We start from the raw sequence: 84,524 nt of genomic DNA on the forward strand, positions 1-84,524 counted from the left end.
GCGACACGCGCACTTCGATTTTTGACGCGGACGCCAGCATTGCGCTGGACGGCACCTTCATCAAGATCGTCGCCTGGTACGACAACGAATGGGGTTACTCGAACAAGTGCCTGGAAATGGCGCGGGTCGTGGCCGGCGCGCAGGTGAGGCCGGCATGAACGTCCTGCGATTTGCCGATGTGGTGCAGAGCGGTTTTGCTGCCGGCAAGCGGGTTTTTATCCGCGCCGACCTGAACGTGCCGCTGGACGCAGCGGGCCAGATCACCGAAGACACCCGCATCCGCGCCAGCCTGCCGTGCATCCGCATGGCGCTGGAGGCGGGCGCGGCGGTGATGGTCACCAGCCACCTGGGTCGCCCGACGGAAGGCGTTTTCAGGCCGCAAGATTCGCTGGCGCCCGTGGCCCGACGCCTGGGCGAGCTGCTGGGGCGCGACGTGCCGCTGGTGTCCGATTGGGTGGATGGCGTGCAGGTTGAACCCGGCCAGCTCGTGCTGCTGGAAAACTGCCGCATGAATGTCGGCGAGAAAGTCAACGACGAGGCGCTGGCCCGAAAGCTGGCGTCGCTGTGCGACGTGTTTGTCCATGACGCCTTCGGCACCGCCCACCGCGCCGAAGCCACCACCCACGGCATCGCCCGCTATGCGCCGATAGCCTGCGCCGGGCCGCTGCTGGCGGCTGAAATCGACGCTATCGGCCACGCGCTGGCCAGCCCGAAGCGCCCGCTGGCCGCCATCGTCGGCGGCTCCAAGGTCAGCTCCAAGCTAACCATTCTGCAAAGCCTGTCTAAAAACGTCGATCAGCTCATCGTCGGCGGCGGCATTGCCAACACCTTCATGCTGGCTGCCGGCCTGAACATCGGCAAAAGCCTGGCCGAACCTAGCCTGGTGGACGAGGCGCGGGCCGTCATGGCGGCCCTGAAAGCGCGCGGTGCCGAGGTGCCGATTCCGACTGACGTGGTTTGCGCCAAGACCTTTGCCTTTGATGCGACCGCCACCGTCAAGCAGGCAAGCGAAGTCGAGGACGACGATCTGATTCTGGACATCGGCCCGGACACCGCCGCCCGGCTGGCCGCGCAGCTCAAGGCGGCGGGCAGCATCGTCTGGAACGGCCCGGTCGGCGTGTTCGAGTTTGCCGCGTTTGAAAACGGCACCCGCAGCATCGCGCGCGCCATCGCCGCATCGGGCGCTTTCAGCATCGCGGGCGGCGGCGACACGCTGGCAGCGATTGCCCAGTACGGCATCGCGCACGACGTGGGCTACATCTCGACCGGCGGCGGCGCCTTTCTGGAAATGCTGGAGGGCAGGGCGCTGCCCGCGCTCGAGGTCTTGCAGCAACGCGCCGAAGTCGGCGGCTTGTGATTTGCTATTGAAAGCATAGCTGCTTGCGCAGATGCAGTCTGCGCAAGCAGCACTTTTTGTTCATAAACCCTGAAACTGGAGATTTCCATGGCTTTTGTTTCCCTTCGCCAGATGCTCGACCATGCCGCCGAGTTCGGCTACGGCATTCCTGCCTTCAACGTCAACAACCTGGAGCAGATCCAGGCCATCATGGAAGCCGCGCAAGCTACCAACAGCCCGGTCATCCTGCAAGCCTCGGCCGGGGCGCGCAAGTATGCGGGCGAAGCTTATTTGCGCCACATGATGCTGGCGGCGGTCGAGTCGCACCCGGACATTCCGGTGGTGCTGCACCAGGACCACGGAACCTCGCCAGCCGTGTGCATCCAGTCGATGTGCTCGGGTTTCACCAGCGTGATGATGGACGGCTCGCTGCTGGCCGACGGCAAAACGCCGTCGAGCTACGACTACAACGTTGAGGTGACGCGCCGCGTCAGCGACATGGCGCATGCCGTGGGCGTGTCGGTCGAGGGTGAACTCGGCTGCCTCGGCAGCCTGGAAACCGGCGAGGCGGGCGAGGAAGACGGCGTGGGCGCGGTCGGCAAGCTGACGCATGAGATGATGCTGACCGACCCGGTGCAGGCCAAAGATTTTGTCGCGCGGACCGGCGTCGATGCGCTGGCGATTGCGATCGGCACCAGCCACGGGGCTTATAAGTTCAGCCGCAAGCCCACTGGCGACATCCTCGCGATTGACCGCATCGCCGCCATCCATGCGCAGATTCCCAACACGCATCTGGTAATGCACGGCTCGTCCAGCGTGCCGCAGGAGTGGCTGGAGATCATTCGCCAGTTCGGTGGCGACATCAAGGAAACCTATGGCGTGCCGGTCGAGGAAATCCAGCGCGGCATTCAAAGCGGCGTGCGCAAGATCAACATCGACACCGACATCCGCCTGGCCATGACCGGCGCGATGCGCCAGGCCTTTGCCGCGCAACCCGGCGAGTTCGATCCGCGCAAGGCGCTGCTGACGGCCAAAAAATCCGCGTCAGGCATTTGCCAGGCGCGCTTCGAAGCCTTCGGCTGCGCCGGTCAGGCGTCGCGCATCCGACCGGTGACGCTGGAGACGATGGCGGCCCGTTACCGCTAGTGTTGCGTCATGAAGAAGTTGTCGGATAAAGGCGTTTTAGCTTGACGCGGGCATCCTTGGTCGTAAATTGCCAGTTGACCTTGGCTTGAAGGTTGTCGCGGCGCGACTGCCAGGCAGCGACCTCGCTTCGCACGGTCTCAATGCTGTCGATGCGCCGATCCAGACACTGACTTACCATGACATTGATCTCAATTTCTGCCATGTTCAGCCAGCTGCCGTGCTTCGGGGTGTAGACGAACTCGAACCGATCCCACAGCGCCTTTGCCTTCTCCCCCGGGTGTCAGAATTGTTGTCGCATCCAATTCTTTGATGGCTAACTGCCCGGCAGCGACATTTCATGACCAGAACACCGCATTCACATCACTCTCCCGAATTCAAAGAGCAGGCACTGCTCAAAGCCAGGCATCGAGGCACGCGTTCCGTTATCAGCGTTGCCGGCGAGCTCAACATGTCCGCCGGCACGCTCAGGAAGTGGCTGCAAAGCGCAAGCAAGAAAACTGGCACGACAGCCCACCCGGTGCCCGCTGCAACTGCTGCGCTGGACGGCCCAGCGTCTGCCTGGTCGCCCGCACAGCGTTTGATGGCGTTGCAGCAGAGCTACGCACTGGACGACATGGCCCGGGCCGGCTGGTGCCGCGAGCATGGCGTGTTCGAGCATCAGTTGGTGCAGTGGCACCAGGAGTTTTGCACGCCTGCCGTGCCCGCTTCACGCGAGGCGAGCGGCGCCTTTCGCGAGTTGCAGCGCCAGCACGATCAGTTGCAGCGAGAGCTGCGGCGCAAGGAAAAAGCACTGGCCGAGGTGGCTGCCTTGCTGGTGTTGCAAAAAAACTTCCAGGCGCTGCTGGAGGGCGCGGACACATGAGGTCCGTCCAGCAGCGCCAAACCTTGCTTGGTCTCATTGATCAGGCCTGCGCCGATGGCGCCCGCCGGGACGTGGCCTGTAGCCAAGTGGGCCTGTCATGCCGCAGCGTGCAGCGCTGGCAACGCACGGATGCTGCTGCGGGTGACCAGCGGCCATCGGGCAAGCGACGCTATGTGTGCCCGCCCAACAAGCTGCGCGAAGAAGAGCGCCAGGCCGTGATGGCCACGCTCAACAGCGAACCGTTCAAGGACCTGCCGCCCAGCCAGATCGTGCCTCGCTTGGCCGACACAGGCGTGTATGTGGCGTCCGAGTCCACGATGTACCGACTGCTGCGCCAGGAGGGCCAGCTGGCCCACCGGCGATCAGAGCGTGCAGCGCATAAGCGCAGCCGCCCGCGCGCCTTGGCCGCGACCGGGCCCGATCAGGTGTTCTGCTGGGATACTCAATCAACGCGGTGATGGAGCGTTTCTTCCTGTATTGAAAATGGAACGCGTTTGGTAGAAAGAATATGCCAATCACGCAGAAGCCATCACGGACATTGCAGACTACATCGTCAACTTCTACAACGCTGTACGTCTGCATTCAACACTGGGCAACTTGTCACCCATTGCTTTCGAGCATCAATCGGCAACTATCAAACCTAGCGAGCTGTCCGAAATAACTTGACCACCACAGGATGTCCCTCGACCGTGTAGCCTGCCACCAGTGCCGCGTCCAGGACGCTCGGGTCGGCGGCAACACTTCGGGATCATTGACGCGTTGTCACTCGGCCAAAGTTCGACTCTGCCAACGCAGCGGTTGGCGTCCATTGACCGCTCAGGAGTTCGCATTGCCGCGAGCGGACGTCGAGCTACGTCCGCTGCACTACCGCAATCAGTCCTTGAGCCGTTACAGCGATGGTCGCAGTCACCTGCCTTCAGCGATGGCTGACCAACGGAGGCTCTCAAAGTCAGCGAACTGCATCTCCCGACCCGAATCGATAGTAGCGGACTGTGAAAAGCAGTTGTTTAACAATCTAATTCAGCCGCCGCCAGAGGCGGTCGGCTGGAATGCCGGGTCAGGCGTCGCCGTCCCAAAACGCTTGCAAGTCGTCTTCCGTACCATTGAAAAAGTCACGGTCACAGCGACCAATGCCAGGAACTTCGTGTGGCCCCTCGCCTGCTGCGCCATCCGTGTACTGCCACATCGTGAAATGACTCCAGACTCTCGGGATTAGAGGTGTGGCGCCATAGCGTGCGAACCAGAGCCAAGACTTCGACAGCTCAGTTTGCTCGGAAGAAGCAATGCCCGCTGCTGCAAGGGCCTCTTTTACTGTGTGCCCAGAATACAAACCAGGATATCGGCCGGTCTGAGCAAAGACATGGTGGACAAATTGCTCAGCCTCAAGAAGTGACATGTCATGGCCTTGTGGATTGGGCTCGAAGTCGAGCACAAGTAGCGGCGTGTCACCAACGGAAGCAAGAAAGAAGTCGGCCTGTGCCGTGGGATCTCCTGCTGTCCCAAAGTGATAGGCACCGAAACGCATTCCGGCATCCGACACTCGCTTTCTGTTGCTTGCAAAAGTCGGATCCTTGAACGAAAAACCTTGTGTTGCTTTCTGGATAACGCCGCGAATCCCAGCCTGCGCGACCTTTGAAAAGCTGCTTATCCTGTTGTGGTGCGAGATATCGATAACAGCGTTGATCATGGAAACCTCCTATTGCCAGGTTGGTAAGTTCAATTATTTGCTGACGAAATTGCTCCGGATAAGGCGGCTTGGAGATATGCGGTTCGCACATTTCGAATTCCTTCTTGATGAACAATAAGGTGTTCGCGAAATGAGGTCAACTTCAGTTGGTATCGGCCGCTTTATTAATGCTAATCAATTTTGATTGCGTCCACCACCACACAGCCTTGCCGATCCGGCCAGGAGGAGACGTTCGCGACCTTTTGTAGGCGGTGTGCTTGTCTACTGCGTATGGCAGTTACGATACCGAGACGGAAGCGATTTATTACAAATCCGACAGACAAGTACAGCTTGCGTCGCATGCTGCACGCCACTGTCCTTCAATTCATCCCGAGGATGCAGAGGGTGCTGCAGGTCTTTGTTGATCGCGTCGAGCCGCAGGCGCAAAATGCGGTTCCATGCGTCTGTTTCGAGTGTCAGTCTGCTCCTGCCTGCTGGCAGCGTGCACGACATTGCCCCCCTACGCGGTGCCCGCGCCCGAGTATCCCCGACAGGGGTTGGTGGCCGTCGACATCGACGGCACGCTGACGCCACGCGACAGTGCCTTCCTCGAAGCACGCGAGGGCGCCGCGCAAGCGCTGGCAACCTACGTACGCAAGGGCTACACAATCGTGTACCTGAGCGCGCGGATTCCGCTGCTGCAGCAAGGCTTGCCCGACTGGTTGCGACGCCACGAATTCCCCAACGGGCCGTTGCATGTGGCGCAGTCCGCCGGCGACCGTACCCAGGTTGATCGGTTCAAGGCAGACGTGTTGCGCGTCTATGTGCGGCGTGGGTGGCGACTGGCCTTCGCCTATGGCGACTCCAGCACCGACTTCCAGGCCTATGCCGAAGCCGGGTTTCGCCCCGAACAGGTCTATGCGATCCGGCGCCGGAGTGATCCGAACTGCCAGCCAGGCGCCTACATCCTATGTCTTGGCGGGTGGACCGAGCATCTCCCTGAGATCGAACGTATGTTGGCGCCCGCTTGCCGAGCCGAAGGGATGGGGCTAGGATCGATGGACGGGTAACCCAGACCACGGGGAGAGCGGCATGAGGGACATCAGAAACATCGGTCGTGCGGGTCTAGCATTCTCGGCGATGGTCCTGCTGGCGGGATGCAGCGGCTTTGCGCCGTACCGCTTGAACCTTGAGGCGGAGTGCATCGTGTCCGCTGCGGCGCCGTCCCAAACCTCTGAGGCGTGCCGCAATGCCCAGCTCGAGAAGGTGCCGGCCGCCGGTGACGCCCCAGGATTCGAGGTGGCCTATGTCGAGTTCACCGATCAGGGATGGCTGCAGTCACGGGAGCAGATGAGCCGGGCGATTGCGCAGGCGCTGCCTCGGGCCGGCGACCCGCGGCCGGTGCAACTGGTGGTGTTCGTGCACGGCTGGAAGCACAACGCCGGTTTCGACGACGATAACGTGCGCAACTTCCGCATCGCCATCCTCCCGCCTTTCGCAAAGCGCGCGGGGCCTGACGTGCGCACCTTGGGCCTCTATGTGGGTTGGCGCGGAAACTCGATTGACGTGGCCGGCCTCGACAACATCACCTTCTACGACCGCAAGGCTACTGCCGAGCACGTGGCACGCGGATCGATCCGCGAGCTCTTCTCGCGGATTCGGGTCCTCAGCGTGGACAAAAGCGTGAGCGTGGTACTGATAGGCCACAGCTTCGGTGGGCTGATCGTGTTCAACGCGATCGCAGAATCGCTACTGGACGAATTGGTGCGCGCCCAGGACGGGGCGGTGCCTCGTCGACTGGTGGACTTGGCGCTGGTGATCAATCCGGCGTTCGAGGCATCCCGCTTCGAGCCCCTGTTCCAGGTCGCGATGCACGCACCGCGCGTCGGCGCTGACCGGCCTTTGTTCGTCTCCATCACCGCCACCAACGACAGCGCGACTGGCACGGCCTTCCCCGTCGGTCGCGCGGTCAACTCGCTGTTCGACCACGAAGGCTGGACCGACGAGGACCAATGCCCGGGCGGCTTCACCGTGACCGGCGAGTGCCCGGCCTTCGAACGCTCGCTGCGGCTGGAGAAACGCGCAAACACGCACACGATGGGACACATGGCGCGGTACGTCACCCATGACCTGTCACGGCCGGGCGATGGGTTCGTGGAGTGCCACATGGCACTCGATCCACCCGTGGTCGCTGGCGCGGCGCCCGCACTCTCGCCGCAGGCACCAGAGCCGCGCAACCAATTCCCGCTGTGGACCATGCGCGCTTCGCCGCAGGTCGTCGATAACCACAGCGGCATTTATGACCCAGCACTCTGGGACTTCGTCACAAAGTTGGTGGGTGACCAGGTGAATGTGAACGCGCTGTGCACCGCGCCACCGGCCCGGTGATGCCCGCCCGCGCGCGGCGGGTACGCTGACAGCTTGATGTCCGAAGTCATGCGTTGACCTACTTTTCAACCGTTGGTAACGGCGATCTTTATCGAGAGCACATTTTCCTTGATGACGCCCGCAGGCCGTGTCAACGGATTGATCTTTCGAGGCTTTCAATCAACATACGCCAGTCGGCGGTAGGTTCCGTTTCAATTCACGCAAGCGTGGCGCATCACCTGCAACCTTCTCGAAAACCGTTCTCACATCGGTTTGGCGATTCAGGCTATTTGAAAAGTCCTTGATTGGTTGCAAAGCTGACCGCCTGCGCACGGTTGCGCACATTGAGCTTGCGGTAAATGTTCTTGATGTGGGTATTCACCGTCTGCCCGCTGATGAACGGTTTTGTCGCGTTGACGGTCAAGCAGCTTACTCGACTATGCTGAGAACTTTGACTGAAATGGTTTGAACGCGATGCTGGCGACCAATGGAATGCGATTTCCAATTGACGTGATTCTGGTGTGTATCCGTTGGTACGCGGCCTATCCGTTGAGCTATCGTCATCTCGAGGAGATGATGCAGGAACGCGGCGTGTTAGTAGACCACTCTTCAATCAATCGCTGGGCAATCCGGTTTCTGCCTTTGCTTTAGAAAGTGTTCCGCAAGCAAAAGCGCGCGGTGGGTGGGAGTTGGCGCATGGATGAAACGTACATCAAAGTCAAAGGCGCCTGGAAATATCTCTACCGCGCAGTGGACAAGGAAGGCAAGACGGTCGACTTCCTGCTGACCGCCAGGCGCGACAAGTCTGCAGCCCTGCGGTTCTTTGAAAAAGCCATGAAGGCCAGCGGTGTTCGCGAGAAGGTCACGATAGACAAGAGCGGCGCCAACAAGGCGGCGATTGATGGCATCAAGGCCGGCCGGGAAACCTCGATCGTGGTTCGGCAAGTGAAGTACCCCAACAACATCGTGGAACAAGACCATCGGGCCATCAAACGCGTCACCAGGCCGATGCTCAACTTCAAGTCATTTCGATCGGCCAAAAGTGTACTGGCTGGCATTGAGTTGATGCACATGATTCGCAAAGGTCAGCTCATGATGGAGGGCTGCAACGCGAGGTCTTTTGCCGACCAGTTTTATGCATTGGCAGGGAAAATCCGTCCCGTCTGAGGAACTGGCATTCGTTCCAGCCCGAAAAACGTTCATCAGCCGGCAACGCGACAGAACCGATGAACAGGGCGCTGACGGGATTTTAAGCATGGCGCCTGCCTGCAGACATGCTGGTTAGGCTTTCGTTCAAATATTCGATTTTCAGGGGCCCCCTCATGCCGCACGAATCCAGACTGACCCTTGCGCTGCGCGCACTTTTGCATGCCAGGCGTGTCGCTGCCCTGGGGACCCTCGGCGATGACGGCAACCCGTTTGTTTCCATGGTGCCTTATGCGATGGAGCCGTCGCTCGGGTGCCTGGTCATCCATGTGAGTGGCCTGGCGGCCCACACGGGCAACCTGCAAGCCCGGCCGAATGTGTCCGTGCTCGTGATGCAGGCGGAGGTGCAGGGTGAGCCGGTGCATGCCTTGCCTCGCGTCACGCTGGACGGCCTGGCACGAACGCTGGAAGCCGGGACCCCGGAATGGGAGGTTTGTCGGGCTGCCTACGTGGAAAGCTTCCCGGAAGCTGAATTCATGACCCAGCTGGGCGACTTCAGGTTTGTCGCCATTGCGCTCAACGGTGCCCGCCAGGTCGCTGGCTTTGGCGCGGCGCGCTCAATCGACGAGGAAGAAGTCAGGCGGGCTTTGGGGCCGGCAGGGCCGTGACCAAGGTATCCGTCATGGTTGGGCAGGTGACGCGTCCGCTGAGTTCAGACACTGGGTGTTCGCTTCGACATACCGCCAGTGCCTACCCTTGGCCGATAGCACCAATTCGCTCTGCCTTGCTTGACCCGTGTACTTCACCATTGCCACATGTCCAAGACCATATTTTTTCAAATTATTGGTTGACCTCACAGGTCTTTACCGGCACCGCCGCTCTGGTGTAGCGGCCATGTTCACTTTCTGGTCTTCAAACCGATGCATCAGTGCGTCGCCTGTTCAGGCAATAAATTTTTAATGGACAGACCTTTCTCTTGGTTGTAAGGGGGGTGAAGGTATCCTCGGAGATCCGGGCAAGTTCGGTATCTTCCGGTCTGCTCGGTTTCAAAAGAAATAAATGTCAAAACACTCCGGTTCGCTCAAAGCGGTCTTCTATGCATTGGGCGCCAACGGCGGCATCGCGCTGGCCAAGGCGGTTGCGGCATTCTTCACCGGCAGTGGCGCCATGCTCGCCGAGGCGCTGCACAGCTTTGCCGACTGCGGCAACCAGGTCCTGCTGCTCGTGGGCATGCAGCAAGCGAAAAAAGCACCGACGCCGGACCACCCCATGGGCTACGGACGCGTCGTCTATTTCTGGTCGATGATGGTCGGCGTGCTCCTCTTCAGCATCGGCGGACTGTTTTCGGTCTGGCACGGGGTCCAGTCGCTGCAGCATCCCGAGCCCGTGAAGTATTTGCTGCCGTCCTTGGGGGTACTGCTCGTTGCGGTGGTGTTGGAATCCATCAGCCTGCGCGGCGCACTGAAGGCGCTGGCGGCCGAGCGCGGCGACAAAAGCCTGTGGCGCTGGTTCCGTGAAACGCGGCAATCCGAGCTCCTGGTCATCACCGGCGAGGACATCGCAGCGCTTGCCGGCCTGGCCCTGGCCTTTGTGGCGCTGGCCCTCACCGGCATCACGGGAAACACGGTGTTCGATGCCATGGGTTCGGTAGCCGTTGGATTGCTGCTGATCGGCGTTTCAGTGGCCGTCACCATCGAGGTCAAAAGCCTGATTACCGGCGAGTCCGCTTCCCCCGAAATGCGCACGGCCATCACCGAGTTTGTTGCCAGTCAGCCCGAGGTCGAGCGCATCGTGAACCTCATCACGTTCCAGTTGGGCGACAAGATTGCCGTGGCGGTGAAAGCCAAGATGGTTCCGATGCCCAGCGCTGATGCGCTGGTGGCCGCCATCGATGAGGTAGAGGAGCGCCTGCAGGCGCACTTTCCCAGTCTGCACTGGTCATTTTTCGAGCCCGATGCAGGCAACCCCCGGCCTGAACCGGCCGCGCTGTAGTTCAGGCATTCAACGAAAGCGCCGGCGATCTAAAAGCCTCAGCCCTCGACTGATTGGCGTAATCCGAGTGCTGACACTTACCTCAAGTCCAGTTACTGGCGTCATCGGGCCCGATATCGAGAAACTCGCTAAAACCAGCGGTGCTGTCCGGGACGCTGCTGCTGCCCGTCGGCGCATCAAGGAAGTTGTTGGCAGGCGCCTCCTTGCCTGCCGTCGGTGAGCTCAAGGGATTGGCTCCCGCAAGCGGGGAATCGGGTGACCGCCCACCCGACTGTTGATTCCCTGGAACAGGAAGGCGCCCGCGGCCACGCTCGCTACTCTGGTGGCCATGTTGGACAGAAAACCAGACGCCTGAACCCCGCCCAGAGCAGCAGCAACGCAATGACCAGGGTTGGAAGCACGAAAATCGCGATGAGCTTGACGAGGTGCCCAGCCACTGTTCTTATGACCGGCGGCTGTCGCGGCAATCTATAGGTTGCCTGGTGACAAAATGACGCCACCTTGGTAAACTTGCCGTTTTAAAGTTGAATAAGGAGGCGCAGCATGCTGGCCCAATCCCGACGGCTCACCACACGCATCACCGAGCACGTGCAAGATACCTTGCAGGCGGCAGCTGACTTGGTGGGCGCCACGCTTAACCAGTTCGTGGTGCAAGCAGCTTTGGAAAAAGCCGAGCGTGTGATTGAGAGCGAAACCACGCTGCTGCTTACACGCAGAGAAGCGCTTCGTGTGTTCGAGCTGACCCAGGCGCCTGCTGTTCGCAACGAGCAATTTTTGCGAGCCCAGGCCCGCCACCGAACCGTCGTAGAGAATGCTGTTTCTTCCGCTCAGTGACCACCATGACCGCAAAAGCTTTCAATGCGAAGAGCCCGCGCTCAGCGATTGGTTGAAAAAGACAGCCAGGCAGCATCAGGAAAAACGGATTTCTTCGCCAATGGTGGCCGTCGTTGACGAGACCAGTCCCATCATCCTCGGCTACTACGCATACAGCGTAGCCGAACTGCTGACAGCCGAACTGCCCGAAGCCCGTCAAAAGAAGCTGCCACGCGTCATCCCAATTTTCCGGCTGGGCCGGCTCGCACGAGACTTGAGTCAGAAGGGGACCGGCCTGGGCGAGCTTTTGCTTTTCGACGCCATCGACCGGACTTCAAAAGCAGCTCAAGTGGTCAGTGGAGTGGGCCTGGTGGTAGACGCCAAGCCAGCGGCAGTTCAGTTTTACCTGCAGTACGGCTTTGAGCAGATGCTGGACCATCCGTTGAAGCTGTTCTTGCCTTACTGAGCAAGGGAAAGTTCTCCCCATTTTGAAAGACGACCCCGTCGAGCGAGGCAACCGTCTAGCGGTGTCGTTTTCCGGGAAGGCGGACCAGCAGCTTGGCCGCTCGAGATGAATGCCCGCTCTTTTAAAGATGCTCATAGCCTTCGCTTGACCTGACCCCGTTTCCTGAAAAATCTCCGCATGGCCAACACCTACCTCACCGTCCCCTTCAAGGACAAAGACGCCGCCAAGGGCCTGGGCGCCCGGTGGGATGCCGCCCAGCGCCAATGGTTTGTGCCCGAGGGCCGCGAGTTGGTGCCTTTTGCCGTGTGGCTGTTGGCTGGCTCAAGCTTGGCATCGAACTCTGAAGACGCTCTTTCGATGCTGGATGAGCCTGCAACGCTTGCGATGCCAGGCAAAAAGGGCGTTCCCCTGTCCAGCCTCCTGGGTGATGTGTCCCGGGCGGTGGCGCAGGCTGTAGGCGCCAGTGCTGATTTGACCAGTGGCGCCAATTTTGATTGACCAGGAATCATCGAGCCGCAACCCACGTCAAACCTTGTTTGTTGCTGTTTCTGGGGTGATTACTTTTTATCGGCGCGCTTAGTCAAATTGGCATCGGCAACAACAATGCGGTGAACCACTCAATGAACTTGCCTCGCGACAGAGCTCTGTACGTCACAGCCGTGCCGACTGTCGTAACCATTGCCATCGGTTACGTTCGTCGGAATCAGCGGTCACGTTGACGGAATCCTCCCTGTCACGTTCACCGGAACGTCGGTCGCGGTCCCGGAATCAACGGTCACGTTGGTCCGGAATACTCAGGATACGGAATCCAGGGGCAAGGTCAGTATTTTGGTGGGCCTCGGTACTGACAGGCAGGAGTGACATTCAAGAAGTTGATTACCGTTTTTTTAAATGTGACGTCGTCTCCAAGGCACTGGTCGTAGTGGACACGCTGTGCGAAGACTTCGGGCTGGAATGCAATGCAGCCGGTGTGCGCATTGATACCTGTGGGATCAACAGGGCTGGTCAGTCAAAGTCCAACTTGGCACGAACCGCAAAAGAATTGGACGGTCCAATTGGATCATCCGATCAGCGTAAGCCTGCATTCGTTGTGCAACGCAATGTATGTCGCCAACTCTGTCAAATCAATAATTTGTGGTGAGAAATAGATTTCTTACCACAAATTTCTTCGCGAAGTGGCTCAAATCCGGACCCAGGTGCCAAACGAAACAGCGATTTCAACGAAATTCAAAGAATTTCGACAAATCGATTTTCTAGAGTGCTCTGCGAGAGCAATCTTTGGACCTTTATTCCCGTGTAAGGAATAAAGTGTTTGTAGTGAGTCGAAAACGTGCAGTGCCAAAAAATTACAGCTTGCTGGCACTGCACGCAGTCGAAACATCGTGCTTTCATGGAAATGAAAACCACTGGCCCTTGGCTGCGAATTGCTATGGATTGCCCGGAACTAAGGCTCTGGATACCCCTGCGCTCGCCACCTCGGATTCCCCATCAATGACTTGGAAGTAAATGATGAGTTTCTTGACGATACCTGATTTGGCCAGCGGCTGCAACGCTTGCATACCTATCAATACCTTTGACCACGACTGCGGCACTGTGTCCGCCCATTGGCATTTCTGCCGATGCGCCCGAGGTACGGCGCAGCCGACATCGGGCTCCAGCATGGCCCGCCTTCGCCCTAAGCCGCTGCGCCTTAGCGCGCAGCGCTAAACCCACTTCCCATGCAGCCCGGGAGTTAGCACTCCCACCGCAGTTGAGGCACCTGATACGTCAGGTGCAGCACTGCTGCGCCCGAAAGGCGCAGATAAAACTTTATTTTACGTTCCCCAATCAAGGAAATCGCATGCATACCGAACCGACAAGCGCCTCTGCGCCAGAGGTCAAAACCAATCGCGACATTGGCAAGGCGGCCAATAAGACCAGGCCGCCGATGACTGCAACCCGCAACAGCCTGCCCAAGCCAGCGAAGACTGCACCCCCAAAAACAATGTGCGAAGAGCCCTTGTCCGTCCTTCCAACGGCTTATCAAGGCAAGTTGTTGAAGCTGGACTCGGCGGCTATCCAGGTGTCCCGGTGGTCTAACCGGTTGCCAAATTTCGTGGACACGTCAGATTTCAAGGAACTTGTAGACTTGATAACAAAAACGGGTGGAAACACGGTACCCGTGCTCGTACGTATGTTGCCCGACAACAGCTACGAGTTGGTTTACGGGCATCGACGTGTTATGGCCTGCCAGCATGCAGGTTTGAAAGTCAACGCCCTGGTAGCCAAGGGCTTGACAGACGAGCAGTGCATTCGGCACATGGCGCAAGAAAACATCGGTCGAGATGGTCTGTCGCTCTTGGAGCAGGGGCAATGGTATGCCCGGTTGCGGGCAGAGCAGGTTTATAAAACAGACGGTGCGTTGTCGCATGCGCTGGGCGTCGACAAGGGCGACTTGAGCAAGGCTTTGTCAATTGCTCGACTGCATCCTGTGATCATCAATGCATTTAGCAGCCCGCGTGATCTTCAGTACCGGTTTGCCAACGCGCTTACCAGAGCCTCCGCGCTAAAGCCAGATCAGGCTGATATTCAATCCACCGAGATCTACCTGCGTGCCCTTGCGATTGCTGCTTTGCGCAGCTCAGCAGACTCCAAGCTGAACGGACGAGAAGTTTACGACATGCTGCTGGGGGCCAAGCCCGTGCAGCCAGCCGCCGCGCATGGCCATGTCACCTGCCCCGAAGCAAGCGCATGTGCATTACAAGAAGTGCTGAAAATTGCACCCTTGAAAGCAGCTGGCGATGCTGATGAACACGTGCTGGAAGTAATGCTTGAAGTCACTGTGGCTGCTTGTGAAACCAACTCGCAAAAGCAGTCAAAGGAGGAGCCACAGGAGAAGCTACAAGAGGAGCCATGTGTTGGACCGTCCAACACGGAGCTTCCAACATTCAGAAAGCAAAATAAAGAAGCGGTCTCTTTGGGTGCTATCGATGAGGAGCGTGCGGAGTGCCAGTCTGTGGTCGCACAAGATATCTGCATGGCCGCCTGTCAAAGCAGTTCCGGAAAAACGGCAGGTGTTGGACGGTCCAACATCTGGTGCCCAATAATGACCGATGACACCAATGTAATTGGCGCTGTAACGGCTGCCGAAAACGGGACGGCATTGGTTGAACTGAGCCTGGCCTTAAGTGAGCAGCAGTGCGATCTGCTTGCATTAGCCGTTGGGAAACTGCTCAGTGATGCGCAGTACGCGGGAACAACCCCGAGCGTTTCTTCTTTGAATGATCAGGAAGCATCATGAGTCGCGCGCCTGCTTTAATCTCTTCTCTGCTTGAACCTGGCGCTTTGTCGCATGAACACGCATCACGCCAAGGTAGCGCGCCTGGCGTCCAGCAAGGCGATGGCCAACTGCTGCCGGGCTGTTATATAACGCCGCGGGAACTCGCACAAATTTCATCAAAATTTCCATCACACAGATACCCACCTGCGCTGACGGTCAAAAAGCGGGCTCGCTGGCCGCTTCTCCTTGGAAAACAAGACAAAAAAGTGCGGCTTTGCCGTGTATTTACGGTGTATTACACCAGTATGGAGCGTTGCTCATGAGCGGGCCGTTCAGGCCAGCCGCGGCGGCTGGCAAGGCGCAAAGCGAAGCCCTTAACTTCCGTCTGACGCTGGAACTGATGCAGGCTCTCAAAACAGCTGCGCGCAAGGACGGGGTGCGGGTCTCTGACATCGTTCGGCAGTCACTGGAGCGCGACATGACCCTGCGCGCAGGCCACCAGCCCGAGTGCCTCCTCAGCCTTGCCGAGTTGGATCAGCGCTTGCAACTGCTGCTGGACCAGCAGGCAAGCATCCTCGTTCACCAGAACAGCAGCGCTGATGCCGCGCACACCAGCGCCCTACAGAGCATCACAATAATGACTGCACTGTTCCATATCATGCAGGCCTTAGGACTGGATGCTTTGAAGGGACGGGCTGCTGCATGACGGTCAGCTACAAAAAATCTGGACCGGGCGGAGGTGGCTACTACACCAGTGCCATGACGGCCGATGGCAAGGCGGTCGACGACTATTACAGTGCCTCGGGCGGCAAGGAGCCGCCGGGCGTGTGGTACGCCGGAGCGCGGCCCGGAGGAGGGCGCGGCAATGGCCTGAGCATTGTGGACGGCCAGGCGTTCGGCGCCGCGCCGGGCGCGCGGGATGCGCGGCGCTTTGGCCGCTTCATCCAAGGCTTTCATCCCGAGACCGGCAAGCCACTGGTGCAAAACGCCGGCCAGCGCCACCGCATCGCGCTGCACGACTTCACGCTGGGCGCGCCCAAGTCAGTCTCGGTGGTCTGGGCGATGAGCGGCAGTGAACTCAAAGCGGGCATCGAAGCTGCGCAGCAGCGGGCCTCTGGCGAGATGATGGACATGCTGAGCGAGCACGCCTATTCGCGCCAAGGCAAGGGCGGGGTGCAGCAGACGCCGGCCCCCCTGGTCGGCGCGCTGTTCGGCCACGGCAGCAGCCGGGAAAATGATCCGCACCTGCACACCCACTGCGTCGCTTTCAATATCTGCGAGCGCCCGGACGGCACAACTGGTGCGCTGCAAACGCTCGAGCTCATGCGCTGGCAGGGCGCAGCAGCCAGCCTGGCTCACGCGCGCTTAGCGTGGGAGCTCAGGCTGCTGGGCCTGTCGGTCGAGAAAAAAGGCAAGGTCTTCGAGATCGCCAACGTGCCAGAAAAGATGTTGAGGCAGTTCTCCAAACGCCGCCGCCAGATCGAGGTGGCTGTCCAGAAAAAGCTGCACGCAGCAGGTATTGATTCAGTTGGCTTTGGGCAGCATGGCCGCCTGCACGACCTGGCAACGCTAGCCACGCGCCAGGAAAAATCCGACCTGAACCGCGAAGCGCTGCAGCAGCGCTGGCTGGCCGAGGGCGCCGAGTTAGGGTTCACTCCAGCCGAGGCCCAGGCGCTGGTCACGGGCACGCCAGTGGCTGAGCTCACACGCATGGAACTGCTTCAAGAAGCGCGGCTGGCCGTTGGCGAGCTCACTGAGACAAAAGCAGTGTTTCGCGCGCCCGAGCTGCTCACGCAGGTAGCGGTCCACCTGTTGGGCCGGGCCTCGCCCGCGCAGATCCGTCAGGCAGTGGAAGATGTCAAGGCGCAGGACCTGTTGTCCACCCCAACAGTCAACAAGTCTGGCGCCGAGGAGCAACTGTTTACAACGCGTGAGATGCTGCTGCTTGAGCGTCGGCTGCTGCGCCTGGCCAGGCGCCCGGACAGCCAGCACGTGCTGGGCTCGCCTGATGCCCTCGGACTTCCAGCTCAACTTACCCCGAATCAGCACGATGTGGCTGTCAAGGCGGTGAATGATGTCAATGCCGTTACGGTGATCGAGCATGAGAACAAACCGCTCGTCAGCCCAAAACTTCCCCCAAACTTGCAGCCCGAGCAGCGCCAAGCCGCCTTGAACGCCTTACAGGACGGTCATGCGGTGTCAGTGATCGAGGGCACGGCCGGCGCCGGCAAGACGTTCACCGTTGCTGCGATCGCGCGCGAGTTCGAACGCTGCGGATACGCCGTGACCGGCCTGGCCACCGGCTGGACAGCCGCAATAAATCTACAGAAATCGGCCGGTTTGCAGACTGGACGGGCGATCACGGGCTGGCTACAGGCAGTGCGCAATAAACAATTGACGCTCAATGCTAAGAGCCTCATCGTCGTGGATGAGGCCGGCATGGTGGGTGTGAAGGACATGGTCGCGGTACTTGACATTGCCAGGCAAGCGGGCGCCAAGGTGATCCTGATCGGAGACACGTTGCAGCAAAAGTCCATTGCCGCGGGCGACGCGCTGCGCGTGATTGCCAAATCGATCGGCAGCACCCGTCTCAATGCAATCTTTCGGCAAAAGGACCCCACCGAGCGCCAGGCGGTGTACGACTTTTTTGCCGGGCGTGCCAAGGAAGGCTTGGCGACGTACGCGGCGCGGGGCCAGGTGCATTTCGCGCCCAGCGCCGAGGTGGCCGAGCAGCAGCTGATCGACGCCTGGCTGCTCAGCCAACAAGCGCATCCTGGCCAGGAGCACCTGATCATGGCGTCCGACAATGCCTCAGTGCGCCAGCTCAACCGCTTGGCTCATGCGGCGCGCCAGGCGGCCGGGGACATTGGCCCGGGCTTGCTGCTCGCAACGATGGACTGCCTGGAGCCGCAGGATCGCGTCGAATTCTCTGTGAAGGACGAGGTCGTGTTTCGCGTCAATGCCAAAGAGGGCCACGTGTTCAACCGCAGCCGGGGCGTGGTCGAGCGGATTGAGGAGGGCGTTCTCTGGGTCCGGCTGCAGGGAAGTAGCGCTGTGGTCCGGGTCGACCCGCAGGATGATAAGTGGCAGCACGCCGAAGGCGGCTTGGCGCTGCAGCTGGGGTACTGCATCAGCACCTACAGCGCGCAGGGCTTGACGGCCGATTTCACTATCCTCAAAGACTCCACCTTGCTTGACCGCGCTTCGGCCGGCGTGGGCATGTCGCGCCACCGCGAGGGCTGCCAGGTGTTTGTCGACAAGGCGCTGCGCCACGCGGCGAAGATGCGCCATGCGCTGGCTGACGAATGGCAGCCGCTCTCGGCATTTACTGACGAGGAGTGCCTGGCCCGGCTGGCCGCTGGCTGGTCGGCGCAAAAGGAAAAGACCTCGACGCTGGACTACGCGCGCTGGAAGCAGCGCGGCGCCCGGGTCGATGTGGAAGTCGAGGAGAAAATGCAGCGCCAGCGCGAGGACCGCCTGGCCGCAGGCCGCGCGCTGATGCGACTTCACAGCAAAGCTGCCTCCGGCTTGTCACCCGCACCGCGCCACAAAGCCTTTCCGTTTCAGGAAGCGAGCAGCTATGTGCTGCCTGTGCCCCGGCCGCCGGACCCGGTCATGCAGGAGGGCAGCGACTGGCTCACCGAGCGCGAGCACGTGCACCCGGATGTCGCGTGGGAGGCGGTGCAGACAGGCTTCCTGTCGTTCCAGGACCCGCAGACGCCAGTTTTTATTGGGTACCACCCGGGCAGCATCGATGCACCAGGAGGTGCACTTGCGCAGCCAGTGTGCCGACTCGGCGGCGATGCGCCGCGCACTGAGGCGCTACGCCACCAATTCCCTCCTGTGCTACAGGGCAATGATGAATCGAAGTCGGTCGATGTTGTCTTCAGCGGCCTGGAGGCGCTGCAGCTGCAAACGCTGCAGGTGCTGCGCGGCGAGCCACGCAGCACCGTGATCGTCAGCAGCCACGGGAAGGGCGCGTTGCTGCTGCCGCATATCTGCGCGCTTCTTGGGCAGGCTGCTGAGGTCCGGTGGCATGACAAAACGCCCGCAGCCAGGGTTGACGAGGCAGCAATGATGGCTGCGGCAGACCAAGCGATCAAAGAGGGCGGGGATGCGATTCCTCTTAGCACATGGATAAGGGAAGAGGGGCGAGAAAACATCGCAGAGCAGGCTCGCCAGGCCATGATGGTGTTCGTCACAGAGCAGCAGGCGAAGACGACAGCGCGCCAGCGCCTTAGCAGGCCGCTGAAATACCTGAAATCGAAGCCGCCGGTTTTTAGCCTCACCCGATAATCTGAGGCTGCCCTTTTCCCAACCCGATACAAACCCAGCCGAACCGTGCGCGGAGCCGACACCTTCACCGAAATTCCCTTCACGCTGCACCGCCTGGAGGACTTTGTGCCGCCCGACCATCCGCTGCGCCCGATACGCCAGATGGTCAACGAGGCGCTGGCAAAAATGGACGCGCTGTTTGCCGGGATGTACGAGGCCGACAGCAAAGGCGGGCGGCCCAGCATCGCGCCCGAGAAGCTGCTGCGCGCCATGCTGCTCCAGGTGTTCTACAGCGTGCGCTCGGAACGCCAGCTTATGGAGCAGGTGCAGTACAACCTGCTGTACCGCTGGTTCATCGGCCTGGCCATGGAGGATGTGGTGTGGGTGCCCACGGTGTTCACGAAAAACCGCGAGCGCTTGCTGGCACATGACGCAGTGATTGAGCTGTTCAACCTGGTGGTGCAAAGCGCCGAGGAGCATGGCTGGCTCTCGGGGGAGCACTTCAGCGTGGATGGCGCGTTGATTCAGGCCTGGGCGAGCCACAAGAGCTTTGTGCGCAAGGACGGCAGCGATGAGCCAGGCAGCGGCGGCAGTTTCAAGGGTCAGAGCCGCTCGAACGAGACGCACGAGTCAAACACCCTCCCGTGTCAGACTAGATGCTCCCCCGTGATTGCGGATGATCCGCATTGGAGCGCTATTCATGACAACAAATCGACATTCAACTGAATTCCAAGAACAAGCCCTGAGCAAAGCCAGGCAACGAGGCACACGCAGCGTCCAGGACGTAGCCGATGATTTGAATATGTCTGTGGGCACCTTGAGAAAATGGATCAGCAAGTCCAACCGAAAGCATGAAGTCGGTGGCCCCGCAGCGCAACTGCCTGACGACTTACCAGCCCAATCGTGGAGCCCTGCCCAGCGCTTGCTTGCGCTGAACCAGACGCATGCCATGACGCCCGCACAGCTACATGCCTGGTGCCGGGAGAAGGGTTTGTTTGAACACCAGCTCAAGGCCTGGGGTGAAGCTTTTTGCAGCGCCACAGCGCCTGAATCGCGCCAAGCCAAGACAGCGTTGCGTGAGCTGCAGGTCAAACACGAGGGGCTGCAGCGTGAACTGCGTCGAAAAGAGAAGGCGCTGGCCGAAGCCGCAGCCTTGCTGGTGCTACAAAAAAAGTTCCAGGCCCTGTGGGAGGACGAGGAGAAATGACCAGTTGCCAACAGCGCCAGACCCTGCTGGCGCTGATAGGACAGTCCTGCAACAGCGGCGCACGTCTGCAAAAGGCCTGCGCCCTGATTGGGTTGGATGCGCGTACTGTTCAGCGCTGGAGACGCCCGGAGAACCAGCAGGGAGACCTCCGGGTCGGCGACAAACGCCGCATCACCGTGCCGCCCAACAAGTTCAGTGAGGCGGAGCGACAAGCTGCGCTGGAGGTGGTCAACAGCGATGAGTTCAAGGATCTGCCACCCGGCCAGATCGTGCCGCGCCTGGCTGACCAGGGCCTGTATGTGGCCAGCGAGTCGACCCTGTACCGACTGCTGCGTGAAGCCGGCCAGTTGACGCACCGCCGCCTGGAGCGGGTGGCGCAAAAACGCAGCAAGCCACGCGCGCTGGTGGCCACTGGGCCCGATCAGATTTACTGCTGGGACATCAGCTACTTGCCCACCGAGGTCCGCGGCATCTACTTCTACCTTTACCTGTTTGTGGACCTGTTCAGCCGCCGGATCGTTGGCTGGCAGGTGTACGACTGCGAGAGTGCCGAGTTGGCCAGCGGGCTGCTCCAGGCCATCTGCGAGCGTCAGGGCATCACGCCCAATCAGCTCACGGTTCACTCGGACAACGGCTCCCCGATGAAGGGGGAAACAATGCTCGCCACCATGCAGCGCCTGGGCGTGGCTGCGTCTCGCAGCCGACCGGCGGTCAGTAACGACAATCCTTACTCGGAGGCTTTGTTCCGGACACTGAAGTACCGACCGCAACTTCCCGTCAGACCGTTCAATGGCTTGCTACAGGCGCGACGCTGGGTGACAGAGTTGGTGCATTGGTACAACCACGAGCATCGGCATAGCGCGATTGGCTTTGTGACGCCCGCTCAACGTCACATGCAAATCGATCAAGCCCTTCTGGATGACCGCGCCAAAGTCTATGCCGCAGCGCGCGATGCCAACCCAAACCGCTGGTCCGGTCCGACCCGCAATTGGGACCGAATCGCAGAAGTCCACCTCAATCCGGAAACACAACACAACCAGAACAAACTCACCCAACAAATCGCCTGAGCATCAAACTTTTTGCGACAACTGTCTTGACATCCACCTAACACTGACGCTGACGCGCGGCTGTACCGCAAGGGGAAAACGGCCAGCGAGTTGCGCTTCATGGGCCACACGCTGAGCGACAACCGCCACGGCCTGATTTCCAGCGCCATGGTGACGCGGGCTGACGGCCACGCCGAGCGCGAAGCGGCCAAAGTCATGATTGACGATGCCCGGCAAGCCCTGCCGGACGTGAAAACCGCCATCACGCTGGGCGCGGACAAGGGCTATGACGCGCACGAGTTCATCGAGGCATGCCTGGTGATGGGCGTTGTGCCGCATGTGGCGCAAAACACCGCCGGCAGGCGCTCGGCCGTGCCAGATGCTATTGCCCAAAGTGAGGGCTACGCCGTCTCGCAGCAAAAGAGAAAGCTCATCGAGCAGGGCTTTGGCTGGGGCAAAACGGTGGGTGGGATTCGCCAGGTGATGGTGCGCGGGCTTGAGCGCGTGGACCAGATGTTTGTGCTGACGATGGCCGCGTACAACTTGACGCGCATGCGCACTTTGGGACAAATGCCTCTGCTGGGGCAATAAGTGAATAAAAAAGGCGACCAGAGTGATTAAGGTCAGCAGCGGCAACGCGAAAATGCACTGTGATATTCAAAATATGAAAAATAATCGCAAAAACAAACCATTTCAAGCCAGTCGCTGCGCCTGCGCAGTCAGTATTTCAGCAACCACTTCAAGCCCGTCGCTGCGCCGGCGCAGTCAGTATTTCAGCAAATACGAAGGGACTGCCCACTTCCTGGTAACGGCATCAAGTGCCAAGATTGGTTTGTGGAAGTCAATCTACAACCTTTGAAAGGGGAAGTCCCATGAGCGAGATTACACGAGTCGGAGTGGATTTAGCAAAATCCGTGATCCAGGTCAACGCCGTTGATGCGGGTGGCAAACTCGTCACCAACCGGCAGCTCAGCCGAGACAAGTTTCTGGCGTGGTGCGCGCAGCTACCGGCAGGCTGCCTGGTGGCGATGGAAGCCTGTGGGGGCTCCCACCATTGGGCCCGCAAACTCATGGCTTTGGGGTTGAACGTAAAAATCATCGCACCCCACTTGGTGGTGCCCTATCGTCTGCAAGGCAAAGGTGGCAAGAATGACGCCAATGATGCCGCAGCCATTTGCGAAGCGGCGTCCAGGCCAACCATGCGCTTTGTCCCACTCAAAACCACGGTTCAGCAAGGCATATTGTGCGTTCACAGACTGCGCGAGGGGTTGAAAGAAGAACGCACAGCGAGCATCAATCGCATCCGGGGCATGTTGGCTGAGTTCAGTTTGGTGGCGTCCAAGAGCCCGGAGAAATTGCGCGAGAAGTTGACCGACATGCTGGAGGATGCTGGCAATGATCTTTGCGGGTTGGCGCGACTGGTCGTCCAAGAGGCTTATGTCCACTGGAAAGACATTGAAGAGCGCATCAAATGGTGCGACGAACGCATCACTGCGCATGTCAAGGATGACGCGCAAGCCAAGGCTGCCAAAGAACTCATGGGCGTTGGCCCGGTCACTGCCTCGGCTGTGGTGGCAACAGTGGGCGACTTTAATCAGTTCAAGAATGGTGCGCAGTTTGGAGCCTGGTTGGGATTGACGCCAAGACAAAACTCCAGCGGAGGCAAGAACAATCTGGGCGGCATCACCAAGCGCGGCGACATGTATCTGCGCATGTTGCTGATACAGGGTGCAAAGTCAGTGGTGATGACAGCACAAAAGCGCGATGACCCTATCTCAAAGTGGCTGTATCAGTTGCGAGAGAAGTCGGGCTGGCAAAAAGCGGCCGTGGCAATGGCAAACAAAAATGCACGCATCTTGTGGGCCATGATGACCAAAGGGTGTCGCTTTGATCCGAGGCATATGAGTGTCAACCCAGCTGGTGCGGCAACAGCAACGACGTAGTTGAGTCGATAGGTATATTTCTGCAAGACGTGAAATTGAAGATCAGCAGACAGGTCAGACCGGTGGTGGGAAAACTCGATAACAGGCAAGTGAATGCTTCGGCATCGTCCCGTTCAGCAAATGGAGTCCCGCCAAGCGGTTCGTATCTGGGGTCGCACCATCCGTGCATTAAGCCCGTCTGTAAGTGTGCAGTCTGTTCCTTGTTTCCTGGACGCTTCACCTCACGCCAACGCTTAATACCGTAATCAAGGCAAAGCAATTCAATCAGTAATACTTGACTGTGTGGGCAGTCCCTGTAAGCCTGTTAGGGCTTTGCCCAATGCACTCCCAAGGTAAAAACCACGAACATAACGTTCTCTCGACTTGTTGTCTGATGTGCGTCAATTAAAACGCTCATTTCAATTTCATTAATATATAAATCTAAACACGCTGATTACGTGCCAATTTGGGGATATGGAAAAAAACTTTACGACATAATTGCAAAGTACTTCAGTAAAGCCTCTGTGCAGAAATTCCGAAACCATCAACTTCATTTTAAGAAAGTTTTGCATGCATTTTCAAGGAAATAGTTATTATCACCATCTTTACCGATTGGCGCTTGTCCAAAAGAGACGTGCAGGGACGTCACGAGCTTGAACTCCCCTGCGATAAATAAAAAAAAATTTTATAGTTGTCATTCAGGCAAAACCGAAACTCCGTGCGCCTAACCTTTATTTTACAAAAAAAAGTACAAGCTGTTATTGTCATCAAGATCACGTACACAGGCGCTATGGTGAACTAAGAAACCACGGAAAAAGCAATATATACTATTTTGACATTGAGAAAAAGCGTGGCGCCAAGCAACAAATTCAAACATTAATAAAAGACATTTTATTTGCAATCACAAGGTTTAAATCACCGGCTTTAGCCGGTCAGCTTTAGCTGTGAGAATTTGCTGTATGAAGTGCAGGTGCGGAATGGACTACAGATAAGGAAATCATGTGGTATTTTAAATTGTGTATTACTTTGTTTGGGTGACGAAGTACCGCTACAAGGTGTTGACGGGTGAGACAGCCGAGCGCTTCAGAGAAGCTGATGCGCGAAATGTGCCAAGCGTTTGAAACCAGGATTTTCAAGGCTCTGGAGCACAATGATCATCTGCATATTTTGGTGAGCTACCCGCTTTTGTATCACGGTAGGGCAGATGACGCAGGAAATGATCAAGCAGTATTTGAAATATCACTTTAAGCCCAACCAGAACGATGAATTCCAGACAGCACCATCACAAGATGCGTCGTTCAAGCGACGTGTATCCGGACTTTCAATCCGCAATACAAACCTACCAGCTTTAGCTGGTGGGTGTTTAGTTGAAATATTTTAAAAGGGATAAATCATGACAGACGAAAAATTTTTACGTCAGGAACTCGAACAAGAAGCTTGTGATGCATTTGATAGAAGCCAGTCGACTATCGAGATGAACAAAGAAATTCATTTCTCTATTGAAAAATGCTTGGAGAGAATTACAATTTTCGACGAATTTGCGCGTGTATTTGAATTTGGCGAAGAGACAGAATTTGGAATTTCGAACGAAGTCGTGTTGTACACCCTGAAAGCAACTTTAGCATTTGGGGATGAGGGAATGGAAATATTGCTTGATCATGCAAGCAGGTGGCGAAGTTTTCCAACCGAATTTGCAAAGCGACTGACAGGAATTGTTGAATCTCTGCATGCTGCTTATGAAGTGGAAAAAATGATGAATGAACTTCCGACCAAGTCGAAAATTTGTGTTTGAAGCCGGTTCAATCTCTACCTTTCGCACTGTCATGAAGGGGTGCCTGGCAAGCATGGGGTGTTCATGTGCGTTGTCCTTGACGACCCCTGGTCGGGCAGCGGGAAGCCACAGGTTACACCAGGCCACACCAGGCCAGCCAAGGCTAGAACGACCTGTATGGCCTTGGCAAATGTCCCGCAGGCTGCGGCTTATCCGTCCGCACCTCCCACCCGAATCACCTCGCACAGGCCATTTTTAATGCCGCAATAGTCCACGGCATGCGCATCGAACCCCCGTTGCTGCCGGCTCGGCAGATACTGCACGGACCGGTCGTCGTGATGATGGCCATGAAACGAGCGCACCACGCGCAGGGACCTGGCCAGCGCATCAAGGGCGGCAAAGCCGTGCGGATGACACGAGGGCGCTTCATGCGTCACCAAGATGTCTGCTCTTAACTTTGACAGCGCCGCCACGTCGTCCGGGTAGATCGCGGCGTGCAGCTAAGGGTTGGGCTTTTGGCCGCCCCGCCACTGGTAGGCGCCCCGGTGCATGGCTTGGTGCTTGTTTTGAAACGCTGCCGGGGCAGGCGGGCGCCAGATCCGGCCCATGAAATGGCCGCCCAGGCCGGCCACACGCACGCCGTCCAGCGCCGTGACTTGGGCATGCAAGGCCACGGCATCGCCGCAGTCGTGCAGCATCTCCCAATGCGCGTAACTGTCCGCGTCATGGTTGCCATGAATGAACGCCACCTTTGTTGCGGGAAAGTCGTGGCGCAAGGGCGCCAGCACCTCGCGAAACGCGAGGTGGTCGATGTCGATGTCGCCCAGGAACACGAGCCAGCGCGGCTTGTCGTTGGCCGCCAGCAAGGCCTGGGCAATGTGCCCGAACGCGCCATGGACGTCCCCCAGGTGCGTATTCCACGCGATGGCGGACACGATTCCATGCTGATGGCGGACAGTGGTCCACCGTCATCGCGGACACCGTTCCACGGTGAAGGCGGACAGCGTTCCATTTTGAAGGCGGACACCCCAGCAGTGCCCTGAGTGACCCAAACGAGGCGTAGGCTGTCCGGTTTTTTTGACCGGAAACCAGCTATGCCCACACCAAGGGTCACCATGAGCAAGATTCGACACACATTGCAGTTGCTGCACAGCGGCAACCTCAGCACGCGCCAAATCGGCGCAGCACTGGGCATCTCCAAATCCACCGTCAGTGACATCGCCAGCTACACCCGCGCCGCCGGGCTCGACTGGAGTGAAGCCCAGCATTTAAGCGACGAAGAACTCCAGGCCCGGTTGTATCGGCCGCCGGTGGCACGCCAGTCCCGCCAGTTCGAGCCCGATTACGCCGAACTGCACAGCGAACTCAAGCGCGCCGGCGTTACCCTGCAGTTGCTCTGGGAGGAGTACCAGCGCCAGCACCAGGGCGCAGCCTACAAGTACAGCGCCTTTTGCGAGAAGTACCAGCAGTGGGCCAAGCGCCTGAAGCGCTCCATGCGCCAGACCCACGAGGCCGGCGACAAGCTGTTCGTGGACTACGCCGGGCAGACGGTCCCGGTAGTAGACGCCAGCACGGGCGAGATAACGCAGGCGCAGGTGTTCGTGGCCGTGCTGGGCGCGTCGAACTTCACCTACGCCTGCGCCACCCCTGGCCAGAAGGCCGCTGACTGGGTGGCCAGCATCATTGCCGCCCTGGAGTTCATCGGCGGCGTGCCGCGCCTGCTGGTGCCTGACCAGCCACGTGCGCTCATGACCCGGCCGGACCGCTACGAGCCCACCAGCCACCGCTTGTTGGAGGAACTCTCGCAGCACTATAGCCTGGCCGTGCTGCCGGCACGCCCGGCCAAGCCGCGTGACAAGCCCAAGGTGGAAGTGGCCGTGCAGGTGGTCGAGCGCTGGATTCTGGCGCGCCTGCGTCACCAGCGCTTCTTCAGCCTGGGCGCGCTCAACAAGGCAATCGCAGCCCTGTTGCAGGACCTCAACGAGCGCCCGTTCAAGAAGCTGCCAGGCTGCCGCTGCAGTGCGTTCGCCAGTCTGGACCAGCCCGCCCTCAAAGCCTTGCCGGCCACGCGCATGGCCATTGCCCGTTTCAAGCCTGCGCGGGTCAATATCGACTACCACGTCGAACTCGATGGCCACTACTATTCGGCGCCGCACCGCCTGGTGGGCCAGATGGTGGAGTTGCGCATCACGGCCAGCACGGTGGAGGTGCTGCACGGCCAGACCCGCGTGGCCGCCCACACCTTGAACCCACGCCGGGGTGCGCACACCACCACGCCCGAGCACATGCCCGCCTCGCACCGGGCGCACCTGCAGTGGACACCGGCCAAGCTCATCGCCTGGGCCGAGCGCGTTGGCGCTGCCACGGCTGCCGTGGTGCGCTGGCAGATGGAGCACCGCGCCCACCCCGAGCAGGGTTACCGCTCCTGCCTGGGACTCATGCGCCTGGGCCGTGAGTACGGTCCCGACCGACTGGAAGCCGCTTGCGCCCGTGCCCAATCGATTCGCGCCCCGCACTACAAAAGCATCGCCTCCATCCTGAGCTTCGGGCTGGACCAGCGCGCGCTCGATGCGCCCATTGCCACCCAGGCGAGCCTGCCGCTGCACGAGAACGTGCGTGGGCCGGACTACTACCACTGAGCCGGCCCGACAACATCAGGAACCAAATATGCTCCACGAACAGACCCTGCAACAACTGCGCACCCTGCGCCTGGACGGCATGGCCGCCGCCTTGGCCGACCCGGCCAGTCAAATCGGTGCTGCCGAACTGCCCTTTGAACAACGCCTGGCCCTGCTGGTGCAGCGTGAGGTGGATTGGCGCGACACCAAACGCCTGGAGCGCCTGCTCAAAACCGCCCGGCTGAAGGTTTCCTCGGCCTGCCTGGAGGATATTGACTGGAGAAGCAGCCGCGGACTCAGGCGCGAAATCATTGGCGAGCTGGCCGGCGGCGATTGGCTGCGCCATGGTCATAACGTGCTACTCACCGGCGCCACCGGTTGCGGCAAAACCTGGCTGGCGTGCGCGCTGGGCCAGCAAGCAGCCCGCCTGGGATTCTCCGTGCTCTACGTTCGCGCTCCTCGATTGCTCGAGGAGTTGCATGTGGCCCATGGCGATGGCAGCTTTGCACGCCGGCTCGCTCAGCTGGCCAGGCTGGACCTGCTGATACTCGACGACTTTGCCATCGCCCCAATAGACGCGCACGAGCGCAATGATTTGCTGGAGTTGCTCGATGACCGGGTGGGCAGCCGTTCCACGCTCGTCACCAGCCAGCTGCCTGTTGCCTCCTGGCATGCCTGGCTGGACGAGCCCACCCTGGCCGATGCCATCCTGGACCGCATCGTGCACGGCTCGCACAAGATGGCCCTCAAGGGCGAGTCCCTGAGAAAACGCGCCAGCGCCGCGTGAGCCAGCCCGCCGTCGCTTCAGTCCACGGCCATCGCGGACAGTTGCGATACGATTGACACCGTCACTCAGGACACCTGCGCTCGGTGTCCGCCATCGCATGGAATGCTGTCCGCGATGAATCTGGAATCACTGTCCGCCATCAATGGAATGCGCACCCAGGAACCAGATGCCTCGCAAGGCGTCAGCGTGCTCCTGGTCGAACTGGTCGAACTGGTCAAGCTGGTTGATAGGGTTCATATACGGTCTGTAGGCCTTTTTCAACGGCTAAAAATCTCCCTGGGGTTCTTGGGCGACTATGTCGCATGGTCTGATGGCAAGGCAGTGTCGCTGGCGACCTCGATCACCAGCGCGGGATCGAAAAATGGGTTCTCGAACGATGAGTCCCGACGCCGGTACCCCCGGGGGTTGCTGACGACCCTGCACTGGCCTCTACGGTAATCGAACCTGCTGTGCGTGTGGCCATGCACCCAAAGGCTGGGCACGGCAAAAAACTCGTCCGGCAGGTGGCTCACGAAGGCCGGCGTCAACCAGTCGGCACCGTAGCGCTCAGCAACCGAGCCGATTGAAGGCGCGTGGTGCGTGACCACCACCGTCAACCCTTCGAAAGGCTGGGCCAGCTGGCGGCGCAGCCAGTCGCGGTCTATCCAGTGCATCGCCAGCGCGTCGGCTGCTTGCAGCTGCCGGGTCTGTTCGTGGAACCGCAGACGGTTCATGCTGGGCGACAAGACCTCGATGAGTCTGAAGTCGTTCATGCAGCGGTTGGCTTCAAGCAAGGCGCGGCCAACGTCGACTTCCGACTGGCCCGAAGGCTGGCGAACCGGCAGCTGGAAATCGGTCCACAAGGTGCAGCCCAGAAAGCGTACGCCGTCGATGACGACGCCGTCGCGGTCCAGCAGGTGGACGTTGCTCCCTGCGGCTGCCTGCTTCATCTGGGCGAGCTCGGTGGGAATCAGGCGCCCGTAGAACTCGTGGTTGCCGGGCACTAGAACCACAGGCTTGCCGCCGAAGGTGCTGCCGCGTTGCGCCCAGTGCACCGCCTTGTGGCCGGGGGAATGGATGTCGCCGGCCAGGATGACGACGTCATAGGCATCAAGCGTGAGACGGGGCGGCAAGGTCAGCGATATGCCGAGCTCGAGGTGGAGGTCGCTGAGCACCAGGATTTTCACGGCAGGATCCTCCTTGAATCGGGCCTGCATGGCCAAGTAAATGTCATGCCGCGTTCCCGGACATCGTCACCGGGGAAACGCTGGACAGTCATTCATCGCGTCAGGAGCCATTGAAGGCCACAAACGCGTGACAGCGTATGGACGCTTTGCCGTCGAGCCCGCGAACCAGCTCGAACGTCTTCGCCGAAAACACCATCAGGGTGACGTTGTTCTCGATCAAACCCTCCGCTATATCCAACCCCCTGGCGTAATACTCACCGAACACTTCGCTTGCGTTCGTGCGCAACTCGTCCGCGCTTTGCGCATGCCCGATGTAAGCCATCAGACTGCGCCCCTCGCCGGTGGCAAAGTAGTCCATCCATCCTGTCCAGATTGTGTACATTTCAATCTCCTGTGCTATCGATCAATGTTGTGCAACTTATTCCCGGAGCCACCCGGCGTCACTCTGCGCGAGCCTTCATGACGCGCCGCGCCCGTACTCCCAGTCTTCTGGCTCTTCCGGTAAAAGCCAGCTTCGCAGTCCCTCCCTGGGAGCGCTACCCAGCAGTTGCGAGAGCCAGGGCTCAGGGAAGTGGCGCTGCACGAACCTGAGCGTGTGCCTTGTCTCCTGGGTGCCCTGGTGCGAAAACTGAAGGCGCGTCCACAGCGCGCTCGCACCCACCAGGGCCTCGCTCGCCGCCTGCGGGAGCCCAGGCGCGTCGGCCTCGATCCATTCGAGGATTTGGTCTGGTCGCGGGTAGGTCAACAGCAGGCGCTGCGCTGCGGCGCGAAGGGAGTCCTCAATCGTCTCGTCCGAGAGCATCTCGCCGAGGAACTCGAACCCCCAGCGCAACGAGCGCGTGCGTTCATCGGGCATGGTCATGATCGTGCTCCAAGTTCCAAGTGGTGGTGGCAAGCGGTAAATGGCAACTGGCAACGATTCAGCGGCGCGCATGTTCATCGCAGGCCACGTGACGCCATCCCTCGGTGTTGCGCTTTCGTCCCGGTGAGCCGCACTGCTGGCACAGCGTCAAGCAACGGGCGGCAGCCGCGTCGATGATCTCGCTCGCGCGCGCCCTGACGGTGTCGGGAATCGCGGACGAACGCAGGGACACGTATTGCGGCGTGTCCGCGACAACTTCGAGCGATCCAATGGACGGCTCGTCCAGGCGCACGTAAATCCGGAAATCACCGAACTTTTCCTTGAACTGCATGATCGAGATCGGCACACCAGTCTTGTCGGACAGCAAGGCAAGGGCCTCCAGGGCCTGCGCCGCCACAGCGTCCCAGCCGTCGGGGACAAAACTTTCAATCTGCGGGCGCAGGTGCGGCAGGCGGGCGATGACGGCGTTGGTCAAAGGGGTGCCAGGATCTTCATTGTGTTGGCTCATAAGAGGTGGCCCTGAGGGCGTCCTTTGGTGAATCGGGACCGGTGAAGGTTGGGCGACGTCGACGGCGACGGTGTCATGGCGTGGTGTGTCATGATGATCAGTGCTTGATCCTCTGACCCGGTGCGTCAAGCCACCTAGCAATCGCCGACTGCATCGCCCGGCGCAGTTGGCGCAGCGAGGTCATCCGCGGCGGCAGCAGTCGTTCGAACGGCACGCCTTGCAGCGCGCCCGATGCCAGGCCCCATTCCGCCTCGATGTCGCGCGCCACGAAAGGCGCGACGCTTCGAAGCTCGGGCACCGTCGGCGCGCGCACGTCGACCATCCGGAACCGGCTTTTGAGGGCGCCGGGCATCCACGTCGTCTGGTTGCACGTGGCGATGTAGAGCATGCCGCTCAGGTCGCACTCGGTTTGAAGGTAACCGTCTGGCCAGTGGCGCGCGTCCTCGGGCTCCAGCAGGCTCAGCAGGGCGCTTTCGACGGGCGGGCTGTTCTTCGTGCCGTTGGCCGGCTTGTCCAGCTCGTCCAGGATGATCAGGGCCGACGCCGTGCCCTTGAGCAGCGGGCGCAGCAGCGGCGAAGGCTGGCCCGTGCTCCAGCCTCGACTGGTGCCCAGGATCGACATCGCGTCGGTGGCGCCCCCAAGTTTCAAGACCATGGTTTGCAGCTCGAACACTTCGCCCAGGCGCCTGGCCAGCCGGGTCTTGCCGGTGCCCGGCGGGCCGCACAGCAGCAGCGGCGTGAACGCCAGCCGCACGGAGCCGAACTGCTTGCGCGCGCGCAGCTGCCCGAACACGGCTTCCAGGGCGTTGGCGGCCCACGGGAATTCCTGCCGCAGCTGAAAGTGCATGCTTGACAGCGTCTCGAGCGGGGGTAGGGCGGCCAGCGGCAGCGGCCTTTGCAGGATCGCGTATGGCTTGAGGAAGTCCCGATCGGCGCTGTCGGTGGGCTGGACGATGGTGCCCTTGATGACGACATGCATCAGGGACGATTCCGAAGTCGGTGGCGCCGCAGCATCGCGCCCAGCCGGAAGGTCGGATTTCGAACGGACCACCCGCTCGGCTTCGCCTGCCAACGCGTGGTCAATCCTGTTCATGGCCGCTTCGCCATACAGCGCAGGCTCATGCAAGTGAACAAGCGCAACCTTCGTCAATGCCTTCCAAAGGCTCTTTCCGGTGGAGCGAAACACCCGCAGCCTGGCCGCTGGCAGCTCTGCCGGGTTCACGTTGTGCCTGCCGAGCACGCTGTAGAGCCTGAGCAGGCGGATGCCGGCCAGGCGCTCTGGCTCGGGCAGGCTGGTCAGTTCACCTCGCGACCTGGCGCTCATGTGCGCCACGGCTTCGCTCAGCACAATCATTGCGGTGGACAGCGCCTGACCTTCCTGCGGCTGCCCGGCCTTGCTGCCCCGGATCGTCGGGATGCCGACCACCATGCCTGCGATTTTTTCTTCCTCTACGTGGGCGTTGACCGTGTCAAGCCTGGCCAGGAACAAGATCTCGGCCACCCGCAGGCAGCGGTCCAGCGCCCAGTTGTGCTGGGCGATCTCCTCGATGAGCTGCCAGCGCCGGGGCAGCTCGATGAAGCCGTGGTCGTACAGTACGCACATCGACGCCAGCGCGTCGGCGCGCTGCCCGGCCGTGCGGCGCTTGTCCACGGCCCAGCAAGCCAGGGCCTGCAAGTCCTCGAACTCGCTGGGCGCGAGTGCCCCGTAGGGCATGAGGCGCAGCATCGGGTGACGAAAGCGGGTCGGAACGGCCGCCAGGATCTGGCGGCGGCTCGGACGGCGGGCTTCGGGCGGGATCAACACAATGGTCTCTCACTCGTTCTTTTACTCATCGGCACAGCTGTGGGCGCCGTTGCGCACGGCTGCCGCCTGGGCCTGCACGCGTTCAACGCAATTCCTTGCCAGACGTAGGTGGGGTGTCCTTGGGCAGCATCAAACGTTGCCCGCGTTGTCCGGAGCAGGCGCACCGCGGTAGTGCCCTTCACCAGACCAGTGAACGACCGAAGGGCACAAACTGAACATTCCGTCATCGTCCACCCCCAGCAAATGACCGCCTTGCCCGCGCAAGACAATCAAGGGGCGGCCGCCGGGCGTTTGCGCTGTCCAGCTTGCCACCTCAGCGATGCGGTCCATGTAGCACATGCTTGGACCCGCCGAGTCTGCCGCCAGTACCCAAAGCTGCGAGATGCAGGGACTGTGCTTGGACAGTTCGTCGAACGCTTCAGCCGTGGGCGAAATGATGAGATAACGCCCATGCGGCGGCGCGGAGCCCTCCGGCATTGCATTTTGGAGACAAGCGATCACCACCGCTTCCGATTCCCAATAACGCAGGGGTACGCCATCGTCAGGAGCAATGCTTGTCTCGGTTTCGACAACTTTCGGCTTTTTGGAAGCGGACTGTGCCACAGCAGTGGCGGAGGGATGACGAGTCTTCATTGATCTTTCCTCACGCAATATGGACGCGTATTTGGCTATTCAGGTTAGACAGGAAAATGTGGCGTATAAACCGTGGCGTATAAACCGTGGCGTATAAGCCGTGGCGTATAAGCCGTGGACTATATTCCCTCTGTATTCGATAGTCAAGTGATGACACGTGCACAACAAAATGACGCCTTAGCTAAGGTATTTGCGGCTTTGCTGCGCGAGTCTCGACTAGAAGTCGGCTTAAGCCAGGAGCAGTTGGCACTACGTGCTGTCGTTGACCGCACCTTCGTCAGCAAAATTGAATTGGCAAAGACGCAGCTGTCACTTTCTGTTTTCTTTTCGCTCGCTTATGCAGTAGGCAAGAAACCAGAAGACTTGATAGCGGAAGTGCAACGAAGGTTGGCAAGCACAAGTGAATTTGTTGAGCGGACAGGAGCGGTCTAATGTGTTGCTGATTTAGCAGCACCTAAGAAACTTTTCTTAGCTGCTTTCAACTCCTGGCCTACGGCTGATTTGAAGAAACCCATGATCCACTTGCGGTTGGCAAGCCTGGCCTAGTGTCGAAGACCTCAGTGGGGAACGCGGCCTGCTGGCGTTGCCCATGGCAGGGCACGGGAACATTACCCGGGAGGTGGTCACTGTGGAAGTTGAGGGATGAAGTTCCATCCAGCCCGTTGCAACTCAAACTAACAGGGCAGCTACAGGAATGTCAGTCGGCCAAGTGCACACCTGGCAGAAACTCGATGCCGGTGCGCCTGACCAGCTCACCATAACTGATGGCGCCGAAGCCCGGGTGGCGTTGTCGTTGAGGTGCCAGTGCGCCCAGGCCTTGTGCTTGTTCTCGTCGTACACGAGCTTGAACAGGTAGGTGGGCACGCGCACCTGGCCCGGGCCGATGCCTTTACTTTGGGCGATGCTCGGGGCATAGACCGGGCCAGTGATCACGTACACGTCACCCGTCGCCCTGGCCGCGTATTTTTTGGTGGCATCTTCGACCGACACACGCCAGGCGCCCTGGTTGTGCTGGGGCGCCTGGGGGACCATGTTGGCCAGCGAAAAGCTCTGGGCCATGGCCTGCGCCGTGGGTGTCTGGACTGCTGGGGCAAGGTGGCCCCTGTCGTATCCACTGCCTCGATAGTCCTCGAGTGTGGCCCGTTCGGCCGCGCGCAGGCGCGCATCGGCAAAGAACTTGTTGGTGCGCTTCTCATCGGCGTCCGCGACCAGCGCGCGGTTGAGCTTTTGCGCCACGTACACCGCCGTCTTGCTCTCGCCCGAATGCAGGATGGCAAAGGCGTCGTAGCACAGCGCGCGCTACATCGGCCGAGGGGCGACCACGGGCGGCGTGCCGCCAGCGAAAAACTGCGAACAAGCCGAAAAGTCCCCGCTGGCGTTCCCCATGCGGGCTGCGGAGGGCGCAGACGGCCTGGAGGCGCTGCCAGGCGCACTGGTGGATTGGCCCGCGGCCTTCTCCAAATCCCTTGCCAGTTTTTCAAGAGCATTGCCTGCAGCCTCAATGGGCTTGGCTGGGATGTCGGCACAGGAATGCAGCGACAGGCCCAGGGCCAGGATCAGGCCAACCGGGATCAGGCGCAGCTTGCTGCGGGAACGCGCCGCTGGTTTTCGTTTTTTCATCAAGGGGAGGGCGAAAGCGAGGAAGGGAGGAAGGAAGGAAGGAAGAAACAAAGAAAGAAGATGAAGGCCAGCCAGCAGCCGCGGCCTGCGCAAAGAAGGTGAACTGGAGGGAGAGCGCTGGCAGGACCGGGATTGTGCCGGACAAAGGGGAGCGAAAAAGCCTCAAGGGCACGTTTGTGTAGCAAGCAAGGTCTGTGGCGTCACTGGCCTGTAATGCCCTTCAGGCCAGCGCCGTCGGAATGTCGGCCCAGCGGGCCATGTAGTCGGGCGTTCGCCTCTCCTGGCGCATCGACCAGGCGCGGTCAATGCCCTGCGGGCCGCTGCTGGCGAGCGCCACCGTGCCCCGGCCATACCGCGCATTGAGCCGGTCCATCGTCCCCATCAGCGCGCTGCGCTGGTTGCCTTCTCCATCACTATCACTATCGCCATCGCCGCCGAGCGCCAGCTCGTGCTGCTCCACGCTGCCGTCCTGCAAGTCGAGCAGCATCACGCCAGCCTTGGCGTAGCAGTACCCGGCCCGAAAGATCAGCTGCAAGCCATGCACGGCCGCCTGCACGATCGCGCGGCTGTCCGACGAGGGCCGGCGCAGCGGCACCGTGATCGAGCGCGAGTACTGCGGGTGCTGGCGCCGAAATGGGCTGGTGTGGATGAACACCAGCACCTGTCCGGCGTGGCTTTGCTGGGTGCGCAGCTTGTGCGCCGCGCGGCTGGCAAAGCAGCTCACCGCCTCGATGAGGTCGGCCCGCTCGGTGACCGGGTGGCCAAAGCTGCGCGTGCAGGCAATTTCTTGTTTGGGCAGCGCCTGGCTTTCGAGCTGCAGGCAGCTTTGCCCCTGCAGCTCGCGCACCGTGCGCTCGAGCACCACCGACCAGCGCCGGCGCACCATGGCCGGGTCCAGCCGGGCCACGTCCAGTGCGCTGCCTAAACCTGCTTCGCGCAGCTGCGCGCCGATGCGCCTGCCAATCCCCCAGACCTCGCCCAGGTCGGTGGCGGCCAGCACGGCGTCCAGGTCGGACGCCGGCAGCGCGGCCAGGTTGCACACCTGGGCAAACTCACTCGGGTAGCTGCCCGGCTTGCGCTCGGCCGTCTTGGCCACATGGTTGGCCAGCTTGGCCAGGGTCTTGGTAGTCCCCACCCCGATGCCGCAGGGAATACCGATTCACTGCAAGAGGCGCGCGCGCACCCGCTGGCAGCGGCCGGTCAGGCCACCCGCCCTGCCCGACATGCCCGACATGCCCACCATGGCCGTCATGCCCGCCAGGTCGATGAAGGACTCGTCGATGCTGTAGATTTCTTGCGCCGGTCCCAGCCCGGCGGCAATGGCCATCATGCGGCCCGAGAGCTCGCCGTAGAGTGCGAAGTTGGCACTCAGCGCAATGACGCCGGCGCCTTCAAGCCGTTGCCGGACCTCGAACCAGGGTTCGCCCATCTTGATGCCCAGCGTGCGGGCTTCGTTGGAGCGGGCAATGGCACAGCCGTCGTTGTTGCTCAGCACGATCACCGGGCGTCCGAGCAAACGGGGCGCGAAGACGCGCTCGCAGGAGACATAAAAGTTGTTGCCATCGACCAGCGCAAACAGGGGGGCGGGCTGGCGGTTCATCGGCCGAAGGGACCGGCGGCGCGCGGACCAGCGTCTTCTTGCCCGGTGTCTTCTTGCCCAGCGTCACGCGCGCCATGGCATTCGGCCAGGCTGCGCGGCGCCAGACGACGCCGGATCGAGGCGGTGACCACGCCGATGATCACCAGCTCCTGGCCGTCCTGAAAGACCATCTCGCCAAACTCGGGGTTGGCCGGCATCAGCTTGATGCAGCCGCCCTGGCGGTGCAGGATCTTGATGGTGAACTGGTTGTCCACCAGCGCCACCACCACGTGGCCATGCCGGGGCGTCAAGGCGCGGTTGACCACCACGATGTCCTGGTCGCAAATGTGCTCCAGGACCAGCGACCAGCCGCTGACCTGCATGAAGAACGTCGCCAGCGGGTGCGTGATCAAGAGGTCATTGAGGTCCAGGCCCTTGAGGGCGAAATCGTCCGCCGGCGAGGGAAAGCCGGCTGGAATGCGGCCCTCGACCATTGCCAGCGTCAAGCGCGGCGGATGGCAGGCGGCCGGTATGGCCTCAGGCGCTGGACCGTGCATGGCGGCGAAGGTTCCCGCCCAAGCGAATGCCGCCCCCTTCACCTTTCGGCCCGGGCCGCGCGCAGCGCCATGCGGTCGAGCTCGGCGCAGATGTCGGCGATCTTGCCGGACATGACCATGCGCCCGGCGCAGTCGGCCTGGAGCGCGGAATCTGACTCGCGAACGACGCGCAGGGCGCTGCCGTGTCCTGCCTGGGGGAGGGGGGCGCCTTGCCGCCCACCGGCTGATGGCCCCATGGCAAAGGTCGCCTCATTGCTGGCCAGCGTAGCGGGCGTGAAGGCCCGCGCCACGCCGGCCGCACGCGGAGCCGGGTTGGTTCCTGCTTGCACCTGCTGGCGTACTTCGCGTGGTGCGGGCGCCCGGTCCGGCAGATCTGTCAAGTTGACCAGGTGGCCAAGCGAATCCCCCAGTGAGTCCCGCACCCGCCCGAGCCACGGCGCCAGGGCCTGCACCGGCCTGAGCCAGGAGGGCTGGGCGGAGGCGGGCACTGCATTGGAAAAACCGATGATTCTCATACTGAACTCCTTTTGGGTAAGGGCGGGCAAGGGCTGACACAGGCACGCGCAGGTCCGCCTAAAGGGGCAGGCCCATTCGTTTGAACAAGGTGCTGGCTTTTCGGAAACCTACCGGCCCGCCAGCACGAGGGCAGGAAACAGGGGGCGGCCGGGCGGCTACATCGCCATGCGCGTGCGGATCAGGCCGACGGCCAGGCCTTCGAGCGCAAACGGCTCGCCGGGGCGCACCACGATGGGCTCGAAGTCGGGGTTTTCCGGCAGCAGCTCGATGCCGCGGCGGGTGCGGTGAAAGCGCTTGACGGTGACCTCCTCGCCCAGGCGGGCGACGACGATCTGGCCGTTCACCGCTTCACTGGCCTGCTTGACGCCCAGCAGGTCGCCGTCCAGGATGCCGGCGCCCTGCATGCTCATGCCGCGCACCGTGAGCAGGTAGTCGGGGGTTTGCGAAAACAAGCTGGGCTCGACCTGGTAGGTTCGCTCGATATGTTCTTGCGCCAGGATCGGGCTGCCGGCGGCCACGCGCCCGACCAGCGGCAGGGCCAGCCGGCCCAGGCCCTGCAGGGGAGAAAACAGCGGGTGCATGCGCGACACGTCCCGCGATGCATGGATGGCCTGCAGGGCAGGCGTGCGCAGCCGGATACCGCGCGAGGTGCCGCTGACCAGCTCGATGACGCCCTTTTTGGCCAGGGCCCTGAGGTGCTCTTCGGCAGCGTTGGGCGAGCGAAAGCCCAGCTCGGTGGCGATTTCCGCCCGGGTGGGCGGCGCGCCTGTGCGGGCGATGGCGTTGCGGATTAGCTCCAGGATCTGGGCCTGCCGGGCGGTCAACCGGGGTCCTTCAGGGGACAGACCGGAAAAATCAGTGAATGGACTCATTGCGTTTGACTCCTTGGGGCCAGGGCCAACTGGCCATGTGCACGGTGCGCCAGTTGAAGAAAAGCTGTGTATAAATGTACAGTAACTGTAGTTTTATACAGCTTTCGGTAAAAAGCAAGGATGCACGAAGAAAACTTTTGCAGCCGGTCGTCCCTGGGCAACGGTGGACCGGTGGCAGGCCTGGTCATGAAACCGGCAGGCCGGCGTCATCAATGCGGTCTTAGGCAGGCGAATGACAGCAAATTTGGAACGGGTCACTGACCCGTTCACGCGCTGCGAATGATCAATTCCGGGCGCTGCGAAAGGGGAGGGTGATCCCCTCACGGTAAATGCCCAGCAGGCTGGTGGCCGTGAAGCCGAGCTGCTGCACCAGAAGTCCGTTGCGCCCAATGCCCAGGGCAAATCCGACCATGGCAATATTGGCCACGAGAAACGCCACCCAGCCGTACCGGGAAAGGAGGGTATGCGTGGCCAGCAACAACGCACCCATCAAGCCGCACAATGAGCCAGACCATTCGAGGATCGCCACCCAGTCCACCCAGTCCACCCAGTCCGCCATGTCAGCCTTGCCTTGCGTTCTTTTTTTGTTTTGAAAAGCGATTGCCCCTGATCAGGTCCGTTGCTTGGGGACACGGATTTTTCGAAACTTCCATTTGACATAAGGCCAGTCGGGGCGGGTAAGGCTGGATGGCTAGGTTGCGACCCCAAGTGGGCCTTCGTAGAATTTCTAGAAAGCGGCTATCGGCACCATATGCAAGTCCAATGGACTGGATCTACGAATAACCAAAGCTGCAAGCGATTTACAGAATTTTTGTGTGTCCAGTATGTGCAGCAGTGACCAGCGCACATAGAGCCGGTTTTGTTCTGAACTTTGTTCTGAACATTCGTTAGCCTTAAAGATTGCGCTTCCTTGTTCATGTACTGCTAAGAGTAGCAAAGGAGTCCCATGCCTCGCGCGATCGTATTCACGGCCAAGGCAGCCAAGCCACCTGCCGCTTACAGCCAGGCGGTCAAGGCCGCAGGACTGGTGTTCGTTTCCGGCACGGCCCCGATTGACCCATCGACCGGGAGCATCAAGGGCGCGACAGTGCAGGAACAAACTGGGCAGTGCTTGAGAAACATTGCAGCAATCCTTGATGAGGCCGGGAGCTCGATGGACAAGTTTGTCAGTGTGACCATCGTGCTCGCCGACGAGGATGACTTTGCAGGAATGAACGAGGAATACATCAAGTGGTTTCCCTCCAATCCACCCGCTCGCCAAGGCGCAAAGCTCCCCGTGCGCATCCCAGGACTCAAGGTCTCAATTGCGGCAATCGCTGAGGCCTGACCCATCTTCGTTGCAGCTGACAGAGCGGCGCACCGCTTCGCGCCGGCGGCTCGGTTCCAGCCCCTCACCGCTCAGCAACTGAACTCTGGCGTTTAAGCGTAAGTGCAAGCCGATTTGAAGATGGCTTTTCGAGCTGCTCAACTTCCGCTTTGGGGCCTCAAGCGCTCTCCCATGTTGACCATCAAACGGTAGCAAGAGTGAAAACACTCCGCAAAGCCACGCCAGCCCTCAAAACCGTATTCCTTAATGTACGATTTTTTCCGTTTCCTGAAGTGACCCCTTGCTCAGAAGATCGTAGACAGGCTCTAAATGCTCATACACCCGTTCCGCCTGTTTCGTGGTCAAGCCGGCCATCTGCAGCGCATGCCGCATTGACCATTTAAAGATTATGTACGGTAACGCACATATTTTTTCCACCTAGCGTGTTAGCTTGTCCGTTAAGCTTTCAAGCGACTGGCGTGGCGGCATTTGTTTTGACCGGTCAAGTTTTTTTTGGCATCAAATAGGAATTTTGAGCGCACTCCCAAAGTGAAAGAAGCTTTATATTCAGCAGCAAAATATTTGGCGCTTTGCGCGCACTAAGGGAAGTTCAAGGTGATATCGCGCTAGCTATCACGAGTTTAACGTAGCATGTGTGCCGGGGCATCACATAATAGCTACAGATATTATTTGATGAACAGCGCCATTTTTGAAGTCGACTTGATCAGAAGCATTTTGTTTATCTTGAAATTTTTTTGAGTTTTTACAAGTCGTCAGTTTTACTCATTCAACATACGTTTTTCAGTGCCCATGCATTGAATGTTTTCAAGGGTTGACGACAAAAATCAACTCTCAATATGGCTAAAGATCAAGCAGGAAGAAAAGATGGCAAATCTACCCGAAGGAAAAATCGCATTCAGCCTCGATGTACTTAAGTATGTAAACACCAAGCGAGAGACAGTGGCTATTGGTAATACCAATTTCACGGATATTTCTGCTGTAGTTCTATCAGAAAAAGACATCGATGCTGGCCTGCTGGATCACATCTGTGCGCTGGGCTTCGGCATTCCGATATTTGCTGTGTCGGATGAGGACCCCAACACCACATCTAAGATTAAAGGGCTGAGCGGCGTCATAGCCCGGGAGGAGGCCAATTCAGAATACTTTGGGCGCATGGTCGAAGTGGCTGCAAAAAGGTTTGATCACGACGTCCTGCCTCCCTTTTTTCGCGAACTGGCTCAGTATGAGCGTCAGGGTTACGCGCAGTTCGACTGCCCAGGTCACCAAGGCGGACAATTCTTTCAGCGCCATCCCGCAGGCCGCCGCTTTTATGACTTTTACGGCGAGAATATTTTTCGTACCGACCTTTGCAATGCCGACGTGAAATTGGGTGATCTTCTGATTCATGATGGACCTGCTAGACAGGCTGAGTTGCATGCTGCTAAGGTTTTTAACGCAGACTACACTTATCTGGTGTTAAACGGCACCTCCACATCGAACAAGATTTGTCTGAACGCGATCCTCACCCCAGGTGACTTTGTCCTATTTGACCGTAATAATCATAAATCAGTTCATCACGGTGCTCTGTTCCTTTCACAGGCTACGCCAATCTATCTGGAGACTGCGCGCAATGCCTATGGGCTCATTGGGGGAATAGATCAGCATTGTTTTGAGGAAGACTATATCCGTGAGCGAGTTGCACGGGTTGACCCAGTCAGGGCGCGTGCCGAACACCCCATCAGGATGGCCGTCATTCAGTTGGGCACTTACGATGGAACTATTTACAACGCCCGGAAAGTCTTAGACCGAATCGGAAAGCTGTGTGACTATATTATGTTTGACAGTGCTTGGGTCGGTTATGAGCAGTTTATCCCGATAATGTCGGATTGCTCTCCATTACTTCTTAGTCTCACTCCGGAGGATCCTGGAATTATCGTCACGCAAAGCGTACACAAACAACAGGCAGGTTTCTCGCAAGCGTCGCAAATCCATAAAAAAGATGCTCATTTGCAAGGTCAGGAACGATACGTCAACGATGACCGATTTAATAATGCATACATGATGCATTACTCTACAAGCCCGTTCTACCCATTATTTGCATCCTTGGACGTGAACGCCAAGATGCATGCTAACGGCAGCGGTGAAAAGCTGTGGGCTCATGCAATGCGAGTGGGTATCGAAGCACGGAAAATGATTCTTGAGCAGTGCTCGATGATTAAACCGTTCGTACCCAAGAATGTTCACAATCGCCCTTGGAAAGATGCACCAACCGACGAGATCATGCACGATCGCGCTTATTTTGCATTTGACCCGGAAGATGACTGGCACGGTTTCGAGGGCTATCAGAAAGGCCAGTATTTCGTTGATCCGAACAAGTTGCTTCTGACCACCCCTGGCCTAAAGCCTGAGTCTTTCGAATATGAAGATTTTGGTATCCCAGCCAATATATTGGCAAACTATTTGCGAGATAACAATATTATTAATGAAAAGGCAGATCTAAACTCGATCCTTTTTTTGATAACTCCTGCGGAATTGATCACCAAGATGCAGAATCTGGTGGCTACGCTGATCCGCTTTGAGGAGGCTATCGAGTCGAACTTACCGATGGCGCAAGTCCTGCCTGGCATATATGAGCAACATGCAGACCGATACCAAGGCTACACAATCCGCCAGCTCTGTCAGGAAATGCATGACTTTTATAAAGAAAAGAATATCAAGCAAATGCAAAAAGATTTGTTTCGAGAGCGAAATTTCCCGCCTGTGAAAATTCCAGCCCACGAGGCGAACTGGGAGTTTCAGCGTGGCAAGGTTGATCTTATACCGTTGTCCGATATTTCGGGGCGTATATGCGCTGAAGGCGCACTGCCCTATCCTCCCGGCATCATCTGCGTAGTACCAGGAGAACAGTGGACCGACCTTGCTCGTGATTATTTCCTCACCCTTGAAGAGGGAATCAACACCTTGCCTGGCTTCGCTCCTGAACTGCAAGGCGTGCATTTGAAAGCCCAGCCGAACGGGCAAATCCGTGCATACGGTTATGTGCTGAAGAACCAAGTTAACGAGTAATTCATGACGCAAAAGACCGAAAAGCGGATGGGCTTGGTTTCCCTTACCGTAATCACCATTATTAACATGATGGGCTCAGGCATTATTCTGCTACCAGCTAATTTAGCTAAGGTCGGGAATATTTCGATATTATCGTGGGCTGTGACCGCGATTGGTGCGATTCTGCTTGCCTATGCCTTCGCACGGGCCGGCACCTATTCGAATCACCAGGGCGGCATGGGGGGCTACGCAGAGTATGCCCACGGCCGCTCCGGTAATTTCATGACCAATTACACATATTTTGTGTCACTGGCCATAGCGAACATTGCCATAGCCGTGACCACCGTGGGCTACGGCGCTTCTTTTATGGGAATGAAGTTGTCGCCAATCAAAACCGCAGCGCTAACCATTGCCTGTTTGTGGCTGGCTTCGGCGCTCAATTTTGGCGGCCCAAAGATCACCGGCAAGATTGGAAACTTTACTATATGGGGCGTAATTATCCCGGTCGTGGGGATTTCAGTGATCGGCTGGTTCTGGTTTGATCCCCAACTCTATCTATCCGCATGGAACCCTAAAAACATGCCACTATTTCAGGCGTTGAGCGCCTCGATATCCATCACTCTCTGGGCTTTTTTGGGCTTGGAATCGGCCAGTGCCAATAGCGATGTGGTGGACAACCCAAAGCGAAATGTGCCATTGGCTGTTTTAATAGCGACAGGGTTCACAGCAATTCTTTATATTGCTTCTACGAGTGTCATCGCCGGCATCGTGCCAATTAACCAACTGGCTCAATCCAATGCGCCCTTCGGACTCGTTTTCGCACAAATCCTGGATCCGACGGTGGGCAAGGTCGTCATTGGCCTGATGGTGCTCTCATGCTTCGGCTCTTTGCTTGGCTGGCAGTTCACAATTGCCGAGGTTGCACGTTCCTCTGCGGTAACGGGCTATTTTTTCCAGTTTTTCGCTAAAGTTAACGCTTCGGGTGCACCCATCATCGGCATGTGCGTGATCACTGCAGCACAGACCCTGCTTTCGTTGCTGACCATCAGTCCCACTCTCAACGGACAGTTCACCGTCTTGGTGAATTTAGCTGTGATGACCAATCTGATTCCGTATATTTTGTCAATGTCAGCTCTCAGTTCCCTGCAGACGGCAGAGAATATCAAACCTGCTTCTGCACGAACCGCCAATATCGTTGCTTTCATTGCAGGTCTCTACAGCTTGTATGCGCTCTATACAACTGGTACCGAATCAATGATGTACGGTGGTTTGGTCACTTTTGCGGGCTGGATGCTGTACAGCCTAGTTGCGGCGAGACTTGATCACCGTCCGGTACGCCAGCCAGGTGCGGGAGAAACACCGATACTCTCGAATTCGGGAGGGCAATTGACCGCCGTGGGTGCCGCACAGCAGTCTGCGTCTGATAAACCACCGCGGGCCTGATCGAATTACCCACAGATCCACCAGGACGATTGTGCGCAATTGTGTTCAGCACCGCGGAAAATCTGAACACACAGCAATGTGTGAAGACTGCTTAAAGCTGACAAAAAAAGGATTTATCAGGATAAGTTATAGGTTAACCTGAGTTCCGGATAAGGCGCCCGGCTGATGGTTGTTTATAAACTACTTATTGACCAATGCTTGTCGCACAAATCCGAGGAACGCGACGAACTCCCCCCGTTGTCTCCAGTGTTATTTTTTCGCGTTTTTATGTCACATTGAGGGGCCATCTGTGGCAGCGTGGATAGGTCCTCAAGCCAAATTCACCTTCTCTTTTCCATTGACACGTACGAGGTCTTTTAAATTTACCAATAGCGACAGGACGGGCGAGGAAAAGGTGAATGGCATACGGTCTGTAGCCAACGAAAAAACCATTACTTAACGCAATCCTGGCGCCATGAATTCACCGTACTTCCTGCTGACAGCTATGCTGTGCCTGGTGACCTGCGCTCCGGTGAGGGCCCAGGTACAAGCCATGACTTTTGAAACCGCCTGGGAGCGTGTCAAGAGCGGCTCCGACCAGCTGGCGGCCGCACAGGCGGTGGTTGACAGCAAGATCTTGCAGGAGCGCGGCCTCAAAGGTCTGGGCGGGCCTGTCGTGAGCCTGTCAGCGGCAGCCTATGCCTACAACGCCAATCTGGATGTCAACCTCGATCCCGTCAACCAGCGGCTGACGCAAATCAGCCAGCAGTTGCCGATTCCCCTGCAAAACCTGCCCATTCCACTGCCCGTGCCGCAGTTCCCTGCCAGCTATACCTTCAACCGGCATGACACCGGCACCACCCAATCCATCTCGGCCGTGTGGCCGATTTACGCAGGCGGTGCCAGCGACGCGGTGCGGGGCTTTGTCGCCGCCCAGGGCAGCGAAGCGCGCGCCGACGCCGACAAGACAGGCCATGAACTGGCCACCCTTTTGGTCCAGCGCTATTTCGGCGCGCAGCTCGCTGGCAAGGCGGCGGCGCTGCGCAAAGCGGCGCTGGACGACATCCGCCAGCATGACGCCGCCACCGCCAAAATGCTGTCGGCTGGTGTTATCTCCCGGGTCGAGCGACTGCAGACGCAGCAGGCCTACGAAGAAGCCCGGCGCAATGCCCTCAAGGCGCAGGACGACGCGGAACTGGCCGCGATTGCGCTGGCCCGCACCGTCAAGTCGGAAAGCATCGTCAAGCCCGCAACGCCGCTTTTTGTCATCACGCAGCCGATCGAGCCGCTGCCCCATTTTCTGGATCAGGCCCTGCTGCTGCACCCGGGCCTGGCCAAGGTCAATGCGAAAAGATCCCAGGCCGAGCAACTGCACCAAGGCCAGGAAGCGCTTCGAAAACCACAGGTTTTTGCTTTTGGCCAGCGCGAGCTGAAAACCGGCAGTGCCAACTGGATAGGCGGCCTGGGCGTGCGCTGGACACTGTTTGATGCGGTGGACCGCAACGCGCTGGCCGCCGCATCAAACAAGCAGATCGAGCAGGCTGAACGCAGCGAAGCGCAGGCACGCAGCGACATTGGCCTGCTGGTCGAAAAAAACTGGCGCAGCGTGGAACAGACGCGCCAGCAGTTCTTGGCCACCGCCGCCGGCGTGGCGCTTTCGCGTGAGGTGTTGCGGCTGCGCACGGCGGCACTGCGTGAAGGCACCGGAACAGCACTGGAACTGATCGACGCCGAGGTCAACCAGGCCAAGGTGGAGACGGAACGCGCGCAGGTCGCTTATGACTACGTGCTGGCGCTGGCCCGCCTGCTCGAGAGCTGCGGGCTATCGGAAGAGTTCAGCCGCTACATCCAGCGCGCTGACGTGAAAATGAATTGACCATGAACAAGAAAAATATCGGCATGGCCGTTGCAGCGGCCGCATTAGTCGCCTTGCTGGCTTATGGCGTCTGGCGCGCCTCCCAGCCACCACCAGCGGTATTCCAGGGCCAGATGGAAGCCCGGGAAACCGACATTGCGCCCAAAGTCACGGCCCGCATTTCGGAAGTGCTGGTGCAAGAAGGCGACCAGATTGCCGCCGGCGCCACGCTGATGCGCACCGACAGCCCCGAAGTGGCTGCCAAGCTGGCGCAAGCCACCGCCGCGCAGCAAGCGGCTCAGGCCGTCGCCGACAAGGCGCAAAACGGCGCCCGCCCGCAAGAGCTGGAGATGGCTAGATTGCAATGGCAGCGGGCGCAGGCCGCTGCCGACCTCGCCCAGACCTCCTTCAGGCGCGTTGACGGCCTGGCCCGGGAAGGGCTGGTGGCCGCGCAAAAACGCGACGAAGCCGAAACCAACTTCAAAACCTCGCGCGACCAGGCGGCCACGGCCAAAGCGCAGTACGACATGGCGCGCATCGGTGCCCGCCCCGAGGACAAGGCGGCAGCCAATGCGCAGGCGCGCCAGGTCGCGGGGGTGGTGGCCGAAGCCCAGGCCGCCAAAGCCGAGACCGAACTCAAGAGCCCGGTGGCGGGCGAGGTCGCCAAGGTGCTGGCCAGGGTCGGCGAACTCTCGCCGCAGGGCGTGGCGGTGGTGACCGTGGTCGATCTGAAAGACCAGTGGGTGGTGCTCAATGTGCGCGAAGACCACTTGCAGCGCTTCGCCAAGAATGCCGAGTTTGACGCCGTGCTGCCCGCACTGGACAACAAAGCCGTCCGTTTCAAGGTCTTCTACAGCGCCGCCCTGCCCGACTTCGCCACTTGGCGCGCCACCCGCGCCGGCCAGGGCTTTGACGCGCGCACCTTTGAAGTCCGAGCCAGGCCCGCCTCGCCGATTGAGGGCGCGCGCCCGGGCATGAGTGTGCTGGTTCAATGAGCCGTCCGCCGCGCGACTGAACATGGGATTTGCTCAGGCATTCGCCACCAGCGCGCGCCGTGAAGCCGCCTGGCTTAAGCGCAGCCGCTGGGATCTGGCGATGATTTCGTGGGTGCCGTTGCTGGCCGTGGCCTTCCTCTGGTGGACCTTCTCGGCCGGCCTGCCCAACCGCTTGCCAATAGGCGTGCTGGACCAGGACCACTCGGCCCAGTCGCGCCAGCTGATCCGATTTTTGCAAGCCACGCCCGGCCTGCAGGTGGTGCGAGCCTACGACAACACCACCGACGTCACACAGGCCATGCGAAGCGTGGAGGTCTATGCGGTCGTCAGCATTCCGCCCGACTTTGCGCGCAGCCTCAAGCTAGGCCGGGCCGCGCAGGTCACGCTGCTGCACAACGCCCAGTTGGGTACGCATTCAAGCCTGATTCAGCGCGATGTACGCAACGCCGTCGGCACGCTGTCGGCCGGCATAGAGCTGGCGGCTCGCAACAAACGCGGCGAGCCGGCACTGACCACGCAAGTCTCGATGGAGCCCATCAAGACCAGCCTGGTGACGCTGTTCAATCCTTCGCTCAATTATGAGCAGTTCCTGGCCGCCGCGCTGATTCCCGCGCTGCTGCACATTCTGGCGATGACCGCCGGCGCCTGGGCGGTGGGCCGGGAACTGCGCGACCGCACCGTGGCCGACTGGCTGGGCCCACAAGCCGGCTGGGGCCGCACGGCGGCGGCCTTGCTGGGCAAATTGCTCTGGCCTTTGCTGGGTTTGGGCATGGTCGGCACGCTGGCCATGCTCTGGCTGACGCTGGGCCGGGGCTGGCATCCGCCGGGCTCGCTGGCCTGGGTCCTGCTGGCACTGTGGACCTTTCTGGCGCTGTCGCTGGCCATGGGCGCGTTGGCGTCAAGCGCCACCCGTTCGCTGCGAACGGCCTTGTCGACCACCGGCTTCATCACCGCACCGGCGTTTGCCTTTGGCGGCGTGGGGTTTCCCCTGCAGTCCATGCCGGTGCTGGCGCGAGGCTGGGCCGAACTGCTGCCCTACACCCATTACATCCGCCTGCAGATGGAACAGCTGCAAATGGCCGCGCCCCTGGCCTATTCGGCGCCAGCCCTCATGGCGCTTGCGTTATCAGCTATTTTTTTGGGAGCATGTTGCGTCCCGTTTTTGAAGCGTTGTTCTGGCCAGCCTGACACCTGGGGAGGCCGCTGATGCAGACGCAAAGCAGCGTCTGGCGGGCCTGGGTGGACACGCTCAAAACCATTGCTGCTGACAAAGGCGTGTTGCTGCTCATCGCGATTGCACCGGTGATTTACGGGTTTTTCTACCCCTGGCCGTATGCGGAACAAGCCGTCACGCGCGTGCCGGTGGCCGTGGTGGACCTCGACCACAGCAATCTGTCGCGCCAGATCACGCGTTTTGCCCAGGCCAGCCCGCGCATCGAAGTTCGCATGGTCATCGGCGACGAGCACCAGGCCCGGCAAGCCTTGTGGCGCGGCGAGATCGAGGGCTACGCCCTGTTGCCCAGAGACCTCAAGCGTGATGTGCTGCGCGGCAGCCCGGCCGTGGTCACGGTCGAGGCCAACGGCAGTTACGCACTGCTCAACAAGGCGGTGCTGTCCGGCTTTGCCGAAGCCGTCGGCACCGTCTCGGCCGGCGTGGAAATCAGGAAACTCCAGGCCAGCGGCCAAAGTGCGCAGCAAGCCCAGGCCAGCCGCAACCCCATCAGCACCCAGATGGTGGCCCTGTTCAACCCGACCGAAGGCTACGGCAGCTACGTGGTGCCGGCCGTCGCCCTGTTGATCATCCAGCAGACGCTGCTCATGGGCGTGGCCATGCTGGTCGGGCTGTGGGCTGAAACCGGCCAGCACCGCGCCGATGCGGCAACCTGGCTGGGCCGCATCCTCGGGTTTTCGAGCGTCGGCTACCTCAGCGGCCTGCTCTACTTTGGCTGGATTTTCTGGGCCCAGGATTTTCCGCGTGGCGCCAACACGGGCGGCGCCCTGGTGTTGCTGGCCTTCTACATTCCGGCCATCTGCACACTGGGCGCCTTGCTGGGCGTATGGTTCGGCAACCGCGAAAGGGCCTTGCAGGTGCTGCTGTTCACGGCTTTGCCCATGGCCTTTGTGTCAGGTTTTTCATGGCCTGCCGAAGCCCTGCCGGAGTTGCTGCAAGCCCTGCGCTGGCTGTTTCCGAGCACGGCGGGCATTCAGGCCTCGCTCAGGCTCAACCAGATGGGCGCGCCGCTGGTCGATGTCGCAGGCTGCCTGCTGATTTTGGCGGCACTGGCCGCCTCGGCCGGCTGGCTGTTGCTGCGTGTTGCACGCCCGTCAAAAACCTGAGTGCTTCATCATTTCATGCCTTGCCCCGCGCCAGATCACGCCGGGGTGGCGAGTTTGAGACCAATCACGCCAGTGATGATTAGCCCAAGGCTGACGAGGCGGCCGGTGTTGATCGCGTCGCCAAGCAGCACCATGCCGAGGATGGCCGTGCCCACGGCACCGATGCCAACCCAAATCGCGTAGGCAGTTCCGACCGGCAGCGTTTTCATGGCGATGCCGAGAAGCACTACGCTGACCACCATTGAAGCAGCGGTGCCGGCGGACGGCCAGAGGCGGGTAAAGCCCTCGGTGTATTTCAATCCAATCGCCCAGCCGATTTCAAAAAGGCCAGCGACAAAAAGAATGAACCAGTTCATGCAGTTTCCTCAAACGATCTCAAGGTCGTCCATGAGCGGAGTTGGATACGCAAGGTCGTCCTGTGCGCCGACGCGGAGCGAACGTCCACGTGCGAAAGTGGGATCGATTCTATTGGAAGTGGAGATTTCGGGGGCGAAAATGTCCGCTATGGCAGGGAGCGGACCGACAGATCGGGACTGTGAATTCACCCAAAGTGCTCGTTACGGTCACCTGCCGGCGCACAATTGCGGGTCGGCTTTATAACGCAGAGCGAACATACAAGGGTGCGAACGCAGTTGGAGACATTTCTTAGGGGAAGAGGTACTTGGACATGCTCTCACCCACTTGATCATTTTGTAGCGGAGCAATTTCATCGCCCGCCTATATTCATTGACTTACACGCTGAAGTGACTAACTCAAGCTGCTTGTCTATGCGTTAGCGTACAGACGGTGCAGCGCCTCATGCACAGAATTGACTTCGTCCGAACCTTGCAGGAAAACAGAATGCCCAGCCCAAATCCGCCCGAAATCGATAGCGCACGGCTAAAAACCCATATTGACGCTATGACCGAAACCGCGGTGGATTTAACACCCGATGCCTCGTCCCGGCATCTGCATAACGGCCTCGATACGGCGCTCCCTCCCGCTGACTTGCACGGAAGCTATACCAATAATCGCCCGCTCCCGACCGAAGGCATTGCTGACCGCCATGTCTATATCGTCGGCAGCGGCATAGCAGGCCTGTCCGCAGCCTTCTTTCTGATCCGTGATGGCCATATGCCAGCCAAAAACATTACCTTTCTGGAAGCGCTGGATGTCGAAGGGGGCGCAATTGATGGCGCGGGCAATGCCGAGGACGGCTATATCGTCCGCGGTGGCCGCGAGATGGATATGACCTATCAGAACTTCTGGGACGTTTTCTCGGAAATACCGGCGTTGGAGCTGCCCGCGCCCTTTACCGTACTGGACGAATACCGGATCGTCAATGACGCCGACAAGAACTTCTCAAAGGCGCGGCTTCTTGAAAAACAGGGCCAGATCAAGGATTTCTCCACCATGGGGCTGGGCAAGCTGCAGCAGATAGAACTGATGAAACTGCTACTGGCGCGCAAGGAGGATCTGGACGACATCACGGTGGAGGAATGGTTCAGCAAAGATTTCCTCAATACCAATTTTTATATGTTCTGGCGCACCATGTTTGCCTTCCAGAACTGGCACTCGGTGTTGGAGATGAAGCTGTACATGCACCGCTTTCTGCACCTGATGGACGGGCTTAATGACATGACTTCGCTCGTCTTCCCCAAGTACAACCAGTACGACAGCTTCGTGCGCCCCTTGATGGATTGGCTCAAGGACAAAGGCGTAAAAACCCAGTACAACACCCTCGTTTCTGACCTGGAGATCAAGGCCAGCGGCAAGACGCTAGTCACCACGGCGATCAAATGCCGCCACAAGAACAAGGACGAGACCATCAAGATCGGGCCTCGCGATCTGGTCTTCGTCACCACCGGCTCAATCGTCGAGGACACCGCCTATGGTGACGGCGATACGGTGCCCCAACTCACGATGGGTGCGCACATTCCGGCTGCTGGCTCGGGATGGCAGCTGTGGAAGAACCTCGCGCTGAAATCCCCGGTTTTTGGGCGGCCTGAAAAATTCTGCGGCAATGTTCCCGCCTCCATGTGGGAATCGGCAACGCTGACCTGCAAGCGCTCGCCGCTGATGGGCAAACTCAAAGCGTTGTCGGTCAATGATCCTTATTCAGGTAAAACGGCGTCCGGCGGCATCATTACCTTTACCGATTCAAGCTGGCTGATGAGTTTCACCGTCAATCGCCAGCCGCATTTTCCAGACCAGCCCGATGATGTGATTGTGGTCTGGGTGTATGCGCTCATCATGGACAAGCCCGGAGACCACATCAAAAAGCCGATGGTGGAGTGCACCGGGAATGAAATACTGACTGAAATGTGTTTTCACCTTGGCTTGATTGATCAAGTCGCAGAAGTGATTGCTGCCACCAAAGTGCGCACCGCACTGATGCCCTACATCACCGGTCAATTCATGCCACGCGCCAAAGGCGATCGTCCGTGGGCAGTGCCTGATGGCAGCACCAACCTGGCCTGCCTTGGCCAGTTTGTGGAAACCCATAACGACGTGGTATTCACTTTGGAAAGTTCGGTCCGAACGGCCCGTATTGGGGTGTACAGCCTGCTGGGCATCAAGAAGCAGGTCCCCGATATCTTTCCTGGCCAGTACGACATTCGCCGATTGCTGCGTGCCACGCGTACCCTGAACAACGACGAGGCGTTTTTGGGTGAAGGCATCCTGCGCCGCCTTCTGGGTGGGACCTATTTCGAACATATCCTTCCCCTCGGCCCCGATGAGAAACCTGAAGATCTACACAAACCCGGATTGTTTGAGCAACAACTGGGCGCTTTGCGTAACGTCATCGAGAAAAGTTATATGCCGGAAACCCCGAAAATCTGGATTCAGTCTGCGATCGACGCGTTGCGAGGGCGGCGCTGAGCCCGATTGTGCGGGCCGATTCAGTGATGACTTCCCCGATAGCCATTATCGGCAGTCAGATCGCTGATGCACGTATCGCCTTCCGTACGTTGTCGTACCGAAGGCCTGGTTTCTTCATTGGTGGCGCAAGGCCGGTCGCATCGAGACGAACAATCCAATGGCCACCAAAGCCAGCGCGGTCGCCATCGCAAAAGCCCAACGTGGATCGACGGTCCACAATGCGCCGGCCACAAGCGACGCCGGCAGGTACAGCACCCCAGTGACGAAGTTGTAAGCGCCCACCGCGGTGGCGCGGCGATCGGGCTCGAGATCGGCGATGAAAGCCTTGCTCTGCGACTCGTCGATCGCGAAGAAGACACCGTACACCGCGAACAACGCGATGATTTGCCAACTCTGATTCGCCCAGATCAGTGCGAGGTTGATGAACGCGTACAAGCCATAGCCCAGGATAACAATGCGGCGGCGACCGACCGTGTCACCCAATCGGCCGACCAGCGGCGCGGTAACCACACACACCGCGTTGAACAAGGCGTAAAGCAAAACGGTGTCGGTCAAGCTAAAGCCCACTGCATGCGCTTTCAGCAGGAGGAATCCAAGGCTGTAGTAGCCCAGCGCGAACACGCCGGCCGGCACCAGGAACCCTTTAAACCCCGCGCTCAAAGCCTTACAGTTGGCGCTGACGCTTTCGCGCGCATGGGGTGTGCCCGGTTGGTCCTTCATCATTGCCAGCACCACGACGCTCGCCACAGCCGGCAGGAAGGCCACCCAGAACAGCGTGCGGTAGGCGCGAGCCGACTCTCCCAGCGAGCGCAGCAAGGCATAGGCAAGCAGCGGGCCGAACACCGCTCCGGCCTTGTCCAGCGCCTTGTGCACGCCGAACGAATAGCCACGCGTGGCCGGATCGGCCAGCGACGACAGCCAGGCGTCGCGCGGTGGACCGCGAAAGCCCTTACCCAAGCGCTCGATGACCCGAAACGCGCTCAAACCCACAACGGTTGAAGAAACCAGCAAAATGGTCTTGGCCAAGGTCGAAAAGCCATAGCCAGCCAGCGCAAAAACCTTGCGCCGGCCGCTGCGATCGGATAACCAGCCGGCCAGGTAGTTCAGGGACGACGCCGAGAAGTCGGCCAAGCCTTCGATCAGCCCAAGCAAGGCGCTTGAGGCTCCAGCCACGGTCGTGAAGAACACGGCGAAGACCGAGAAGATCGCTTCCGTACTGAGGTCGGTCAGGAAGCTGACGAATCCGAGTTTCAGGACTTCAGGGTTGAGCTTTGGTCTGCCTCCGGCGTTGTCGACAGGCGGCTGCAGGGGGTGAATGGGCTCAGATGGCGAGGGCGGGCGTTTGCGCGGCAAGGAAGCTTGGGTCAAGTGAGACCTCCAAGGATAGATGAGCGTCGGTCGCACGACGTTTACTGTTGCGACAATTCACGGTAGCGCAGAGCATTTGATTCAACAGTGCGGCAGCACACCTATGGAACATGAGAAATATAGCGCTGCTGGTATTACTGGCGTGACGATCACCTGAAAAAGCAGCCAAATGATCCGAACGAACCCGTTGCGTACTTGACCTGATCGAGCCGAGTCGATGGTTCGCCACCGCACAGACTGGCACCACGACCTCTCGTAAGGTCGCTGGCAAGGAAGTGGCTGACGAACTGGCCATGACATATCTACTACCCAAACTGATCTTACCGATCTCGGCGTGGCACCCAAAAGCGAGGCTGGCGTGCCTGTGGTCGGCGCCGAATCGGGTCTGTCCGCAGTCCAGGCTGCCCAGCGCCTGGCCGAGGACTGCCACAATGCACTGCCCGCAGGGCAGCGGCGCTCCTTGCTGTCGATTGCCATGGAGACCGTGCGCGAGCCGATGTTCCTGTTGCTGCTCGCAGCGGGCAACTTGTACATGCTGTTTGATGACCGGTGATGGCGTGAATGACGCCCCTGCGTTGCGCGCGGCGCACGTGGGTGTAGCCATGGGCGGGCGCGGCACCGGCGGGAAGGTGTTTGACAAGGCTGGAGAAGCCCTTGTAGTTGGATCAAAGAGTGGCTTGCACCAGTTGCTGCACATTGACCCGCGCCTTGAGCCGGGCTGCCAGCAGATACAGGCCGCCGAGCTTGCGGTGCAAAAACAGCGTGTCAATGGGCGGGATGTGCCAAAAATCGCGCTCCAGACCCAAGGCCATGCCCGCCTGGCGCAGCCGCTGCACTATGTCGTTGTGGCCAAAGTCAAATTCGCCCGCATGGCGCAGTGGCTCCAGCGCCATTTGCATCATGGCCAGTACGGCGCTCTGGTGTTTGGACTGGGTGCGCTCATCAAAGTAACCAATCGCCATGGCTGCCTGCTGCATTGCCCGGCGGTCACCGGCCATGGCGCCAGCCATCAGTTGGCGGTAGGCTTGGCAAAAGCCGGGCGCAAAAGAACGGCTGGCACCAAAGTCCAGCAAGATCAGTTGCCGGGTCACCGGGTCATAACGGTAGTTGGCAAAGTTAGGGTCGGTTTGCATCAGCCCAAACTCAAACAACTCCCGAAACAGCAGGCTCATCAGCAGGCGCACGATGCGGTCGCGCTCGGCTTGCGGCGCCTCCGCCATGGACTCAATGGGCACGCCCCCGACAAACGACATGGCCAGCACGTGCGGGGTGGTCAGGTCGGCGTGCAGACGGGGCACCACAAACTCAGGCGTGTCAGTCAGCAGGTCAGCAAAACGCTGCAGGTATGCGCCTTCGGCTTGGTAGTCAGCTTCTTCGCGCAGTTGGCGCTTGGCCTCTAGCAGCAGCGGCGCAATGTCCAGTGTGCCCGGCAGCAGGCCAGACAAGCGCAACAGCGTAGCCACGTTGTCCACATCGCTGCTGATGCTTGCGCGCACGCCGGGGTACTGGACTTTGATGGCCAGATCGCGCCCATCGAGCGTTTTGGCACGGTGCACCTGACCAATCGAAGCCGCCGCGATAGGCGTGAACAAAAACGGCTCAAAGCGCTGCTGCCATTTGGCGCCCCAGTTGGCCGTGAGCACGGCCTGCACCTGGCGCTGTGGCATGGCGTGCGCATCAGAGCGCAAGCGCGCCAGAATAAGGGCCATCTCCGGCGGCAGCAGGTCGCCAGCATCCATCGAGATCAACTGCCCGACCTTCATGGCCGCGCCCCGCATCTGTGCCAATTGCTGGGCGATTTTGAGGGCGTTGGCCGGGGTCAGTAGCAGGTCACTGATGTTGGGCCGCCTGCCTTGCGCAAGCTCCCGCGCACTGGCCAGCAGCATATTGCCCGCCACACCGGTGGCCATTTGCCCCATGTGCATCAATCGGCTGAGGCGCCCACTGGGCACGGTGGAACTGGGGGCTGGCGGCGGGGTCGTGAAAACGCGTGAGTCACTCATCGCAGGCTCCGGTCAGTTTGGCGCACGCTCACGGCTCGTACTTTGCAGCAGCTGTGGCCAAGCCAAGGCGTTTTTTGTCAATGCGCTCGTACGCGCCCTTGTGGTCAGCCAGGGCCAGGGTGCAAACAAACATCGAAAAACCTAGCATCACAACTTTTATGGCAATTCCTTAAGAGCCGAAGACCTGCGATACAGTAGCAGTCGGTGAGCGCGAGACTACCGCATATCGGCCGATAGCTCTTGCCGCCTTGCCGGATTTACACACCGCTTGCTGGCGCGCAGGTAGCAAGGTTTTTTGCCCAGCACAACAATAGTAGCTATTTTTAAACTGAGCCATGCCACCAGCCATGAAATCCCCTGCCCAGCAGCAACGGTTTATGAAATCAACCCAATGGCTGCGCCCGGTCACGCGTTGGGCCACCCGGTTTTCCTTGAATTCACCCCAATGGTTGCCTACTGCCGTGCGCAACATGCCGCTCAAACTCACTTCGCTGGTGTTGCGCAGCTACTATTTTTTGCTGCGCTGATAGTTTTGCCTGGGCGCGGCACAGCTTGACTTCTTTAGCCGCCGGTGCGGCAGACGCTGGCGCCAGCGCCGAGGGCGCGCCCGGCCTGGCATTCCGGACTTGGCATAAGGCACCCAGCCTGACCTGCGCGGGTAGCGCTTAACGAGGTCTGGCACCACAGGCTTATCGATGTCCAGCCTTGTTTGAAGTGCGCAATCAACCGTAGGCCATACGGAACGTGGGCGAGTCCTCGGGCTGGGATCCCCTACGGTCATACACGCGCGCAGTGCTGATGATGGCGTGGTCAAGCCGCTCCCGGACTTTGATGATGTCGGCGTGATGCTCCAGCGCGATGGTCGCGGCGGTCGCGCGCAGGGCGTGTGGGCCCATGTTCTCGCCCGTGATGCCCACCTGCTTCATGTATAACAACACGACATCGCCGTACACGCTGCCCGGCTGCCCGGCTTTTGCCGCGCGCACTCTCCGAAACAGCCGCTCTTTGACTTCCTGGCCATAACCGGTGGCGTCTAGGTACTCGGTCACCAGGCGAAGCGCGCTGGCGTGGGTCGGAATGAAGCGCAATTTCCCACCCTTGCCCTTGACGGCTAGGTGCGGCACGCCCCGGCGCTCATAGGCAAAATTCTTCACACACAGCTTGATGAGTTCTTCTCGGCGCAGCGCGTGCAGCAGCAGCACGGCCATGATGTCCCGGTCGCGCTTGCCCGAAGAAGTTCATGATCAAAACCAGCATGATGCACTAGTGCCTGTTAACGCTATCGAAGTGCCTCGGCAATAAGCGCGACAGTAATAAAAGCAGCAAACATCACATCAAGCTTGTCATAGCGCGTGAATACCGGGCGCCAAGCCTTGAGGCGGCGAAACATGCGCTCGACCTCATTGCGCTTGCGGTACAACACCTTGTCCAGCTCCCAAGGCTCGCGCCGCTGCGGGTTGGGGGGCACCACCGGCACGAAGCCTCTCTGCTGGGCCAACTCGCGCGTGGCATCTCATAGGCGCTGTCCATGAGCAAAGCGACTTCGCCCGCCTCCTGCATCCCGCCCAGCGCCTCAATCAGTCTGCGTCCTTCGGGCGCATCGCCGACCTGGCCCGGCGTCAAACTCCAGGTCACAACGTCGCAGGCACCCGCGGCAACCAGATGAAGTTTGGTAGTACAGCCGCCCCGACTCTTGCCGATGGCCTGGGGACCGTTTTTTTTAGCGCTCCGGTGCTGTTCGGATGCACCTTGATGATCGTGGAGTCCAGGCTCACCGCTTCAATGCGCACGCGCATCAGGCGCTCGCGCTGCAGCCGCTAAAATACCGCGTCAAGCACGCCGGCTTTGGCCCAGCGGCTCATGCGCGTGTAGACGGTGTGCCAGCAGCCGTAGTGGCTGGGCAGCGCACGCCACTTGCAGCCATTGGCTGCGACGAACAAGATGGCGTTGACCACCGCCAAGTTCTCCAGCGGGACGTTGCCGCGCTGACGCGGCAACAACGGGGCGATCAGTTCGAATTGCTCGGGAGTCAATCGCACTTCGACAGTTTCTCATGAACGCCTAATTCTGTCAAATTTGAGTTAACAGGCCATAGGGCGTGTTATCAAATAGAGGTCATGCTACGTCATAAGTAACGTGACTTGACGATTTGTATGCATGAATCGTCAATGCTGGAAGCCGACGGATATAAGCTTCACATATTTTGGATGACAGTGATGAAGGAAAAACGATTTTTTGATCAACTGAACTACAAACGGTCGTTTTATTGACTCACTAAAAGCTCGGATTAGGTTGAGTTTTTGGGCTGGAAAGTGCCAATGAATCCGTTTAGAAAACGTGACTGTTCAGCCCTCCTGAATTTCAGGCCAAGGGGTTTATGTCAAACTTGAAGCCGTGCAAGAACCCAACGCCACCGCCGACCTGATGCTCCAGGCCATGAATGAGAAAGCCCAAGCGCTGCAAGGGCAGGTGCAGGCGCTCACGAGCGAAGTGGAAAGACTGCGTTTGCGCATCAAGGAACTCGAAGGACAGGCGTCGAAGAACAGCAAGAACTCCAGCAAGCCGCCGTCCTCCGACGGCCTGAAGAAGACGACCTCGCTGCGCGTGGCCTCGGGCAAGAAGCCCGGCGGCCAAGAAGGGCACGCGGGCAAGACCTTGCAGCAAACAGACACGCCAGACATCGTCATCCGGCACGCGCTGCCCGAGCGCTGCGATGCCTGTCAGGCGAGGCTGTCCAATGGCGATGCGCAGGTTCACCGGCGCGGCCAGGTGTTTGACATCCCGGCCGTGCGCTTTGAGGTGGTGGAGTACCAGACGCTGCGCCTGCGCTGCGCATGCGGCAAGCTCCACGAAAGTGGCTTTTCGCCCGAAGTGTGTGAAGTGGCGCAATACGGCCCCAACGTGCGGGCTCTGGCCGTGCATCTGACGCAGGGCCAGCTCCTGCCCTTTGCACGCGCTGGCGAACTCATCAAAGACCTGTACCAGCTGGACATTTCAGCGGCCACGCTGGTGCAGTGGACTCACGAGGCCGCGCAGTTGCTGGCCCCCACGGTGCAGGCCATCGTGCAAAGCGTGCAGGGCGCAGCGGTGGTGCATGTCGATGAATCGGGCCTGCGCGTAGCGTCTGGCCTGCAGTGGCTGCATACGGCCGTGACCGCAACCCACACTTGGTACGGGGTGCATCCCAAGCGGGGCATGCAAGCCATAGCAGACCATGGCGTGCTGCCCAGCTACGCGGGCACCTTGGTGCACGACTGCTGGGCGCCGTACTGGAGCTTGAGCTGTGAGCATTCGTTGTGCGGCGCCCACTTGCTGCGCGAGCTGATTTATCAAAAGCAAACTACCGCGCAAGCGTGGCCCCAGGGCCTCATCGAGTTGTTGCTGGCCGCTGAGCGGGCCTGCAAGGCGGCGCGCCAGGCCGATACGGCGCTGCAGCCCGCGCAGGTCGAGGACTTTGCCAGCCAGTACCGCGCGCTGCTGCACGAAGGCCAGGCGCAAAACCTGCCAGCGGCCAAGGCGCCAGGACAACGCGGCAGGGCCAGGCAGTCAGGCGCCTTCAACCTGCTGCGCCGGCTGTTTGAGCGAGAGCAGGAGGTGCTGCGCTTCGTGCGCGATTTGGGTGTTCCCTTCACCAACAACCTGGCCGAGCGCGCCATTCGGATGCCAAAGGTCAAGCAGAGAATTTCGGGCTGTTTTCGTACCTTGCTGGGCGCTGAGAATTTCTGCACCATCCGCTCTTACCTGGACACCGCGCGCAAACAAGGCGTTGGCATGCTTCACGCCATGCGCGCCGTCTTCTCGGGACAGGCCCTGACACTCGCGTAGGGCTGAACAGTCACTAGAAAACAACGTCAAGACAAGGGGTCAATTGTTTACAACGCTCCCTCAAAGGGCGCAAAAGTCAACAAATTGACGACTTGAAATATTTGTCGTAACATACAAACATTGTTTTCTCGAAAGGAGATCATCATGTCAGTCCATACGTTTTCCAGCCGGGATTTCACCCGCGACGTATCGGCGGCCAAGCGGGCTGCCGTCGAAGGACCGGTTTTCATCACGGATCGGGGGCGGCCTGCCTTTGCACTGCTCAAGATCGAGGACTACTACCGCATTGCCGGACAGGGCGAACCCTCATTCCTGAGCGTCATGGATGGCATTCCTGGTGGAATCGGCATCGAGTTCAACCCGCCGCGACTGGACATCCAGATCCGACCCGCTGAATTTGACTAAAAGGCGCTGGATGTTCCTTCTAGATACCAATGTGATTTCCGAATTGCGCAATGGCAAGCCCAACCAGTCACCCGAAGTGCGCCGATGGGCCGCACAGCAGTCCACAGGCAGGCTTTTTCTGTCGGCCATCACGATCCTGGAACTGGAGCAAGGCATCCTGGCGCTGGAGCGCCGCACGCCGCCGCAAGGCAGCGCACTGCGTGTCTGGCTGACCGGTGTTCGAGCCGCATTCGCAGGCCGCGTCCTGCCTTTTACAGACCACTCGGCAACGATCTGCGCTGCGCTGCATGTGCCCAATCCTCGCTCGGAGCGAGACGCCATGATCGCGGCTACGGCCATCGAGCACGGCTTCACGGTGGTCACGCGCAATACGCAAGATTTTTTCAACACAGGGGTGACACTGTTGAATCCTTGGCACGAAGCGGTATCGTAAGATTTTTGCAGCCAGTTGCGCTCAATGTCGAGCTGGGTATGCCAGTCAGTCACGCACTTAGCGACAGGAATTATGTTTAGTGCATGGCCCGACCCCGTATTCATCTTGAATGGTCGGACTTCAATGAAGCCAGGTCGACCTTTGCCGGATGGAACCTGCTGCCATGCTTAATGCATGAAAAGTGGTTCGATTCAAGCCACCTGTTTTTACCCTGTCGCTGCGCTGCTTGACGCAGCAGTGTCATCCTGGCCGATCAGGACATCCTCCCGATTTTTCCCCTGAGCCCGCGGGTCCTTGAGTCACCTGGGCCACTTTGATCCCAGTATTGACCCTAAACCACTGTCACCGGCACGACCAGTCCACACGCATCGCCCCCTGCAGGCACACGTTGGGCACTGGTGGAAAGAAAATCTCCACTCGCGTGCCGCTGGCCTGGATGCCTATCGACCTGCACCCGCAGGGTGAGCAACCGGCTTGGGGCCACCGCCGGTGCATTGAACTCGAAGGGAACGCGATAATTGGGGCCGACGGAAACCTTGTCCAGCGTCATGGCCGCGACAACCGTGGAGGCCTGGTCCTGCAGGGACACATCACGCAATTCAATGGTAATTTTTGCGGCCATCCCCTTGTCGACATGGTCAGGAAAAACGATTTCACCCTGGATGCGCCGGGATTGAGTCATGGGATTTTTCTGTTCTTGGGTAGGCTTTTGCTGCGGTTCCACGCCGTTGGGTTGCGTTATGGTTTTCGCTCACGATACACAAATAATCCGCCAGCGCCCTGGCAATCGGCAGGCCGGTACGCTGTTCAACAAACAGCCATTGACCGGCCGGATTGACCTCTAGGAAGACATACTCACCCGCCTCGGTCCGGCGCATGTCGATGGCGCCATAAACGAGCTTGAGCCTATGCTGGAGCTTGCGCAGTTTTGTCTGTACCGCGTCTGGTAGCGTGACTGCGTTGACAATGCCTTCTCCCACCACCATCCGCATGTCCACCTCGTAGGATGTGTTGCGCACATCAATTTCGGCGGCAAAAATGTCGTTGCCAATCATGGTGATGCGCAAATCCACGCCGGGCACGTACTCCTGGAAAATCACGGGCGCGTAGCGCACCAGTTCGAGCCGGTCCAGGTCTTCTTGTTCGATCAGACGCGTCTCGCGCCATTCCTGAATTGCCGCAAGAAACGCCTTGAACACGACTTTGGCAGGGCGCACGCTCTCGATGAATTCACGCGCCGCCTGTGCATTTGTGGTCACCAGCGTGCGCGGCACTTTCAGCCCCAGTTCATGCGCGACGGTCCACTGGTACGGTTTGTGGTGCGCAGCCGCATCGGCTTCGCGCGGATTCATCCACGGGCATGACAGCGAGTCCAGCATGCCGTACACAGCCTGGGAGGTTTCGCTGTGGGCAAACGTGCTGCGTTCACCGTAGCCAATCGAAGGATCGACCGCGAAATTGGCCACCCGGCGCCACCAGACGGCGCTGGCCTCAGCAAGGTTCACACGCCGTCCGTCATGCTCAATCAGGAACTCCGGTTTTCTGGTGTTGCTCCAGATCAATTCGATCGCGCGCCGGGCTGGAAAATCGGCAAGATCGATTTGCACCACCTCACGCCCCGTGCGCGTGAGGTGATCGACCACCAAGGCCGTGTGCTCTTCGCCAGGGTAGGACACGACGAGAATCACGGCTGAGTCCCGGAGTTCACGTTTGCCCCTGCTGCCATTGCGCGAGCGCTTCAACCGCCTGCTCATAGGCCGCTGCCAGCGTGTCCGCCTGCTGCTGAGCCTCGGTGTGCGCGGCGGCCAGTTGCTGCATCTGGTTCATGGCATCAATTAAGGGATCGCTCGGCATGAAGCGGCTTGCGCCCGCCAGCACGAAAGGACGGGGTCCGGTGTCAAATCCGGGCCATGGCACAAAGCCGCCGCCGGGGAAACCCGGATCGCTCCCCACTTCCTTGATGGTGACGGGGTCCTGGATCGGGTCCTTGCGCGTTTCCTTGATCGTCACCGGGTCCTGGATGGGATCCTTGCGGACTTCCTTGAGGGTGATCGGATCCCTGATCGGATCCTTGCGAATTTCCTTGATTGTCACCGGGTCCTGGATAGGGTCCTTGCGGACCTCCTTAAAGGTGCCGACGGGATCGGTGATCGGGTCTTTCGCCATCTCTTTGATGGTGGGTTGCAGGCCGGGGTACATCATGCGCACGCCGTCGATGTCGCCCGTGGAAAGACCGCTGCGTTGGCCCATTGTCACGCCCCCTGGCAAGGGCTGGCGCGGCACGATGGTTGGCTGGCCGTTGATCGAAAAGGCAGTCGCTGGGTAATGCATGACAGAGCCGAAATCGTAAGCGCCGAGATCGTCGCCATCCGAGATCTGCTGGTTGAAGTTGTGCTGCATCGCCGGGTCGATATTGGCGAAAACCACATTGATGAAATTGTTGCGGTCTTCGCGGCTCTGCTCATGCCACAGGCCCACCGTGTGGCCAATTTCATGGATGGCATTGCCGGTCGTGCAGTTGGTACCCAGCGTGATGTCCTGTCGTCCCCCAATACGCCCTACCCGTGAGGAGCAGCCGCCGCCAGGAACAAAGTGCACAAAGTCCGCTTCGCCGGCGCGTGGGGCAAAGCGGATGCCGGTGTTGGCATGCCAATGGGCAATTGCATCGGTGACACGCTGCTGATTGGAAAGTGCCGGGTCGATCTCGAACGGGATGCGCCCGCCCGGCCAGCGATACTGCTGGCCGGTGATGCCGACTGAAAACAATACCGGATTACCACCCTCGTCAGCCTGAACATCGGCCACCGACCCGAGCACGATGTCGCCCTCGAACATCGCGTTTCCGTCCACCTCGGCGTAATGCAGCCATCTATTGGTAAACGTCGCGCCACTGATGAGCGCAGAGCCGAAAATCGGCCCCGATCGACACTCGCAGGCGTCGTCTCGCGGCTTGGACGGCTTGCTACCCTGCGCGCTGCTTTCACCTTTGCCCTTGTTGTCCGAATTTGAAGCCATGATCAATCCTCCATTCGATGCAGGGCAAAGGTATAAAAAGCCACACCTTTTCCCTGCGTAAAAGGACGCCGATCGGACACGCTGGGCAACAAAAAATCCAGCCGCCGCTACATAGAAGCATCAAACGCCGTTTTGTTGACAGCGTCAATCTCATCGGCAGGGCCTGTGGCATTGCCAGTATCGGTTTGTAGCGATTGTTTGGGCTTCTTACTCGGCCTGGGTCAAATGCCTGACCGCTTGGCGTGAGGCGACGCAACCGGGCAATGGTTTCAATTTTTTGCCTTGATTCAACGCGCTGGTTTTGCTGCCGGGGTTTCAGTAGCTGCCTTATAGCGCCCAGCGATACTGCACCGCTTCAGCCACATGGGCGAGCTGCACCGCGTGGGCATTCGCTGGATGGGCAATGGTGCGAGCCACTTTCAGGCAGCGGTGAATGCCCGGGCTCGACCATCCCAGTCGCATCGCTGCCAGATTGAGGAACTTGGCCGCTGCCGGATTCCATCTGGCAGTGTGCATCGATGGCCTGGCCATTGAGCGCCTGGTAGGTGCTGCCCTGCCGGGTCATCGCGCGTTCCCTGGTCCACACCACACGGCTGCGCACCATCGCGGTGGATTTCGCCGCTGCGGTCCTTTCGACCGGCTTACGCTATACATTTCCTGTGGCGTCCCCAGCCTGAGTGTTTTCCTGATGTCGTCGAGCATTCAGTGACAGTTATCCGGATCAGATTCATTTTGTTGCAGCTCTTAGGATCATGGAGATCAAAAAATGAATGCCGCTCCATGGCGCCATCACCACTGGCCAGTCTTGCCTGCCAGGGCTTGGCCAACGGCGCGCCCCAGGGTATCGCGCGTGTAGGGTTTCAACACCAGTTCAAACCCGTACGGTCCCTCCCTGGCCATGACCGCGTTGTACCCGCTGGTGAGCACCACCGGCAGGCCAGGATAGCACCGGCGCACCTCCAGGCCCAGTTCAATGCCGTTCATGCCGGGCATGACCACGTCGGAAAACACCAGGTCAAAGTGTTTCTCGCTTCTCGCCAGCAGCACCAGCGCCGGCGCAGCACTGGCCGCCCAGACCGCGCGGTAGCCCAGGCTGGCCAGGATCTCGCACGCCATCTCCCCGAGGATTTCGTTGTCTTCCACGACCAGCACCGTGGCTTGCGCGGCCGGGTCATGGACGCCCGCGTCAAGCGTCGGGACCGCATCTGGCGCCGTGGGCGCACCCTGCGCCCGTGGCAGGTACAGCGTGAAGACCGCGCCCTGGCCCGGCGCGCTCGTGACCGCGATCTCGCCGCCCGACTGCCGGGCAAAGCCAAACACCTGGCTCAGGCCCAGGCCGGTGCCCTTGCCGACTTCCTTGGTCGTGTAAAACGGCTCGAAGATCGCCTCAAACTGGTTGGCGGCAATGCCGCAGCCGGTGTCACGCACCGAGATGGCCACGAAATCGCCTGGCTGCATGTCCCGGCCCGGGCCCGCCGGGAGACGGTCGACCGGTTGGACCTGCACGGTGATGCGGCCCTTGACGTCCATGGCGTCGCGCGCGTTGACGACCAGGTTGACCAGTGCGGTTTGAAACTGGCTGATGTCGGCTTGGGCATGACAGCAGTTCACCCCACAGGCCTTCAGCTCGATAGCGACCTGCTCGCCCATCAGCGGGCGCACCAGATCGAGCACGCCTTGCACCTGCTCGTTCACGTTGAACACTTCGGGATGAAGCGGCTGCTGCCGGGCGAAAGCGAGCAGCTGGCCGGTGAGCTTGGCCGCGCGCGCGACCGTGTCGAAGATCCGGTCCAGGTACCGGCCCCGCTGGTCCTCGGCCAGGCCCGGACCGCGCAGCAGCTCGGCTGAGGCGCCGATCACCGCCAGCAAGTTGTTGACGTCATGCGCGACGCCGCCGGTGAGCTGGCCCAGCGCGTCGAGCTTTTGCGATTGGCGCAGTGCATTTTCCGTGTGCAGCAGCTCGGTCGTGCGGTGGTCGAGCACTGCGTGGGTCAGGCGCAGGTCGAGCTCTGCCTGCAGCCGCTGCAGGGCGGCCCACGTCCGCTCGGCCACTTCCTCGACCAGCGCCTGCTCGCCCTGCGTCCAGACGCGGGCTATGGAGTCGATGACAAAAAAGATCACGGCCAGGCGACCGTCCTTGATCAACGGGGCATCGATGAACGCCCGGGTGCCGACGGCCTGGTAAGCGGACGCGTAAGCCGTTCCAGCGGTCAGCGGGTCGGTGGCGCTGTCGGTCACCACGACAGTTCGGCCAGCCCGCAGCTGGGCAAACATCAAGGGGCCGAATTTGTCAAGCCGGTGGGTTCCCGCCACGCTGGGAAAGCCCTCGGCCGTCCAGTCGTGGTGAATCTGCATCCACTCGCCCGCTGCATCAACCTCCCCATAGCCGACGCAGCTCACTTCCAGGTACCGGCCCAGCGTTTCGGCCGCCAACGCCTTGAGCTGCTTGGGCGTGTGGGCCTCGCGCAGGGCGCCTGCGAGCTCAAACCAAAACGCCTGGCGCGCCTGCGCGCGCACCAGTTCCGTCGTCTCGGTGCAGATGCAGTGCACGCCGACGACCGCGCCGTGCTCGTCGCGCAAGGCAAGGAAGGAAAACGTCCACCAGGTCGGCTCGGGGTAGCCGTGGCGGGCCAGGGTGAGCGCCATGTTGTCGTAGGAAGACCCCTGGCCGCTCAGTGCCTGGCGCAGCAGCGGCGCGAAGTCGGCCCACAGCTCGGGCCAGACTTGGGCAAACGCCCCGCCCATCGCGCCGTTCCCGTGTTGGCCCAGCATGGGCGCGTATGCGTCGTTGAAAAAGAAGACAAACTCCGGACCCCACAGCACATACATCGGCTTTGGGCTGCCCAGCACGGTTGCGAGTACGGCCTTCAGACCGCCGGGCCAGCCCTGCGGCGAGCCCAGCGGGTGCGCGCTCCAATCCTGGGCCTTAATGAGCACGCCCATCTGGCCCACATGCGCCAGAAAGTCCGGCCCGGCCGGCACCAGCGCGGCTTGATTCATGGTTGGTCAGTCATGGGCCATGATGCACTTTCAGGCTGACGTAAAACGGACGGCGCATGACGCGAGGGCTGTGCAGCTTACGATGGGCCTTCACCAAACGGTCACAGTGGAAAATCGGGCAGCCACCAGCCCCATGCCTGCCATCAGCGCGAGCGCCACGCCGATGGACATTCGCAGCCGCAGGCGACGCTTCTGGCGGGTCCTGTGGTCGCAGTAAGCGCGGTAGTCGCGGTTGTCCCAGTTGACGGGGCGGTTGGGAAAAAGCATGGGCACTTCCTTGTCCATCGGTGTGGAGGGGTTCGCTGCACAGGGCCGGTGCACGCCCGGTTCCATGGCGGCCAAGTCCCCTGCCGGGGGAGGTCGAGCCTAGTTTCGTCAAGACCGCGCTTGCCGCCAATCACGCCGATGGGGCACCCCATGAAAGCGGTTCGCGTTCGTCCTTGCAGCGCATGTCTGCGCAGTGTCACTCTTGAATAGGCAGCTTTGTCACGAGTTTCAGGGGCTTTAACAGCGGGAATAAGCTGAAGCAAAAAATAGTAAAAAGTGAAACAATAAAATAGTATTTTTGGATAAATTTGTTACCCCCTTGATATGGACAAGCTTTTCTCGCTGGAAAACTACCCATTCCGATCCAGAGTTCATAGCGCGCCGGACAGCCGGTAGAACGGTCACGAAGAACACTCTGCTGGACAGCCACCTCACGGGAAACGTATGGAAATTTGTAATGAATCAAAAGAACCCCCCGATTCTTTGATCAAGAGCGCCTTGCCGTCGGCCAGTTACCATGTGACCCCGCATGGCGCCGCGCAGCCCGTGTTGCCGGGATTTCTCACCGGCCAGGCCTAGCAGCCGGTGCGCGTGCTGCTGGTCGATGACGATGCGCCCATGCGCCGCGAGATCGCCCGCGAACTGTTGGGCGATCGGCGCGTCTGCCTGGTGGGGCAAGGCAGCAGCGTGCGCGAAGGGCGCCAGCTGATCAGCCAGAGCGACTTTAACGTCCTGCTGGTGGACCTGAACCTGGGCGATGGCACCGGCTTTGCCCTGATGGAGCACCTCAAAACCGTGCGCCCCGCAGCCGAGGCGATTGTCATTTCGGCGATGGAAGACGCGCAGCACGCCTTGAGAGCGTTCGAGCTTGGCGCCACCGGCTACCCGGTGAAAAATTCCCGGTTCGGCAGCTTTCCCCAAGCGGTGCTCCAGGTCGTCAATGGCGGCGCCTCCATCACGCCGAATCTGGCGCGCAGGCTTCTGGGCAAATTCGAGCCCGCAGGGGGCAGCGCGCCTGCTGCGGCGAACCCTCACAAGGCCAGGGACGTACTGTCCGAGCGTGGGAAAGCCGTGCTCACGCTCGTCGCCGCGGGCCACACCAGCACGGACATCGGCACGCGCCTGGGCATCGGCAGCCAAACCGTCAACACGCACATCAAGAACATCTATCGCAAGCTCAATGTGCATAACCGCGCCCATGCGGTGAGTTTTGCTGCGACCCACGGACTTTTCTAACGCCGCCCCAAGCGCCTTTTGCAGCGCCCATCGATCAGAGATTCCACCACAGGGCAGGTGCCTCGTGCTGGTTGTCTGTCTTGTCGAGCGTATGCATTGCGGTCATCAGCCGGCCCGATCACTTGTTGCCTCGGGCACCAGGTCGCGCCGCGCTACAGCGGCCTTGATCGGTTGAAGGCGCGTTGTGTACCGACCTGATCCCCGCAGCGCCAGCGCCTGGGGTCGCGCTATCGCAGCGCCTGGGGTCGCGCTATCGCAGCGCCTGGGGTGTTAGGGCATAGAGCATAGGGCAAACGGGCTACGCACCTGTTCGCAAAGCTCTGCCGTAACGGCGTATATTTTGAAAAGCTAGTTGCATTGGCTTTTCATCTAACACCCGGGGAGCGTCACCATGGTTACCCAGTCGTCTTATCGATCCGTATTGTTGGCGTCGTGCATAGCGGAAAAAACCGACGAACAACAAAACTGGCGCCTCCACGCTGCGGCGCCCTGTGTTCACCTATTGATCGGCGCGGCGTGTGCGGCGGTCACCCTGCCTTTTGGCCTGAGGGCAGCCGTTTTGGCGCCCGTCGCCCTAGGCTTTGCGAAAGGTATTTTGAACCACCATGCCGGGAAGGATGCCGATCCCGCTAACCTGGTCTGGATCATTGCTGGCGCCGCGCTGGTTGTCGGCGTCGCCAAGCTGGCCGGGCTGGCCTGACCCAAGCCGTCGCATGCTTTGCGAGGTCACCGTCCTCAGGCGCAGCGGCATGAGGCTCCAGCAGTCAGAATGGCCCAGGCCACAGGTCTTGACGCTGGAGGTTCGCGACTGGGATGGTTCGAGCAACAACTTCAAGCGCCATATGCGGGTGGCCAACCTCTTCCTCATCAACGGCTGCACCAGGCAGACGGTGGCCACCCTCTATGATCCGGAATTGCTGATGACCACGGCGGACGGAATGTTGATCCGGGGCACGGAGGTACAGATCCTCGACAAGCGGACCCATGAGTTTGTGCAGATGTGGCTGTGCCGGCCGACGATCTACAACGGAGCCCCGCTCAAGCCGTTTGACACGTCAATTCCAGCATTCGGACAGCCTTGAGCGGGAGCTGCCAGCGCCATGAAATGCTTTCTTGCGCAAGCACCAAGTGAGCAAGACCCAATTTCTGGTCGGCGCCAACAGTCAGGTGCCCTGCAGGTGGGCGAGCGCGAGTTCCAGCACACCATCGATCCGCTGCTGTGTAAGCGACAAGGACCCGCCTGGGCGGGACCGAATACGCACTGAGTGAGATTCAAAAGCCCATGGGCCTGTCCACCGACACCGTGCCGCATACCCTGCCGGAGAATGAACCTTTGCGAAGGTCAAAAACCCGTTGCACAACCTTTGTACAAGATTTCAATTTCGGAAAAAGCCGTAAGCACTGGCTACCGGACCTGTTTGAGAGGAATGACTTCGCCTACAGTGTGTTGTGGGCACGTTATCTGTTGATGCGGCGCAGCCTGCCAGGGCCGGCCCGAGGCTTTGGGCCTTGACCCACGCTCGATGAGCCGCGAAGGAAAGCGAGGCCATCATGCAAACCGACATACCGGACAAACTCGTGGCACAACCGCCGCACCTTCTGCGCCACTATGACGAACTGCCTGGCCCACGCGGCATTCCACTGCTGGGCAATGCATTGCAGATCGAAGTGCTGCGCTTTCACCAGCAACTCGAACAGTGGTGCGGCGAGTACGGACCCCTGTTCAAGCTGCAAATTGGCAATCGCAAGATGCTGGTGGTCGGTGACCATCAGGTGGTGGCTTCGCTCTTGCGTGATCGGCCCGACGGCCTGCGCCGCACGACCCGCTTCGAAGCCATCTGTATCGAAATGGGTTTGCCGCTCGGCGTGTTCGCCGCCAATGGCGACACCTGGCGGCGCCAACGCCGCATGGTGATGGCGGGGTTTGATCCGGGGCATGTCAGGCGCTACTTCCCCGCCTTGCAGGCCGTGTCGCAGCGCCTGGTCGGGCGCTGGCAACGGGCCGCCGAGCAGTGCGTGGCGATCGACCTGCAGGCCGACTTGATGCGCTACACGGTCGACACCATCGCCGGTCTGGCATTCGGCGCGCAGGTCAATACGCTGGAGTCTGACGCCGACGTGATCCAGCAGCACCTGGACAAAATCTTCCCGGCCCTTAACAAACGCATCCTCTCGCCCGTGCCGATCTGGCGCTTCATGCGCTCTGAGGCCGACCGCCAACTCGAGCGCAGCATTGCCGAAGTCAATTCGGCCGTCGCCGGTTTCATTGCGCAGGCCAGAAGGCGCATGCAGGCCGATTCCCTCTTGCGCGAACCTCCGCGCAACCTGCTCGAAGTGATGATCGCCGCCGCTGATGAACCGGGCAGCGGCATCGACGACAGCCAGGTGGCCGGCAACGTGCTGACGATGCTGCTCGCAGGCGAAGACACGACGGCCAACACCCTGGCCTGGATGATCCACCTGCTCTGGCGCAACCCGCGGGCGCTGACCCGCGCCAGCGACGAGGTGCGCCGGGTGGTGGGCGACGTGGCCAGTCCAACGCTTGACCAACTGGAGCAGCTAAGCTACGTGGAAGCCTGTGCGCACGAGACCATGCGGCTCAAACCCGTCGCGCCGATTATTTTGCTGGAGACACTGCATGCGATGACGATCGGCGACGTGCAGGTTCCGGCTGGGCTCATGATCAGCAACTTGATACGCCGCGACAGTGTGAGTGACAAGTGCTTTGCGCGCGCGGCAGCGTTTGAGCCCGAACGCTGGCTGGCCGAGGGTGAACCCGGGGCGCAGGTCCCTGCCGCGAAGCACATTTCGATGCCGTTCGGCGCCGGTCCGCGGATGTGCCCGGGGCGCTACCTGGCATTGCTGGAAATGAAGATGGCGATGGCCGCGCTGCTGGGCAACTTCGACATCGAAAGCGTCGACACGCCCGACGGGCAGGAAGCGCATGAGCGCCTGGCGTTCACGATGACGCCCGTCGGGTTGCGCATGCGTTTGCGCAGGCGAGCATAGCGGGTGGTGAAGAAGTGGTCGTCGAGGCATTTCCGAAAGCGGTATGGAGCACACAGTGTTGTCTGATCAATCGAGCCGCATTGCTATTGCCGGAGGGGGCTTCAGCGGTGTCTGTGCGGCGGTCCAGCTGGTGAAAAGCACCCGAGCACCATTGCACTTTCGCTGATGACGAGTGAAGTTACACAAATGAATGGCACCCAGACGGGTAGCCTTCCTGTTTTTTGCCAGGATACGAGATGCCCGCCCGAAAGATTTCAATGCGCAAACTCAAATTCATGACTGGTCATTCGGTTTGTTTTTTTTATCGGACTTATCCAGGGCTTGCAGCGCAGTCGCATCGCTTGCCAGCTCCGCTTCAATGTCGGCAATGCTGGGCAGGCTCTGCTCCAAGGTGGCCGGCAGGTCGCGCAGCAGCTGGTACTCGGCCACGCCGATGGGCTTGTCGATGCCCGAGAGCGCATATTCAGCCACCAGCCGGTTTTGCTGCTTGCACAGCAGCAGGCCGATGGTCGGCTTGTCGTCGGGCGCCTTGACCTGCGCATCGACGGCTGCCAGGTAAAAATTGAGCTGGCCGGCGTGCTCGGGCTTGAAGGCTGTGGCCTTGAGCTCGACCACCACGTAGCACTTGAGGCGCGTGTGATAAAAAAGCAGGTCGACGAAGAACTCGTCGCCAGCGACCTCTAGCCTGAACTGCCTGCCGACAAAGGCAAAGCCCGCGCCCAGCTCCAGCAAAAAGCGCGTGATGTGGCGGATCAAGCCATTTTCGATTTCCCGCTCATGGGCCTCATCGCTTAGGCCCAGGAAGTCAAACAAATACGGGTCCTTGAGCGTTTCGCGGGCCAGCGCCGACTCGGCAGCGGGCAGCCTGGCCTGAAAGTTCGTCACCGCGCCGCCCTGTCGCTGCTGCAGCCGGTTCTTGATGTGCAGTGCCAGCGTGGTGCGCGACCAGCCGTGCTGGAGCGTCTGCGCCGCGTACCATTCACGCTCAAGAGTGCTGTCCAGCTGGGTCAGCAGCGTCACTATGTGGAACCACGGCAATTGGTCAGCAGGCTGCTGACCAAATTGGCCATCGGGACAATGCAGGGCGAAAAACCGCATGTACTTGAGGTTGCTGGACGACCAGCCGCGCATGTCGGGAAAGGCGTCCTTGAGGTCACGGGCCAGATGGTCGATGACCTTGGCGCCCCATCCTTGCGTTTGCTGGCGCTGCAGGATGTCCCGCCCGATGCGGCCGTAGAGCTGCACCAGCTCGGCATTGACTGCCAGCGCCGCGCGTTGCCGGGCCTGGCCAATCTGGCCCTTGAGTTGGGTTAGCCAGTCGGCGTAGCCCTCGGGCAGGGCGAGCGGGGGTTGGCTGGCGGGTGTCATGCGCAGGCTTTTTCGAGCACTGCTCCGACTTCGGGCAGGCGCAACTGGTCCACCTCAGGCAGGCACAAGGCGTTGACTTCGGTGTAGTCCTCGCGGTTTTCAAGTTCGACCTTGATGTTCTCGGGCGCGGCGTCACCGCAGTCAGACGGGTTGGCCGGGTTGCTCAAGCAGGCCGTGAGTTTGGCGCGGCGAGCGGCAAAGGTGTCGGAGATGTGGTTGACGGTGATGAGGCCGGGCACCAGGTGCTTGTAGTCGGTCCCGTTCATGTTGGCGCGCAGCTTGTCGGCCCTCGCCCAGTGTGTTTTCTTGATGTCGTCGAACATGGCGTGGCATTTTCCCGGATCGGATTTATTTTGTTTTATCTCCTGGGATTATGGAGGCCGAAAATCGAAGCATCGGAACTGCGCATTAGGTGTTCCACCTGCTCGGCAACAATGCCGGGGTTTGACGCGTGGCCAGCATAAAAGTGAATCTTTGGCCAACCCCAGGTCCAGTAGTCAGGGACGCCAGGGAACAGTCTGCCGTGGAGGGCACCGATGCACCACGCATGGTCGAGAAATTCATCAATTCAGCGCTGGCGCACCCATCTGGCTGATGGTAAAGATGGGCCTGAGAATTCTCAGTGGAACTGGCCAAAGGGGGCATTTATTCGGTCTATATGTTGTGCACAGGAGCCGAACGCGGTGCTTTAAGCATGACCGGTACGACGCAGTCGCCGGCCGTTCGGCCGTTCGGCCGTGTCAAAAAACCGCACCACACCCCTATCATTGAGGATATGCGTTGTAGATTAACCTGCCTGCGCCTGTAGCCTTGATAAGGAGCACATTGAACGCTGTTCCATCCGTACGCAAACAATAATTTGCGTTGTTTGGCGCAGGTGAACTCGGTCCGGACTTCAAAAGATTGACCCACCCCCCTCCATTTTGTCGCACATGATTAATGCTTGCCAGGATTTGAACTTGGGTGCAGGCGTCTGGCCACATCGAGGAAACGCCCTTGATTCGCGTTTGCCAGGGGCCACCGCCGTTGCGAGGGGCCGTGATGCAGAAGTTCGTCATGCTGTACATGCCGTTGTTGACCGGCGAGACTACCCCCTGATTAATACGCACATTTGATTGCACTGGCGGAGGGGGGCAAGACACGGCGCGCTGCTGCGTGTTCACGGGATTCACCCCCAGCGGCCGCGAGTGAAATCCCGAGCCCTGGCCCTGGTTTACATTGATAATCTCACCGCAGAAGATGTGATTCAAGTTGATGCGCCAGACCTCAGGTGGTCCACTGAGGATCGAGTCAATTGGTTGGGGGCAGACCAGCTGCGCATGCGCCGCACCAATAGGGGATGTGCAGGCGAGCAGGGCCAATGCCGGCCCATATGAGCTAGATCGCAAGTTCGGTTTCGTGATCCGCATCGTTACACCTTCCCAAGTGCCACACTGTGGCTCTGCCGACCGGGTGGTCAAACGTCCTCGGTATTCCTCGTCATGGTCAGTGCGGGGCTGCCTTGAGGGCGTCGATCTGCGTGCAAATCTGTCCAAGCATGGCGATGTCACTGAAGGCAACGGAATGGGTCGTGATGGTCACCGAGCCCTTGTGAGTGGTGCTCTTGCTGTCCCCGATGTCGCTGAGATCGACCACGTAGTGATACCAAAGCGCTGAAACCTCACTGACGCTCGACGTGCCGTCCTCGGCCTTCACCACTGGCGATGTCAGGAACCAGAATTCCGAGTTGTCTTCATGAACCGCATTGCTTTTTGTTTCGGTGATGCCAGTGATGACCGTTTCCAAGTGCCCTGCGACCTGCACTGGGTCTATATGGCCACCTTGAACCTCACCAAGCACTGAGGCCGCGGCCTTGAAAATATCCTGAATCAATCCGTAGGTAGTCGAAGTCACCGTTTGGCTCAGATTTTTTGACGAAACCGTGTACAGGTGGTTGGCACTGACAAGCTCGAAGTTATCGAGAACCTTGTTGAGTTGGGACTCGTACGACACCAGCTCGGGGCTGGCAATATGATAGTTGTAGCCATCTGATGGATTGGCAGGCGTGCCGCCGCTCTCACGTGTCACCATTGCATTGGGGTCTATGACTCGAACGACCTGGAACTTTTGGCCTGTCGCTAGGACACTTGCCTTGACGACGGCAATCATGCTATCCACGGACTGCGAGGAGTTGTCGTCGCAATTCAGCCCGACAACCTTCAGGCTTCGCGAGATTGCTTTCGGGTCGATCTGGCGTTGCGGAGGTAGTACCTCGCCCACAATCGTCAGCGGAATTCGATTGGTTTGAACAGGAAAACTCATTACAGACTCCTATCCCGGATAGAGGGAGAGAGCGAAATTTCCGGCATCCTTCCGGTATTCGAAAGCCAGAATTACGGCATTAGGAATATCGGAAGATACTACACCCACCTAGGAATGGAAAGGAAAATCAATCCCGACGCTGTCCCTGTCCGTGGGGCTCGTACGTGCGGCGTAGAGTGGGGGACCGCGTCGGGCTAGGGCCTGTCATCAATTGTCAGCAAGGCTAATGCTCTTGAATAGCCGGTTGCTCACCCTATTTCGACAGGCATGACCAAAAGATATGCACTAAGAAATGATCAATGGGAACACATCAAGAATTTGCTGCCAGGACGCGAGGAAACCGTTGGTGTGACTGCCCGGGACAATCGGCTGTTCGTTGAAGCCGTGCTATACCGCTACCGCGCCGGCATCCCGTGGCGCGATCTGCCCGAGCGCTTTGGCGACTTTCGGCTCGTGCACTTGCACCACTCGCGCTGGAGCCGCACTGGTGTGTGGCAACGCGTTTTTGAAGCTTTGGCCCAGGATGCAGACAATGATTACGTTTTGATCGACTCGACCATCGTCAAGGCCCATCAGCACAGCGCGGGGGCAAAAAAAAGGGGCCTGAGCAATGTGAGGCGATTGGGCGCAGTCGCGGCGGCTTGACAACCAAAATCCACACCACGGTTGATGCATTGGGAAACCCGACCGGTTTTCATTTAACGCCCGGACAGGCACATGATTTGGAGGGCGCAGACGTGCTGCTCAAGGGCACGCCAGGCGCTATGGTCATCGCTGACAAGGCTTATGACGCACAGGAGCGGGTGATCGAACCGCTGCAAAAAGCGGGCAAGGCTGTAGTGATTCCCTGCCGCAAAACGCGCCGGCACCAGCGCAGCCATGACCGACACCTGTACAAGGCTCGCCATCTGATCGAGAACTTCTTTGCCCGGCTCAAGCATTACCGTGCCATTGCGACGCGCTACGACAAAACAGCGCGCAACTTCCTGGGCGCCATCCATTTGGCTGCTGCGGTGGTCTGGCTCAATTGATGACAGGCTCTAGTAACTTTTGTACTGGGTGCCAAGATGCCAAGTCAGGCAGCAGGTAAGTAGAAATTGTTAACTAGATTAACATAATGAAAATCGTGGAATAGTCCCATGTAGGCGCTAAATAGTAATGTCGCTTTTGTCCAAAATAGAAATGGCGCATTGTTGCCTCATCCAGCTTCTGGATTCGAGGTACAGCGATGTCAACTCCTGCGGCAACTATCACCATGTCCATGCGCGAAACCGATCGTCTCAAGACCGTCCAGGCTGTGGTGGACCGCATGGCACGTGTCGGCCAGGCTGCCGAGCAGCTGGGACTCAGCCGACGCCAGCTTGAGCGGCTGCTCCAGCGGTACAAGCAAGACGGTGTCAAAGGGCTGGTCTCGCGCAAACGAGGCCGCCCCAGCAACCACCAATTGGAGTCGCGGAGCGCGCCCTGGGCCTGATCCAGGCGCGTTATCCGGACTTTGGTCCGACGTTGGCCTGCGAGAAGCTCATTGAATGTCATGGGCTCAAGCTCAGCGTAGAGACCGTGCGAGCTTTAATGATTGCGGCCGGATTGTGGACGCCGCGCAAACAGCGTGCGGCCAAGATTTATCAGCCGCGCAACCGCCGCGCCTGTGTTGGGGAACTCATCCAGATTGATGGCAGTGATCACGCATGGTTCGAGGCCCGCTCGGCACCTTGCACGCTGCTGGTGTATATCGATGACGCCACCAGCCGGCTGATGCAACTGCACTTCGTGCCTACCGAATCGGCCTTTGCCTACTTCGAAGCCACGCGCGCCTACCTTGAGCAGCACGGCAAGCCTGTGGCGTTATACAGCGACAAGGCCAGCATCTTTCGCTCGGTGCGAGACTCGACCGACTTCGGCCGCGGAACCACCCAGTTCGGGCGTGTGCTCTTCGAGCTGAACATTGACATCTGGTGCGCCAACTCCAGCCAGGCCAAGGGCCGTGTCGAGCGTGCCAACCTGACGCTGCAGGACCGCCTGGTCAAAGAGCTGCGCCTGCGCGGAATCAACACGCGCGAGGCAGCCAACGCGTTCGTACCGCACTTCATCGCCGACTTCAACGCGCGCTTTGCCAAGCCGCCGCAAAGCCAATTCGATGCGCATCGGTCCGTGCGCGACGATGAAGACCTGGACCTGCTGTTTACTTGGCGGCTTCAGCGAAAGGTCTCGAAATCCTTGACGCTGCAGCACGACCGGGTGATTTATCTGCTCAAGGACACGCCGGTCAACCGCTCACTGATTCACCGTTATATTGATGTTTTCGAGTATCCCGACGGCCGGATCGAACTGAGGGCCGATGGCGCGAACCTGGCGTACGAACGCTACGACCGGTTGGCGCAGGTTGATACGGGTGCGATCGTCGAAAACAAGCGCCTCAGCCATGTATTGCAGGTGGCGCTGCTGCTGCAGGCCCAGCGCGACAACCGGCACAAATCTGATACCCCCTCGCGAACCAATCAGGGAAAACCACCGTATCCACAAAAAGCTCAGCCGGGCACGAAGCGCTCAAGTCAGTTCACCGCAGAAGACCTTGAACTTGCAGTCATGAAGGTATGCACAGGGACAACAGTGTGAGTTCGATGTGATCAAAATGCGTAAAGCGACATTTCTACTTTGCAGCGAATGCGACATTTGAATTTAGCATTGACATCCCATGTCAAGGCTAAGTGGTTTCCAAGAATTAGGTTCAGTTTACCGGCAGCTTTTCAGTTCAAGGCAAGGCCTGGTGGCACAGGCCATACGTCACCCTGCTGAGCTCTTGAGCATTGCGCGTTTAGACAGACATCGACGGCCGTTGGGCCATCGCCGCCCGCCAGCGCTGCAGGTGCGGGTGCTGCTCGCCGGGTTTGATTTTCACCACGCGTGCAAAGTCAACGGCCACCACGGCCGTGATGTCGGCCACGCTGAAACGGTCGGTGGCGATAAAGTCGCGCTCAGCCAGGCGGTCGTTCAGCATGACCAGGAAGTGCTGGACCCTGGCCAGGCCGCGCTGCGCCAGTTCGGCAATCTGCGGGTAGTGCACCTGCCCGGGCAGCGCCCGGTTGGCCATGGCCGGCGCATTGTTGCGCAGCGCTTCGGCGACGGCCAGCAGCCCTTCGAACTCGACGCGCCAGTTCCAACTGGCAATTTGCGCTTTTTCGTGCGGGGTGATGCCCAGCAGGGGCCGGTCTGGGTAACACGCCTCCAGGTAAGCCGTGATTGCCGCATTGTCGGTCAGCATGGCCCCCTCTTCAGTGTGCAGCGCAGGAACCGTACACTGCGGATTGATTTGTTGGTAGGCGACGCTCAATTGCTCGGAATTGCGCAGATCCACCTGGACTGTTTCATGGGCGATGCCCTTTTCGGCCAGCAAAATGCGGGCGCGGCGTGGGCTGGGCGCGATGGCGCAGTCGTACAGGGTGATCATGGGTGAATTCCGCTTAAAGCGCAGGAAAGTCAGTGAAGCATCAAAGCGGGGCAGCCAGCTTGTCCTGGGTCTGGGTGTCGAAGTCGCCGGCATCGTGGCGCTCGTGCAGTTGGCTCGATAGCGCGCCCACGGTCCGGTTGACCATGCGACCGCGCTGGACGGCCGGACGCTGGGCAATCTGGTTCGTCCAGCGCAGCACATGGCTGTACGCCTGAACCTGCAGGAATTCACCCGCCTCGTACAGCTGGTCCTTGACCAGCGTGCCATACCAGGGCCACACCGCCATGTCGGCCACGGTGTACTCGTCCCCCGCCAGATAAGAGCTGTCAGCAAGGCGACGGTCGAGCACGTCGAGCTGGCGCTTGACCTCCATCGCATACCGATCGATCGCGTATTCTATTTTTGTGGGCGCATAGGCGTAAAAGTGACCAAACCCCCCGCCCAGAAAAGGCGCGCTGCCCATCTGCCAGAACAGCCAGGACAGACATTCGGCGCGCCTGGGGCCGTCCGCGGGAAGAAAGGCGCCGAACTTCTCGGCAAGATACAGCAGGATCGCGCCGGACTCAAACACCCTGACCGGCGCCGGTCCGCTGTGATCCACCAGCGCCGGGATCTTGGAGTTGGGATTGGCTGAGACGAAACCGCTGCCGAACTGGTCGCCCTCCTGGATGCGGATCAGCCAGGCGTCGTACTCGGCGCCCGTGTGCCCTGCGGCCAGCAGTTCTTCCAGCATCACCGTCACCTTGACGCCATTGGGCGTGCCCATGGAATAGAGTTGCAGTGGATGGCGTCCGACGGGCAGTTCCTTGTCATGGGTCGGACCCGCGGTCGGTCGATTGATGCTGGCAAAGCGGCCACCGCTTTCTTTGGCATGAGTCCAGACCTTGGGTAGCGTGTAAGAGGATGAGCTGTCCATGGGGAAGGTAGTTTGTCGTGATGAAAGCTTGTGTGGCCAGGGTTCCAAGCGCATGGTACGCGAATCGCCGTCCATTGAAGTTCGATCCTCCATGTTGGCGACGTTGGCTGTCCCCGCTTCAAAGGACTGGAGTTTTTGCGCTGCGCCGATTTTTCGGCTTGAATGGAGGGACAACTTGAATCGGCAGCCGGGACAGTGGTGCATGTGCGCCAGAGTGCCAAGGCACTTCAAGGTAAAAAGGCTTTAAAACCGCAGTTCCGAAGCCTTTTATTTGCTGTATTTGAGGAATACAGAATAGAAACTGCGTGTTTGGCCCATTCCTGCGGCTCTTGCGCAGGGATCGGGTCCTGAAATATTGGCCCTATGGCAATGTCAACCAACTTTTATGGGGCTTGCCATTCTGACGGATTGGAGTCAGATTCTTCTCTTGAAATGGGCAGAGGATGCAGTTTTCCCGATTTGCACATTCCTTTCGACGGTGAGATTTATGAAACATTTGTCTGCTTGCAGGACAGCCGCAATAGTCTTGTCGCTTGGCTCCGTGAGCGCTGCTAGGGGCTCGGACGATCCGTTTCCCTTCTTCCTTTTTTGACGCTATGGGGGTCAGCGTCAACTGCTTTCTAATGAAAGATCCCTTATGCATTCACCAAGGGATACATCAAGGTTACGTTCATTTCACTCTGCACTTTTACCGACCAGGGTATACGCACAATCAAAGAAAGCACCAAGCGTGCCGACATGGTGATGGAAGCCGCTTCCAAGTTTGGATCCAAGATGACGCACCTTTATTGGACGCAGGGCCAGTACGATTTGATTTCGATTATTGAGGCACCAGACGATGCCTCTGCCACGGCATTTGGCCTGGCCATTGCGTCGGCGGGCAATGTACGTATGCAGACCTTGCGTGCATTTAACCGTGACGAGATGAACAGCATTCTGGGCAAGCTGGGTTAATCCCACGCCGACTGACTTGCGTCTTTAGGGTTGGAACAGCCTGAGCGCTACCTGAACGAGAAGCTTGGGCTTCGATATGGTGCACAAGGAACAGAAGCCATGATCACACATGCAAAAGGGACTGTCGAATACCAGGAAAATGGGGCCGGGGTTTCCCTTGTTTTTGTGCCCGGATCGTTCTCCACCGGGACCTCGTGGCGCAATATCAGTACGCCTCTTTCCGAGCACTACCGCACCATTACCACCAGCTTGTCTGGGTATGGGAAAACGCAGGAACGGCGCATACAGGGTGGTATCCATATGCAGGATGAGATGGATGTGCTCGAAGCCGTCCTGGCACAGGCCAACGCTCCTGTGCACTTGGTGGCCCATTCCTTTGGCGCATGGGTCGCTCTCAGTCTTGCTATGCACCGCAAACCAGATTTGCTGAGCTTGACTCTGCTGGAGCCAACGGCCTTCAATCTGCTGACGTCTGATGGGGAAACCGCGTTGAGCGAGCAGGTGCGTGCCATGAAGGACAGCTATGTGACCGCCTGGCGCAGCGGAGATCAGCAGGCGGTACGGCACGTGATCGACTTCTATGGCGGAGTCGGAACTTTTGACGCCTATCCCCCTGCGGTACAAGACAAGGTGATCGCACAGACCCCAACCAATGTTCTTGACTGGGACAGTGGCTACGCAGAGGTCCCCGCACGGCAGGACTTCGGCACAGTGACCGTGCCAACCCTGGTGATCTGTGGCAACTCCAGCCATCTAGCGATGCAACGCTGCAACCAATTGCTGGTGAACCGCTTGCCGCAGGCCCAACTCATGGCGCTAGATGGTGCCAACCATTTCATGATTGTTACTCACGCTGAGGAGTTGACCCAGCGGATAAACCAGCATATCCGCGCAGTGCAGAACCACTGATCTCATGCGGGGAACGGCTGCTTCGATTCTTTAATCCGTCTGGCTAAATGTCAGGTCCACCAAATTGTGACTGTCAGGAATGGGCACTTCGTGTAGATTCACGGAGCTGATCTGTCGGTCGGCTAACTGCCATAAGCAGCCGGTGGCAGGATACAAGCGAATGTCGGGGCTTGGCCGAATTCGGTAGTCCAAGTAGGTAAGGATAAATGACGGCTTTCGCTGCACAGCAGCCGGTCGCAGTGAGGGTCGCTTGAAATCGGCAAAGAGCCCCAAGCTGCGCGCCATGGTGCCAACAAAAGGGTCGTTTTATTGACACATCAGAAGGAAGCCTGAAAAGCTTCCTTTTTCGGGTCTTTTGTGTAAACTAACTCATCCATCAATCATAGTTTGTTAAACATATGAGTAAGCGTATTGGTTATGCCCGCGTTTCAACCGATGACCAGAATCTGGACCTGCAGCGCGATGCCTTGACCCGATCCGGATGCATCACCCTCTACGAGGAGACCGCCTCGGGCAAGTCGTCGCAGCGTGTCGAACTGGAGCACTGCCGCAAGGCGCTGCGTGCGGGTGACACCTTGGTGGTGTGGCGGCTCGATTGCCTTGGACGTTCGCTGTCGGACCTCGTGAAGATCATCGGTGAGCTGGAGCAGGGTGGCATCACCTTTGAGAGCCTGAACGAGAAGATCGACACGGGCAGCGCCTCGGGCAAGCTCCAGTTCCATGTGTTTGCGGCCCTGGCCGAGTTCGAACGCAACCTGATCCGTGAGCGGACCCTGGCCGGCCTCAACGCCGCCCGTGCCCGGGGCCGGGTGGGCGGGCGCAAGCTCAAGCTGAACGACAAGCAGATCCGGGAAATCCGAGCACTGCTGGCCGATCCGGCTGCGCAGGTCAAGGACATCGCCGCGCGCTACGGCGTGTCGCGCACCACGCTTTACAAGCGGGTGGGTGTCGTGCAGCCACGAAAACAGCTTTGATTTCACCTCAAGAAGGTTGAACGAAGGGGCGGGCAACGGTAAATGCTGTTTCCTTTAGCCATATTTTGATGCAAAATGATGTCCACTTTGATGCGAAAGGCTGACCATGCGAACCACACTCACGATTGATGACCAACTTTTTGCCAGGGCCCTGGCACTTGCAGACCCTGGCGTAGAGAAGTCCGAGCTGATCAGAGAATGCGTCAAGGCATTCATTCAACGCCAGACCGCCCGCCGCCTGGCTGCCCTGGGCGGCCAGGCCCCTGATGTTGAACTCGCGCCTCGCCGGCGCGAAGAAGTGCCAACTTCATGAACGTGCTGGTCGATACCTCTGTGTGGGTTGGCCACTTCAAGCAGCGCAACGAGCGTCTTGTGGCTTTGCTGGAAGAGGGCAGGGTTGTATGCCACCCCTATGTGGTGACGGAAGTGGCCTGCGGGACGCCACCGAACCGGCGCGCCATCATTGCCATGCTGGCCGAACTTGAAAGCACGCCGCTTGCGACACCTGAGGAGCTTTTGGAATTGATCGAGCGTCGCAGTCTGTACGGCCGGGGGTGCGGCTTCGTTGACATAAGTCTGCTGGCTTCGGCGCTTCTGAGCGATCAAACGTTGATCTGGACCTTGGACAAGCGGCTGGAGTCCGTGGCGGCCGAGTTGAGCCGGGCCTACCGCCCGGCACTTCACTCCTGAGCCGCTTGCTGAGCCGCTTGCCTCTGCGGCGACAGGCGTTATGTTCATTCAGCAAGGTTTGAAGCGGATATGTCGCATCGATCGTTAGCAGCACTCGGCCTTAACTCGACAGTAAATTGCAGCATGGCAACGCCGCACGAGCCATCGCTGCCTGTTGTGTGAAATAGGCTCCATTGAGCCATCAGCTATGCTCCACACTGCAAATCCTCATAAAACTTTTGATACGTCGCAAAAGCCCGTTGCTCTACAACTTGCTGAAAGGACAGTGCCCGTTTTATGTCCCAGTGACGGGGGGCATCTGCGCCGGAGGCGGCCATCCAGTTGTCCTTCTGGTCATCTGCGATCAGTGCATGCTTGGCAACATTTTTAATTTCTAGCTTGTCATGCACCGACGCATCGCCCCATGAGCGGTTTTCGCTGCTGTCGAGCACGTGAATATGGCCAATGCTGTTGCCGATGTACCCGGGGCCAGAATCATCCAGAACCTTTTTCTCTGCATCCTCAAGTGGAAAGTCGATAAACCGGTTGTTTCCACCATTGCCGGTCCAATTTGCCCACTGTGCCGATGGCAAGATGTGATCGAAGTCGAACGGGGTTTCTTCGTCCATACCCGCCAATGCCGGTTCTTCCTCGAATTTGTCAAAAACATATTCGCGCTGCAACCATAACAGCAGGGGGTGAGTGTGTCGTCCGGTGCGGTTCCACCAGCGTTTGTAGAGTTCGGCGTATTGCTGCTTGTCTGGCTCGTCTTTGAAAGAAAACCGTGTCCAACCGCGCAGGCCGTTGGTTTCTTTTGGTGAGACTGTCAAGTCTTCGATTTCGCTCAACATCGCCGGGCTAGGCAAAGGGTAGGCCAAGCGGTTTTTATCATCAACCAGTACGGCCATCAGCGCTTGGTCCGGGAAACTGGGTGACGCGTCCTTCATATCTTTCAAGGCTTTGATCGCTATTTCGCTGGCTTTGGCGTAATCCAAGACGCATAAATACCCTTGCAACACAAAGCGCACCATTGCAAGGCGTGATCTCTTTAACGTTTCTTGCGATGGTTTGCTCAGCGTATGCCATGCCAAGAGCGTCTCCAGCAATGGGATCTGCACCAAACACAGCGCGTGTTTTGGTAAACCGAAATCAGCGGTGTAGCTGATGGAATTGAGCACGTCATTCAAGCTGATCACAAAGGCGCCGCCGTCTGGCTGAATGTGGCTTTCAAACGCGCTCATAAAGCCTGGGTGGTTACGCACCATGCGGGCAAAAAAAGGGGGGTGCGGCGGAAATCTTGGACTGGTTTATGCCGGAATTCCAAGGCTATCCCGGTATTCGAGGGGACTAAGTGAGCCGAGGGATATTTTGATCCGCTTTTCGTTATACCAGCGGATGTAAGAGTCAACGACCTGAATGAATTGTTCAATGGTTGTGGCCAGCCAGTTTCGAGGGTAAAACAATTCCGTTTTCAGCCGCCCGAAGAAGCCCTCGCAGGCCGCATTATCTGGCGAGCACCCCTTGCGCGACATCGAGCGAATGAGCTTTGCATCGTCCATCCGGGTGAGCCAGCCAGGCCAGCGATAGTGCGCACCGCGATCAGAGTGGACGACGGGCCAGTCATCGCTGTTGGCCAGCGTCTCGATGGCAGTGTCCAACATCGTGTTCACAAGCGCAGCATCAGGACGTGTGCCGATGGTCCGTAATAGCCCGGCGAATACCGTTCTTGCTGAAATTTGAAGTGGCGCCCAAGATCGCAGCAGTTGCACTCCATTGGTGGTGTGCACTCAAGCCCGTGAAGTGGAC

Annotated in this window: 78 protein-coding genes and 13 pseudogenes; 52 read left to right on the plus strand and 39 right to left on the minus strand. The window is 59.5% G+C overall.

The annotated features are described in order from the left end of the window. The 3 genes and pseudogenes from GZ092_RS10505 to fba form a co-directional block, all read left to right on the plus strand. Nucleotides 1-158 (plus strand): annotated as a pseudogene (locus GZ092_RS10505) (type I glyceraldehyde-3-phosphate dehydrogenase); the annotation flags it as partial. After that, on the plus strand, nucleotides 155-1,357 hold the full coding sequence (locus GZ092_RS10510; protein WP_293636350.1) for a phosphoglycerate kinase: 1,203 nt from the start codon (nucleotides 155-157) through the stop codon (nucleotides 1,355-1,357). The pseudogene GZ092_RS10505 and the gene GZ092_RS10510, both read left to right, overlap by 4 nt. 87 nt (nucleotides 1,358-1,444) lie before the next feature. Then, nucleotides 1,445-2,482, plus strand: coding sequence for a class II fructose-bisphosphate aldolase (fba, locus tag GZ092_RS10515; protein ID WP_293636351.1), 1,038 nt, complete (start codon nucleotides 1,445-1,447; stop codon nucleotides 2,480-2,482). A gap of 7 nt (nucleotides 2,483-2,489) precedes the next feature. Here the strand turns inward: fba and GZ092_RS10520 are convergent. Further along, nucleotides 2,490-2,753 (minus strand): annotated as a pseudogene (locus GZ092_RS10520) (transposase); the annotation flags it as partial. A 66-nt stretch (nucleotides 2,754-2,819) separates the two neighbouring features. Here GZ092_RS10520 and GZ092_RS10525 point away from each other — a divergent pair. The 3 genes and pseudogenes from GZ092_RS10525 to GZ092_RS10535 form a co-directional block, all read left to right on the plus strand. Then, entirely contained in the window at nucleotides 2,820-3,344 is a 525-nt protein-coding gene (locus GZ092_RS10525; protein ID WP_036803751.1) for a transposase, read from the plus strand. Nucleotides 3,345-3,367: 23 nt separating this feature from the next. After that, the gene (locus tag GZ092_RS10530) at nucleotides 3,368-3,802 is read left to right on the plus strand and encodes a helix-turn-helix domain-containing protein (RefSeq protein ID WP_293636352.1); all 435 of its coding nucleotides are present in this window, start codon (nucleotides 3,368-3,370) and stop codon (nucleotides 3,800-3,802) included. A 76-nt stretch (nucleotides 3,803-3,878) separates the two neighbouring features. Further along, a pseudogene (locus GZ092_RS10535) lies at nucleotides 3,879-4,010 on the plus strand (IS3 family transposase); the annotation flags it as partial. 391 nt (nucleotides 4,011-4,401) lie between these two features. Here GZ092_RS10535 and GZ092_RS10540 read toward each other — a convergent pair. Then, entirely contained in the window at nucleotides 4,402-5,031 is a 630-nt protein-coding gene (locus tag GZ092_RS10540) for a glycoside hydrolase family 25 protein (protein WP_293636353.1), read from the minus strand. Between the two features lie 539 nt (nucleotides 5,032-5,570). Between GZ092_RS10540 and GZ092_RS10545 the strand changes: the two genes are divergently transcribed. Next, entirely contained in the window at nucleotides 5,571-6,080 is a 510-nt protein-coding gene (locus GZ092_RS10545) for a hypothetical protein (protein WP_293636354.1), read from the plus strand. A 22-nt stretch (nucleotides 6,081-6,102) separates the two neighbouring features. Then, on the plus strand, nucleotides 6,103-7,398 hold the full coding sequence (locus tag GZ092_RS10550; protein ID WP_293636355.1) for a hypothetical protein: 1,296 nt from the start codon (nucleotides 6,103-6,105) through the stop codon (nucleotides 7,396-7,398). 265 nt (nucleotides 7,399-7,663) lie between these two features. Here the strand turns inward: GZ092_RS10550 and GZ092_RS10555 are convergent. Further along, nucleotides 7,664-7,786: pseudogene (locus GZ092_RS10555) on the minus strand (LuxR C-terminal-related transcriptional regulator); the annotation flags it as partial. 65 nt (nucleotides 7,787-7,851) lie between these two features. Here GZ092_RS10555 and GZ092_RS10560 point away from each other — a divergent pair. From GZ092_RS10560 to GZ092_RS10570, 3 genes and pseudogenes are all read left to right on the plus strand, one after another. Further along, nucleotides 7,852-8,544 (plus strand): annotated as a pseudogene (locus GZ092_RS10560) (IS6 family transposase). A gap of 155 nt (nucleotides 8,545-8,699) precedes the next feature. Then, complete coding sequence (locus GZ092_RS10565; RefSeq protein ID WP_293636356.1) at nucleotides 8,700-9,191, plus strand: pyridoxamine 5'-phosphate oxidase family protein; 492 nt, start codon at nucleotides 8,700-8,702, stop codon at nucleotides 9,189-9,191. Between the two features lie 391 nt (nucleotides 9,192-9,582). Beyond that, nucleotides 9,583-10,515 carry a cation diffusion facilitator family transporter gene (locus GZ092_RS10570; RefSeq protein WP_293636357.1) on the plus strand — a complete coding sequence of 311 codons (933 nt, stop codon included), beginning with the start codon at nucleotides 9,583-9,585 and terminating at the stop codon, nucleotides 10,513-10,515. Nucleotides 10,516-10,597: 82 nt separating this feature from the next. Here GZ092_RS10570 and GZ092_RS10575 read toward each other — a convergent pair whose 3' ends face one another. Next, the gene (locus tag GZ092_RS10575; protein WP_293636358.1) at nucleotides 10,598-10,741 is read right to left on the minus strand and encodes a hypothetical protein; all 144 of its coding nucleotides are present in this window, start codon (nucleotides 10,739-10,741) and stop codon (nucleotides 10,598-10,600) included. 317 nt (nucleotides 10,742-11,058) lie between these two features. Between GZ092_RS10575 and GZ092_RS10580 the strand changes: the two genes are divergently transcribed. From GZ092_RS10580 to GZ092_RS10590, 3 genes are all read left to right on the plus strand, one after another. Further along, nucleotides 11,059-11,349: a DUF1778 domain-containing protein gene (locus GZ092_RS10580; protein WP_293636359.1), complete on the plus strand. Its 291-nt coding sequence runs from the start codon at nucleotides 11,059-11,061 to the stop codon at nucleotides 11,347-11,349. Continuing rightward, on the plus strand, nucleotides 11,327-11,794 hold the full coding sequence (locus GZ092_RS10585; RefSeq protein WP_293636360.1) for a GNAT family N-acetyltransferase: 468 nt from the start codon (nucleotides 11,327-11,329) through the stop codon (nucleotides 11,792-11,794). Before GZ092_RS10580 ends, GZ092_RS10585 begins: the two co-directional genes overlap by 23 nt. A gap of 177 nt (nucleotides 11,795-11,971) precedes the next feature. After that, the gene (locus GZ092_RS10590) at nucleotides 11,972-12,292 is read left to right on the plus strand and encodes a DUF5710 domain-containing protein (RefSeq protein ID WP_293636361.1); all 321 of its coding nucleotides are present in this window, start codon (nucleotides 11,972-11,974) and stop codon (nucleotides 12,290-12,292) included. Nucleotides 12,293-13,221: 929 nt separating this feature from the next. Here GZ092_RS10590 and GZ092_RS10595 read toward each other — a convergent pair. Next, on the minus strand, nucleotides 13,222-13,455 hold the full coding sequence (locus tag GZ092_RS10595) for a hypothetical protein (protein WP_293636362.1): 234 nt from the start codon (nucleotides 13,453-13,455) through the stop codon (nucleotides 13,222-13,224). 179 nt (nucleotides 13,456-13,634) lie between these two features. Here GZ092_RS10595 and GZ092_RS10600 point away from each other — a divergent pair, with 179 nt between their 5' ends. From GZ092_RS10600 to GZ092_RS10650, 11 genes and pseudogenes are all read left to right on the plus strand, one after another. Beyond that, entirely contained in the window at nucleotides 13,635-15,074 is a 1,440-nt protein-coding gene (locus GZ092_RS10600) for a ParB/RepB/Spo0J family partition protein (protein ID WP_293636363.1), read from the plus strand. A 298-nt stretch (nucleotides 15,075-15,372) separates the two neighbouring features. After that, entirely contained in the window at nucleotides 15,373-15,759 is a 387-nt protein-coding gene (locus GZ092_RS10605; RefSeq protein WP_293636364.1) for a hypothetical protein, read from the plus strand. Further along, entirely contained in the window at nucleotides 15,756-19,349 is a 3,594-nt protein-coding gene (gene mobF / locus GZ092_RS10610; protein WP_293636365.1) for a MobF family relaxase, read from the plus strand. The genes GZ092_RS10605 and mobF overlap by 4 nt, the downstream gene beginning before the upstream one ends. Before the next feature lie 45 nt (nucleotides 19,350-19,394). Further along, nucleotides 19,395-19,967, plus strand: a pseudogene (locus GZ092_RS10615) (IS5 family transposase); the annotation flags it as partial. Nucleotides 19,968-20,028: 61 nt separating this feature from the next. Then, the gene (locus GZ092_RS10620) at nucleotides 20,029-20,535 is read left to right on the plus strand and encodes a transposase (protein WP_363254456.1); all 507 of its coding nucleotides are present in this window, start codon (nucleotides 20,029-20,031) and stop codon (nucleotides 20,533-20,535) included. Continuing rightward, on the plus strand, nucleotides 20,532-21,602 hold the full coding sequence (locus GZ092_RS10625) for an IS3 family transposase (RefSeq protein ID WP_293636366.1): 1,071 nt from the start codon (nucleotides 20,532-20,534) through the stop codon (nucleotides 21,600-21,602). The genes GZ092_RS10620 and GZ092_RS10625 overlap by 4 nt, the downstream gene beginning before the upstream one ends. 42 nt (nucleotides 21,603-21,644) lie before the next feature. Continuing rightward, a pseudogene (locus tag GZ092_RS10630) lies at nucleotides 21,645-22,172 on the plus strand (transposase); the annotation flags it as partial. Nucleotides 22,173-22,194: 22 nt separating this feature from the next. Continuing rightward, nucleotides 22,195-22,440, plus strand: a complete 246-nt coding sequence (locus GZ092_RS10635; protein ID WP_293636367.1) for a hypothetical protein — start codon at nucleotides 22,195-22,197, stop codon at nucleotides 22,438-22,440. 13 nt (nucleotides 22,441-22,453) lie between these two features. Next, a complete protein-coding gene (locus tag GZ092_RS10640) occupies nucleotides 22,454-23,524 on the plus strand; it encodes an IS110 family transposase (RefSeq protein ID WP_293636368.1) in 1,071 nt (356 codons plus the stop codon). Between the two features lie 980 nt (nucleotides 23,525-24,504). Beyond that, nucleotides 24,505-24,776: pseudogene (gene tnpA / locus GZ092_RS10645) on the plus strand (IS200/IS605 family transposase); the annotation flags it as partial. A gap of 120 nt (nucleotides 24,777-24,896) precedes the next feature. Next, entirely contained in the window at nucleotides 24,897-25,295 is a 399-nt protein-coding gene (locus GZ092_RS10650; RefSeq protein ID WP_293636369.1) for a hypothetical protein, read from the plus strand. 188 nt (nucleotides 25,296-25,483) lie between these two features. Here the strand turns inward: GZ092_RS10650 and GZ092_RS10655 are convergent, their stop codons facing one another. Both GZ092_RS10655 and GZ092_RS10660 read right to left on the minus strand, forming a co-directional pair. Further along, nucleotides 25,484-25,714 carry a hypothetical protein gene (locus GZ092_RS10655; RefSeq protein ID WP_293636370.1) on the minus strand — a complete coding sequence of 77 codons (231 nt, stop codon included), beginning with the start codon at nucleotides 25,712-25,714 and terminating at the stop codon, nucleotides 25,484-25,486. Nucleotides 25,715-25,774: 60 nt separating this feature from the next. Beyond that, a complete protein-coding gene (locus GZ092_RS10660; protein WP_293636371.1) occupies nucleotides 25,775-26,209 on the minus strand; it encodes a metallophosphoesterase in 435 nt (144 codons plus the stop codon). Between the two features lie 159 nt (nucleotides 26,210-26,368). On the opposite strand from GZ092_RS10660, the gene istA reads away from it, so the two are divergent. Next, nucleotides 26,369-27,913 carry an IS21 family transposase gene (istA, locus tag GZ092_RS10665; protein ID WP_293636372.1) on the plus strand — a complete coding sequence of 515 codons (1,545 nt, stop codon included), beginning with the start codon at nucleotides 26,369-26,371 and terminating at the stop codon, nucleotides 27,911-27,913. A 28-nt stretch (nucleotides 27,914-27,941) separates the two neighbouring features. Next, entirely contained in the window at nucleotides 27,942-28,679 is a 738-nt protein-coding gene (gene istB, locus GZ092_RS10670) for an IS21-like element helper ATPase IstB (protein ID WP_293636373.1), read from the plus strand. A 293-nt stretch (nucleotides 28,680-28,972) separates the two neighbouring features. Here the strand turns inward: istB and GZ092_RS10675 are convergent, their stop codons facing one another. From GZ092_RS10675 to GZ092_RS10700, 6 genes are all read right to left on the minus strand, one after another. Then, nucleotides 28,973-29,845 (minus strand): metallophosphoesterase, encoded by an 873-nt coding sequence (locus GZ092_RS10675; RefSeq protein ID WP_293636374.1) that lies wholly within the window; start codon nucleotides 29,843-29,845, stop codon nucleotides 28,973-28,975. Nucleotides 29,846-29,945: 100 nt separating this feature from the next. Further along, complete coding sequence (locus GZ092_RS10680; RefSeq protein ID WP_293636375.1) at nucleotides 29,946-30,227, minus strand: hypothetical protein; 282 nt, start codon at nucleotides 30,225-30,227, stop codon at nucleotides 29,946-29,948. Between the two features lie 75 nt (nucleotides 30,228-30,302). Beyond that, nucleotides 30,303-30,707 carry a BPSL0761 family protein gene (locus tag GZ092_RS10685; RefSeq protein ID WP_293636376.1) on the minus strand — a complete coding sequence of 135 codons (405 nt, stop codon included), beginning with the start codon at nucleotides 30,705-30,707 and terminating at the stop codon, nucleotides 30,303-30,305. A gap of 58 nt (nucleotides 30,708-30,765) precedes the next feature. Further along, nucleotides 30,766-31,215, minus strand: a complete 450-nt coding sequence (locus GZ092_RS10690; protein ID WP_293636377.1) for a hypothetical protein — start codon at nucleotides 31,213-31,215, stop codon at nucleotides 30,766-30,768. Between the two features lie 97 nt (nucleotides 31,216-31,312). Then, nucleotides 31,313-33,019, minus strand: a complete 1,707-nt coding sequence (locus tag GZ092_RS10695; RefSeq protein ID WP_293636378.1) for an AAA family ATPase — start codon at nucleotides 33,017-33,019, stop codon at nucleotides 31,313-31,315. A gap of 129 nt (nucleotides 33,020-33,148) precedes the next feature. Further along, complete coding sequence (locus GZ092_RS10700; protein ID WP_293636379.1) at nucleotides 33,149-33,652, minus strand: hypothetical protein; 504 nt, start codon at nucleotides 33,650-33,652, stop codon at nucleotides 33,149-33,151. A 114-nt stretch (nucleotides 33,653-33,766) separates the two neighbouring features. On the opposite strand from GZ092_RS10700, the gene GZ092_RS10705 reads away from it, so the two are divergent. Beyond that, on the plus strand, nucleotides 33,767-34,084 hold the full coding sequence (locus tag GZ092_RS10705) for a helix-turn-helix transcriptional regulator (RefSeq protein WP_293636380.1): 318 nt from the start codon (nucleotides 33,767-33,769) through the stop codon (nucleotides 34,082-34,084). A 237-nt stretch (nucleotides 34,085-34,321) separates the two neighbouring features. Here the strand turns inward: GZ092_RS10705 and GZ092_RS10710 are convergent, their stop codons facing one another. The 7 genes and pseudogenes from GZ092_RS10710 to GZ092_RS10740 all read right to left on the minus strand — a co-directional run bounded on the left by GZ092_RS10710 (nucleotide 34,322) and on the right by GZ092_RS10740 (nucleotide 39,355). Further along, nucleotides 34,322-34,894 (minus strand): DNA/RNA non-specific endonuclease, encoded by a 573-nt coding sequence (locus GZ092_RS10710; RefSeq protein ID WP_293636381.1) that lies wholly within the window; start codon nucleotides 34,892-34,894, stop codon nucleotides 34,322-34,324. 57 nt (nucleotides 34,895-34,951) lie between these two features. After that, nucleotides 34,952-35,323 (minus strand): hypothetical protein, encoded by a 372-nt coding sequence (locus GZ092_RS10715; RefSeq protein WP_293636382.1) that lies wholly within the window; start codon nucleotides 35,321-35,323, stop codon nucleotides 34,952-34,954. Between the two features lie 169 nt (nucleotides 35,324-35,492). Next, nucleotides 35,493-36,851: pseudogene (locus GZ092_RS10720) on the minus strand (Y-family DNA polymerase). 17 nt (nucleotides 36,852-36,868) lie between these two features. Further along, nucleotides 36,869-37,408 carry a translesion error-prone DNA polymerase V autoproteolytic subunit gene (gene umuD / locus GZ092_RS10725; RefSeq protein ID WP_293636383.1) on the minus strand — a complete coding sequence of 180 codons (540 nt, stop codon included), beginning with the start codon at nucleotides 37,406-37,408 and terminating at the stop codon, nucleotides 36,869-36,871. Nucleotides 37,409-37,446: 38 nt separating this feature from the next. Beyond that, nucleotides 37,447-37,923 (minus strand): hypothetical protein, encoded by a 477-nt coding sequence (locus tag GZ092_RS10730; RefSeq protein ID WP_293636384.1) that lies wholly within the window; start codon nucleotides 37,921-37,923, stop codon nucleotides 37,447-37,449. Between the two features lie 156 nt (nucleotides 37,924-38,079). After that, entirely contained in the window at nucleotides 38,080-38,796 is a 717-nt protein-coding gene (gene lexA, locus GZ092_RS10735) for a transcriptional repressor LexA (RefSeq protein WP_293636385.1), read from the minus strand. A gap of 283 nt (nucleotides 38,797-39,079) precedes the next feature. After that, on the minus strand, nucleotides 39,080-39,355 hold the full coding sequence (locus GZ092_RS10740; RefSeq protein WP_293636386.1) for a hypothetical protein: 276 nt from the start codon (nucleotides 39,353-39,355) through the stop codon (nucleotides 39,080-39,082). Between the two features lie 387 nt (nucleotides 39,356-39,742). Here GZ092_RS10740 and GZ092_RS10745 point away from each other — a divergent pair, with 387 nt between their 5' ends. The 7 genes from GZ092_RS10745 (at nucleotide 39,743) to GZ092_RS10775 (ending at nucleotide 49,756) form a co-directional block, all read left to right on the plus strand. After that, entirely contained in the window at nucleotides 39,743-40,123 is a 381-nt protein-coding gene (locus GZ092_RS10745; protein WP_293636387.1) for a RidA family protein, read from the plus strand. 864 nt (nucleotides 40,124-40,987) lie between these two features. Further along, nucleotides 40,988-43,168, plus strand: a complete 2,181-nt coding sequence (gene speC / locus GZ092_RS10750; RefSeq protein ID WP_293636388.1) for an ornithine decarboxylase — start codon at nucleotides 40,988-40,990, stop codon at nucleotides 43,166-43,168. A gap of 3 nt (nucleotides 43,169-43,171) precedes the next feature. Then, the gene (potE, locus tag GZ092_RS10755; RefSeq protein ID WP_293636389.1) at nucleotides 43,172-44,590 is read left to right on the plus strand and encodes a putrescine-ornithine antiporter; all 1,419 of its coding nucleotides are present in this window, start codon (nucleotides 43,172-43,174) and stop codon (nucleotides 44,588-44,590) included. Between the two features lie 532 nt (nucleotides 44,591-45,122). Then, nucleotides 45,123-46,445 (plus strand): TolC family protein, encoded by a 1,323-nt coding sequence (locus GZ092_RS10760; RefSeq protein WP_293636390.1) that lies wholly within the window; start codon nucleotides 45,123-45,125, stop codon nucleotides 46,443-46,445. Nucleotides 46,446-46,447: 2 nt separating this feature from the next. Then, nucleotides 46,448-47,419: an efflux RND transporter periplasmic adaptor subunit gene (locus tag GZ092_RS10765; protein WP_293636391.1), complete on the plus strand. Its 972-nt coding sequence runs from the start codon at nucleotides 46,448-46,450 to the stop codon at nucleotides 47,417-47,419. Nucleotides 47,420-47,441: 22 nt separating this feature from the next. Continuing rightward, nucleotides 47,442-48,626 (plus strand): ABC transporter permease, encoded by a 1,185-nt coding sequence (locus GZ092_RS10770; protein WP_293636392.1) that lies wholly within the window; start codon nucleotides 47,442-47,444, stop codon nucleotides 48,624-48,626. Continuing rightward, entirely contained in the window at nucleotides 48,626-49,756 is a 1,131-nt protein-coding gene (locus GZ092_RS10775; RefSeq protein WP_293636393.1) for an ABC transporter permease, read from the plus strand. The genes GZ092_RS10770 and GZ092_RS10775 overlap by 1 nt, the downstream gene beginning before the upstream one ends. A gap of 35 nt (nucleotides 49,757-49,791) precedes the next feature. On the opposite strand, the gene sugE is transcribed toward GZ092_RS10775, so the two are convergent. Continuing rightward, nucleotides 49,792-50,112, minus strand: a complete 321-nt coding sequence (gene sugE / locus GZ092_RS10780; RefSeq protein WP_293636394.1) for a quaternary ammonium compound efflux SMR transporter SugE — start codon at nucleotides 50,110-50,112, stop codon at nucleotides 49,792-49,794. A gap of 442 nt (nucleotides 50,113-50,554) precedes the next feature. On the opposite strand from sugE, the gene GZ092_RS10785 reads away from it, so the two are divergent. After that, nucleotides 50,555-52,618 (plus strand): oleate hydratase, encoded by a 2,064-nt coding sequence (locus GZ092_RS10785; protein WP_293636395.1) that lies wholly within the window; start codon nucleotides 50,555-50,557, stop codon nucleotides 52,616-52,618. Nucleotides 52,619-52,732: 114 nt separating this feature from the next. On the opposite strand, the gene GZ092_RS10790 is transcribed toward GZ092_RS10785, so the two are convergent. Then, complete coding sequence (locus GZ092_RS10790) at nucleotides 52,733-53,986, minus strand: MFS transporter (RefSeq protein ID WP_293636396.1); 1,254 nt, start codon at nucleotides 53,984-53,986, stop codon at nucleotides 52,733-52,735. 364 nt (nucleotides 53,987-54,350) lie between these two features. Between GZ092_RS10790 and GZ092_RS10795 the strand changes: the two genes are divergently transcribed. Beyond that, complete coding sequence (locus GZ092_RS10795) at nucleotides 54,351-54,539, plus strand: cation-transporting P-type ATPase (protein WP_363254458.1); 189 nt, start codon at nucleotides 54,351-54,353, stop codon at nucleotides 54,537-54,539. A 112-nt stretch (nucleotides 54,540-54,651) separates the two neighbouring features. On the opposite strand, the gene GZ092_RS10800 is transcribed toward GZ092_RS10795, so the two are convergent. Continuing rightward, nucleotides 54,652-55,989: an AarF/ABC1/UbiB kinase family protein gene (locus tag GZ092_RS10800; RefSeq protein WP_293636398.1), complete on the minus strand. Its 1,338-nt coding sequence runs from the start codon at nucleotides 55,987-55,989 to the stop codon at nucleotides 54,652-54,654. Nucleotides 55,990-56,366: 377 nt separating this feature from the next. Between GZ092_RS10800 and GZ092_RS10805 the strand changes: the two genes are divergently transcribed. Further along, nucleotides 56,367-56,516, plus strand: coding sequence for a hypothetical protein (locus tag GZ092_RS10805; protein ID WP_293636399.1), 150 nt, complete (start codon nucleotides 56,367-56,369; stop codon nucleotides 56,514-56,516). A gap of 195 nt (nucleotides 56,517-56,711) precedes the next feature. On the opposite strand, the pseudogene GZ092_RS10810 reads toward GZ092_RS10805, so the two are convergent. Together GZ092_RS10810 and GZ092_RS10815 are read right to left on the minus strand one after the other, a co-directional pair. Then, nucleotides 56,712-57,209 (minus strand): annotated as a pseudogene (locus GZ092_RS10810) (site-specific integrase); the annotation flags it as partial. Nucleotides 57,210-57,268: 59 nt separating this feature from the next. Continuing rightward, nucleotides 57,269-58,028 (minus strand): annotated as a pseudogene (locus GZ092_RS10815) (IS5 family transposase). Nucleotides 58,029-58,383: 355 nt separating this feature from the next. Here GZ092_RS10815 and GZ092_RS10820 point away from each other — a divergent pair. From GZ092_RS10820 to GZ092_RS10830, 3 genes are all read left to right on the plus strand, one after another. Then, a complete protein-coding gene (locus GZ092_RS10820) occupies nucleotides 58,384-59,814 on the plus strand; it encodes an IS66 family transposase (RefSeq protein ID WP_293636400.1) in 1,431 nt (476 codons plus the stop codon). 144 nt (nucleotides 59,815-59,958) lie between these two features. After that, entirely contained in the window at nucleotides 59,959-60,219 is a 261-nt protein-coding gene (locus GZ092_RS10825; protein ID WP_293636401.1) for a hypothetical protein, read from the plus strand. Nucleotides 60,220-60,229: 10 nt separating this feature from the next. Beyond that, on the plus strand, nucleotides 60,230-60,652 hold the full coding sequence (locus tag GZ092_RS10830; RefSeq protein WP_293636402.1) for a type II toxin-antitoxin system VapC family toxin: 423 nt from the start codon (nucleotides 60,230-60,232) through the stop codon (nucleotides 60,650-60,652). A 331-nt stretch (nucleotides 60,653-60,983) separates the two neighbouring features. Here GZ092_RS10830 and GZ092_RS10835 read toward each other — a convergent pair whose 3' ends face one another. The 6 genes from GZ092_RS10835 to GZ092_RS10860 form a co-directional block, all read right to left on the minus strand. Then, nucleotides 60,984-61,334: a YbaY family lipoprotein gene (locus GZ092_RS10835; RefSeq protein WP_293636403.1), complete on the minus strand. Its 351-nt coding sequence runs from the start codon at nucleotides 61,332-61,334 to the stop codon at nucleotides 60,984-60,986. After that, nucleotides 61,306-62,406: an MvdC/MvdD family ATP grasp protein gene (locus tag GZ092_RS10840; protein WP_363254453.1), complete on the minus strand. Its 1,101-nt coding sequence runs from the start codon at nucleotides 62,404-62,406 to the stop codon at nucleotides 61,306-61,308. Before GZ092_RS10840 ends, GZ092_RS10835 begins: the two co-directional genes overlap by 29 nt. After that, entirely contained in the window at nucleotides 62,357-63,667 is a 1,311-nt protein-coding gene (locus GZ092_RS10845; protein WP_293636404.1) for a M12 family metallopeptidase, read from the minus strand. The genes GZ092_RS10840 and GZ092_RS10845 overlap by 50 nt, the downstream gene beginning before the upstream one ends. A 327-nt stretch (nucleotides 63,668-63,994) precedes the next feature. Next, nucleotides 63,995-64,183, minus strand: a complete 189-nt coding sequence (locus GZ092_RS10850) for a hypothetical protein (protein WP_293636405.1) — start codon at nucleotides 64,181-64,183, stop codon at nucleotides 63,995-63,997. Between the two features lie 273 nt (nucleotides 64,184-64,456). Next, the gene (locus tag GZ092_RS10855) at nucleotides 64,457-66,667 is read right to left on the minus strand and encodes an ATP-binding protein (RefSeq protein WP_293636406.1); all 2,211 of its coding nucleotides are present in this window, start codon (nucleotides 66,665-66,667) and stop codon (nucleotides 64,457-64,459) included. 90 nt (nucleotides 66,668-66,757) lie between these two features. Further along, on the minus strand, nucleotides 66,758-66,934 hold the full coding sequence (locus GZ092_RS10860; RefSeq protein WP_293636407.1) for a hypothetical protein: 177 nt from the start codon (nucleotides 66,932-66,934) through the stop codon (nucleotides 66,758-66,760). Nucleotides 66,935-67,519: 585 nt separating this feature from the next. Here GZ092_RS10860 and GZ092_RS10865 point away from each other — a divergent pair. From GZ092_RS10865 to GZ092_RS10880, 4 genes are all read left to right on the plus strand, one after another. Further along, nucleotides 67,520-68,170: a response regulator transcription factor gene (locus GZ092_RS10865; protein ID WP_293636408.1), complete on the plus strand. Its 651-nt coding sequence runs from the start codon at nucleotides 67,520-67,522 to the stop codon at nucleotides 68,168-68,170. A 391-nt stretch (nucleotides 68,171-68,561) separates the two neighbouring features. Then, entirely contained in the window at nucleotides 68,562-68,870 is a 309-nt protein-coding gene (locus tag GZ092_RS10870; protein WP_293636409.1) for a hypothetical protein, read from the plus strand. Between the two features lie 88 nt (nucleotides 68,871-68,958). Next, nucleotides 68,959-69,252, plus strand: a complete 294-nt coding sequence (locus GZ092_RS10875; protein WP_293636410.1) for a hypothetical protein — start codon at nucleotides 68,959-68,961, stop codon at nucleotides 69,250-69,252. A 469-nt stretch (nucleotides 69,253-69,721) separates the two neighbouring features. Further along, a complete protein-coding gene (locus GZ092_RS10880) occupies nucleotides 69,722-71,179 on the plus strand; it encodes a cytochrome P450 (protein WP_293636411.1) in 1,458 nt (485 codons plus the stop codon). A gap of 273 nt (nucleotides 71,180-71,452) precedes the next feature. Here GZ092_RS10880 and GZ092_RS10885 read toward each other — a convergent pair whose 3' ends face one another. The 4 genes from GZ092_RS10885 to GZ092_RS10895 all read right to left on the minus strand — a co-directional run bounded on the left by GZ092_RS10885 (nucleotide 71,453) and on the right by GZ092_RS10895 (nucleotide 74,848). Then, nucleotides 71,453-72,547, minus strand: a complete 1,095-nt coding sequence (locus GZ092_RS10885; RefSeq protein WP_036803762.1) for a PDDEXK nuclease domain-containing protein — start codon at nucleotides 72,545-72,547, stop codon at nucleotides 71,453-71,455. After that, nucleotides 72,544-72,870, minus strand: a complete 327-nt coding sequence (locus GZ092_RS10890) for a type I restriction-modification system subunit M (RefSeq protein ID WP_036803758.1) — start codon at nucleotides 72,868-72,870, stop codon at nucleotides 72,544-72,546. Before GZ092_RS10890 ends, GZ092_RS10885 begins: the two co-directional genes overlap by 4 nt. Before the next feature lie 441 nt (nucleotides 72,871-73,311). Next, nucleotides 73,312-73,956, minus strand: a complete 645-nt coding sequence (locus GZ092_RS21235) for an EndoU domain-containing protein (RefSeq protein ID WP_081932283.1) — start codon at nucleotides 73,954-73,956, stop codon at nucleotides 73,312-73,314. Nucleotides 73,957-74,032: 76 nt separating this feature from the next. Next, complete coding sequence (locus tag GZ092_RS10895; protein WP_293636412.1) at nucleotides 74,033-74,848, minus strand: lectin; 816 nt, start codon at nucleotides 74,846-74,848, stop codon at nucleotides 74,033-74,035. 267 nt (nucleotides 74,849-75,115) lie between these two features. On the opposite strand from GZ092_RS10895, the gene GZ092_RS10900 reads away from it, so the two are divergent. Continuing rightward, a protein-coding gene (locus tag GZ092_RS10900) for an IS5 family transposase (RefSeq protein ID WP_293636413.1) occupies nucleotides 75,116-75,879 on the plus strand; the annotation gives its coding sequence in 2 pieces (ribosomal slippage) (nucleotides 75,116-75,439 and nucleotides 75,442-75,879; 762 coding nt in all). A 197-nt stretch (nucleotides 75,880-76,076) separates the two neighbouring features. Next, a pseudogene (locus GZ092_RS10905) lies at nucleotides 76,077-77,464 on the plus strand (ISNCY family transposase). A 199-nt stretch (nucleotides 77,465-77,663) separates the two neighbouring features. Here GZ092_RS10905 and GZ092_RS10910 read toward each other — a convergent pair. Beyond that, entirely contained in the window at nucleotides 77,664-78,296 is a 633-nt protein-coding gene (locus GZ092_RS10910) for a glutathione S-transferase (RefSeq protein ID WP_293636414.1), read from the minus strand. Between the two features lie 40 nt (nucleotides 78,297-78,336). Beyond that, nucleotides 78,337-79,212, minus strand: coding sequence for a glutathione-dependent disulfide-bond oxidoreductase (yghU, locus tag GZ092_RS10915; RefSeq protein ID WP_293636415.1), 876 nt, complete (start codon nucleotides 79,210-79,212; stop codon nucleotides 78,337-78,339). 657 nt (nucleotides 79,213-79,869) lie between these two features. Between yghU and GZ092_RS10920 the strand changes: the two genes are divergently transcribed. The 5 genes from GZ092_RS10920 (at nucleotide 79,870) to GZ092_RS10940 (ending at nucleotide 82,739) form a co-directional block, all read left to right on the plus strand. Then, entirely contained in the window at nucleotides 79,870-80,166 is a 297-nt protein-coding gene (locus GZ092_RS10920) for a GYD domain-containing protein (protein WP_293636423.1), read from the plus strand. A gap of 99 nt (nucleotides 80,167-80,265) precedes the next feature. Next, entirely contained in the window at nucleotides 80,266-81,075 is an 810-nt protein-coding gene (locus tag GZ092_RS10925; RefSeq protein WP_293636416.1) for an alpha/beta hydrolase, read from the plus strand. Nucleotides 81,076-81,473: 398 nt separating this feature from the next. Beyond that, nucleotides 81,474-82,049, plus strand: a complete 576-nt coding sequence (locus GZ092_RS10930) for a recombinase family protein (protein ID WP_293636417.1) — start codon at nucleotides 81,474-81,476, stop codon at nucleotides 82,047-82,049. A gap of 106 nt (nucleotides 82,050-82,155) precedes the next feature. Further along, the gene (locus GZ092_RS10935) at nucleotides 82,156-82,362 is read left to right on the plus strand and encodes a type II toxin-antitoxin system VapB family antitoxin (RefSeq protein WP_293636418.1); all 207 of its coding nucleotides are present in this window, start codon (nucleotides 82,156-82,158) and stop codon (nucleotides 82,360-82,362) included. Then, nucleotides 82,359-82,739, plus strand: a complete 381-nt coding sequence (locus GZ092_RS10940; protein WP_293636419.1) for a PIN domain-containing protein — start codon at nucleotides 82,359-82,361, stop codon at nucleotides 82,737-82,739. The genes GZ092_RS10935 and GZ092_RS10940 overlap by 4 nt, the downstream gene beginning before the upstream one ends. 185 nt (nucleotides 82,740-82,924) lie before the next feature. Here GZ092_RS10940 and GZ092_RS10945 read toward each other — a convergent pair whose 3' ends face one another. Together GZ092_RS10945 and GZ092_RS10950 are read right to left on the minus strand one after the other, a co-directional pair. Beyond that, nucleotides 82,925-83,983 carry a hypothetical protein gene (locus GZ092_RS10945; protein ID WP_293636420.1) on the minus strand — a complete coding sequence of 353 codons (1,059 nt, stop codon included), beginning with the start codon at nucleotides 83,981-83,983 and terminating at the stop codon, nucleotides 82,925-82,927. Between the two features lie 42 nt (nucleotides 83,984-84,025). Next, nucleotides 84,026-84,436, minus strand: a pseudogene (locus GZ092_RS10950) (IS3 family transposase); the annotation flags it as partial. Between the last annotated feature and the right edge of the window lie 88 nt (nucleotides 84,437-84,524).

Source organism: Polaromonas sp. (assembly GCF_010365105.1).
Classification (GTDB): domain Bacteria; phylum Pseudomonadota; class Gammaproteobacteria; order Burkholderiales; family Burkholderiaceae_C; genus Polaromonas.

Coding starts and splice junctions, on each gene's coding strand:
- GZ092_RS10510 (WP_293636350.1), top strand. CDS start 155: ATGAACGTCCTGCGATTTGCCGATGTGGTGCAGAGCGGTTTTGCTGCC.
- fba (WP_293636351.1), top strand. CDS start 1,445: ATGGCTTTTGTTTCCCTTCGCCAGATGCTCGACCATGCCGCCGAGTTC.
- GZ092_RS10525 (WP_036803751.1), top strand. CDS start 2,820: ATGACCAGAACACCGCATTCACATCACTCTCCCGAATTCAAAGAGCAG.
- GZ092_RS10540 (WP_293636353.1), bottom strand. CDS start 5,031: ATGATCAACGCTGTTATCGATATCTCGCACCACAACAGGATAAGCAGC.
- GZ092_RS10550 (WP_293636355.1), top strand. CDS start 6,103: ATGAGGGACATCAGAAACATCGGTCGTGCGGGTCTAGCATTCTCGGCG.
- GZ092_RS10565 (WP_293636356.1), top strand. CDS start 8,700: ATGCCGCACGAATCCAGACTGACCCTTGCGCTGCGCGCACTTTTGCAT.
- GZ092_RS10570 (WP_293636357.1), top strand. CDS start 9,583: ATGTCAAAACACTCCGGTTCGCTCAAAGCGGTCTTCTATGCATTGGGC.
- GZ092_RS10580 (WP_293636359.1), top strand. CDS start 11,059: ATGCTGGCCCAATCCCGACGGCTCACCACACGCATCACCGAGCACGTG.
- GZ092_RS10585 (WP_293636360.1), top strand. CDS start 11,327: ATGCTGTTTCTTCCGCTCAGTGACCACCATGACCGCAAAAGCTTTCAA.
- GZ092_RS10590 (WP_293636361.1), top strand. CDS start 11,972: ATGGCCAACACCTACCTCACCGTCCCCTTCAAGGACAAAGACGCCGCC.
- GZ092_RS10595 (WP_293636362.1), bottom strand. CDS start 13,455: ATGCTGGAGCCCGATGTCGGCTGCGCCGTACCTCGGGCGCATCGGCAG.
- GZ092_RS10600 (WP_293636363.1), top strand. CDS start 13,635: ATGCATACCGAACCGACAAGCGCCTCTGCGCCAGAGGTCAAAACCAAT.
- GZ092_RS10605 (WP_293636364.1), top strand. CDS start 15,373: ATGAGCGGGCCGTTCAGGCCAGCCGCGGCGGCTGGCAAGGCGCAAAGC.
- mobF (WP_293636365.1), top strand. CDS start 15,756: ATGACGGTCAGCTACAAAAAATCTGGACCGGGCGGAGGTGGCTACTAC.
- GZ092_RS10620 (WP_363254456.1), top strand. CDS start 20,029: ATGACAACAAATCGACATTCAACTGAATTCCAAGAACAAGCCCTGAGC.
- GZ092_RS10625 (WP_293636366.1), top strand. CDS start 20,532: ATGACCAGTTGCCAACAGCGCCAGACCCTGCTGGCGCTGATAGGACAG.
- GZ092_RS10640 (WP_293636368.1), top strand. CDS start 22,454: ATGAGCGAGATTACACGAGTCGGAGTGGATTTAGCAAAATCCGTGATC.
- GZ092_RS10650 (WP_293636369.1), top strand. CDS start 24,897: ATGACAGACGAAAAATTTTTACGTCAGGAACTCGAACAAGAAGCTTGT.
- istA (WP_293636372.1), top strand. CDS start 26,369: ATGCCCACACCAAGGGTCACCATGAGCAAGATTCGACACACATTGCAG.
- istB (WP_293636373.1), top strand. CDS start 27,942: ATGCTCCACGAACAGACCCTGCAACAACTGCGCACCCTGCGCCTGGAC.
- GZ092_RS10680 (WP_293636375.1), bottom strand. CDS start 30,227: ATGTACACAATCTGGACAGGATGGATGGACTACTTTGCCACCGGCGAG.
- GZ092_RS10685 (WP_293636376.1), bottom strand. CDS start 30,707: ATGACCATGCCCGATGAACGCACGCGCTCGTTGCGCTGGGGGTTCGAG.
- GZ092_RS10690 (WP_293636377.1), bottom strand. CDS start 31,215: ATGAGCCAACACAATGAAGATCCTGGCACCCCTTTGACCAACGCCGTC.
- GZ092_RS10700 (WP_293636379.1), bottom strand. CDS start 33,652: ATGAAGACTCGTCATCCCTCCGCCACTGCTGTGGCACAGTCCGCTTCC.
- umuD (WP_293636383.1), bottom strand. CDS start 37,408: ATGCACGGTCCAGCGCCTGAGGCCATACCGGCCGCCTGCCATCCGCCG.
- GZ092_RS10730 (WP_293636384.1), bottom strand. CDS start 37,923: ATGAGAATCATCGGTTTTTCCAATGCAGTGCCCGCCTCCGCCCAGCCC.
- lexA (WP_293636385.1), bottom strand. CDS start 38,796: ATGAGTCCATTCACTGATTTTTCCGGTCTGTCCCCTGAAGGACCCCGG.
- GZ092_RS10740 (WP_293636386.1), bottom strand. CDS start 39,355: ATGGCGGACTGGGTGGACTGGGTGGACTGGGTGGCGATCCTCGAATGG.
- GZ092_RS10745 (WP_293636387.1), top strand. CDS start 39,743: ATGCCTCGCGCGATCGTATTCACGGCCAAGGCAGCCAAGCCACCTGCC.
- speC (WP_293636388.1), top strand. CDS start 40,988: ATGGCAAATCTACCCGAAGGAAAAATCGCATTCAGCCTCGATGTACTT.
- potE (WP_293636389.1), top strand. CDS start 43,172: ATGACGCAAAAGACCGAAAAGCGGATGGGCTTGGTTTCCCTTACCGTA.
- GZ092_RS10760 (WP_293636390.1), top strand. CDS start 45,123: ATGACTTTTGAAACCGCCTGGGAGCGTGTCAAGAGCGGCTCCGACCAG.
- GZ092_RS10765 (WP_293636391.1), top strand. CDS start 46,448: ATGAACAAGAAAAATATCGGCATGGCCGTTGCAGCGGCCGCATTAGTC.
- GZ092_RS10770 (WP_293636392.1), top strand. CDS start 47,442: ATGGGATTTGCTCAGGCATTCGCCACCAGCGCGCGCCGTGAAGCCGCC.
- GZ092_RS10775 (WP_293636393.1), top strand. CDS start 48,626: ATGCAGACGCAAAGCAGCGTCTGGCGGGCCTGGGTGGACACGCTCAAA.
- sugE (WP_293636394.1), bottom strand. CDS start 50,112: ATGAACTGGTTCATTCTTTTTGTCGCTGGCCTTTTTGAAATCGGCTGG.
- GZ092_RS10785 (WP_293636395.1), top strand. CDS start 50,555: ATGCACAGAATTGACTTCGTCCGAACCTTGCAGGAAAACAGAATGCCC.
- GZ092_RS10800 (WP_293636398.1), bottom strand. CDS start 55,989: ATGAGTGACTCACGCGTTTTCACGACCCCGCCGCCAGCCCCCAGTTCC.
- GZ092_RS10805 (WP_293636399.1), top strand. CDS start 56,367: ATGAAATCAACCCAATGGCTGCGCCCGGTCACGCGTTGGGCCACCCGG.
- GZ092_RS10825 (WP_293636401.1), top strand. CDS start 59,959: ATGTCAGTCCATACGTTTTCCAGCCGGGATTTCACCCGCGACGTATCG.
- GZ092_RS10830 (WP_293636402.1), top strand. CDS start 60,230: ATGTTCCTTCTAGATACCAATGTGATTTCCGAATTGCGCAATGGCAAG.
- GZ092_RS10835 (WP_293636403.1), bottom strand. CDS start 61,334: ATGACTCAATCCCGGCGCATCCAGGGTGAAATCGTTTTTCCTGACCAT.
- GZ092_RS10840 (WP_363254453.1), bottom strand. CDS start 62,406: ATGAGCAGGCGGTTGAAGCGCTCGCGCAATGGCAGCAGGGGCAAACGT.
- GZ092_RS10845 (WP_293636404.1), bottom strand. CDS start 63,667: ATGGCTTCAAATTCGGACAACAAGGGCAAAGGTGAAAGCAGCGCGCAG.
- GZ092_RS10850 (WP_293636405.1), bottom strand. CDS start 64,183: ATGCACACTGCCAGATGGAATCCGGCAGCGGCCAAGTTCCTCAATCTG.
- GZ092_RS10855 (WP_293636406.1), bottom strand. CDS start 66,667: ATGAATCAAGCCGCGCTGGTGCCGGCCGGGCCGGACTTTCTGGCGCAT.
- GZ092_RS10860 (WP_293636407.1), bottom strand. CDS start 66,934: ATGCTTTTTCCCAACCGCCCCGTCAACTGGGACAACCGCGACTACCGC.
- GZ092_RS10870 (WP_293636409.1), top strand. CDS start 68,562: ATGGTTACCCAGTCGTCTTATCGATCCGTATTGTTGGCGTCGTGCATA.
- GZ092_RS10880 (WP_293636411.1), top strand. CDS start 69,722: ATGCAAACCGACATACCGGACAAACTCGTGGCACAACCGCCGCACCTT.
- GZ092_RS10885 (WP_036803762.1), bottom strand. CDS start 72,547: ATGACACCCGCCAGCCAACCCCCGCTCGCCCTGCCCGAGGGCTACGCC.
- GZ092_RS10890 (WP_036803758.1), bottom strand. CDS start 72,870: ATGTTCGACGACATCAAGAAAACACACTGGGCGAGGGCCGACAAGCTG.
- GZ092_RS21235 (WP_081932283.1), bottom strand. CDS start 73,956: ATGCGGATCACGAAACCGAACTTGCGATCTAGCTCATATGGGCCGGCA.
- GZ092_RS10895 (WP_293636412.1), bottom strand. CDS start 74,848: ATGAGTTTTCCTGTTCAAACCAATCGAATTCCGCTGACGATTGTGGGC.
- GZ092_RS10910 (WP_293636414.1), bottom strand. CDS start 78,296: ATGATCACCCTGTACGACTGCGCCATCGCGCCCAGCCCACGCCGCGCC.
- yghU (WP_293636415.1), bottom strand. CDS start 79,212: ATGGACAGCTCATCCTCTTACACGCTACCCAAGGTCTGGACTCATGCC.
- GZ092_RS10925 (WP_293636416.1), top strand. CDS start 80,266: ATGATCACACATGCAAAAGGGACTGTCGAATACCAGGAAAATGGGGCC.
- GZ092_RS10930 (WP_293636417.1), top strand. CDS start 81,474: ATGAGTAAGCGTATTGGTTATGCCCGCGTTTCAACCGATGACCAGAAT.
- GZ092_RS10935 (WP_293636418.1), top strand. CDS start 82,156: ATGCGAACCACACTCACGATTGATGACCAACTTTTTGCCAGGGCCCTG.
- GZ092_RS10940 (WP_293636419.1), top strand. CDS start 82,359: ATGAACGTGCTGGTCGATACCTCTGTGTGGGTTGGCCACTTCAAGCAG.
- GZ092_RS10945 (WP_293636420.1), bottom strand. CDS start 83,983: ATGGTGCGTAACCACCCAGGCTTTATGAGCGCGTTTGAAAGCCACATT.